The sequence below is a fragment of the Streptomyces sp. NPDC005791 genome (assembly GCF_042871485.1).
Taxonomy (GTDB): Bacteria; Actinomycetota; Actinomycetes; order Streptomycetales; family Streptomycetaceae; genus Streptomyces.
In genome coordinates, this window is the sequence record NZ_JBIAIP010000007.1 from 56,496 (window position 1) to 170,075 (window position 113,580).

Annotated in this window: 98 protein-coding genes, 2 tRNA genes, 5 pseudogenes and 1 riboswitch (2 of these 106 running past the window's edge); of the genes and pseudogenes, 44 read left to right on the forward strand and 61 right to left on the reverse strand. The window is 70.6% G+C overall.

Annotated features, from left to right (window positions below; all coding sequences use genetic code 11):
- The 8 genes from ACFYSH_RS15605 to hutU form a co-directional block, all read right to left on the reverse strand.
- On the reverse strand, positions 1–1,849 hold the 5' portion of the coding sequence (locus tag ACFYSH_RS15605) for a hypothetical protein (protein ID WP_359471974.1). Its footprint begins 77 nt before the window's first position; 1,849 of the gene's 1,926 nt are visible here — the first part of the coding sequence; it begins with the start codon at positions 1,847–1,849; its stop codon lies beyond the left edge, outside the window.
- A gap of 138 nt (positions 1,850–1,987) precedes the next feature.
- Positions 1,988–2,815 carry a polysaccharide deacetylase family protein gene (locus tag ACFYSH_RS15610; protein WP_359471972.1) on the reverse strand — a complete coding sequence of 276 codons (828 nt, stop codon included), beginning with the start codon at positions 2,813–2,815 and terminating at the stop codon, positions 1,988–1,990.
- Entirely contained in the window at positions 2,812–4,083 is a 1,272-nt protein-coding gene (locus ACFYSH_RS15615) for a glycosyltransferase (protein ID WP_388753305.1), read from the reverse strand. Before ACFYSH_RS15615 ends, ACFYSH_RS15610 begins: the two co-directional genes overlap by 4 nt.
- Before the next feature lie 84 nt (positions 4,084–4,167).
- Positions 4,168–5,250, reverse strand: a complete 1,083-nt coding sequence (locus tag ACFYSH_RS15620) for a GNAT family N-acetyltransferase (protein ID WP_388753308.1) — start codon at positions 5,248–5,250, stop codon at positions 4,168–4,170.
- 142 nt (positions 5,251–5,392) lie between these two features.
- The gene (gene hutI, locus ACFYSH_RS15625; protein ID WP_359471970.1) at positions 5,393–6,565 is read right to left on the reverse strand and encodes an imidazolonepropionase; all 1,173 of its coding nucleotides are present in this window, start codon (positions 6,563–6,565) and stop codon (positions 5,393–5,395) included.
- Positions 6,566–6,636: 71 nt separating this feature from the next.
- Positions 6,637–8,007, reverse strand: a complete 1,371-nt coding sequence (locus ACFYSH_RS15630; protein ID WP_359471967.1) for a formimidoylglutamate deiminase — start codon at positions 8,005–8,007, stop codon at positions 6,637–6,639.
- Positions 7,998–9,221: an allantoate amidohydrolase gene (locus ACFYSH_RS15635; RefSeq protein WP_359472063.1), complete on the reverse strand. Its 1,224-nt coding sequence runs from the start codon at positions 9,219–9,221 to the stop codon at positions 7,998–8,000. Before ACFYSH_RS15635 ends, ACFYSH_RS15630 begins: the two co-directional genes overlap by 10 nt.
- A gap of 17 nt (positions 9,222–9,238) precedes the next feature.
- Positions 9,239–10,903 carry a urocanate hydratase gene (hutU, locus tag ACFYSH_RS15640; RefSeq protein ID WP_388752871.1) on the reverse strand — a complete coding sequence of 555 codons (1,665 nt, stop codon included), beginning with the start codon at positions 10,901–10,903 and terminating at the stop codon, positions 9,239–9,241.
- 128 nt (positions 10,904–11,031) lie between these two features.
- Between hutU and ACFYSH_RS15645 the strand changes: the two genes are divergently transcribed.
- The 5 genes from ACFYSH_RS15645 to ACFYSH_RS15665 all read left to right on the forward strand — a co-directional run bounded on the left by ACFYSH_RS15645 (position 11,032) and on the right by ACFYSH_RS15665 (position 14,782).
- Positions 11,032–12,381, forward strand: a complete 1,350-nt coding sequence (locus ACFYSH_RS15645; RefSeq protein WP_359471963.1) for an APC family permease — start codon at positions 11,032–11,034, stop codon at positions 12,379–12,381.
- A gap of 202 nt (positions 12,382–12,583) precedes the next feature.
- Positions 12,584–12,991, forward strand: a complete 408-nt coding sequence (locus ACFYSH_RS15650; RefSeq protein WP_359471961.1) for a hypothetical protein — start codon at positions 12,584–12,586, stop codon at positions 12,989–12,991.
- Complete coding sequence (locus ACFYSH_RS15655; RefSeq protein ID WP_388752876.1) at positions 12,988–13,803, forward strand: winged helix-turn-helix domain-containing protein; 816 nt, start codon at positions 12,988–12,990, stop codon at positions 13,801–13,803. The genes ACFYSH_RS15650 and ACFYSH_RS15655 overlap by 4 nt, the downstream gene beginning before the upstream one ends.
- 38 nt (positions 13,804–13,841) lie before the next feature.
- Positions 13,842–14,309, forward strand: coding sequence for a roadblock/LC7 domain-containing protein (locus tag ACFYSH_RS15660; protein ID WP_388752879.1), 468 nt, complete (start codon positions 13,842–13,844; stop codon positions 14,307–14,309).
- A gap of 98 nt (positions 14,310–14,407) precedes the next feature.
- The gene (locus ACFYSH_RS15665; protein WP_359471954.1) at positions 14,408–14,782 is read left to right on the forward strand and encodes a hypothetical protein; all 375 of its coding nucleotides are present in this window, start codon (positions 14,408–14,410) and stop codon (positions 14,780–14,782) included.
- A gap of 142 nt (positions 14,783–14,924) precedes the next feature.
- Here the strand turns inward: ACFYSH_RS15665 and ACFYSH_RS15670 are convergent, their stop codons facing one another.
- On the reverse strand, positions 14,925–15,773 hold the full coding sequence (locus ACFYSH_RS15670) for a MurR/RpiR family transcriptional regulator (RefSeq protein ID WP_388752882.1): 849 nt from the start codon (positions 15,771–15,773) through the stop codon (positions 14,925–14,927).
- 152 nt (positions 15,774–15,925) lie between these two features.
- Here ACFYSH_RS15670 and ACFYSH_RS15675 point away from each other — a divergent pair, with 152 nt between their 5' ends.
- Positions 15,926–16,507, forward strand: coding sequence for a thioredoxin domain-containing protein (locus tag ACFYSH_RS15675; protein ID WP_388752885.1), 582 nt, complete (start codon positions 15,926–15,928; stop codon positions 16,505–16,507).
- A gap of 64 nt (positions 16,508–16,571) precedes the next feature.
- Here ACFYSH_RS15675 and ACFYSH_RS15680 read toward each other — a convergent pair whose 3' ends face one another.
- Positions 16,572–17,375 (reverse strand): maleylpyruvate isomerase family mycothiol-dependent enzyme, encoded by an 804-nt coding sequence (locus tag ACFYSH_RS15680; RefSeq protein ID WP_388752888.1) that lies wholly within the window; start codon positions 17,373–17,375, stop codon positions 16,572–16,574.
- A 127-nt stretch (positions 17,376–17,502) separates the two neighbouring features.
- Between ACFYSH_RS15680 and ACFYSH_RS15685 the strand changes: the two genes are divergently transcribed.
- On the forward strand, positions 17,503–17,631 hold the full coding sequence (locus ACFYSH_RS15685; protein WP_359471946.1) for a hypothetical protein: 129 nt from the start codon (positions 17,503–17,505) through the stop codon (positions 17,629–17,631).
- A gap of 308 nt (positions 17,632–17,939) precedes the next feature.
- Here the strand turns inward: ACFYSH_RS15685 and ACFYSH_RS15690 are convergent, their stop codons facing one another.
- Positions 17,940–19,343, reverse strand: a complete 1,404-nt coding sequence (locus tag ACFYSH_RS15690) for a cystathionine beta-synthase (protein ID WP_359471944.1) — start codon at positions 19,341–19,343, stop codon at positions 17,940–17,942.
- A 154-nt stretch (positions 19,344–19,497) separates the two neighbouring features.
- Between ACFYSH_RS15690 and ACFYSH_RS15695 the strand changes: the two genes are divergently transcribed.
- From ACFYSH_RS15695 to ACFYSH_RS15710, 4 genes are all read left to right on the forward strand, one after another.
- Positions 19,498–20,541 carry an SGNH/GDSL hydrolase family protein gene (locus ACFYSH_RS15695; protein ID WP_359471942.1) on the forward strand — a complete coding sequence of 348 codons (1,044 nt, stop codon included), beginning with the start codon at positions 19,498–19,500 and terminating at the stop codon, positions 20,539–20,541.
- Positions 20,542–20,746: 205 nt separating this feature from the next.
- Complete coding sequence (locus tag ACFYSH_RS15700) at positions 20,747–21,967, forward strand: acetyl-CoA C-acetyltransferase (RefSeq protein WP_388752892.1); 1,221 nt, start codon at positions 20,747–20,749, stop codon at positions 21,965–21,967.
- Positions 21,968–22,451: 484 nt separating this feature from the next.
- Positions 22,452–22,718, forward strand: a complete 267-nt coding sequence (locus ACFYSH_RS15705; protein ID WP_388752895.1) for a hypothetical protein — start codon at positions 22,452–22,454, stop codon at positions 22,716–22,718.
- 118 nt (positions 22,719–22,836) lie between these two features.
- Positions 22,837–23,511 (forward strand): ankyrin repeat domain-containing protein, encoded by a 675-nt coding sequence (locus tag ACFYSH_RS15710; protein ID WP_359471936.1) that lies wholly within the window; start codon positions 22,837–22,839, stop codon positions 23,509–23,511.
- A gap of 110 nt (positions 23,512–23,621) precedes the next feature.
- On the opposite strand, the pseudogene ACFYSH_RS15715 reads toward ACFYSH_RS15710, so the two are convergent.
- Positions 23,622–23,805, reverse strand: a pseudogene (locus tag ACFYSH_RS15715) (IS5/IS1182 family transposase); the annotation flags it as partial.
- 488 nt (positions 23,806–24,293) lie between these two features.
- Here ACFYSH_RS15715 and ACFYSH_RS15720 point away from each other — a divergent pair.
- Positions 24,294–25,151, forward strand: a complete 858-nt coding sequence (locus tag ACFYSH_RS15720) for a hypothetical protein (protein ID WP_359471934.1) — start codon at positions 24,294–24,296, stop codon at positions 25,149–25,151.
- Here the strand turns inward: ACFYSH_RS15720 and ACFYSH_RS15725 are convergent.
- The 3 genes from ACFYSH_RS15725 to ACFYSH_RS15735 form a co-directional block, all read right to left on the reverse strand.
- The gene (locus ACFYSH_RS15725) at positions 25,148–25,477 is read right to left on the reverse strand and encodes a hypothetical protein (protein WP_359471932.1); all 330 of its coding nucleotides are present in this window, start codon (positions 25,475–25,477) and stop codon (positions 25,148–25,150) included. The two genes, ACFYSH_RS15720 and ACFYSH_RS15725, sit on opposite strands and share 4 nt — an antisense overlap.
- A gap of 143 nt (positions 25,478–25,620) precedes the next feature.
- On the reverse strand, positions 25,621–26,508 hold the full coding sequence (locus ACFYSH_RS15730) for a Bax inhibitor-1/YccA family protein (RefSeq protein ID WP_388752899.1): 888 nt from the start codon (positions 26,506–26,508) through the stop codon (positions 25,621–25,623).
- Positions 26,509–26,703: 195 nt separating this feature from the next.
- A complete protein-coding gene (locus ACFYSH_RS15735) occupies positions 26,704–27,192 on the reverse strand; it encodes a hypothetical protein (RefSeq protein WP_388752902.1) in 489 nt (162 codons plus the stop codon).
- On the opposite strand from ACFYSH_RS15735, the gene ACFYSH_RS15740 reads away from it, so the two are divergent.
- Entirely contained in the window at positions 27,191–27,400 is a 210-nt protein-coding gene (locus tag ACFYSH_RS15740; RefSeq protein ID WP_388752904.1) for a hypothetical protein, read from the forward strand. The genes ACFYSH_RS15735 and ACFYSH_RS15740 overlap by 2 nt on opposite strands.
- Positions 27,401–27,536: 136 nt before the next feature.
- Here the strand turns inward: ACFYSH_RS15740 and ACFYSH_RS15745 are convergent.
- The 3 genes from ACFYSH_RS15745 to ACFYSH_RS15755 form a co-directional block, all read right to left on the reverse strand.
- Positions 27,537–27,623: transfer RNA gene (locus ACFYSH_RS15745), tRNA-Leu, on the reverse strand.
- Between the two features lie 249 nt (positions 27,624–27,872).
- Positions 27,873–30,281, reverse strand: coding sequence for a glycoside hydrolase family 2 protein (locus ACFYSH_RS15750; RefSeq protein WP_388752907.1), 2,409 nt, complete (start codon positions 30,279–30,281; stop codon positions 27,873–27,875).
- Positions 30,278–30,424, reverse strand: a complete 147-nt coding sequence (locus ACFYSH_RS15755) for a hypothetical protein (RefSeq protein WP_388752910.1) — start codon at positions 30,422–30,424, stop codon at positions 30,278–30,280. The genes ACFYSH_RS15750 and ACFYSH_RS15755 overlap by 4 nt, the downstream gene beginning before the upstream one ends.
- A gap of 289 nt (positions 30,425–30,713) precedes the next feature.
- Between ACFYSH_RS15755 and ACFYSH_RS15760 the strand changes: the two genes are divergently transcribed.
- Entirely contained in the window at positions 30,714–31,523 is an 810-nt protein-coding gene (locus ACFYSH_RS15760) for an ABC transporter ATP-binding protein (RefSeq protein WP_388752913.1), read from the forward strand.
- Positions 31,524–31,583: 60 nt separating this feature from the next.
- Entirely contained in the window at positions 31,584–34,112 is a 2,529-nt protein-coding gene (locus tag ACFYSH_RS15765) for an FtsX-like permease family protein (RefSeq protein ID WP_359471920.1), read from the forward strand.
- 59 nt (positions 34,113–34,171) lie between these two features.
- Here the strand turns inward: ACFYSH_RS15765 and ACFYSH_RS15770 are convergent, their stop codons facing one another.
- The 14 genes from ACFYSH_RS15770 to ACFYSH_RS15835 form a co-directional block, all read right to left on the reverse strand.
- A complete protein-coding gene (locus ACFYSH_RS15770) occupies positions 34,172–35,476 on the reverse strand; it encodes a class I SAM-dependent methyltransferase (protein ID WP_388752917.1) in 1,305 nt (434 codons plus the stop codon).
- Between the two features lie 273 nt (positions 35,477–35,749).
- The gene (locus ACFYSH_RS15775; RefSeq protein WP_359471916.1) at positions 35,750–37,147 is read right to left on the reverse strand and encodes an NAD(P)/FAD-dependent oxidoreductase; all 1,398 of its coding nucleotides are present in this window, start codon (positions 37,145–37,147) and stop codon (positions 35,750–35,752) included.
- Positions 37,148–37,583: 436 nt separating this feature from the next.
- Positions 37,584–38,525 carry a Ppx/GppA phosphatase family protein gene (locus ACFYSH_RS15780; RefSeq protein ID WP_359471914.1) on the reverse strand — a complete coding sequence of 314 codons (942 nt, stop codon included), beginning with the start codon at positions 38,523–38,525 and terminating at the stop codon, positions 37,584–37,586.
- Between the two features lie 35 nt (positions 38,526–38,560).
- On the reverse strand, positions 38,561–39,109 hold the full coding sequence (locus ACFYSH_RS15785) for a DUF501 domain-containing protein (RefSeq protein WP_359472061.1): 549 nt from the start codon (positions 39,107–39,109) through the stop codon (positions 38,561–38,563).
- Positions 39,110–39,173: 64 nt separating this feature from the next.
- The gene (locus ACFYSH_RS15790) at positions 39,174–39,644 is read right to left on the reverse strand and encodes a septum formation initiator family protein (protein WP_359471912.1); all 471 of its coding nucleotides are present in this window, start codon (positions 39,642–39,644) and stop codon (positions 39,174–39,176) included.
- Between the two features lie 94 nt (positions 39,645–39,738).
- Positions 39,739–41,025 carry a phosphopyruvate hydratase gene (gene eno / locus ACFYSH_RS15795; protein WP_356880541.1) on the reverse strand — a complete coding sequence of 429 codons (1,287 nt, stop codon included), beginning with the start codon at positions 41,023–41,025 and terminating at the stop codon, positions 39,739–39,741.
- Positions 41,026–41,350: 325 nt separating this feature from the next.
- Positions 41,351–42,043 carry a transglycosylase family protein gene (locus ACFYSH_RS15800; protein ID WP_359471909.1) on the reverse strand — a complete coding sequence of 231 codons (693 nt, stop codon included), beginning with the start codon at positions 42,041–42,043 and terminating at the stop codon, positions 41,351–41,353.
- Positions 42,044–42,213, reverse strand: a riboswitch (cyclic di-AMP (ydaO/yuaA leader).
- A gap of 290 nt (positions 42,214–42,503) precedes the next feature.
- Positions 42,504–43,520 (reverse strand): transglycosylase family protein, encoded by a 1,017-nt coding sequence (locus ACFYSH_RS15805; protein WP_359471906.1) that lies wholly within the window; start codon positions 43,518–43,520, stop codon positions 42,504–42,506.
- A gap of 105 nt (positions 43,521–43,625) precedes the next feature.
- Positions 43,626–44,921: a cytochrome P450 gene (locus ACFYSH_RS15810; RefSeq protein ID WP_359471904.1), complete on the reverse strand. Its 1,296-nt coding sequence runs from the start codon at positions 44,919–44,921 to the stop codon at positions 43,626–43,628.
- The gene (locus ACFYSH_RS15815) at positions 44,918–45,913 is read right to left on the reverse strand and encodes a nucleoside triphosphate pyrophosphohydrolase (RefSeq protein ID WP_359471902.1); all 996 of its coding nucleotides are present in this window, start codon (positions 45,911–45,913) and stop codon (positions 44,918–44,920) included. The genes ACFYSH_RS15810 and ACFYSH_RS15815 overlap by 4 nt, the downstream gene beginning before the upstream one ends.
- Before the next feature lie 30 nt (positions 45,914–45,943).
- Positions 45,944–46,597, reverse strand: coding sequence for a SurA N-terminal domain-containing protein (locus tag ACFYSH_RS15820; RefSeq protein ID WP_388752924.1), 654 nt, complete (start codon positions 46,595–46,597; stop codon positions 45,944–45,946).
- Between the two features lie 170 nt (positions 46,598–46,767).
- Positions 46,768–48,327, reverse strand: a complete 1,560-nt coding sequence (locus ACFYSH_RS15825) for a serine/threonine-protein kinase (protein ID WP_388752927.1) — start codon at positions 48,325–48,327, stop codon at positions 46,768–46,770.
- Positions 48,324–48,980 carry a hypothetical protein gene (locus tag ACFYSH_RS15830; RefSeq protein WP_359471896.1) on the reverse strand — a complete coding sequence of 219 codons (657 nt, stop codon included), beginning with the start codon at positions 48,978–48,980 and terminating at the stop codon, positions 48,324–48,326. The genes ACFYSH_RS15825 and ACFYSH_RS15830 overlap by 4 nt, the downstream gene beginning before the upstream one ends.
- Before the next feature lie 98 nt (positions 48,981–49,078).
- Complete coding sequence (locus ACFYSH_RS15835; RefSeq protein ID WP_388752930.1) at positions 49,079–51,211, reverse strand: N-6 DNA methylase; 2,133 nt, start codon at positions 51,209–51,211, stop codon at positions 49,079–49,081.
- A gap of 195 nt (positions 51,212–51,406) precedes the next feature.
- Here ACFYSH_RS15835 and ACFYSH_RS15840 point away from each other — a divergent pair, with 195 nt between their 5' ends.
- Positions 51,407–52,225 (forward strand): DUF4352 domain-containing protein, encoded by an 819-nt coding sequence (locus ACFYSH_RS15840; protein WP_359471891.1) that lies wholly within the window; start codon positions 51,407–51,409, stop codon positions 52,223–52,225.
- Between the two features lie 215 nt (positions 52,226–52,440).
- Here the strand turns inward: ACFYSH_RS15840 and ACFYSH_RS15845 are convergent.
- Positions 52,441–52,914, reverse strand: a pseudogene (locus ACFYSH_RS15845) (HNH endonuclease family protein); the annotation flags it as partial.
- A gap of 123 nt (positions 52,915–53,037) precedes the next feature.
- Between ACFYSH_RS15845 and ACFYSH_RS15850 the strand changes: the two are divergent.
- The 3 genes from ACFYSH_RS15850 to ACFYSH_RS15860 are packed head-to-tail and all read left to right on the forward strand — an operon-like array spanning position 53,038 to position 56,965.
- Positions 53,038–54,168, forward strand: coding sequence for a tyrosine-type recombinase/integrase (locus tag ACFYSH_RS15850; protein WP_388752933.1), 1,131 nt, complete (start codon positions 53,038–53,040; stop codon positions 54,166–54,168).
- Complete coding sequence (locus ACFYSH_RS15855; RefSeq protein WP_388752936.1) at positions 54,165–56,369, forward strand: tyrosine-type recombinase/integrase; 2,205 nt, start codon at positions 54,165–54,167, stop codon at positions 56,367–56,369. Before ACFYSH_RS15850 ends, ACFYSH_RS15855 begins: the two co-directional genes overlap by 4 nt.
- A complete protein-coding gene (locus ACFYSH_RS15860; protein ID WP_388752939.1) occupies positions 56,366–56,965 on the forward strand; it encodes a DUF6262 family protein in 600 nt (199 codons plus the stop codon). Before ACFYSH_RS15855 ends, ACFYSH_RS15860 begins: the two co-directional genes overlap by 4 nt.
- Before the next feature lie 67 nt (positions 56,966–57,032).
- On the opposite strand, the gene ACFYSH_RS15865 is transcribed toward ACFYSH_RS15860, so the two are convergent.
- The 4 genes from ACFYSH_RS15865 to ACFYSH_RS15880 all read right to left on the reverse strand — a co-directional run bounded on the left by ACFYSH_RS15865 (position 57,033) and on the right by ACFYSH_RS15880 (position 60,842).
- On the reverse strand, positions 57,033–58,385 hold the full coding sequence (locus tag ACFYSH_RS15865) for a tetratricopeptide repeat protein (RefSeq protein WP_388752942.1): 1,353 nt from the start codon (positions 58,383–58,385) through the stop codon (positions 57,033–57,035).
- A 72-nt stretch (positions 58,386–58,457) separates the two neighbouring features.
- On the reverse strand, positions 58,458–59,228 hold the full coding sequence (locus ACFYSH_RS15870) for an HNH endonuclease family protein (RefSeq protein WP_388752944.1): 771 nt from the start codon (positions 59,226–59,228) through the stop codon (positions 58,458–58,460).
- Positions 59,229–59,238: 10 nt separating this feature from the next.
- On the reverse strand, positions 59,239–59,574 hold the full coding sequence (locus ACFYSH_RS15875; RefSeq protein ID WP_388752947.1) for a hypothetical protein: 336 nt from the start codon (positions 59,572–59,574) through the stop codon (positions 59,239–59,241).
- Between the two features lie 74 nt (positions 59,575–59,648).
- Positions 59,649–60,842 carry an MFS transporter gene (locus ACFYSH_RS15880; RefSeq protein WP_388752950.1) on the reverse strand — a complete coding sequence of 398 codons (1,194 nt, stop codon included), beginning with the start codon at positions 60,840–60,842 and terminating at the stop codon, positions 59,649–59,651.
- Positions 60,843–60,998: 156 nt separating this feature from the next.
- On the opposite strand from ACFYSH_RS15880, the gene ACFYSH_RS15885 reads away from it, so the two are divergent.
- Positions 60,999–61,985 carry an ArsR family transcriptional regulator gene (locus ACFYSH_RS15885; RefSeq protein ID WP_359477076.1) on the forward strand — a complete coding sequence of 329 codons (987 nt, stop codon included), beginning with the start codon at positions 60,999–61,001 and terminating at the stop codon, positions 61,983–61,985.
- Between the two features lie 36 nt (positions 61,986–62,021).
- Here ACFYSH_RS15885 and ACFYSH_RS15890 read toward each other — a convergent pair whose 3' ends face one another.
- Positions 62,022–62,888: a hypothetical protein gene (locus ACFYSH_RS15890; RefSeq protein WP_388752953.1), complete on the reverse strand. Its 867-nt coding sequence runs from the start codon at positions 62,886–62,888 to the stop codon at positions 62,022–62,024.
- A gap of 111 nt (positions 62,889–62,999) precedes the next feature.
- Here ACFYSH_RS15890 and ACFYSH_RS15895 point away from each other — a divergent pair, with 111 nt between their 5' ends.
- Complete coding sequence (locus tag ACFYSH_RS15895; RefSeq protein WP_359477070.1) at positions 63,000–63,584, forward strand: TetR/AcrR family transcriptional regulator; 585 nt, start codon at positions 63,000–63,002, stop codon at positions 63,582–63,584.
- On the opposite strand, the pseudogene ACFYSH_RS15900 reads toward ACFYSH_RS15895, so the two are convergent.
- A pseudogene (locus ACFYSH_RS15900) lies at positions 63,553–64,042 on the reverse strand (UTRA domain-containing protein). The gene ACFYSH_RS15895 and the pseudogene ACFYSH_RS15900 overlap by 32 nt on opposite strands.
- A 104-nt stretch (positions 64,043–64,146) precedes the next feature.
- Positions 64,147–67,677 (reverse strand): transcription-repair coupling factor, encoded by a 3,531-nt coding sequence (mfd, locus tag ACFYSH_RS15905; RefSeq protein WP_388752956.1) that lies wholly within the window; start codon positions 67,675–67,677, stop codon positions 64,147–64,149.
- Between the two features lie 182 nt (positions 67,678–67,859).
- Here mfd and ACFYSH_RS15910 point away from each other — a divergent pair, with 182 nt between their 5' ends.
- Together ACFYSH_RS15910 and ACFYSH_RS15915 are read left to right on the forward strand one after the other, a co-directional pair.
- Entirely contained in the window at positions 67,860–68,102 is a 243-nt protein-coding gene (locus ACFYSH_RS15910) for a type II toxin-antitoxin system prevent-host-death family antitoxin (RefSeq protein ID WP_359477064.1), read from the forward strand.
- The gene (locus tag ACFYSH_RS15915) at positions 68,102–68,476 is read left to right on the forward strand and encodes a type II toxin-antitoxin system VapC family toxin (RefSeq protein ID WP_359477062.1); all 375 of its coding nucleotides are present in this window, start codon (positions 68,102–68,104) and stop codon (positions 68,474–68,476) included. Before ACFYSH_RS15910 ends, ACFYSH_RS15915 begins: the two co-directional genes overlap by 1 nt.
- An 83-nt stretch (positions 68,477–68,559) precedes the next feature.
- On the opposite strand, the gene ACFYSH_RS15920 is transcribed toward ACFYSH_RS15915, so the two are convergent.
- The 3 genes from ACFYSH_RS15920 to ACFYSH_RS15930 all read right to left on the reverse strand — a co-directional run bounded on the left by ACFYSH_RS15920 (position 68,560) and on the right by ACFYSH_RS15930 (position 72,623).
- Entirely contained in the window at positions 68,560–71,142 is a 2,583-nt protein-coding gene (locus ACFYSH_RS15920; protein ID WP_359477059.1) for an FtsX-like permease family protein, read from the reverse strand.
- A complete protein-coding gene (locus ACFYSH_RS15925; protein WP_359477056.1) occupies positions 71,139–71,927 on the reverse strand; it encodes an ABC transporter ATP-binding protein in 789 nt (262 codons plus the stop codon). The genes ACFYSH_RS15920 and ACFYSH_RS15925 overlap by 4 nt, the downstream gene beginning before the upstream one ends.
- A 363-nt stretch (positions 71,928–72,290) precedes the next feature.
- Positions 72,291–72,623, reverse strand: coding sequence for a DUF1330 domain-containing protein (locus ACFYSH_RS15930; protein WP_359477053.1), 333 nt, complete (start codon positions 72,621–72,623; stop codon positions 72,291–72,293).
- 138 nt (positions 72,624–72,761) lie between these two features.
- On the opposite strand from ACFYSH_RS15930, the gene ACFYSH_RS15935 reads away from it, so the two are divergent.
- The 3 genes from ACFYSH_RS15935 to ACFYSH_RS15945 are packed head-to-tail and all read left to right on the forward strand — an operon-like array spanning position 72,762 to position 75,192.
- Positions 72,762–73,565 carry an alpha/beta hydrolase gene (locus ACFYSH_RS15935; protein ID WP_359477050.1) on the forward strand — a complete coding sequence of 268 codons (804 nt, stop codon included), beginning with the start codon at positions 72,762–72,764 and terminating at the stop codon, positions 73,563–73,565.
- Positions 73,565–74,848: a SpoIIE family protein phosphatase gene (locus ACFYSH_RS15940; RefSeq protein ID WP_359477047.1), complete on the forward strand. Its 1,284-nt coding sequence runs from the start codon at positions 73,565–73,567 to the stop codon at positions 74,846–74,848. The genes ACFYSH_RS15935 and ACFYSH_RS15940 overlap by 1 nt, the downstream gene beginning before the upstream one ends.
- Positions 74,845–75,192: an STAS domain-containing protein gene (locus ACFYSH_RS15945; protein ID WP_359477044.1), complete on the forward strand. Its 348-nt coding sequence runs from the start codon at positions 74,845–74,847 to the stop codon at positions 75,190–75,192. Before ACFYSH_RS15940 ends, ACFYSH_RS15945 begins: the two co-directional genes overlap by 4 nt.
- Before the next feature lie 120 nt (positions 75,193–75,312).
- Here the strand turns inward: ACFYSH_RS15945 and ACFYSH_RS15950 are convergent, their stop codons facing one another.
- The gene (locus ACFYSH_RS15950; protein ID WP_388752964.1) at positions 75,313–76,770 is read right to left on the reverse strand and encodes an MFS transporter; all 1,458 of its coding nucleotides are present in this window, start codon (positions 76,768–76,770) and stop codon (positions 75,313–75,315) included.
- Positions 76,771–76,915: 145 nt separating this feature from the next.
- On the opposite strand from ACFYSH_RS15950, the gene ACFYSH_RS15955 reads away from it, so the two are divergent.
- Entirely contained in the window at positions 76,916–77,041 is a 126-nt protein-coding gene (locus ACFYSH_RS15955; RefSeq protein ID WP_388752967.1) for a hypothetical protein, read from the forward strand.
- Positions 77,042–77,094: 53 nt separating this feature from the next.
- Here ACFYSH_RS15955 and ACFYSH_RS15960 read toward each other — a convergent pair whose 3' ends face one another.
- The 3 genes from ACFYSH_RS15960 to ACFYSH_RS15970 form a co-directional block, all read right to left on the reverse strand.
- Positions 77,095–77,994, reverse strand: a complete 900-nt coding sequence (locus ACFYSH_RS15960) for a cellulose-binding protein (RefSeq protein WP_388752970.1) — start codon at positions 77,992–77,994, stop codon at positions 77,095–77,097.
- 204 nt (positions 77,995–78,198) lie between these two features.
- Positions 78,199–80,739, reverse strand: coding sequence for an SUKH-4 family immunity protein (locus ACFYSH_RS15965; RefSeq protein WP_388752973.1), 2,541 nt, complete (start codon positions 80,737–80,739; stop codon positions 78,199–78,201).
- Entirely contained in the window at positions 80,736–81,713 is a 978-nt protein-coding gene (locus ACFYSH_RS15970) for an SMI1/KNR4 family protein (protein ID WP_359477029.1), read from the reverse strand. The genes ACFYSH_RS15965 and ACFYSH_RS15970 overlap by 4 nt, the downstream gene beginning before the upstream one ends.
- Before the next feature lie 237 nt (positions 81,714–81,950).
- Here ACFYSH_RS15970 and ACFYSH_RS15975 point away from each other — a divergent pair, with 237 nt between their 5' ends.
- Together ACFYSH_RS15975 and ACFYSH_RS15980 are read left to right on the forward strand one after the other, a co-directional pair.
- Positions 81,951–82,472 (forward strand): YwqJ-related putative deaminase, encoded by a 522-nt coding sequence (locus ACFYSH_RS15975; protein WP_359477026.1) that lies wholly within the window; start codon positions 81,951–81,953, stop codon positions 82,470–82,472.
- A gap of 11 nt (positions 82,473–82,483) precedes the next feature.
- Positions 82,484–82,993 (forward strand): SUKH-3 domain-containing protein, encoded by a 510-nt coding sequence (locus ACFYSH_RS15980; protein ID WP_388752976.1) that lies wholly within the window; start codon positions 82,484–82,486, stop codon positions 82,991–82,993.
- A gap of 6 nt (positions 82,994–82,999) precedes the next feature.
- Here the strand turns inward: ACFYSH_RS15980 and ACFYSH_RS15985 are convergent, their stop codons facing one another.
- Positions 83,000–84,313: a histidine kinase gene (locus ACFYSH_RS15985; RefSeq protein ID WP_359477020.1), complete on the reverse strand. Its 1,314-nt coding sequence runs from the start codon at positions 84,311–84,313 to the stop codon at positions 83,000–83,002.
- A gap of 155 nt (positions 84,314–84,468) precedes the next feature.
- Between ACFYSH_RS15985 and ACFYSH_RS15990 the strand changes: the two genes are divergently transcribed.
- From ACFYSH_RS15990 to ACFYSH_RS16020, 7 genes are all read left to right on the forward strand, one after another.
- On the forward strand, positions 84,469–85,326 hold the full coding sequence (locus tag ACFYSH_RS15990) for a hypothetical protein (protein WP_388752979.1): 858 nt from the start codon (positions 84,469–84,471) through the stop codon (positions 85,324–85,326).
- A gap of 17 nt (positions 85,327–85,343) precedes the next feature.
- Positions 85,344–85,418 (forward strand) — tRNA-Gln (locus ACFYSH_RS15995).
- A 103-nt stretch (positions 85,419–85,521) separates the two neighbouring features.
- A complete protein-coding gene (gene glmU / locus ACFYSH_RS16000; protein ID WP_359477014.1) occupies positions 85,522–86,970 on the forward strand; it encodes a bifunctional UDP-N-acetylglucosamine diphosphorylase/glucosamine-1-phosphate N-acetyltransferase GlmU in 1,449 nt (482 codons plus the stop codon).
- A 119-nt stretch (positions 86,971–87,089) separates the two neighbouring features.
- Complete coding sequence (locus ACFYSH_RS16005) at positions 87,090–88,070, forward strand: ribose-phosphate diphosphokinase (RefSeq protein ID WP_359477011.1); 981 nt, start codon at positions 87,090–87,092, stop codon at positions 88,068–88,070.
- 199 nt (positions 88,071–88,269) lie between these two features.
- Positions 88,270–88,848 (forward strand): 50S ribosomal protein L25/general stress protein Ctc, encoded by a 579-nt coding sequence (locus ACFYSH_RS16010; protein WP_359477008.1) that lies wholly within the window; start codon positions 88,270–88,272, stop codon positions 88,846–88,848.
- A 119-nt stretch (positions 88,849–88,967) separates the two neighbouring features.
- Positions 88,968–89,561, forward strand: coding sequence for an aminoacyl-tRNA hydrolase (pth, locus tag ACFYSH_RS16015; protein ID WP_359477006.1), 594 nt, complete (start codon positions 88,968–88,970; stop codon positions 89,559–89,561).
- A gap of 75 nt (positions 89,562–89,636) precedes the next feature.
- On the forward strand, positions 89,637–90,107 hold the full coding sequence (locus tag ACFYSH_RS16020) for a hypothetical protein (RefSeq protein WP_359477003.1): 471 nt from the start codon (positions 89,637–89,639) through the stop codon (positions 90,105–90,107).
- 30 nt (positions 90,108–90,137) lie between these two features.
- Here the strand turns inward: ACFYSH_RS16020 and ppc are convergent, their stop codons facing one another.
- Positions 90,138–92,867: a phosphoenolpyruvate carboxylase gene (gene ppc / locus ACFYSH_RS16025; protein WP_359477000.1), complete on the reverse strand. Its 2,730-nt coding sequence runs from the start codon at positions 92,865–92,867 to the stop codon at positions 90,138–90,140.
- Between the two features lie 328 nt (positions 92,868–93,195).
- Between ppc and ACFYSH_RS16030 the strand changes: the two genes are divergently transcribed.
- From ACFYSH_RS16030 to ACFYSH_RS16040, 3 genes and pseudogenes are all read left to right on the forward strand, one after another.
- Entirely contained in the window at positions 93,196–94,182 is a 987-nt protein-coding gene (locus ACFYSH_RS16030) for a fatty acid desaturase (protein ID WP_359476997.1), read from the forward strand.
- Positions 94,179–94,865, forward strand: a complete 687-nt coding sequence (locus tag ACFYSH_RS16035; protein WP_359476994.1) for a TetR/AcrR family transcriptional regulator — start codon at positions 94,179–94,181, stop codon at positions 94,863–94,865. The genes ACFYSH_RS16030 and ACFYSH_RS16035 overlap by 4 nt, the downstream gene beginning before the upstream one ends.
- Positions 94,866–94,968: 103 nt before the next feature.
- Positions 94,969–95,130: pseudogene (locus ACFYSH_RS16040) on the forward strand (Uma2 family endonuclease); the annotation flags it as partial.
- A gap of 102 nt (positions 95,131–95,232) precedes the next feature.
- Here the strand turns inward: ACFYSH_RS16040 and ACFYSH_RS16045 are convergent.
- Positions 95,233–96,030: a trans-aconitate 2-methyltransferase gene (locus ACFYSH_RS16045; RefSeq protein WP_388752985.1), complete on the reverse strand. Its 798-nt coding sequence runs from the start codon at positions 96,028–96,030 to the stop codon at positions 95,233–95,235.
- 88 nt (positions 96,031–96,118) lie between these two features.
- On the opposite strand from ACFYSH_RS16045, the gene ACFYSH_RS16050 reads away from it, so the two are divergent.
- On the forward strand, positions 96,119–96,616 hold the full coding sequence (locus ACFYSH_RS16050) for a MarR family transcriptional regulator (RefSeq protein WP_359476988.1): 498 nt from the start codon (positions 96,119–96,121) through the stop codon (positions 96,614–96,616).
- On the opposite strand, the gene ACFYSH_RS16055 is transcribed toward ACFYSH_RS16050, so the two are convergent.
- A complete protein-coding gene (locus ACFYSH_RS16055) occupies positions 96,575–97,369 on the reverse strand; it encodes a response regulator transcription factor (RefSeq protein WP_359476985.1) in 795 nt (264 codons plus the stop codon). The genes ACFYSH_RS16050 and ACFYSH_RS16055 overlap by 42 nt on opposite strands.
- A 270-nt stretch (positions 97,370–97,639) precedes the next feature.
- Between ACFYSH_RS16055 and ACFYSH_RS16060 the strand changes: the two are divergent.
- A pseudogene (locus ACFYSH_RS16060) lies at positions 97,640–98,077 on the forward strand (GNAT family N-acetyltransferase); the annotation flags it as partial.
- Here ACFYSH_RS16060 and galK read toward each other — a convergent pair.
- The 3 genes from galK to galT are packed head-to-tail and all read right to left on the reverse strand — an operon-like array spanning position 98,067 to position 101,268.
- Positions 98,067–99,242 carry a galactokinase gene (galK, locus tag ACFYSH_RS16065; protein ID WP_359476982.1) on the reverse strand — a complete coding sequence of 392 codons (1,176 nt, stop codon included), beginning with the start codon at positions 99,240–99,242 and terminating at the stop codon, positions 98,067–98,069. The pseudogene ACFYSH_RS16060 and the gene galK overlap by 11 nt on opposite strands.
- Positions 99,239–100,219, reverse strand: a complete 981-nt coding sequence (gene galE, locus ACFYSH_RS16070; RefSeq protein WP_359476979.1) for a UDP-glucose 4-epimerase GalE — start codon at positions 100,217–100,219, stop codon at positions 99,239–99,241. The genes galK and galE overlap by 4 nt, the downstream gene beginning before the upstream one ends.
- Positions 100,216–101,268: a galactose-1-phosphate uridylyltransferase gene (galT, locus tag ACFYSH_RS16075; protein WP_359476976.1), complete on the reverse strand. Its 1,053-nt coding sequence runs from the start codon at positions 101,266–101,268 to the stop codon at positions 100,216–100,218. Before galT ends, galE begins: the two co-directional genes overlap by 4 nt.
- A gap of 237 nt (positions 101,269–101,505) precedes the next feature.
- On the opposite strand from galT, the gene ACFYSH_RS16080 reads away from it, so the two are divergent.
- Positions 101,506–103,176: a sodium:solute symporter family protein gene (locus ACFYSH_RS16080; RefSeq protein ID WP_359476973.1), complete on the forward strand. Its 1,671-nt coding sequence runs from the start codon at positions 101,506–101,508 to the stop codon at positions 103,174–103,176.
- A 15-nt stretch (positions 103,177–103,191) separates the two neighbouring features.
- Positions 103,192–103,479, forward strand: a complete 288-nt coding sequence (locus tag ACFYSH_RS16085; RefSeq protein ID WP_359476970.1) for a hypothetical protein — start codon at positions 103,192–103,194, stop codon at positions 103,477–103,479.
- Positions 103,480–103,513: 34 nt separating this feature from the next.
- On the opposite strand, the gene ACFYSH_RS16090 is transcribed toward ACFYSH_RS16085, so the two are convergent.
- The 4 genes from ACFYSH_RS16090 to ACFYSH_RS16105 all read right to left on the reverse strand — a co-directional run bounded on the left by ACFYSH_RS16090 (position 103,514) and on the right by ACFYSH_RS16105 (position 110,243).
- Positions 103,514–104,209, reverse strand: a complete 696-nt coding sequence (locus ACFYSH_RS16090) for a LuxR C-terminal-related transcriptional regulator (RefSeq protein ID WP_388753313.1) — start codon at positions 104,207–104,209, stop codon at positions 103,514–103,516.
- 245 nt (positions 104,210–104,454) lie between these two features.
- Complete coding sequence (locus tag ACFYSH_RS16095; protein WP_388752991.1) at positions 104,455–106,224, reverse strand: PQQ-binding-like beta-propeller repeat protein; 1,770 nt, start codon at positions 106,222–106,224, stop codon at positions 104,455–104,457.
- Positions 106,225–106,282: 58 nt separating this feature from the next.
- On the reverse strand, positions 106,283–108,130 hold the full coding sequence (locus ACFYSH_RS16100; RefSeq protein ID WP_388752994.1) for a PQQ-binding-like beta-propeller repeat protein: 1,848 nt from the start codon (positions 108,128–108,130) through the stop codon (positions 106,283–106,285).
- A 295-nt stretch (positions 108,131–108,425) separates the two neighbouring features.
- On the reverse strand, positions 108,426–110,243 hold the full coding sequence (locus ACFYSH_RS16105; protein ID WP_388752997.1) for an ABC-F family ATP-binding cassette domain-containing protein: 1,818 nt from the start codon (positions 110,241–110,243) through the stop codon (positions 108,426–108,428).
- A gap of 146 nt (positions 110,244–110,389) precedes the next feature.
- Here ACFYSH_RS16105 and ACFYSH_RS16110 point away from each other — a divergent pair, with 146 nt between their 5' ends.
- Positions 110,390–111,040: a lipoprotein gene (locus tag ACFYSH_RS16110; protein WP_388753000.1), complete on the forward strand. Its 651-nt coding sequence runs from the start codon at positions 110,390–110,392 to the stop codon at positions 111,038–111,040.
- Between the two features lie 4 nt (positions 111,041–111,044).
- Here ACFYSH_RS16110 and ACFYSH_RS16115 read toward each other — a convergent pair whose 3' ends face one another.
- The 3 genes from ACFYSH_RS16115 to ACFYSH_RS16125 all read right to left on the reverse strand — a co-directional run.
- Positions 111,045–111,944 (reverse strand): 4-(cytidine 5'-diphospho)-2-C-methyl-D-erythritol kinase, encoded by a 900-nt coding sequence (locus ACFYSH_RS16115; RefSeq protein ID WP_359478170.1) that lies wholly within the window; start codon positions 111,942–111,944, stop codon positions 111,045–111,047.
- Positions 111,941–112,813 (reverse strand): 16S rRNA (adenine(1518)-N(6)/adenine(1519)-N(6))-dimethyltransferase RsmA, encoded by an 873-nt coding sequence (gene rsmA / locus ACFYSH_RS16120; protein ID WP_388753003.1) that lies wholly within the window; start codon positions 112,811–112,813, stop codon positions 111,941–111,943. Before rsmA ends, ACFYSH_RS16115 begins: the two co-directional genes overlap by 4 nt.
- Positions 112,814–112,981: 168 nt before the next feature.
- Positions 112,982–113,580: the 3' portion of a TatD family hydrolase gene (locus ACFYSH_RS16125; RefSeq protein ID WP_388753006.1), read on the reverse strand. 268 nt of this gene lie beyond the right edge of the window; the window shows 599 of its 867 coding nt (coding positions 269–867); its start codon lies off the right edge, out of view — the gene reads right to left on this strand; the stop codon is at positions 112,982–112,984.

Sequence of the window (113,580 nt, forward strand, 5' to 3'; positions counted from 1 at the left end):
TGAAGAGCGGCGAGGCGGTGAGGTCCCGGGTCAGCGCGGCGAAGCCGCCGGGGGGGAGCAGTCCCTCACCGGCGGTGTAGACGTCCTGGGTGCGCGTGAGGATGACGTAGGCCGTGGTGCCGGACGGCAGTCGGGTCGAGAGGTAGCGAGCCGGGTCCTTGAGCATCTCGACGTTCTCCGGGAGCTCCTGCTCGGCGAAGAACCAGTGCTCCAGGCGGTCGTAGCGGTGCAGCGCCTGCGGGAACGAACCCGTGGTCGCCAGGATCAGTGCCCCTTCGGGTGCCCGGTCGATGGTGCGGGTGACGAGCGCGGTCTCGGCGGGCGGGGTGTAGTTCATCTGTTCCTTGCCGTAGTACGACGGCATGAAGCCGGCCAGCAGCGCGGCCAGTGACACCGGGAGGGCGACGGCGCAGACCCTCCGCACGGCCGGGCGTACGCGGTGCGCTCCGGTACCCCCGGCAGCCGGTACGAGCGCCGCGGCGGCGAAGAAGGCGGCGCCGGGCAGCGCGAACAGATAGACCCGGAAGAGCATTTCGCCGCCGTAGTCGTTGACCACGAACAGGGGTACCGGTGCGGCGGAGGCCAGCAGCAGCGGCAGGGCGCTGTGCACCAGGCGGCGGCGCAGCAGGAGAGCCGCGCCCGCGAGCACGGCGACGGCCAGCACCATCATGATGTTGGCCCGGCCCGCGAGTTCGGGACCGGCCCCGGTGAGCTGTCCCGCGTATCCGGCCCGGGAGTTCTGGGTGAGCTCGCCGAGGGAGTCCCGGAGGGTGCCCAGGGTCTCGGTGAACAGGGGGCGGCCCATGGTGAGGTCCCAGGCCAGCATGACCAGCCCGGCCACGGCCAGGAGCCCGAGGTTGCGGTAGCGGCGCGTCAGGCTGAGCGCGAGCAGGGTGACGCAGAGCATCACCGGGGTCAGCTGGTGCACCGCGTTGACGGCCAGGATCAGGGGCGCGAGGACGACGGCACAGACCGCGCGCTGCCGGACGCCGGTGGAGGGCGGGACGGCCGCGGCGGCGGGGTCGAGGTAGGCCCGCGAGCGCAGCCGGCCGGCCGACCCGGGACGCACGAAGTGCCGTGCGACGACGGTGAGGACGGCGAGGTGGAGGAGGAAGGCCAGGCCCTGCGGGGCGAGGTAGTCCTGGCCCACCCAGTTGGCGAGCTGGAAGATCCAGACGGCGGTCCATACGAGACGCCAGTCCTCGCTGAAGGTGCGGTAGAGCAGGATGAGGACCGGCATCATCAACAGGCCGAAGACGACGGGGGCCCAGTTCAGGTAGGTGGCGGCGCTGTCGGCTCCGAAGGTGCGGACGAGTCCGCCGTTGAGTGTGAAGAAGCCGGGCCACTGGTCGTAGGCCGACATGTTGCCGGACAGGCCCTCGTTCGGGCGCAGTTCGCCGTTGGCCAGCAGATGGTTGATGACGGCGTCGTGCTTGGAGGCCCAGGGGTAGCGCTCCGAGTCGTACAGGACGGCGGGTACGCCCTTGAGGGCCATCAGCAGTCCGGCGCTGTACAGCGCGGGCCACCACGGTGCCGTGCCCGCGCGGCGGAGGCTGATCAGGAAACCCGCGGTCAGGACGAGCAGGGAGAGGTAGTAGGTGACGGGCAGCCGGTCCAGAAGGCCGTACTCGCCCATCGAGCGGAAACCGATGGACGGCAACGAGGTGATCCAGAGTCCGGCCGCCAGGAGTAACGGCAGCCAGGAGAGGAGGATCTGAGGTCTCAGCGCTTCGGGGAGACGGCGGGGCTCCTCGCCGGGGGGCGCGCCGGGCGGCTGTCCGGGGCGGAGCACCGGCTCGGCGCTCCCCCCGGTGTCCCCCTTGACCGGCGCGGGCACATGCTGTGGCACGGTGCGACTCCCCCCACGGATGTGGTCGCGGCCGTCACGCCGCTGTCCCCTTGACGACCTCACCGCGGTCGTAAGCGAAGTATAGGAATGTGTTTCGGCTTTGTGGTGCTCTCGTCGTTTTCCGTCTGGTTCGCCGCCTCACCCCGCGAACTCCGGCCCCCGCACGGCGGCCCGCGTACGGCGGTACCACCGCCACCCGACGGTCGGCAGGGAGTCGTGGTACGGCGCCACGCGCACGCCCTCGCCCGCCATCCAGCGTTCGACGTCGCGCACGGTGTGGCTCTGCCGCAGGATCAGGCGCGCGATCCGGTACGGCTCGTCCCGGCCGGAGCTCAGCGCGTGCCGGACGGCCACCGCGCTCTGGTAACCGGTGGCACGGGCGGCACGGCGCACCCGCGGGCTGTTGTACCCGTGCGGATAGGCGAGGTGGTCGACCCCGTGGCCCAGGACGTCCTCCAACGCCTTCTTCGAGTCGGCCAGTTCGGCCCGCAGATCCGCGACGGGCAGGGTGTCCAGCTGCGCGTGGGTGACGGTGTGCCCGCCCACCTCCATGCCGTACTGCTCCAGCAGCGGCGCCTGTTCCAGGCTCATCATCGGTGCGGGCGGCAGCAGGCTGCCCGGTCCGGAGCGGGTCAGCGCGCCGGTCGTGAGGTACGCCGTGGCCGGCATCGACCGTCCGGCGAGCGCCTCGGCGGTCGGGCCCGGGAGGTCCGCGAAGCCGTCGTCGAAGGTCAGGACGACCGGTCTGTCCGGCAGCGGCTCACCTCCCGCGAGATGGGCGACGAGCACCCCGACCGGGACGGGGGTGCGGCCGGAGGCCGCGATCGCGTCCAGCTGGGCGGCGAACGCCCTCGGCGTGACGGTGAACTCGGCGATCCACGGCGGCGGGTCGTCCATCACCGCGTGGTACAGCAGCACGGGTATCCGGGACGCCCCTCCGCGCCCCTCGGGTCTGCCGGCGTTCATCTGCCCTCCCAGGGGCGCGTCGTACCACGGACCGCGAGCCGGGCGCGTACGTACCCGAGGGGGCCGTACAGCAGGCCGCGCCGTTCCAGCCGGGACAGATGGCGGGGCCACGGGTGGGTGTACGTGCCGTGCGCGCCGGGAACACCGGTGCGCCCGGCCGCGCCGGTGGCACGCGGCGCCGTCATCGAGCGGGCATGGGCGAGACCGCGCGGCAGCCGGGCCAGGAGGGGCGGCAGCAGGCCGGGCCTGCGGACCAGGAGCGCGGCGAGGCAGGCGGTGAGCCCGGCCCCGTAGCCGTACGCCTGCGCGCACAGGTCCTCCCAGCGCTCCCGGTGGTGGTGCCAGACGATCGCGTCGGGCGTGTACTGCAGCGGGTGCCCCTCGGCGAGGAGCCGCACGAAGGCGTAGAGGTCGTCGCCCCCCTTGGCGGGGGTCCCGGTGCCGGTGGCGGGGTCGAATCCGCCGACCGCCTTCAACGGCCCCGCGCGGAAGGCCATGTTGGCGCCGGAGCCGAACCGTCCGGCCGTGAACGGGAAGAGCGGGTCGTCGGCGGGCGGGTCCGCGGGGTCGTAGCGGCGCGCGGTGAACCCCTTGGCGAACCCACCGTGGCTCTCCAGCAGAATTTGCGCCGGGGTGGTCAGCCTGGCCGGCACGATCAGCCCGGTGACACAGGCGAGCCGGGGGTCCGCGCCGAAAGGCCTGGTGAGGGCGGTCAGCCAGTGCGGGTCGGCGATGACGTCGTCGTCGGTGAAGGCGAGCACGTCGGCCCTCGCGGCGGCGATGCCCCTGTTGTGCGCGGCGGCCAGACCGGGCACCGGCTCCAGCACGTAGCGCACGCCCCGGCCGGCGTAGGCCGAGGCGACGAGCTCACGGGTGGCGCCGGTGGCGGGGGCGTTGTCGACGACCACGATCTCGAAGTCCGGGTGGTCCTGCGCGAGCAGCGAGTCGAGGGCGCGGGCGAGCGGGCCCGGGCGCTCCCGGGTCGCGACGACGACCGTGGCCCTGGGTGCCTCCCCGATCGGCGGACGCTCCGGGGCGTCCGGGACGAGGATCTCGGCCACCGCCTGCTCGGCGAGGACGGACGCCGGGTCGTCGCCCGCCCTGACGCGCCCCACGACCGTGCCGACCGGACGTCCGCGCAGCCGTACGAGGGCGAAGACCCGCTGCTCGCCACCGTCCGGCTGCCCCAGAGGCGGGTTGCCGGGCGCGGGGCCCATCCGTACGCCCGTACCGTCGGCCGCGTCGAGTTCCAGCTCGGCCACGGCCATGCCGGCGAGCCGGCCGACGTCCGGTGACCGCGTGTTCCCTGTCTGTCCGTTCCCGTACGGCATCCGGTCCCCCCGGTCGTGACGCTATGGACGTTTCGGTTCGCGCATCCGGCCGGCCCGTCGCAGGCCGCGCTGCGCCAGGCCCGCAAGCCGGGGCCGCTTCCGTACGAAGCTGTGTGCGCGGCGGGACGGCTCACGGCCGAGCCACTGCAGGACCGCGCCCGCGCCCGGTCTGACCGTGGCGCCCTCGTGGACCGTGAGCTCGCCGGTCTTCAGCGCGTCCTTGTACTCGGCGGCCCCGCGCCCCATGTCGAGCAGCCCGATGCCGTCGTCCGATGCCGCCCGCGCCATCCGCAGATGCAGGATCAGGCCCGGGGAGAACTTCGCGAACTCCGGGTCGTACGCCGGGAACCAGCACGAGAGCACCGTCCTGGAGCGCAGCCCGAAGTGGGCGGCCACGGGCCGGTCGTCCGCGTACAGGACGGAGAGCAGCCCGGAGCAACCGGGCGCCCGGGTGTGGAAGAGGAACTCCACCAGCCCGCGGATCCACGTCCTGGCGAAGCGGTCGCGGCGGCCGGTCCTGCGGTACTGCGCGGACTTCCACTCCATCAGGGTCCGCAGCATCGCCGGGTCCCGTTCGTCGAGGACGAACCGCACCTCCCCGGCCGCGCGGCCGAGCTTGCGCTCCTTGGCCAGGGTGGTCCTGAGGAACTTCGGCGACCGGGCGCGCAGCGCCTTCTCGTAGCTCTCGTAACCGTCGCCCACATCGATGACGTACGAGGCGTACGAGCGGGCGGCGTCCGGCTCGAAGAGGTCCTGACGGTCCTCCAGGTTGTCGAACACCCAGGCGGAGAGGCCGCAGGCCCGCAGCAGCTCCTTCGCGTCCAGCGGGAGACCGGGGCGCAGCACGGCGCCCTGGACGTCGGAGACCCCGAAGCCGACGGCCCGCCCGTGGCCGAACCGCCCCCGCTCGAAGGGGAGGAAGCCGGCCGTCCCCCCGGATTCCTCACTGATCACCGCCACTCGCGCGTGCGGCCGGACACGGCCGACGGCAAGGGTGAATTCCGGTTCCATGAACGGATGGGCCGGGGCACCGGACTTCGCCCTCAGCTCACGCCAGATCTCGATGTCCCCCGCGCCCAGATCTCCGGGCCTGACCACACGTATGCGCCTGCTGCTCACAAAGACCCCCCGGTCCTACCCCCTGAGCCACGCTGCCCGAAACGGTACCGGGCGCGGTCACTTGGCGGTAGACAGCCACGACATCCCGTGACCGACCGGTGAATATCGGTCCGTCCGGCCGGCGGAGTCACACGACCCGCTCCCCCCTCCGCCACACGGCGCCGACCAGCGGGACTCCCGGCCGGTAGGCGAGGTGGACGTGGCTCGGCGCGTCGAGGAGCACGAGATCGGCGCGGGCCCCCGGGCTGATGCGGCCGATGTCGGTGCGGCGCAGCGCCGCGGCCCCTCCGGCGGTGGCGGACCAGACGGCTTCGTCGGGGGTCATGCCCATGTCCCGTACGGCGAGGGCGATGCAGAAGGGCATGGAGGAGGTGAACGAGGAGCCGGGATTGCAGTCGGTGGACAGGGCTACGGTGGCGCCCGCGCCGAGGATGCGACGGGCGTCGGGCCAGGCCGCGCGGGTGGAGAACTCGGCGCCGGGGAGCAGGGTGGCGACGGTGCTGCCCTGACCGAGCGCGTCGAGGTCGGCGTCGTCGAGGTGGGTGCAGTGGTCGGCCGACGCGGCGTCCAGTTCGACGGCGAGCCGGACGCCGGGGCCGTGGCCGAGCTGGTTGGCGTGGACGCGGGGGTGCAGCCCCCTGGCCAGGCCCGCGGTGAGGATCGTGCGCGCCTGGTCCTCGTCGAAGGCCCCGCGCTCGCAGAAGACGTCGATCCAACGGGCGTACGGGGCGCAGGCGTCCAGCATCGGCCCGGTGACGAGGTCCACGTATCCGGCGGGGTCGTCGGCGTAGTCCGGGGAGACGATGTGGGCGCCGAGGAAGGTGACCTCGTCGGTGTGGCGGGCGGCGATGCGCAGGGCTCGTGCCTCGTCCTCGACGGTGAGGCCGTAGCCGGACTTGGTCTCGGAGGTGGTGGTGCCCTGCCGGAGCGCCTCGGCCAGATAGCGCGCGACATTGGCGCTGAGCACGTCGTCGGAGGCGGCGCGGGTGGCGGTCACGGTCGTGCGGATGCCGCCGGCGGAGTAGGGGCGTCCGGACATACGGGCGTTGAACTCGGCGGTGCGGTCGCCGGCGAACACCAGGTGGGAGTGGGAGTCCACGAAGCCGGGGAGCACGGCGCGGCCGGCCGCGTCGACGGCGTTGTCAGTGGCGGGTGCTTTGCTGGATTCACCGGTCCACACGATGCGGTCGCCGTCGATGACGACGGCCGCGTCCCGGATCAGGCCCAGGGGGGTGCCGTCTCCGAGGGAGGGGTCGTTGGTGACCAGGTTCGCGATGTGGCTGATGGCAGTCGTCGTCATCCGTGCACGGCTTTCTTTCGGCTCGGGCCTGGTTCGGGCCCGGGTTCACGGTGCGGGGCTCGGCCGGCGGCTCAGCCGTACAGGGCGGCGACGGCCGAGGCGAGCGCTCCGGGCACGTCCTCGATCCGTGTGTGACGGCCGTCCCGGACGATGTGCCGGCCCGCCACCACGGTGTGCCGCACATCGGCTGCCGTGGCGGCGAATACGGCTGTTTCGGCTGCCAGTCGTGGCAGCGGCCCCGCTGTTCTGACGGAGTCCAGTGCGACGGTGGCGAAGTCGGCGGGCGCCCCTGGTTCGAGCAGGCCCGCGTCGGGACGGCCGAGCGCGGCGTGCCCCTCGGCGGACGCCGCCCTGAGCAGGGCTGCCGCTGTCCAGTGGCCGCGCACATGGGTGCGCAGGCGTTCGTCGAGTTCCATCGCGCGGGCCTCCTCGAAGAGGTCGATCACGGCGTGGCTGTCACTGCCCAGCGAGAGGGGAGAACCCGCTTTCTGCAGAGCGGTCGCGGGGCCGATGCCGTCGGCGAGGTCGCGTTCGGTGGTGGGGCACATGCAGGTGCCCGTCCGGGAGGTGCCCAGCAGCTCGATGTCCTCGGACGTGAGGTGCGTGTTGTGGATGCCGGTGGTGCGCGGGCCGAGGACACCGTGGTCGGCGAGGAGCCGGGCCGGGGTCCGGCCGTGGGCGGCGAGGCAGGCGTCGTTCTCCGCTGTCTGCTCGGAGAGGTGGACGTGGAGGGGGGCCGCCCGCTCCCGGGCCCACCGCGCGACGGTGGACAGTTGCCCCGCCGGGACGGCGCGTACGGAGTGGATCGCGGCGCCGATCACCACCAGGTCGTCGTCGCCCTTGAGGAGGGAGGCACGCTCGGCCCAGGCGTCGGCGGTGGTGTCGGAGAAGCGCCGCTGGTGCCGGCTCGGCTTCTCGCCGAATCCTGCGGCGAGGTAGGCGGTGTCGAGCAGGGTGATGCGGATGCCGGCCTCGGCCGCCGCGGCGATGAGTGCCTCACCCATGGCGTTCGGGTTCTCGTAGGGGGTGCCGCCGGGCGCGTGGTGCAGGTAGTGGAATTCGCCCACCGCTGTGATCCCGGCCAGCGCCATCTCGGCGTACGTGGCGCGGGCCAGGTCGTAGTAGGTGTCGGGGGTGAGACGGGAGGCCGTCCGGTACATCAGTTCGCGCCACGTCCAGAAGGTGCCGGAGCCCACCTGGGCCGTGGAGCGCAGAGCGCGGTGGAAGGCGTGCGAGTGGGTGTTGGCCAGTCCCGGGACGGTCAGCCCGTACAGCGCGGTGGCACCGGGCGGCGGCGCGTCGGTGCCCGTCCGGACTCCGGCGATCCGCCCGCCGGCCACGTCCAGGAGGACACCCGGCTCGACATGGGTGCCCAGCCAGGCGTGCGACATCCAGTACGTCGCGGTGACCGGTGTGCCCGTCGGTTGCGTAGTCAGCTGCACGCGAGGCCTTCCAGTACGTCGGCGAGTGCCCTCACCCCGGCCACGCAGTCGTCCTCCGATGCGTGCTCGGCGGGTGAGTGCGAGATCCCGGTGGGGTTCCGTACGAACAGCATGGCGGTCGGCACGGAAGCGGACAAAATGCCCGCGTCATGTCCCGCCCCCGTGCCGAGCACGGGCACGGAGTGCCCCGCACCGTCGGCGCCTTCGCGGCCGCGCTTCTCCAGCAGCCGGCGGATCTCGTCCCGCAGCGCGTGCTGGAAGTCCACCACCGGCGTGAACGACTCGCGTACGACGTCGAGATCGATCCCGGCCCGCTCGGCGTGCTCCCGCGCGGCCCGCTCGACACCGCTGACGACGGCGTCGAGAGTGGCCTGGTCGCAGGCCCGTGAGTCGAGCCAGCCCCGCACGAGAGAGGGGATGGCGTTGACCCCGTTCGGCTCGACGGCGATCTTGCCGAAGGTCGCGAGACCTCCGGCGAGCTCCGCCTCGCGACGGGCCGCCAGCACCGTCTCGGCGTACGTCAGCATCGGGTCCCGCCGGTCGGCGAGCCGCGTGGTACCGGCGTGGTTGGCCTCGCCCCGGAAGTCGAAGCGCCAGCGGCCGTGCGGCCAGATGGCGGAGGCGACCCCGACCGGGGTCCCGCTCAGGTCAAGGGCGCGCCCCTGCTCCACATGGAGCTCGACGAACGCTCCGATCCGGGCGAGGCGTCCGGGATCGGGGCCGATGGCATCGGGGTCGTACCCCGCGGCCTCCATGGCCTGCGGCAGGGAGACGCCGTCCCCGTCGCGGAGCCGGTGCGCGTCCTCGGTGGTCAGCTGTCCGGCGGCGAGCCGGGAGCCGACGCAGGCGAGCCCGAAGCGGGCCCCTTCCTCGTCGCCGAAGTTGACGACGGCGAAGGGCTTGGTGAACACCACCCGTCTGCGGCGGAGTTCGTCCAGGGCGGCGAAGGAGGACACCACGCCGAGGGGGCCGTCGAAGGCGCCGCCGTCGGGCACGGAGTCGAGATGGGACCCGGTGACCACCGCGTCCCCCGCGAGCGGGTCGCCGAGCCAGGCCCACTGGTTGCCGTTGCGGTCGACCTCGTGGTCGAGGCCGCGCGCCTCGGCCTGCGCCTGGAACCACAGGCGGCACTCGGCGTCCGCGCCGGTCCAGGCGTAGCGGCGGTAGCCGCCGGAGGCGTCGCTGCGGCCGATGGGCCGCAGCGAACGCCACATGGCGTGGAAGGTGTCGCTCACGCGGTGCCTTCCTCCCTCATCGGAATGCGCACGCCGCACTCGTCCGCAACCGACTCCGCGATGTCGTAGCCCGCGTCCACGTGCCGGATGACGCCCATGGCGGGGTCGTTCGTGAGCACCCGCCGGATCTTCTCGCCGGCCAGTTCCGTGCCGTCGGCGACCGAGACCTGACCCGCGTGGAGGGAGCGGCCCATGCCGACACCGCCGCCGTGGTGGACGGAGACCCAGGAGGCGCCCGAGGCGACGTTCACCATGGCGTTCAGGAGCGGCCAGTCGGCGATCGCGTCGGAGCCGTCGAGCATGCCTTCCGTCTCGCGGTAGGGGGAGGCCACCGAGCCGCAGTCCAGGTGGTCGCGGCCGATCGCGAGCGGGGCGGCGAGGGTGCCGTTGCCGACCATGTCGTTGAACATGTCGCCCGCCTTGTCGCGCTCGCCCTGGCCGAGCCAGCAGATGCGTGCCGGAAGGCCCTGGAAGTGGACCCGCTCACCGGCCATCCTGATCCAGCGGTGCAGGGACTCGTTCTCCGGGAAGAGGTCCAGGAGCGCCTTGTCGGTCTTGTGGATGTCGGACGCCTCGCCCGAGAGCGCCGCCCACCGGAAGGGCCCCCTGCCCTCGCAGAAGAGGGGCCGGATGTACGCGGGCACGAAGCCCGGGAAGTCGAACGCGCGCGCGTAACCGGCGAGCTGGGCCTCACCCCGGATCGAGTTTCCGTAGTCGAAGACCTCGGCCCCCGCGTCCATGAAGCCGACCATCGCCTCGACGTGCGCGGCCATCGACTCCCTTGCGCGCCGGGTGAAGTCGGCGGGCTTCTCGGCCGCGTAGGAGGCCATGTCGTCGAAGTCGACCCCGACGGGCAGGTAGGCGAGCGGGTCGTGCGCGCTGGTCTGGTCGGTGACGATGTCGACGGGCGCGCCCTCCGCGAGCATCCGGGGCAGCAGCTCCGCCGCGTTGCCGAGCAGGCCGATGGAGAGCGGACGCCGCGCGTCGCGGGCCTCGACGGCCAGCTGGAGCGCGTGTTCGAGCGAGTCGGCCCGGACGTCCAGGAAGCGGTGCTCGATGCGGCGCTCGATGGCGCGTGGGTCGCAGTCGACGCAGAGGGCGACGCCGTCGTTCATCGTGACGGCCAGGGGCTGGGCCCCGCCCATGCCGCCGAGCCCGGCGGTCAGTGTGATGGTCCCCGCCAACGTCCCGCCGAACCGCTTCGCGGCCACCGCGGCGAACGTCTCGTACGTGCCCTGGAGGATGCCCTGGGTCCCGATGTAGATCCAGGATCCCGCGGTCATCTGCCCGTACATGGTGAGCCCCAGGGCCTCCAGGCGGCGGAACTCCTCCCAGTTGGCCCAGTCGCCCACCAGGTTGGAGTTGGCGATGAGGACGCGCGGCGCCCATTCGTGTGTCTGCATGACGCCCACCGGCCGCCCGGACTGGACGAGCATGGTCTCGTCCTGCTTGAGCGTCCGCAGCGTACGGACCATGGCGTCGAAGGACCGCCAGTCGCGGGCGGCCTTGCCCGTGCCGCCGTAGACGACGAGCTTGTCGGGATGTTCGGCGACCTCGGGGTCGAGGTTGTTCTGCAGCATGCGGAGGGCGGCTTCCTGCTGCCATCCCAGGGCGCTCAGTTCCGTACCGCGCGGTGCCCGTACGGGGCGGGGTCCTGACATGGGGGCTGCCTCCTCGCGAATGTGACTCTCCTATTCACATCCTGTCCGCCTGAATACTCCTAGTCAACAGGTGAGGCTCGCGCCACTCGGGGGCAGGCCTTGTGTCATCACACTCCAGGGGAGGCCCCGTGACCGCATCGCAGCCGACGGCCACGCCCGGTGAACCCGCGCTCAGGCGGGTCATCGGCCCCAAGCTCCTCATCCTGTTCGTCATCGGCGACATCCTCGGCACCGGCATCTACGCCACCACCGGCAAGGTGGCGGGCAAGGTCGGCGGGGCACTCTGGCTGCCCTTCCTGATCGGCTTCGTGGTGGCGGTCCTGACGGCTGCTTCGTACGTCGAGCTCGTCGGCAAGTACCCCAAGGCGGCCGGAGCCGCGCTCTACACCCAGAAGGCGTTCAAGGTCCCGTTCCTGACCTTCGTCGTGGCCTTCATGGTCATGTGCTCGGGCCTGTCCTCCGCCAGCGCGGCGGCCCGCGCCTTCAGCGGCGACTACCTCGGCGAGTTCACCGACGCCCTGCCGCCCACACTCGTCGCGATCCTCTTCGTCCTCGCGCTCGCGGCGATCAATCTGCGCGGCGTCGCCGAGTCGGTGAAGGCCAACGTCGTCCTGACGCTCGTCGAGCTCAGCGGCCTCCTGGTGATCCTCTCGATCGGGGCCTACGCCGTCCTGACCGGCGGCGGCGAGCCCTCCCGGCTGACCGACCTGGAGACGGGCGGCACCGGATACGCGCTGATCACCGGTGTCCTCGGGGCGACCGCGCTCGGCTTCTTCGCCTTCGTCGGCTTCGAGGACTCGGTGAACATGGCCGAGGAGACCCGGAACCCGGCCCGGACGTTCCCGCGCGCCATCTTCATCGGCGTCGCGGTGACGGGCACCATCTACGTCCTGGTCGCCCTCGTCTCGTCCCTGCTGGTCGACTCCCGCACCCTGGAGGGGTCCAGCGGTCCGCTGCTCGAAGTGGTGAAGGCGGGCGGCATCGACTTCCCGCCGAAACTCTTCGCGCTGATCGCCCTGTTCGCGGTCACCAACTCCGCGCTGATCAACATCATGATGGCCTCGCGCCTCTGCTACGGCATGGCCAACGAGCGCATCCTGCCCCCCGCGATGGGCCGCGTCCTCGCCAAGCGCCGCACCCCGTGGGTCGGCATCGCCTTCGTGACCGTGCTCGCCGTCGGCCTCGTCTCCACCGGCGAGATCGAGGGCCTCGGCGACACCACCTCGTTCCTCCTCCTCTGCGTCTTCGCCGTCGTCAACATCGCCGTACTGGTCCTGCGCAAGGACCGGGTCGACCACCGGCACTTCCGTACGCCGACCGTGCTGCCCGTGCTGGGGGCGATCACGTCCCTGATCCTGGCGAGCCCCCTGGCCGACCGGGCCGCGGACGTCTACATCCGGGCCGGGATCCTCCTGCTGATCGGCATCGGTCTCTGGGTGGTCAACAGAGCGGTGATGCGGGCCCGGGCGCAGGCCTGAACGAGGAGCGCCGGCGGACCGGGGCCGCCGGGAGGCTACGGACGGACGGACACCTTCCTCCGGCTGCCGCGCGTCCACCGGCCGCCCTTCTACACGGTCTCCCGCATGTACCTCTGGAAAATGCCAGAACTCCCACCCCGCACGCACACGTTGCGTAGCCTCTCCATCACATCCGTACGCCACGTCGGGAGGGGAGTTCACGTTGCCCGGCATCGACGAGTGCCTGATCGAAGTCATGAGGCTGCCCGGTGCCCGGGGTGCAGCGGTGGTCGACTGGACGAGCGGGCTCGCGCTCGGCACCATCGGCGAGTCGCCCAACGGCGACCACGAGGCCACGGCCGCCGAGACGGCCGAAGTGGCGAGGATGGCCGCCGAACAGCCCGTCTTCGCGCAGGCGGACCCACCCACCGCCGGCTTACCGGGCCCACCGTCCCCGGCCGTCGAGGACGTCATCGTCACCACCGCCTCCGGCTACCACATCCTCCGTTTCGTCGAGACGGCCTTCGACAGCAGCGTCTTCCTCCACCTCTGGCTGGACCGCGCGGAAGGCAACCTCGCCCTGGCACGCATCAGGCTCGGCGAGATAGCGGAGCGGCTGGTCCTGGCATGAGGCCCACCGTCGTCACCGCGCCGCCCGGCACAGGCGAAGGGGCCGCCCCCTCCCCGATGCTGCAGCGGCTCGCGGCGGAGCGCGCGACCGGTGCGCTGATGCGCGACCGCGGCACCCTGTACCTCGCCGACGGCCAGGTCGTCCACGCGGAGAGCCCCGCGACACCCGGGATCGACGTCCTGCTCACCACGGGCGGGGCCCTGCGCTCCGAGGGCTGGTGGGACGCGGTCGCCCAGGCGGGCGCCCGGCAGCGGGTCGGCCGCTACCTCGTGGACAGCGGCCGGGTCCCCGGCGGCGCGCTGGAGCTCTGCCATCTGGGGGCCCTGTACGACGCCGCCTTCTTCGCCCTGGCCCCCACGAACACTCCGGCCCGCTTCCGCTACGGGGTCTCCCACTGGATCGGCCCTGTCCGCCCCGTCCCCGTGCACGCCGTCCAGCGCGAGACGCTCCGGCGCCGCGAACTGCTGGACCGGATCTGGCCCGACGCGCACACCGACAGCGCACCGCTCTCCCCCACGGCCCACCCGGTCGACGCCCCGGTGCCCCCGCGCCAGCGCCGCGTCCTGGCCCTGGTGAACGGCGAGCGTACGGCCACGGACATCGCCCGGGAACTGGGCCGCTCGGCCTTCCACATCCTGGTCGACCTGCGCCGGCTGGCGGCCACCGGACTGGTCGAAGCGGTCCGCCCGGGTGCGGCCGGGCCGGAGGCGGTGGCTGTGGCCGAGCACAGCCGCATCCTGCTGCCCGAGGTCACGACCGACCCCGACGTCGCCCTGCTGCGCCGGCTCAGAGACGCATTGGAGGACCTGTGATACGCGCGCTGAGACAGCGTGCCGGGAGGAGACAACTGATGGTGCCCGAGGCCGAGGTGCAGGACGTTCTCGAGGAGCTCCAGCGGTTACGCGCCAGGGTCCCGCTCCTGACCGGCGCGCTGGCCGCCAGCACGGACGGCCTGATCGTCGCCCACGACACCCCCGGCATCGAGGCCGAGGGCGTCGCCGCACTGACCGCAGCCGCGCTCGGCGTCTCGATCCGGATGACCGACGCCACCGGACGCGGCGGTTTCCGCGAACTGCTGATCCGGGGCGGGAGCGGTTACGTCGCCACGTACGCGGCGGGCTCCTCCGCCGTCCTGACCCTGCTGGCCGAGGACCGCATCAACGTCGGCCGCCTCCACCTCGAAGGCCGGCGCGCCGCCGCCCGCATCGGCGAAAGGGTCGACGCCGTGCAGGACCACGCCGACCGCGCCGCGCCACCTCCACGCCCGCAGCAGCCCCGGGCCCTGCCCCGCCGCCCCACCTCACCGGATTCCACGTGACACCCGCCGCGGCCCGTCACGCACGCGCCACGGGCGGACAGCGCACCACCGAGCAACGGACCGGCCACCGGGCCGTCCATGGAAAGGAAACGAGCACTATGGCCAACACCGAAGCATCACTGAAGGATGCGATGGCGTCGATCGAGGGGGCCGTCGGTGTCGCACTCGTCGACTACACCAGCGGCATGGCGCTGGGCACCCTCGGCGGCGGCAAGGACTTCAACCTGGAGGTCGCGGCGGCCGGCAACACGGACGTCGTCCGGGCGAAGCTCCGAACCATGGAGCACCTGGGCATCAAGGACGAGATCGAGGACATCCTGATCACCCTCGGCACGCAGTACCACCTGATCCGGCTGCTCAAGACCCGGGGCAGCAGCGGCCTGTTCCTCTACCTCGTGCTGGACGGCGGGCGGGCCAACCTCGCGATGGCGCGTCACCAGCTCCGGAAGATCGAAGCGGAACTGGAGGTCTGACCCGGCGTCCTCACCGGCGGCGGCGCCGCGCCCCACCGGGTGCGGCGTCCCGCGCCGCCGGGCCGGTCGTCCGGTAGGCCTTCACCCGCCTGCCCGCGGGCCGGCCGCGCTCCACCGAGTCGGTGCGCACCCGCCGGACCGTCTACTCGACGAAGAGTCCGCGAGCGGCGGCCTTCGCGTCGAACTCCTCCAGCCGGGCCTGCGCCTCGGGCAGCCCGTCGCACATGGCCTCCAGCAGCACCCGCCCCAGCAGCATCGGCGCACAGGCGGTGTCGAAGGCGAGCCCGGTTCCCACGGCGGCCGGAATCAGCAGATCGCTGTGGGCCGCGACCGGGGCGAACGCCGAGTCGGCCACGGTCACGACGGTCAGCCCCTGCTCCCGTGCGTACGCGAGCGCCTCCACGGCCTCGCGCGGGTGCCGCGGCAGCGCGAAGCACATCACCGCGCTCGCACCCGCCCGTCTGGCGGCGTCGATGCGGTCGTACAGCATGCTGCCGCCCTCGTCGAGTACGCGCACGTCCGGATGCACCTTGGCGGCGAAGTACCCGAACCCCCGGGCCTGCGAGGACGCGGCCCGCAGGCCGAGCACCAGCAGCGGCCTGGACCCGGCGAGCACCCTCCCCGCCCGCTCCACGGGCGCCGGATCGGCGAGCAGTCCGGACAGCTGCCGCAGATTCTCGATCTCCGCCAGCACCGCCTGCTGGTACTCGTTGAGACTTTCCTCCGCCTCGCCCCCGTCGGCCGCCCCTTCCGGGGTGACCTCCCGCAGGTGCTTGCGCAGCGCCGGGTACCCGTCGAATCCGAGCGCCACGGCGAACCGGGTGACGGACGGCTGGCTGACGCCGGCCAGCTCGGCGAGTTCCACACTCGACAGGAACGGGGCATCGGCGGCCCGCCGCACCATGGAGTGCGCGATCCTCCGCTGGGTGGGCGTGAGCCGCCGCCCCTCGAAGAGCCGCTGCACCCGCGCAGCCGGGCTGCTCCCGTTCATGCTGTCCCCCCTCCAGAGTCCCCCCGCCATGTCCGGCGGCGAGTAATCCATTCAGCCAGCAAGCGGTCTGCATGTCCATATACAGCCCCTGCGTCCCTGCCGGTCCCGGCCCTCACATTGCGGGCCCGCTCTCCCCTGCGGACCCTGGGGTCATGATCCCAGCCAATACGAGAGGGCCGGGCGGCGTCGTCATCCGCTACGGCGACCCCGACGCCGCGCACGTGCTGAGCGTCTACGCCGATCTGCGCTGCCCCTACTGCAAGCGCATGGAGCTCGGTCTCGGAGCCGTGATGGAGCGGACCGCGGACGAGGGAAGGTTCGCGGTGGACCACCATTTCGGCACGTTCATCGACGACGCCGCGGGCGGCAGCGGCTCTCTGGAGGCACTGGCCGCTCTGGGGGCCGCGGCGGACGAGGGACAGAAGCCGTTCATGCACTTCCTGCGTGCGCTGTACGCCGATCAGCCCAGCGAGGAGGTGGACGCCTTCGCCGACCGGGACACCTTGCTGCGGCTGGCCGACGAGGTCGAGGCGCTGCACACCGACGGCTTCCGGCAGAAGGTCATGGAACGCACCTACCTGCCCTGGGCGGCGCAGGTCTCGGCGGCCTTCGGGACGAGCGGCGTGCGGTCCACCCCGACGGTCCTGATCGACCGCACCCCTGTTCCCGTCATCAGCGCCTTGGGATACGCGATCACGCCCGAGGCCTTTCTCGCCGAGGTGACTCCCCTCTGAACGCCCGGACCGTACGTCCTCCGCACGCCCGGACCGTACGTCGGAACATGCCCGGGACCGTGCGTCAGAACACGACGCGGGCCGCCAGCAGCGCGGCCCGTGCCGCGGGCTCACCCTGCAGTTCCAGAGGGCCGCGGGCCGACCGCCCCGACAGGTGCCGGGCGAAGTCGACCGCGTCCGCGTGGAGGGTGGCCGCCGGGGTGCCGATGCCCAGCAGCCGGCGCCCTCCGGCGCGGCCGTGGAGGTCGAGCTCCGACGTGGGGCCCGTCCAGGCGAGGGCCAGGTCCAGCACCACCTGGTCCACGATCTCCCGGTCGTGCCCGTCGAGGACCGGCTCGGCCCCGATGGCGTCACCGAGGTCCACCCGGTGCATCCAGGTGTCGCGGGCGACGAGGACGTTGCCGAGGTAGTCCATCGAGTCGTCGGGCAGCGCCTTCGCCTCCGGGTAGAGCAGACTCAGCCGGATCCTGCGGCGCACCGGGGCCGGCATACGGCGCAGCGCGACGAGCCCCTGGGGTGCGAAGTGGGCGAGGGCGCCGATCAGTTCCCGCCCCGGGACGGCCTGCCGGTCCTCGACCTGGGCCTGGTTGTGCCCGTCCAGCGGGCCGAGGTGCGGATGTGTCCGCGCGGCCCGTCGGACGCGCCGCACGGCGGTCCAGGGGCGCGGCAGCTCCTCGTACTGGCCGACGATGTGGGCCAGCATGTCCCGGACGTTCCAGTCGGTGCAGGCGGTCGGGCGCCGCCAGTCCTCGTCGGCCAGCTCACGGAACACGGTGAGCGTCGCCCGGAGCTCGGCCTCGTTGACCAGACGGGCCCGCGTCCCGGTCGTACGGGGAACGGCACGGGCGGACGTTGTCGTGGTGGCCATGGGCGCGCCTCCCGTCTTCCGACAACCACGCTACGCCGACGGGGCACGGCCCGCCCCGTGCGGCGGGCCGCCGGAACAGGGGGTCAGCCCCCATGACCGGGCCTCCCGGGCTTCGTACGGTGAACACATGGAAGCCCGGATCGACGGCCTCGTCGTCGCCTGGCTGGGTGTCATCGGCGTGAACGCCGTGCACTCCGCCCGCGCGTGGCCGTGGGCCCGGAAGAAGCAGCGGCCCGTGTCCGACCGGGACGGCTGAACCTCGGGTGCCGGGTGCTTCCGCACGTGAATAATCGCGGGGACCGCCGCACCCCCGGTTGCCCGGGGGGCGGGACGACGGCGGTCCCCGCGAGGGACGCGGTCCCGGGTCAGGGCCGGGTGTCGCGTCCGGGCGACGGTGGAGGTCCGGGAGCCGCTCCGTAGTCCGTGTCGCCGTATCGGGTGCCGGCGGGTTTCCCTGCCGACACCCCTTACTGTGCCGGAGCCGTGTTAAGCCGGTGCTGCGTCAACGTGTCGTGCTCGTACCGTTTGCGCGAACCCGGGACACCCGCGCCCGCAGACCCGCGCTCACTGCTTGGGCGCGGCGTCCTTCGCCAGGAAGGCCAGCAGATCCTGCCTGCTCACGACACCCGTCGGCTTGCCCTCGACGAGAACGATGGCCGCGTCGGCACCGCCGGTACCGCTGAGCACGGCCATCAGGTCCTCGACGGGCTCCCCCGATCCGACCTGCGGCAGCGGGGCCGACATGTGCTTCTCCAGCGGATCCGACAGCAGGGCCCGCTGGGTGAACAGCGCGTCCAGGAGCTGACGCTCCACGACGGAGCCGATGACCTCGGCGGCCATCACGTCCGGGTGGCCCGCTCCCGGCTTCACGATCGGCATCTGGGAGACGCCGTACTCCCGGAGTACCTCGATGGCCTCGCCGACCGTCTCCTCCGGGTGCATGTGGACGAGCGAGGGGAGCGGTCCGTCCTTGAAGTCGAGGACCGCGCCGACACGGGCGGAGGGACCGGAGTCCTCCAGGAAGCCGTAGTCGGCCATCCACTCGTCGTTGAAGATCTTGCTCATGTAGCCGCGGCCGCTGTCCGGCAGCAGGACGACCACCACGTCGTCGGGACCGAGGCGCTCGGCGACCTCCAGGGCCGCGACGACCGCCATGCCGCAGGAACCGCCGACGAGCAGGCCCTCCTCCTTGGCGAGGCGCCGGGTCATCCGGAAGGAGTCCTTGTCCGAGACCGCGACGATCTCGTCGGTGACCGTACGGTCGTAGGCGCTCGGCCAGAAGTCCTCGCCGACCCCCTCCACGAGGTAGGGGCGCCCGGAGCCGCCGGAGTAGACGGAGCCCTCCGGGTCGGCGCCGATGATCCGCACGCGGTCCTCGCTGACCTCCTTGAGGTAGCGGCCCGTGCCGGTGATCGTTCCGCCGGTGCCGACGCCCGCGACGAAGTGCGTGATCCGCCCGTCCGTCTGCTTCCAGAGCTCGGGGCCCGTGGTCTCGTAGTGCGAGCGCGGGTTGGCGGGGTTGGAGTACTGGTCGGGCTTCCAGGCTCCCGGCGTCTCGCGGACCAGCCGGTCGGAGACGTTGTAGTAGGAGTCAGGGTGCTCCGGGTCGACCGCCGTCGGGCAGACGACGACCTCCGCGCCGTACGCCCGCAGCACGTTGATCTTGTCCGTGGACACCTTGTCCGGGCAGACGAAGATGCACTTGTAGCCCTTCTGCTGGGCCACGATCGCCAGGCCGACACCCGTGTTGCCACTGGTCGGCTCCACGATCGTGCCCCCCGGCTGGAGCTCGCCGCTCTGCTCGGCCGCCTCGATCATGCGCAGCGCGATGCGGTCCTTCACCGACCCGCCGGGGTTGAAGTACTCGACCTTGGCCAGGACCGTCGCCTGAATGTTGGCCGACACATTGCGCAGCCTGACCAGCGGGGTGTTGCCGACAAGACTGATCATCGAATCGTGGAATTGCACCGTGTACTCCGGGATCTCCGAGATGGTCAGGCAAGAGTATGCGTACGGGCAGCAGATCGGGCGAAGCGATTGAGCCGCACCCTCCACGGGGCAGGTAGTGCGTGTACGGCTGTACGGCACGGAGGAGGTGGACCGGACTGTGTCGAGAGCGAGGGTGGCACGGCGGATCGCAGCGGGAGCGGCCTACGGGGGCGGCGGCGTCGGTCTGATCGGTGCGGCGACGGTGGGCCTGGTACTGGCCGAGGTGCAGCTGGCGAAACGACTGGTGGGCGGGGGCAAGGCACCGGTCCCGCCGAGCGCGGACGGGCGGTACGGGGTGGCGTTCGCCGGCCCTGCCGACCCCTTGCGCTTTGTCCTGCTGGGCGACTCGACGGCGGCCGGGCAGGGCGTGCGCAGGGCCGGTCAGACCCCTGGGGCGCTCCTGGCGTCGGGGCTGGCGGCGGTGGCCGAGCGCCCGGTGGACTTACGGAACGTGGCCTTGCCGGGCGCCCGGTCGGACGATCTGGAGCGACAGGTGTCCATGGTGCTGGCGGACCCGTCAGGGGTGCCGGACGTCTGCGCGATCATGATCGGCGCGAACGACGTGACCCACCGGATGCCGGCGACACAGTCGGTGCGCTGTCTGAGCGCGGCCGTACGGAGGCTGCGCACGGCCGGTGCCGAGGTGGTCGTGGGCACCTGCCCGGACCTCGGGACGATCGAGCCCGTCTACCAGCCCTTGCGGTGGCTGGCCCGGCGGGTCAGCCGGCAACTGGCGGCGGCCCAGACGATCGGCGCGGTGGAACAGGGCGGACGGACGGTCTCGCTGGGGGACCTGCTCGGGCCTGAGTTCGAGGCGAACCCCCGGGAGCTCTTCGGCCCCGACAACTACCACCCCTCGGCCGAGGGGTACGCGACTGCCTCGATGGCGATGCTGCCCACCCTGTGCGCGGCCCTCGGGTTGTGGCCGGAGTCCGACCATCTGGACGGCTCACGCCGCGAGGGCCTGCTGCCGGTCGCCAAGGCGGCCTCCCGCGCGGCGAAGGAGGCGGGCACGGAGGTCACGGCCGCGCGGGCGCCGTGGGCCCTGCTCAAGCACCGCAGGCGTCGGCGCCTGCCCGCCCACACGGAACCGGTGCCGCACGAGGACACGGAGCAGGGCTCGGACGAGGGGCCGGCGCACGGACGGGGGTCGGGGGCGACATGGCGGCGGGCATGAGCAGGGCGCTCCTGCGCCCGGAGGCCCGGGGCGGGCGGGCCGGGGACACGCAGAGGAACACTCCGGGGAACAATGCGGGCGACTGAGCGGTTGCTTAGAAAAGAGGTCCGCATCACATCGCCTGTTGGGTGACCTCCGCTGTACGTCCGGGTAACTTCCAAGGCAGCCCAGCCTTCCTGCCTTCCATCCCTCATGGAGCCGCGTGATGCCCGAAGCCGTGATCGTCTCTGCTGCCCGTTCGCCCATCGGCCGGGCCTTCAAGGGGTCCCTCAAGGATCTGCGCGCGGACGACCTGACCGCCACCATCATCCAGACCGCGCTTGCCAAGGTCCCCGAGCTGGACCCGAGGGACATCGACGACCTGATGCTCGGCTGCGGCCTCCCCGGCGGCGAGCAGGGCAACAACCTGGGCCGCATCATCGCCGTACAGATGGGGATGGACCACCTCCCCGGCTGCACGGTCACCCGCTACTGCTCGTCCTCGCTGCAGACCAGCCGCATGGCCCTGCACGCCATCAAGGCCGGCGAGGGCGACGTCTTCATCTCCGCCGGCGTCGAGATGGTGTCCCGCTTCGCGAAGGGCAACTCCGACAGCCTGCCGGACACCCACAACCCGCTCTTCGCCGACGCCGAGGCCCGCACCGCCGCCCGGGCGGAGCAGACCGGCACGAGCTGGACCGACCCGCGCGAGGAGGGTCTCGTCCCGGACGCGTACATCGCGATGGGACAGACCGCCGAGAACCTGGCCCGGATCAAGGGCGTCACCCGCCAGGACATGGACGAGTTCGGCGTGCGGTCGCAGAACCTCGCCGAGGAAGCCATCAAGAACGGCTTCTGGGAGCGCGAGATCACCCCCGTGACGACACCGGACGGCACGGTCGTCTCGAAGGACGACGGGCCCCGTGCGGGCGTCACCCTGGAGGGCGTGCAGGGCCTGAAGCCGGTGTTCCGCCCCGACGGACTCGTCACCGCGGCCAACTGCTGCCCGCTCAACGACGGTGCCGCCGCCCTCGTGATCATGTCCGACACCAAGGCGCGCGAGCTGGGCCTGACCCCGCTGGCCCGCATCGTCTCGACCGGTGTCTCCGGCCTGTCCCCCGAGATCATGGGCTACGGACCGGTCGAGGCCAGCAAGCAGGCTCTCGAGCGCGCCGGGCTGACCGTCGGCGACATCGACCTGGCCGAGATCAACGAGGCGTTCGCCGCCCAGGTCATCCCGTCCTACCGGGACCTCGGGCTGCCGCTGGACAAGGTGAACGTCAACGGCGGCGCGATCGCCGTCGGCCACCCCTTCGGCATGACCGGCGCCCGCATCACCGGCACGCTGATCAACAGCCTGCAGTTCCACGACAAGCAGTTCGGCCTGGAGACGATGTGCGTGGGCGGCGGCCAGGGCATGGCCATGGTCATCGAGCGGCTGAGCTGAGCCGCAGCGGAGGGTAGGGGTCGCCCGAGGAACGAGGGCGCCCCCTGCCCGCAGCGGAGGCGAAGCGAACGCGAGCGACAACGCGAGCGGCTGAGCTGAGCCCGCCGGGCTGAGAAGGCGTTGTCGTACCGAGAGGTTCGATCGCGGGTCGAACTTGGGTGCCCGGTTGGGTGATCGACTCGTGGCCGGGGAATGAAAGTAGGGCCTCCCGAACAGCTCATGGGTGTTGAAGTCCATTCGAGCGTCAGGAGGCCCTGCGCCTCAGCCTTGCGTGCCGGTGTTGGTGGAGTCCAACTCGGGCACTCCGTCGTGTGACTGTCTCGCCCACATGTACGGGAACGCCGCCGACCATGGTGAGCGGGCTCGTCATTACCCCTCGGACATGACGGACCGGAAGTGGCCGAGGTCCGTGCCGTGATGCCGGTTCCCGGCTCGCTGGAGGGCCGTGGCGGGCAGCCGGAAAGCTACCGCCACCGGCAGGCAGATGGTCGACGCGATCCGCTTCCTCGTCGACAACGGCATTAAGTGGCCTGATCTGCAAAAGATCTGGGAGGCGGGGATGACGAGCGCCGACAAGTGGAAGCTCAACAGTACAGGTTACTTCGAAAAGACGTTTACTTTCGGAGGGGCAGGAACTAAGTCCACTTCGCACGGCAACGGCGCTGCCGCCACCCAGGTGACGCTGGTTGTCGAACAATACGGGGACGGCCCCACCAACGAAGTCATTACAATGTACCCGGGACCACAGTAAGTCTAGGCGCATAAGGAGTCCGGGGGCTGCCGCGCCGAGATCTAAGCGGCAGCCCTCTGCCCTTTTCAGTTTTCTTTGCCTGCACAACTCGCCACCTACAGAAAAGAATAAATTGGAAGTGAACAATGTCGCCCGTGTACTACGTCAGGCTGCTGCTTCTGGGGACGCACAGCAGGTCGCTGAGGTATTGACGTCGGGCGTTTCCCCCGACCTACGCGAAACCGACAGGAGTCGCACCGCTCTCGATCAGGCCGTCTGGAACAATCATCCCGACGTGGTACGAATTCTCTTGGCCGCCGGAGCTGACCCTAATTCCACAATGGGCGAATACCACGAGACGTATGCGCTACGATACGCCGCACCCCGAGGTATGCGCGAGATAGCTCAACATCTCCTCGACTCGGGTGCGCCTCCCGACGGTCCAGGCAGTCTCGATCAAACCACACCATTAATACTCGCTGCCGCGCAAGGCGATGTTGGAATGGTGAGGCTACTGCTGGACCGGGGAGCCTCACCCAATCTTGCAATAGAACTACAGTTGGTTGAAGGCGTCGCCGAAAAACTTGGAATTCAAACAAGGCACAGCCCTCTGTCCAGTGCGGCCGAGAGCGGGCATCTAGAAACAGTGCAGCTTCTTCTGACAAGAGGTGCGAGGCCGGATGACGAGGTATTGGAATCCGTGACGAGGGGCATGGCGAGAACCGAAGTGACGTCCCCCGTTAATCGCCGTGGCAGCCCTGAAGAATTTTCCCTGGTCAGGGAGGTCATCGAGCGAGCACGGGACCTCTCATAACTGATCGTTTCAGAATGCGAACTGGCCTTTCGGTTGAGACGGGGCTCAGCGGTGCGCCGGAACTGGTAGCTCTGGTTGCGCGTTGGCTCGACAGGACTGACGGGCTGATCCTCTACCGCCCGACGGACCTTGCCGAGCCCGAGGGTAGGACACGTCACGTCGGGCGATCATCGGTCTGATGCCGCGCTTCTGCGGCAGGCGGCGGTACTTGCCGAAGTCGTTGCCCCGCTCGGCATACAAGTGCTGCGGCTTACGGCGAGGTCGCCCTCGCAGCCCCCGGATCGGCAGAACCGCCTCGGCCGCCGCGAGTTCGGCCTGGATGCGGTCGGCTTCCTCGCGCAGCCCGTCCACGCGACGACAGGCGGCAAGCTCGTGCTGTTCCAGCAGTCCGACAACCGACGGCATCCGCGACCTCCACGGGAGCGACGAAACGACGATCCATCACTCCCACACGGACGCCACCTCTATCCCTGACCAGGGAAACGCAGTCACCAGACTCGGAAAGACAACAGGCTCCGAGCTCCTGGGCAGGTCAGGGCCTCCTCGTGGGGCAGCTTTCAACCGACCCGAGCTCCGATCGTGATCGAATCTCCCCCAGGATGTGATCTGCGTCCCGGGGGAGAGACATTTCTGCAGGTCACACCCACCACAGGCCCCACAACCGGGCCCAAAGACCTGTCCAATTCGTGACGTAATGCACTGACAGCAGGCATCGGCACAGAGCAAGCTGATGTAGGAAGTCGGGGGTGTCGATTGAAACCGGGAGTATGTCAGTGAGCGTCATGCCGTTTGCCCTGTTGCTGACCACCGCCGCTGCCACGGCCGTCGGCGCCGCCGCTCTGCACGCTGCTCACGGGCTGCGCAAGCAGGTCACCGCCCTGCGCACGGAGCTGGCGGAGGGACGAAGCCTGCAGGCGTCCGTGCCCGAACAGCACAGTCGCAGCTCCGGCACACCCGCCGAGGAGATACGCGCGGCCGTAGCCGACGCCCTCGCCGAAGAGCGGGAGCGCGAGCTCGCCGAGGCCCGCGCCTTCTGGGCGGCCCAGGAGGCACGCGACGCCGCAGACGCCCCGTCACTGCTCGGCGGCCTCGGCGACGACGCCCCGTTCTTCATGCCCCGGCAGACCGACTTCGCGGGCCTGGAGGCGATGGACCTCGAAGCCGGTGAGGCCTTGGAGGAGCTGGCGGAGCTGGCGGAGCTGACCGACTTCACCGACCTCCCGGAGGCCGTCGAGGTCGCCGAGTACGCGGAATTCGCCGAGGACTCCCCCGAGCTGGCCGCAGCCCGTCGCCGCCACCCCTCGCACCCGGACTTCGTCCCCGTGCAGACACCCGTCGTCACCGACCATGAGCGTACCGTGAACAGGCTGGAAAGGCTCGCCGATACCGCCACGGAGCTCACCGACGTACGCCCCGGCCCCCTCGGGACGCTCGATGTCTACGTCTTCGCCGACGGCACCACGCTCTGCATGACACCAGGGCACCGGGAGACCGCCGAGCGGCTCGCCGACTCGTTGCGCTCCGGTGAGCAGCCGGTGCTGCTGGGAGGTTCCGGCGTCTCCGGCGCCTACGCGCTGACGTTCTCGTGCGGCAAGGAGAACGTCTACATCCTCGCCGACCGCGTCATCGCCTCGTTCTAGCGAGGTTCGGGTGCGAACGCCCGCGCCGCCGCCTCCTCGACACGCCGCACGGCCTCGTCCAGCTCCTGGGACGAGGCCGTTTCCAGTGCCACGGCCAGGTCCCGGCCCGCGACCGCGAGCTGGTCACCGACCGCGAATATCCCGACGTCGGGCATGATCCTCGGCTCCCGGTCCGGCGCCTCGGCGCGCTGGGCCCGCGCGGACAGCTCCCTGGCCGTCTCCAGGGCCTCGGCGGCCACGCCGCGCTGCAGCCGGCTCTGCGGGGTACTCCGGAGTCGGTCGGCGAATCGGTCCACGGCGGCGATCAGGGGGGTCGTATCGAGCACGTCGCGACCCTACGCGCCCCGGACCGACGGGGGCCAACGCGCCTGCGGCTCCACCGAGGCACACGCTCCCCGCGACGGCGAAACGGGACGGGCCCGCACGCGCGATGCGCGTGCGGGCCCGTCCCGTCGTCGTGCCTACGAGGTCAGTCGTCCCCGTTGAGGATGGAGAGCAGACGCAGCATCTCCAGGTAGATCCACACCAGGGTCAGGGTGAGGCCGAAGGCCGCCAGCCAGGACTCCTCGCGCGGTGCGCCGAAGTTGATGCCGTCCTCGACCTGCTTGAAGTCCAGGGCCAGGAAGCACGCACCGAGGATGATGCCGATGACGCCGAAGAGGATGCCGAGGCCGCCGCTGCGGAAGCCCAGGCCGTCACCGCCGCCGAACACGCTGAACAGCAGGTTGACCATCATCAGGAGCACGAAGCCCATGGCGGCGGCCATCACGAAGCCGTAGAAACGGCGGGTGACGCGGATCCAGCGCATCTTGTACGCGATGAGCACACCGGCGAAGACACACATGGTGCCCATCACCGCCTGCATCACCGTGCCGGGGCTGATGTAGGTGCTGACCGCGCTGGAGATCACTCCGAGGAAGACACCCTCGAAGGCCGCGTAGGCCAGGATCAGCGCCGGCGAGGCCTTGCGCTTGAAGGACTGGATCATCGCGAAGACGAACGCCACCAGGGCGGCGCCGATCGCGATGCCGTACGACTTGCCGAGATTGGCCTCGTCGACCGGCAGCAGGGCCCAGGAGAGCGCGGCGGTGAGCACCACGGTGCCCAGCGTCATCGCCGTACGGGTGACGACGTCGTCGATCGTCATCGCGCCGGAGCGCGCGGGCGCCTGCGGGGCGCCGTACTGGGTGTCCTGCTGGGCGTAGGGGTTCGTGGCGTACGGGTTGGCGGCGGTGCCCTGCGCGTACGGGTTGGCACCCGCTGCGGGGACCCCGGCCTGCGGCGCCGCGTTGAAGCCCGCGTAGCCGTTGTCGCGGCTGAACCCCCGTCGCGAGAAGACCGGGTTGCTGCTCCTCATTTCACTCCTCCATGGCCACCTTGCGCGGCCTTGCGTCAAGAGTAATGGGTAGGCAAAACAATGACCCTAATACCGGAGGAGGATCTTCATGGAATCCGACGGTCCCATCCCTCCGGGGTCGTACGGAAACCCTCGTACCCTCCGGACTGATCCGCAAAAGGGAGGCGGCGGGAGCTCCGGCCACGGTCAGGCACGTCAGCGCTGGCCGTGGACGGCCTTGATGAGGTCCGCGAGGGAGGACCGGGCCTCGCCGTCCCGCTCCTCGTCGATCGCTTCCAGAGCCGCCGCCGCGGCCTCCCGGACATGGTGCGGAATCCCTTCGGCCGCCGTGACGCGATAGGCGGCCGTACGGCGCGCCGCGCGCTCGGCCGGATCCACCGCGTCGCGGCCGGCCAGCGGGAAGACGGCGGCCTCGTAGGCGGAGACGCCCAGCACCACCATGTCGCCGATCCCGTCGGCGTAGCCGCGCGCGGCGGCCTTCCCCTGCCCCTCCCGGATGCTCGCGGCCATACGGCGGCGGAACAGGACCCCGCCCAGGGCGGCACCGCCGCCCAGGGACAGGGCGCAGGCGAAGGCGAGGAACGGGCCGTCCCAGGCGAATCCCGTGAGCGCTCCCAGGCCGGTGAGCGCGACGGTCCAACCGACCGCCGACCGGGCGCTCATGTGCTCGGGTGTGGTGTCCATGCCGGGAGTCTCCCAGCAGGCCCCCCACGGTCCGGCGCGGGGTGGTGCGCCCAGCATCCGGGGGCCGGAGTGGAACATCGCTTCGGAGAGGGAGCGCGGCGGCACACGGGGCAGACCTCCCGGGGGGGCCGAACTGGTCACCGACGCCGACCATCGCGTGTACGTCCGCGAGCGGTACCGCACCTGGATGCTCGACCGGCTCCGCTGAATCCGCGACCGCGAGAACCGCCCCGGCGCACACAGAGTGACCATCCGGCACCAGGCACGCGTGCCCACCGGAGGCCGGCCGGCAGGAGATGGCGGCCGGAGCGGAGGAAGGCGGATCGGGCGCCCACGCGGTGCGGTGGTGCCCGGAGCCGGACTCGAACCGGCACGCCCCCGAGGAGGCAGCGAGGTTTAAGCTCGCCGTGTCTGCATTCCACCACCCGGGCGTGGGCGCGCGGCTCCGCGTTTGCCACAGGACCCTATCCGGGGGCTTCCCTCGAACAGCGGAACAGGCGCTCGATGTTGTCTTATTTTATTGATCGTGTGAGGGTCCGTCAGACACTACGGGCCGTATCAGCACACGCCCCACCCGATCGATGGGCACGAACCCTGGCAAACGGGAATGACGGAAACTCGCCGCACCCGTACGGCCCACACGCCATGGGCCGCGCCATCCTTCGCCAGGGCCCGCCACCTCACCCGTGGACGGTGTCGTTGACGCACCGGAGTACAGGCGGTGAACCCAGCGCCTTCGGGTCCTTCAGCACCGCGCCCGTGACATGGAACACGGTGCTCTCGCCGGGCAGCAGGGTGACGAGCATGTCGTCCACCTCGGCCGCCGGGTCCAGCCGGTCGGGGAAGAGCGCGAGATCGCGCAGCAGCGTCCGCGCCTTCACCGTGACCCGGTAGCCGATGCCCGATGCGTCACCGTCGGTGACGGTGACGTCATACCGCGCCGGCGGCAGTGCGAGACGGGTGTCCTCCTCGTAGAACTCGACCGCCCGCAGCTCACCGAGCTCCGCCACCAGCACCTCGCGGGTGCCGTCCTCCGGCTCGGCGACCGACGGCGGCAGGGGCACCCGGGTGACCGCGCGGGCCGCCGTTCCCACCTCGGCCGTCTCCTCCGCCAGGACCACGCCGTCCAGGGAGCGCCGGGTCAGCCGCAGCGTGCCCTCCCACGGGTGGGCCGAGTCGTTGACCAGGTGCAGGACACCGTCGCGTACGGCGACAAGACGGTCGGCGTACGCGGAGCGCAGGGCGTACCAGAGCGGCTTGCGGCGGCCGTCGCCGTCCACGGCCGCCCAGGACACGACCGGCCAGCAGTCGTTGAGCTGCCAGACGATCGCGCCCATGCAGTACGGACTGTGCGAGCGGAAGTGGCGGATGCCGAAGGCGACCGCGCGGGCCTGGTTCAGCTGGGTGAGCCAGTGCCAGTCGTCGAAGGACGCCGGCTGCGGAAGGTGGTCACCCAGTCCGCGCAGCAGCTTGGCGTCGCCGTCCTCCGCCTTCTGGTGATGGGCGATCAGCGGGGCGCCCAGGTCCAGCGGACCGCTGACGGCACGGCGCAGGGTCGCGTACGCGGGCGGGCCCTGGAAGCCGAACTCCGCGACGAAGCGGTGGGCGGTGTCGGCGTAATGGGTGTAGTCGACCCGGTTCCACACCTCCCACAGGTGGACCGTGCCCAGGGCTGGGTCGTTCGGGGGCAGCTCGGGGGAGCCGGAGTAGGGCGAACCGGGCCAGTACGGGCGGGTGGGGTCGATGTCGGCACACAGGGCGGGCAGCAGCTCGTGGTAGTACCCGTGGCCCCAGGTGCGGCCCTCCAGCTCCTCCTGCCAGCCCCAGTCCGCGTGACCCTCCAGGTTCTCGTTGTTGCCGCACCACAGCACCAGGGAGGGGTGCGGGGCGAGCCGGACGAGGTTCTCGCGCACCTCGGCGGCCACCTCGTCGTACAGCGGCTGCTCCTCCGGGTAGGCGGAGCAGGCGAACGGGAAGTCCTGCCAGACCAGCAGCCCCTTCTCGTCGGCCAGCTCGTAGAAGTCGTCGCTCTCGTAGAGGCCGCCGCCCCAGACGCGGATCAGGTTGACGCCCATGGCGATCGCCTGGTCGAAGCGGTCGGAGATCCGCTGCCGGGTGACGCGGGCCGGGAAACAGTCGTCGGGGATCCAGTTCACACCGCGTACGAAGACGGGCTCGTCGTTGACCAGGACGCGGAACGCGTCGCGCTCCAGGGTGACGCCTCGGAAGCCGGTCCGGCCGGCCCAGGTGTCGTCCTCGCCGAGCCTCACGGTGACGTCGTACAGCGGCTGTTCGCCGTGGCTGTGCGGCCACCAGACCTCGGCGTCCGGGACGGAGAGGGTGTGGGTGACCCGGCGCTCACCCGGCGGGACGGTGAGGACGGCGCGTACGCCCACCACCGCGACCGTTGCCGTCAGCTCCTCGTCACCGGCTCGGTCGACGTCGAGGGTGAGCGCCAGGCGCGGCACCCCGTTCCCGTCGAGGTCGGCGAGGACCTTCACCTCGGCGATGCGCGGGCCGGTCCAGGACTCCAGCGCGACCGACCGCCAGATGCCGGAGGTGACCAGGGTCGGCCCCCAGTCCCAGCCGAAGTTGCAGGCCATCTTGCGGATGAAGGGGTACGGCTCGCTGTACGCGCCCGGCAGATCGCCGAGTCCGTCGCGCATCGTCTCGGCGTAGGTGTACGGAGCGGTGAAGCGTACGTCGAGGGTGTTGAGGCCCTCGCGCAGCAGCTGCCGGACGGGGAAGCGGTAGCCGCGGTGCTGGTTGGCGGTGGAGCCGGCCTCGGTGCCGTTGACCAGGACCGTGGCGACGGTGTCGAGGCCGTCGAAGCACAGGTCGGTGGACTCGTGCTCGTCGGCCGACCAGGTGAAGGCGGTGCGGTACGTCCAGTCGGTGCGGCCGATCCAGCCGAGCCGCTTCTCGTTGTCGTCGAGGTAGGGGTCGTCGATCAGCCCGGCGGCCAGCAGGTCGGTGTGGACGCAGCCGGGGACGGTCGCCGGGACGCCGCCGGTGGGGATCTCCACGGGTGCGGGGCCGTCGGCGACGAGTGTCCAGCCGTCGTGCAGGGGCAGGTGGCGGGGGGTCACGCGGGGGTCCTTCCGCAGTCGGGGAGTCCGGCGCAGGCCTCCACGGGTTCGGCGGACGTCCAGGGCAGGTTCAGCCGGGGCACCGCGGCCAGGAGCGTGCGGGTGCAGGGGTGGTTGCCGAAGACCTTCTGGCGCAGCTTCACCTCGTACGTCCTGACGTCGGTCCAGCTGCCCGACTCGGCGAGCCAGGGCGTCAGCTTGCCTTCGTCCGGGTCGAAAGGGAACAGGGTCTCGTAGACCGGGCCCTGGGTGCCGGTCGTGTGGAGCGTCTCGTCGCGCGGCAGCGAGCCGCCTCCCGTGCAGGCGGTCGCGGCGAGTGTGTCAGGGTCGGCCTCCTACCTCAGACGTACGCGGGCCCCGCGGAGATGCGACTCAAGAGGGCCCCGGGAACGGGCACGAGGACTGACGACCCGGCAGGACACAGCGGTCACGATGGAGGGGTCCCCGCGATCCAGCCGAACCAGGAGTACCCCTGTGACCACCACCACCGTTCACCGCACCACCGCGGTCGCCGCCCGCGCCACGGAGTTGTCGAAGGTCTACGGCCAGGGTGAGACCCAGGTGGTCGCCCTCGACCGCGTGAGCGTGGACTTCCCGCAGGGGGAGTTCACCGCGATCATGGGCCCGTCGGGCTCCGGGAAGTCCACGCTGATGCACTGCGTGGCCGGTCTCGACAGCTTCAGCAGCGGCTCCGTACGCATCGGCGAGACCGAGCTGGGGACGCTGAAGGACAAGCAGCTCACGCAGCTGCGCCGGGACAAGATCGGCTTCATCTTCCAGGCCTTCAACCTGCTGCCGACGCTGACCGCCCTGGAGAACATCACCCTCCCGATGGACATCGCCGGCCGTAAGCCCGATGCCGCCTGGCTCCAGAAGGTCATCGACATGGTGGGCCTCTCCGAGCGGCTGAAGCACCGCCCCACGGAGCTCTCCGGCGGCCAGCAGCAGCGCGTGGCGGTCGCCCGCGCCCTGGCCTCGCAGCCGCAGATCATCTTCGGTGACGAGCCGACCGGGAACCTCGACTCCCGCTCCGGCGCGGAGGTCCTCGGCTTCCTGCGCAACTCGGTGCGTGAGCTCGGCCAGACCGTGGTGATGGTGACCCACGACCCGGTGGCCGCTTCCTACGCGGACCGCGTGATCTTCCTCGCGGACGGCGCGGTCGTCGACCAGATGATGAACCCCACCGCCGACGGGGTCCTCGACCGGATGAAGGCGTTCGACGCGAAGGGCCGCACCAGCTGACGCCTCAGCGGCTGCCGCACGACCTTTCCGCACTCCGAACTCCCCCCAGGAATCGACTTCATGTTCCGTACCGCCGTGCGCAATGTGCTTGCGCACAAGGCCAGGCTGCTGATGACCGTGCTCGCCGTGATGCTCGGCGTCGCCTTCGTCTCCGGCACCCTGGTCTTCACCGACACCCTCGGCAACGCCTTCCGTAACCAGTCCGCCAAGAACTACGACAAGGTGGCCGTCGCCGTCACGACGTGGGCCGAGCGCGGCGACGAGGACATCCCCGCCGTCGACGAGGCCACGCTCAAGAAGATCCAGGAACTCGACGGCGTGGCGGAGGCCACCGGCCGGGTCTCCGGCTTCGCCGGCGTCGCCGACACCGGCGGCAGACTCATCGGCGACGGCTGGTCCAACACCGGTTCCAACTTCTCCCCCGGCACCGACGGCAAGGACGCGCAGTACGCCTTCACCGAGGGCACGGGGCCGCTGAAGGCCGGCCAGGTCGCCCTCGACAAGGAGACCGCGAGCAAGGGCGAGTACCGCGTGGGTGAGCCGGTGCGGGTCGCCACCAACGGGCCGGTGAAGGAGTACACCCTCTCCGGGATCTTCACCACCGAGGACGGCGCCGTGAACGCGGGCGGCAGCCTGGTCCTCTTCGACACCGAGGTCGCCCAGCAGCTCTATCTGCGACCCGGCGAGTTCAAGGACGTCACCGTGACCGCCGCGGCCGGCACGTCCGACCAGCGGCTGCTGGACGCCGTGAAGCCCCTCCTCCCGGAGTACGCCGAGGCCAAGACCGGAGCGGCCCTCGCGGACGAGGAGGCCGAGAGGACCGAGAACAGCCTCAAGAGCCTCAACTCGATGCTGCTGGCCTTCGCCGCCATCGCGCTCTTCGTCGGTGTGTTCCTGATCACCAACACCTTCACCATGCTCGTCGCCCAGCGCACCAGGGAACTCGCCCTGATGCGCGCCGTCGGCGCGTCCCGCCGGCAGGTCAAGCGGGCCATCCTGCTCGAGGCGGGTGTGGTCGGTCTGATCGCCTCGGTGATCGGCTTCCTGCTCGGCGTCGGCCTCGCCACGGGGCTGCGCTCCGCGATGGGCATGTTCGGCGGGAAGATCCCGTCCGGTCCGTTGGTCGTCTCCCCCACCGCGGTCGTCTCCGCCTTCGCCGTCGGCGTGCTGATCACCGTGTTCGCCGCCTGGCTGCCCGCCCGTCGCGCCGCCAAGATCCCGCCGGTGGCGGCGATGAACAGCGTGCACGCGGTGGCCACCACCAAGTCGCTGGTCGTACGGAACTCGATCGGCGGGGTCCTCACCCTCCTCGGATCCGCCGCGATCGTCGCCGGTGCCGCTCAGGGCGACGAGAACGGCCGGTGGCTCCTCGGTGGCGGGGCCTTCCTCGCGCTCATCGGTGTCATCGTGCTCATCCCGCTGCTCTCCCGGCCGGTGATCGCCCTGGCGCGTCCGCTCATGCTGCGGCTGTTCGGGGTCTCCGGCAAGCTGGCCGCGCAGAACGCGGTCCGCAATCCGCGCCGCACCGGAGCCACCGCCTCCGCGCTGGCGATCGGGCTCACCCTGGTCACCGGTATCTCCGTGCTCGGCGTCACGCTCGGCCAGGCCATCGACAAGATGACCACGGACAACATCCAGGCCCACTACATGGTCTCGATGGCCAGCGGGGACGCGCTCGACGAGTCGGCCCTCACCGCCCTGCGCACGGCTGACGGCGTCGCGGCGGCCTCGCCCCAGCGGTCCGTCTGGCTCACCACCGGTGACGACGGCGTCTCGGCCTCCGGAGTCACCCCGGGCGACATCGAGAAGGTCTTCGCCCTGAAGACGGTCTCCGGCTCGCTGTCCTCCCTGAAGGACGGTGAGATCGCCGTCGACCGCGAGACCGCGAAGTCGCACGGCTGGAAGACCGGCGACAGCGTGCCCGTGACGTTCGACGACGAGAAGAAGGAGACCCTGAAGGTCGGCGCGCTCTACGAGGGCAACGAGTTCCTCTCCCCGGTCCTCATATCCGAGGAGGTCGTCGCCCCGCACGCGGGCCTCGCCGACATCCGCGAGATCTGGCTGACCATGGACGGCGGCGAGAGCGACGCCAACGAGCAGGCCGTGATCGACGCGCTCGGCGACAACCCGGCGATGAGCGTCGTGGACCGCCAGGGCATCCGGGACATGTTCGGCGGCTTCATCAACACCGCGCTGAACATCATGTACGCGCTGCTGGCCATGGCCCTGCTCATCGCCGTCCTCGGCGTCGTCAACACGCTGGCCATGTCGGTCTTCGAACGCCAGCAGGAGATCGGCATGCTGCGGGCGATCGGCCTGGACCGGCGCAGGGTCAAGCGCATGATCCGGCTGGAGGCCGTCGTCATCTCGCTCTTCGGAGCGGTGGTCGGAGTCGCCCTCGGTACGTTCCTCGGCTGGGCGATCGGAAAGAGCGTGTCCGCGTCGATCCCGGCTTACGCCCTGGTCATCCCGTGGGACCGGCTCGCACTCTTCCTGGCGCTGGCGGGGCTCGTGGGTGTGCTGGCCTCGCTGTGGCCGGCCCGTAGCGGCGCGAAGCTGAACATGCTGACCGCGATCAAGACGGAGTAGCCGTACGACGTGAGGGCCGGTACCCGCGGTGCGGGTACCGGCCCTCGCGCGTTCCCTGTTCAGCCGTTCGCCGACGCCGTCCAGTCACGGGCCCGCAGCGGCATGACCGCCGCGCCGCCCGTGTGCGGACGCACCGCGAGGATCTGGTTGACGCCGATCTTGTTGTGCTCGAAGGAGAGCGCGGAGGCCGCCATGTAGAGCCGCCACACCCTGGCCCGCCCGGGCGAGGTGGCCCGTACGGCCTCCTTCCAGTGCTTCTCCAGGTTGGCCACCCACTGGCGCAGGGTCAGTGCGTAGTGCTCGCGGATCGCCTCGACGTCCCGGGCCTCGAAGCCGGCCTCCTCCAGGGTGGCGACGGTGCGGCCCACCGGGGCCAGTTCACCGTCGGGGAAGACGTAGGCGTCGATGAAGTCGTCGACGTGGTAGGCCGACTCGTCCCTCTCGGGGCGGCGGGCGATCTGATGGTTGAGCAGCCGGCCCCCAGGCTTGAGGAGCGCGTAGAGGTCGTCGGCGTACTCCCGGAAACGGACCGAACCCACGTGCTCCGCCATGCCGATCGAGGAGACGGCGTCGTACGGACCGTCCCGGACGTCGCGGTAGTCCTGGACGCGGATCTCGATCCGGTCGGTGAGGCCCTCTTCGGCGATCCGTTTGCGGGCGAACGCCGCCTGTTCGGTGGAGAGGGTCACTCCGGTCACCCGGGCGCCGTACTCACGCGCGGCGTGGATCGCCATGGAACCCCAGCCGCAGCCGACGTCGAGGAGGCGATCACCCTCCTTCAGTGCGAGCTTGCGGCAGACGAGGTCGAGCTTGTCGCGCTGGGCGTCCTCGAGTGTGCCGCCCTCCTGCCAGTAGGCGCAGGAGTAGACCATGGACGGGCCGAGGACCATCGCGTAGAAGTCGTTGCCCACGTCGTAGTGGTGGCTGATGGCCTCCTTGTCCCGGCGCTTGGTGTGGAGCGCGCCGGTACGGCGGCGGATCTCCTCGGGGGGCGGGGGTGGCGGTGGCCAGGGGCCGGCCAGTTGGACGAGACCGCGGGCGAACGCCCGTACCTTCGCATCCCGTACGGGGTGCACGGTGTCCTTCGCGTCGGCCCCGCGTTCCCAGAGCAGCGCGGCGAGTGCGTCGAGGACCGCGTACAGATCCCCGTCCACGTCGATCTCACCGGCCACCCAGGCGCGGGCCAGGCCCAGCTCGCCCGGTTTCCAGAGCAGCCGACGCAGGGCGCGGCGGTGGCGCAGGACGAGGGCGGGGGCACCCGGCGGCCCGGATTCGCTGCCGTCCCAGGCCCGGATGCGGACCGGCAGGGGTTCTCCCAGCAACTCTTCGGCAAGAGCGGTCAGCCGCGATGCGGCGTCAGCCATGGTGCACACCTCCGTGGTGGTGTTTCCGAACGTGCCTAAATTCGCATATACGCACCCGGACCGGGCCGCGACACCTCGGGGCCACGGCGAGGTACACCGGCGTCAACGCCGTCCGGCACCCACGGCATCCCGTTTCCGGGCAACGGAACGGCAAAGTACCTGCGTGCACCATCTAGTGCCGCATCAGCCACGGCATTAGGGCGTGTTCCAGGAACGCCGAAGGGGCCGTCCGCACCACGGATGGCGGACGACCCCTTCGGTGACGTGCTGGGCCTAGGAGGCCTTGGCCTTCTCGCCGGCCTTGTCGCCGTCGGCCTTGGCCGCGACGGGGGCGGGACTCGGCTTGGCGGCCTCGTAGAACTCCTCGCGCGGAGTCTCCATGGCACCGAGCGAGACGACCTCGCGCTTCAGGAACATCGCCAGCGTCCAGTCGGCGAAGATCCGGATCTTACGGTTCCAGGTCGGCATCGCCATGCCGTGGTAGCCGCGGTGCATGTACCAGGCGAGACGGCCCTTGAGCTTGATCTTCACCTTGCCCATGACGATCATCGCGACGCCCTTGTGCAGGCCGAGTCCGGCCACCGCACCCTTGTTGGCGTGGCTGTACTCCTTCTGCGGGAAGCCCCGCATACCGGAGATGACGTTGTCGCCGAGGACCTTGGCCTGACGCAGCGCGTGCTGGGCGTTCGGCGGGCACCAGGCGTTCGGGTTGCCAGCGCGGCGGCCGACCATGTCCGGCACCTGGGCGTTGTCGCCCGCGGCCCAGATGTAGTCGGTGCCCTGCACCTGGAGCTTCTCGGAGGTGTCCACGTGACCACGCGGACCGAGCGGCAGACCGAAGCGGGCCAGCGCCGGGTTCGGCTTCACGCCGGCCGTCCACACGATCGTGCTGGAGTCGACCTCGAGGCCGTTCTTCAGCACCACGTGGCCGTCGACGCAGGAGTCCATGGAGGTCGAGAGGTAGACCTCGACACCACGGCTCTCCAGGTGCTCCTTGCCGTACGCGCCCAGCTTCGGGCCGACCTCGGGAAGGATCTTGTCGGCCGCGTCGACCAGGATGAAGCGCATGTCCTCGCGCTTCACGCTCGTGTAGTACTTCGCGGCGTCGCGGGCCATGTCCTCGACCTCGCCGATGGTCTCCGCACCGGCGAAGCCGCCGCCCACGAAGACGAACGTCAGCGCCTTGCGGCGGACGTCCTCATCGGTCGTCGAGTCGGCCTTGTCCAGCTGCTCGAGGACGTGGTTGCGCAGACCGATGGACTCCTCGATGCCCTTCATGCCGATGCCCTGTTCGGCGAGGCCGGGGATCGGGAAGGTACGGGAGACCGCGCCCATCGCGATGACCAGGTAGTCGAAGGGCAGCTCGTAGGCCTCGCCGACGAGCGGCGCGACCGTGGCGACCTTGCGGTCCTGATCGATGGTCGTGACACGGCCGGTGAGAACCTCTGCCTTGGGCAGCACGCGTCGCAGCGGGACGACGACATGCCGAGGCGAGATGCTGCCGGCAGCAGCTTCGGGGAGGAAGGGCTGGTACGTCATGTACGAGCGCGGGTCGACGACCGTGACGGTCGCCTCTCCATACCGCATCTTCTTCAGAATGCGACGAGCTGCGTACAGGCCTACGTACCCACCGCCTACAACGAGGATCCTGGGACGCTCCGTGGTGCTCATGCCATCGAGTATCCACCCCCCTCGGGGGGCATGCTCGTGAGCCCCTTCACAAGGTATCCGCCACCCTCTGCTACACTTCGCCGCCCACGTGACCCAGGTCATGGTGTGAACGGGGAACCACGACGCCCTGGCGAACGTTGTTCACCACTTGTGAGCTGGCCCTTGAGGCGCCCGACGCGGTGAACCACCCGTCCTGGACATGCTCTTGCCGCACCTGCGAAACCTCCCCGCCTCCCTGCGGAGCGACCTCACGGCCGCCCCGCACGGCCCCTCGGAGAGAGAACTTCCGCCAGAGGGGCCGAATTCCTTGTGAAGAAGTTCACGAACTTTGTGGCGGGCCCCCGCGAAAGGCCCCCCAAAAGAGAGGCCCTAGCTCAAAGGTGCAGGCGGGGATGCGTCTGAGCGGCACCTCACCGCCCCAGCGGCAGTGCTGTGATCAGCCGATCGACCAGGCGATCCCGTCGAGGATGTCGTGCTCGCTGACGACGACCTCGCGGGCCCCTGCCCGCTCCATCACCGCGAGCAGGACGAGCGCCCCCGAGGCGATCACGTCGACCCGGCCCGGATGCATCGCGGGAATCGCCGCACGCTCCTCGTGCGTCGAGGCGACCAGCCGCTCGGTGATCTCCCGGACCTGCTCGACGGAGACCCGCGAGTGGTGGATGGCCGCCGAGTCGTACTCCTCCAGCCCGAGCGCCATCGCCGCGACAGTGGTGACCGTCCCCGCCAGGCCGACGAGCGTCGCCGCCGAGGAGACCGGAACGGTCTCCCCGGCCAGCTCCAGGGCGGCACCGATGTCCGCACGGATCGCGGCGATCCGGTCGGGTGTGGGCGGATCCACGACGGCCCCGTCCACCACGAGGTGACGTTCGGTCATGCGGACGCAGCCGATGTCCACCGACCGGGCGGCGCGGACCCGGTCGTCACCGACGACGAACTCGGTGGAGCCGCCGCCGATGTCCACGACGAGGTACGGCTTCTCCAGGTGATCACTGCCCACCAGTTCCTTGGTGGCGCCGTCGAAGGAGAGCTGCGCCTCCTGGTCCCCGGTGACGACCTCGGGCTCGACCCCCAGGATGTCCACGACGCCGCGGACGAACGTGTCGCTGTTCTCCGCGTCCCGCGAGGCGGACGTGGCGACGAACCGGACCCGTTCGGCGCCGAGCTCCTCGATCGCGGCCGCGTACTCACGGCATGCGTCGAAGGTGCGCTCGAGCGCCTCCGGGGCCAGCCGGCCGGTCCGGTCGACTCCCTGGCCCAGCCGGACGATCCTCATCCGGCGGTCGAGCTCGGTGAAGTCCCCGGTGGTGGGGTCCAGGTCCGCGACGAGCAGGCGGACGGAGTTGGTACCGCAGTCGATGGCGGCAACGCGGGTCATGGGGCTCCTGTGGTCGTACGTGTGGCGCGAGGAATTCAGGACGACGCGTCGGACCCGGCGTCGTCGGCCCCGCACGGGGTGACGCACGGCCCCTTGGCCCACCACTCGGGCAGCATCGCGATCGCCTCGTCGCCCAGCGGATTCACACCGGGGCCCGCCACCAGCGAGTGGCCGACCAGGACGTGCAGGCACTTCACCCGGTCCGGCATGCCGCCCGCGCTCGGGAAGCCCTCCAGGACCTCGATGGCGTCGCGCCGCGCGAGGTAGTCCTCGTGGGCGGCGCGGTACGCGGCGGCCAGCTCGGGGTCCGTGGCGAGCCGCTCGGTCATCTCCTTCATGACCCCGTTGGCCTCCAGCGTGCCGATCGCGGACGCGGCACGCGGGCAGGTCAGGTAATACGTCGTCGGGAACGGCGTGCCGTCCTCGAGTCGGGGCTGCGTCTCGACCACGTCCGGGTTGCCGCACGGGCAGCGGTGCGCGATGGCGCGCAGCCCACGCGGCGGCCGGCCCAGCTGGAGTTCGAACGCGGCGATGTCCACATCGGTGGGCGTGGTGGATTCGGTCTGCGGAGGGGGCGTGTCCATGCCTGCCTTGAATGTCATCGGTCGGACTGTATGAATCGGTACGTACACGGGGGACGGCCGGTGCTCATTCGCGGTCCGCGCTGTCGACGCCGTCCCAGAGGTTCGAGTGCCACGGCCGCCCCGTCGCCCCCGGCTCTCCCCGCCGCACCTCGGCCGCGTCCGGGTCGACCACCGTATAACCGGTCTCCCCGGGCAGCACGTAGTGGAGGTGCTGGCGCGCGAGACGGCGGATGTACGCGTCGTCCTTGAGCCGCGCCTTCTCGTCGCGCAGCTCCTCGGTCCGTTCGCGGGTCTCCTGCGACAGCCTCTCCTGCTCCGCGATCTGGTCACGCTGGGAGATGTACTGGCGCATCGGATACGCGAGGGCCACCACCAGGGAGCAGACGATCAGCGCGAGGAACGCGGCCCGGCCGGTGAGCCGGGAGCGACGGGCCTGCCGGCGGCTCTGGGACCGGTAGACACGGGCCGCCGTCTGCTCACCGAGCAGTCGCAGCCTGGTAGCGGTGGAGAACCGGTCGCGGTCCTTCCCGGCCATGTCTCACGCCTCCCCGTTACGCACGTCCGTCCCCGCACACGGTACGGGACCGGATGCGGGGACGGACGGAGGCTGGTGCTCCGGACGCGGGCTGTCAGCCCTCGAAGCGGAACCGCGGGAACGCCGAACGGCCGGCGTACACCGCGGCGTCGTCGAGGATCTCCTCGATGCGCAGCAGCTGGTTGTACTTGGCGACACGGTCCGAGCGCGCCGGGGCGCCGGTCTTGATCTGACCACAGTTCACGGCGACGGCGAGGTCGGCGATGGTGACGTCCTCGGTCTCACCGGAGCGGTGGGACATCATGCACTTGAACCCGTTGCGCTGGGCCAGCTCGACGGCGTCCAGCGTCTCGGTCAGCGAACCGATCTGGTTGACCTTGACGAGCAGGGCGTTGGCCGAGCCCTCCTCGATGCCACGGGCGAGGCGCTCGGGGTTGGTGACGAACAGGTCGTCACCGACGATCTGCACCTTGGAGCCGAGCTTGTCGGTGATGACCTTCCAGCCCGCCCAGTCGTCCTCGTACAGCGGGTCCTCGATGGAGACCAGCGGGTACGCGGAGACGAGCTCCTCGTAGTACTCGGTCATCTCGGCGGCCGAGCGGGACTTGCCCTCGAACTCGTAGACGCCGTCCTTGTAGAACTCGGACGCGGCGACGTCGAGCGCGAGCGCGATGTCACGGCCCGGGACGTAGCCGGCCTCCTTGACGGCCTCGATGATGAGGTCGAGGGCGGCACGGTTGGACTCGAGGTTCGGGGCGAAGCCGCCCTCGTCACCGAGACCGGTGGACAGGCCCTTGGTCTTCAGGACCTTCTTCAGCGTGTGGTAGATCTCCGCGCCCCAGCGAAGGGCTTCGGAGAAGGACTCGGCGCCGATCGGCGCGATCATGAACTCCTGGATGTCCACGTTGGAGTCGGCGTGCGAGCCGCCGTTCAGGATGTTCATCATCGGCACGGGCAGCAGGTGCGCGTTCGGGCCGCCGAGGTAGCGGAACAGCGGGAGGTCGGAGGCCTCTGACGCGGCGTGCGCCACGGCCAGCGAGACACCGAGGATGGCGTTGGCGCCGAGCGAGCCCTTGTTCTCGGTCGCGTCCAGGTCGAACATCGCCTGGTCGATGAGGCGCTGCTCGGTGGCGTCGTAACCGACGAGCTCCGGGCCGATCTGCTCGATCACGGCGAGGACGGCCTTCTCGACGCCCTTGCCCTGGTAACGGTTGGGGTCACCGTCGCGAAGCTCGATGGCCTCGAACGCTCCGGTGGAGGCTCCGGAGGGAACAGCAGCACGTCCCGTGCTGCCGTCGTCGAGGCCGACCTCGACCTCGACCGTGGGGTTCCCCCGGGAGTCGAGGATTTCCCTGGCTACGACGACGTCGATGGACGGCACGAGGCATCTCCTTCTGGGATCTGACACTGGTTGTGCAGGGTTACTGTGGCCTTGCGCCACGAGCCTAACCGGCTCGGCCCGCTCCGTCGGCCGTCCGCCCGTCCCCTGGGACGAAAAAGGACCCAAGGACCTGCATTACGGGCAAAGCCCCGAAATTCTACTGGTAAGTAACCACAAGAACTGAACGCTCCCCCTCACGTCGGACCTCCGGCCGGAGCCGTGTCCGCACCCGTGACGGGGGCCGGAAACGGCGCCGGCCCGGCACGCGGGGGCGGCGCGCCGGGCCGGGCCTCCGGGGCAGGAGGGGGCCCCGGGCTCCTGACGGTTACTTCAGGTGGAGCTGCTGACCCGGGAAGATCAGGTCGGCGTCGTCGACGATGTCGTCGTTCAGCTCGAAGAGCTTCTCCCAGCCGCCCTTGACCTTCTTCGCGTCGGCGATCTTGCCGAGGGTGTCGCCGGCCTTCACCTCGTACTCGCCGTCGCCCTTCTCGACCTTCTGGCCGGTCGGGGTGGTGACGGTCTTCGCGGGGGCCTCACGCTTCTCGCTGCGCGTGGTCGGCTGCTCGGCCTTGCGCTCCGGCGCGGCCTGAGGGGCCGTGTCGCCGTTCTTCTCGGAGCCGGTGTCGACACCCGGGTCGACACCGTCGTTCGTCAGACCGCCGGCACCGGCGCAGGCCCAGGCACCCGGGCCCTGCAGGTCGAGGAGCTTCTCGGCGGCGGCTATCTGCTGACCCTTGGTGGCCAGGTCGGCGCGGGCGGCGTACTGGGTGCCGCCGGCCGCTGCCCAGCTGGACTGCGAGAACTGCAGGCCACCGTAGTAGCCGTTGCCGGTGTTGATGGACCAGTTGCCACCGGACTCGCACTGGGCGACGGCGTCCCAGGTGTCGACGGAGGCGGCAGAGGCGCCGGTCGCACCCATGAGCGGTACGGCGACGGCGGCACCGGTGACACCGGCCAGGGTCGCGATGCGGACGGCCTTGGACGGGCGACGGTGCTTGCCCTTGCTGGAAAGCAGCATGGTTCTCCTCACCGACGCCTACGAGGTGAGCTGTCGGGTTCGGGCCTGTGAGTTGCCCGGTCACCCGCTCCCGCGGACGACTTCACCCCTAGCCGCGCCCGCCCGTCTTCCGACGGCCGGGTCCGGCGCCTACCTGGGTCCCCCGCTCCTGCCTACGGCGCTTTACGCGTCGGTCCCCTTCGGCCGACGGCAGGATTCGGCGTGACGGTCGAAGGTGCCCGCGGTGCGAGCGGCTCCGACCGTAGACACACGCAACCCCCACATTCAAAGATGGACATAACGACCAATCAGCACGTACCGGCCCGGCAGGTCGCGTCGTTTTCGCAGGTCGGAGCCAATATGGACGGATCGGACGGACGGGACGCGCCAGTTGAAGCAAAGAGACCCATGTCTCACTTACGCATAAGTGGACATAGGCCTCTGAACTGCCCCTGTTTCGGGAGCATTTTCGCGCTTCTGCTCAGTCGGTGGCGGTGGTCTCCGCCGGTTCGCTTTGTGCGCCCGCCCCGGTGAGACCGAGGTCCAGGTTCTGGCCGGGAAGGATCAGGTCCGGGTCGGAGCCCAGCTCGTCCTTGTTCGCCTCGTAGAGCGCGGACCAGCCGCCGGAGAGCTCCTGCTCGTCGGCGATCGCCCAGAGGTTGTCGCCCTCGCGGACGGTGTACGTGGTCCCTTCGACGCCCTGACGCGCCCCGGAGTCGCCACGCGAGGCGTGCCGTCCGGCGTCCCGCCCGTCGCCCGAACCGGCTTCGGCGCTCGCCTCGGGGGCCGGGACTCCGCGGTGCTTCCCACCCGTCGTTCCGTCACCCTTCGACGCACCGGGCGTCTCGGGGGACGGGCCGGCGGACGGCGAGGTGCCGGCCACGTCGTCCCGGCCCGCCGTGCCGCCGGCCGTGCTGTCGTCCACGCCGCCCTCGGAGTCGTCCGTCGCGTCGTCGGAGCCGTCGGCGTTCCGGGCGTCCTCGGTGCCGGTCGAGTCCTCGTCCGTGTCCGCCTTCTCGTCCGCCGGGTCCGACGCCTCGGGCGAGGGGGTCCCGGACGGGGTCACGGTGTCCGAGGGCTCGGCGGACGGCTCGTCGCCCGGGTCGACACCGGGCAGCCCCTCGTCCAGGGCGAGCCCGGAGATCACCGAGCAGCTGGCCCACGCCTGGGGGCCCTTGTCGTCCAGCACCTTCTCCGCGACAGCTATCTGCTGCGAGCGGCTCGCGAGGTCGGGACGGGGCGCGTAGTCCGTGCCGTCGTAGTCCGACCACGTGTCCTGCGAGAGCTGCAGGCCGCCGTAGTAGCCGTTGCCGAGGTCGGCACTCCACATGCCGCCGCTCTCGCACTCGGCGACCCGGTCCCAGGTCGACGCGTCTGCGGCTTGTGCGCTGCCGGCGCCGAGCAGCGGGATGGCGATGGCCGATCCCGTGACGCCGGCGGCGACGACGATGGCGGGTGCCTGGCGGGGGCGACGGTGTCTGCCGGTCGCGGAGCCCATGGGATTGCCTTCCGTGTGACTGACATGTGACGGGTGAGTCGAACGGTGAACCTAGCCCCACTCGAACGTGTGTCACAAGTCGATGCAGCGGAGATCACGTGAAAGTCACGGAGTTGACAGGCTGTCACCTCTTTCGGCCGGATGCCCTGGACCGAACTCGACGGGAAGCGTGCGCAGTCCCCGCATGATGAGCCCTCCGCGCCAGCGCAAATCGGCAGGTTCCGCAGCAAGCCGCAGGTCGGGGAGGCGTCGCAGCAGAGTTGCCAGCGCCACCCGCCCCTCCAGCCGTGCCAGCGGCGCCCCCAGGCAGTAGTGGATGCCGTGTCCGTATCCGAGGTGCTGATTGTCACTCCGTGCAAGGTCCAGGGTGTCCGCATCCTGGAATCGCTCCGGGTCCCGGTCGGCGGCGGCCAGCACCACGAGAACGGGGTCTCCTGCCGCGATGTCCTGGCCCCCCAGCGTCACGGATTCGGTGGCGTACCGCCACGTCGCGAGCTCCACCGGCCCGTCGTAGCGCAGCAGCTCCTCGAGACCCGTGTCGAGCAGTTCCGTCTCCCCCGCGGCCAGTGAACGCTCCAGGCGCGCACGCTGGGACGGATTGCGCAACAGGGCGTAGGTGCCGTTGCCGATGAGGTTCACGGTCGTCTCGAAACCCGCGAACAGGAGGATGAAGGCCATGGCAGCGGCCTCGTTCTCGCTGAGGTGCTCGCCGTGGTCGCTCGCCCGGATCAGCCCGGAGATCAGGTCGTCGCCGGGATTCTCCCTCTTGCGGTGGATGAGTTCGGCGAGGTAGCCGCGCATCTTCTTGACCGACCTGGCCACCCCGCCCCGCGGCCCACCGCCGTGCCGGATCATCATGCCCGCCCAGTCTCGGAAGTCGTCCTGGTCCTCGCGCGGCACTCCCAGCAGATCGCAGATGGCGTAGATGGGGAGCGGGAAGGCGAAGTCATGGATGAGGTCCGCGTTCCCCTTCTCGACGAAGTCGTCGATGAGGCGGTCCGTCAGTTCCTGGACCCGAGGCGCGAACTCCGCGACCCTGCGCGGGGTGAACGCCTTGGACACGAGACGGCGCAGCCGGGTGTGGTCCGGGGGGTCGATGTTCAGCAGGTGCGTCATCAGCTCGGCCTTGCGCTCCCCCGGGATGCCCGTCTTGCCCTTGGCGTTCGCGGAACCCGCGTGATGGGCCGGGTTCTTGGAGAGCCGGGTGTCGGCGAGGGCCTGCCTGGCATCGGCGTACCGGGTCACCAGCCAGGCCTCGACACCGCTGGGCAGCGCCGTGCGGTGCACGGGGCTGTGCTCGCGGAGCCAGGCATAGGCCGGGTACGGGTCGGTGGCGAACTCCCAGGTGAAGAGTTCGGGCGCTGCGTCGGGCTCGGAGGCCGTCTCGGGGCTGTCGTTCACCCCTCGACGCTATCCGGAGCGGCCCCGGGCCCCCCGAGTCCCTCCGCCGCGCGGATCGCGTCCCGGTAGGCGCGGGCCGCCGCCCGCAGGGCCGCCTCCGGGTCCGTGCCGTCCTGCTCGGCCCGTACGGCGAGGGCGAGGAGCCGGTAGCCGACCCCGTCGCCCTCGGGGAGCGCGGCGTCCAGACCCGCGGCACGGGCCCTGCCGCCGAGCTTGGCCGCCAGCGCCAGACCGGGCTGGCCGAGCGGCACCCCGTCGGTGACCGAGGCCCGCTGCTTCTCGATCGCCTTCGTCCGCAGCCAGTGCGCGCGGACGTCCTCCGGGGTCTCGGCGGTCTCGTCGCCGAACACATGCGGATGCCGGTGGATCAGCTTCTCGACGATCGTGGCGGCGACGTCGTCGATGCCGAACGGCTCGTCCTGGTCCTCCTGCGCGATGCGCGCGTGGAAGACGACCTGGAGCAGTACGTCGCCGAGTTCCTCGCGCAGTTCCTCGCGGTCGCCCTCCTCGATGGCCTCGACCAGTTCGTACGCCTCCTCGATGGCGTACTTCGCGAGGCCCTGGTGCGTCTTCTGCGAGGTCCACGGGCATGCGAGCCTGATCCGGTCCATGACCTGGACCAGATCCAGGAGCCGCGCGCCGGGCAGGTCGTACGAACCGGGCAACAGCTCCAGGTCCGGCATCCGCACCCGGCCGGAACCGCCGAGCCGGGCCAGGCCGTCGGTCAGTGACTGGTCGCCCTCGCCGCCCACGAGCACCACCACGGTCCGGCCGCCCGCACAGTCACCCACCAGTTCCTCGGCCGACGGGTCCGTGTGCTCGACGGCGACGCCGGCCTCCCGCAGGTACGGCAGTTGCGGGTGGTCCCGCTGGGCGCACAGCACCCGGTCGGCGGCGTGCAGTGTCTGCCAGGCGGGCCAGGACAGCAGACCGGGGGCGACCCGGTGGCTGGCGGTGAGCAGGACGATACGGCCGGGATCTTCAGCGTTCACGCCTCCGAACCTACCTCCGGCCGGGCAGGGTCAGGCGCCCGCCTCGGGCTGCCCCTGGACAGCGGTGACCTGGGTGATCCACGGCGCCTTGTAGGTGCTCAGCTGGACCTTCCGGTCGTCCCAGCTGCCGTAGCGGGGGTTGACGTCGATGTGCAGCGCCTTCGACGCCTCGGTGAGCGCCTTCCCCACCGCCTCCTGGCCCGCCGGGGTCTGCAGGTCGACGCCGAGTGCCTGGGCGAGCTTGGGGAGCTGCACCTCCTTGCGCAGGTCCTCCTCGATCTGGCCGGGCGCCACCCAGCGCTGCTCCAGCATCACCGTGCTCAGCTCCTCGTCACCACCGGACTGGGCGGTGGCCGCCGCCCGGACCTGCTGGATCTCCTTGCGACTGACGCTCACCCCGGCGTCCTTCGCGGCCCGGTCCAGGACCCGTCCGAAGATCAGGCCGTGCAGCTTGGCTCGATTCAGCTGCCCGGACTCCTTCACCAGGTCCGCCGACCGTGCCGACGTCCGCTGCGCGCTGCGTACGTCCGACGCCTGTCGCTGGACCGTGGCCACATCGATCCGGTCGCCGCCCACCACCGCCGCGGCGCCCGGGCGGGCCTCGCTTCCGCAGGCGGTCAGGAGCGGCCCCGCGAGGAGCGTGGCGGCGGACAGGGCGAGCGCGGTGGGACGTCGGCGGTGCAAAGGAGCCTCCCGGGGAGAGTTTGTGCATCAGTGCACAAAGCCTTGCGGTGATCGATGTTAGGCAGTGGACGTGATCGGGGCCACTGCTTCGACCAACGATTTCCGGACCGGTCGGTGTGGGGTCGCGGACGCAATCCCTTCGGGTCGCCCCTGCACGGTCGCCCGCCGCCTCACATCGGACCACTCACGTCCCGATGGTGGGTCAGTTGCCGTCGGAGTTCCGTGGGGAGCGGGTGGTGGGGGCCGTAGGCGCGCTCCGTGTCGTACAGCAGGCCCTGCAACTGGCCGCGGCCCGCCGTGTGGTCGCCCACCGCGAGCAGGAGGTGGCCGATGCGGTGGCGGATGTCGAAGGCCCGGCCGGGGCCGGCGGAGGTCGCGTAGCCGTTCTCGTAGGAGGGGAGGACCGCGCGGTACTCGGCGAGCGCGGCGGCGGCCTCACCGAGCTGTTCCAGGCACTGTGCGGCGTCGTAGCGGTAGTGCAGGGTCTGCGGGTCGGCGGGTCCCGCCTCCGCCGTGCGGTCGTCGGCGAGGCGGCGGAGCTCCGGGAGGGCACGGCGGTACTGGCCGTCGTCCATCAGCGTGGCCGCGTACTGCTTGCGCAGGATCCGTACGACCGGTGAGTGTTCGCCGTGCTCCTGGGCCGCGGCCGGCAGGATCGCGCCGAGGATGTCGACGGCCTGGGTGATGCGGCCCTCGCCGAGCAGCCGCTTCACCTCGTCGACGGCCTGGGCCACGTTCGGCCGGGCGGGCGGCTCCTGCGGCGGCGCGGGCGCCTGCTGGGCGGGGACGGCGGGTGCGGGAGCCGGCACGGCCGCCCGGTCCGGCCAGGGTGCGTGCGGACGGAGGAAGGGCCGGGTCGGGTCGAGGGGACCGGTGGGCGCGCCGCCGACGGGCAGCAGGGGCCGCAGGGCCTCGTAGACCTCCTGGGCGGAGGCGGGTCGGTGCTGCGGGTCCTTGGAGAGCAGCCGCAGCACGAGCGCTTCGAGCGCCTCGGGGACCTCGGGCCGGAGGTGGCGGACCGGGAGGGGCGGCTCGTAGAGATGGCGGTGCAGGACACCCAGGGCGGTGGACCCGGCGAACGGCACGTCCCCGCTGAGGAGTTCGTGCAGGAGCACACCGAGTGCGTACAGGTCGGTGTAGGGGCCGACGGCGCCGCCCATCGCCTGCTCGGGGGCCATGTAGGCGGGGGAACCGATCGGTGAGCCGGTGTGGGTCAGGCGGGTGGTGTCGGTGTCCATGACGGAGGCGATGCCCAGATCGAGCACCGTCACGGTGCCGTCGGGCTTCACCATCGCGTTACGGGGCTTGAGGTCGCGGTGGACGATCGGCACGGCGTGCACCGCGGAGAGCACCGCGCACAGCTGGGCGGCGATCGCCACGGCCCAGGGCCACGGGTAGGGGTCGTGCTCGGCCAGATGGTCGGCGAGGTCGGCGCCCTCGACGTACTGCATGACGAGGTAGAGGTCCTCGCCGTCGCTCCCCGCGTCATGGACGGTGACCAGACCGGGGTGGTCGACCTGCGCGGTGACCCGGCACTCACGGACGAACCTACGGCGCAGATCGTCGGCGGCCATGCTGCCGGAGGGACCCGCGACCCGGTCGGGGCGCAGGAGCTTCACCGCGACCCTGCGGTCGAGCCGCTGGTCGTACGCCGTCCAGACCTGACCCATGCCGCCCTGGCCGAGAAGGGCCGCCAGCTCGTAACGCCCGGCGATGACACGGCCGTTCACCGGCTGTCGCCCTCCTTGCGGAGGTAGTCACTGAGTTCGTCGAGCTCGGCGCGCACCTGGTCGAGACGCTGCGGGGCGGCAGCCCGCGGCACGTCGGAGGGCGGGGCCGGTGGAGCGGCCGGTGCGGCCGCGGGGGGCGGCGTGGGCGCGGGCCTCCGCTGCGGGGCCGACGGGTAACCGTAGGAAGGGGCGGGCGTCGCGGCCACGTGCTGCGGCGCGTACCCGCCGTACGGGCCGGCGTACGGCCCGGTCCGCGGTCCGGTGTGCTGCCCGGCGCCAGGAGCGCTCGGCGCAGCGCCGTACGGGCCGAAGTGCCGTATCTCGGTGTAGAGGTAGTAGGTGACCGTGCCGCCGAAGACGACCAGGATCCACGACAGCAGGATGACGGCCTGCGCGTCCGTCATCACTTCGTCTTCCGGCGGCAACCACCCGATGTAGGCGATGAGTCCGGCGTTCAGCGCCAGAACCAGGCCGAACAGCCACCAGTCGCGCCGTTTCCGGGTGACGATCGCCAGTCGCAGCATGGCCGCCCAGGCGAGGACTCCACAGCTCAGCAGGGCGAGTGCGACGAAGACCACGCGCAGCGTGATGAGTGTGGCCGAGGACGGACGACGCGTCGGCTGCTGCTCCGGCGGATAGCCGTAGCCGTGCATGTGCTGCTCCCGGAGGGCGTGGATCGGACGTGTGCAGTGAGCGTATACACCGACACGGACAACCGGGCCCGGGTTGTGCGCAACCGTTGTGCTTCACGTCACTGCGGGAGGTCCTCCCCTCGGTCCTGCTCCGGAGCGACCGAACCGTCCGTCAGCCCGTCGTACATCCCCTGCACCAACTGCCCTCCGAGCCGCCCCGCCGTGCGCAGTGCGTCCTCGAACGCGGCGAGGGCGCGGAACTGTTCGCCGTACCTCCGCTGTTCTGCCAGCGGCAGGCGCGGCACCTGGAGACGACGGGCATCGAGCCGGGTCGCCGTGGAGGCGTAGCTGCTGGCCTGTCGGTTGTTGGCGGTGCCGCGCAGGAAACCGGCGAGGAACCAGGGGTCCAGGGCGGCCGGATCGGGGCGCAGCAGCTGGAGGTTGCGGCCGAGCACCGCACCCGCCGTGGCGTCGTCGACGACCCTGGCGACCGAACCGCCGCCGAGTACGGGCACGACGACGTCACCCCGTTCCAGGAGGAGTGGTTCGTCGTCCGGTGACGCGGCCTGCGTGGCGGGCGTACCGCTGGGGGCGGTACCGGCGAGGACGTCGTGCTCGGTGAGGACCGTCACCGTGCCGCTGCCGGAGCCGTTGCCGGTTCGCAGGCGCAGTGCGCCCGCGCGGGCCAGCTCACCGACCGTGATGAAGGGCCGCCTGGCCGTTTCGCTGGGGACGGCGGGCGGCGGAGTGAGCCGGGCCGTCAGCTTCAGGGTGTCGTCGAGCCGCTCCCGTACGCGGACCAGTTCGGCCGCGCCTCCGCCTGCGGCCGGGGGCGGCAGATGGCGGGCGGGGGCCAGGTCCACGTCGTCGTCGAGGAGTTCGATGACGGGGACGGCCCGGCTGGTACCGGGTCGTTCCTCGACGGGTTCTCGGCGCCCCGGCACGTCGAAGGGTGCCCACGCGTCGAGCACCGCGCCGCGCACCGCCGGCCAGTCCAGCCGGTCACGGCCGGACGGCGCGCCGGCGGCTTCGGGCTCCGCCGCGTCGACGACGAGCAGTTCGGGCGTCGGGGGCTGCTCGGTGCCCGGCTTGCGGAGGACCCAGAGGTGGAGCGGGACGCCGTACGGGGGTGCCGCGCCGGCCGGGAGCGCGATGACGGCGCGCAGGGCACCGCGGCGGAGCAGATCGGCGCGGATCCGGCGTCCCGAACGGCGTGAGGCGGCGGCCGGCGGCATCAGCACCACGGCGGTACCGCCCTCGCGGAGGTGGGCGAGGGCGTGCTGCACCCAGGCGAGTTCGGACTCGGTGCGTGCGGGGAAGCCGTACTCCCAGCGGGGGTCGTAGGCCAGGTCGTCGTGGCCCCAGTTGCGCTCGTTGAACGGCGGGTGGCAGAGCACCGCGTCCACGGTGACCCCGGGGAACGCGTCGGTGCGCAGGGTGTCGCCGGTACTCACCGCGAGCGTGGGCCCGTCGGCTGCGCTCCCCGTCGCGTGCAGGGCCAGCCGGAGCGCGGTGAGCGCCGCCAGGTCGGGGTCCGCCTCCTGCGCGTACAGCGCGGTGGGTCCTGCGACGGCGCACAGCAGGGCGCCGGTTCCGGCCGCGGGGTCGAGGACGGCGAGGGAGCCCCGCTTGCCGCTCCGCCAGGCGGTGTCCCTGGGCCGCGCGAGGTCGGCCATCAGCCCGGCGAGGCCGGGGGGTGTGAGCGTGTACTGGCGGGGGTTGGCGTCGAGCTGGCGGCCGAAGAGGAAGTCGAAGGCCTGCCGGGCACCTGTTTCCGCCGCCAGTTCGGCCACGGCGCGCAGCAGGGGGACGGACGGCAGGAGAGCGGTCGCCGTGGGCGTGGGAACCGCGCGTCCTGCTCCGAAGCGGTCGGCGAGTACGTAATCCACGGCGCCCGGCAGCACATCCGCCATCCGGGCGTCCGAGACGGCGGTGATCTCCAGCCAGGCGGCGGGCCTGTCCCGTACGAGCAGCAGGGCGCACCCCGTATGGATCAGCGCGGTCACGGCGCCGTCGGGGTGGCCCGCCACCTGCTGCCAGACCCGCTCGCGCAGTGGTACCTCGGCGAGCTTGCCCTGCTCGCGCAGCCATTGCTCGACCTCGGGCAGCGCGAAGGACGGGCTGGCCTCGGTGCCTCCGACGGGTTTCGGGAATCCGGCGTGCCGGCGGCGCCAGTTACTGACGGCCGCGCGCCCTACGCCCGCGAGCCTGGCGATTCCGGCCGCGGTCACCTCTGTCGAGTCCTCCGGCACTGGCCTGTCTCCGTTCCGCGCACGTCGGTGTCGCCTGCTGTGTGTGGGTGAGCATACCGATACCACCCCTTCATCGGTTCACACCCGAACTGATGTTGACTCGGTTCACAGCAACTGGTCTTATTGACCTGCCGCACAGCGATGCGGCGTAGCGATCCGCTCACAGTCCCCGTCGTTCATCGGAAGGGCACAGCCATGTCCCAGTACACGCAGCCGCAGCAGCCCCAGCAGCCGTACGCCCCCGCGCAGCCGCCGGGCACCCGCCCCGCCCGCAACGGCCTCGGAATCTCCGCGCTCGTCCTCGGCATCATCGGGACGGTCTCCGGGCTGGTCCCGTTCTTCTTCTGGCTCGCGGGGATCCTCGGCCTCATCGCGCTGATCCTGGGCCTGGCCGGCCGGGGCCGCGCCAAGCGCGGCGAAGCCACGAACAAGGGGGTGACGACGTTCGGCGCGGTCCTCGGCCTGGTGTCACTGATCCTGTCGGTCGTCGGAGCCGTGCTGACCTTCAAGGCCGTGGACGACGTGGTGACGGACATCAACAAGGCGGTCGCGGACACGTCGGCCTCCGCGAAGCCGGCCGCAGGCAGCGGGGCGGCGGGCGGCACCGAGGGCAAGAGCGACGACGTCCTGAGAGAGGGGGACGCCGCGGCGTACGACGACGGTCTGGAGATCACGGTGAACGCCGCGGAGCCGTACACCGCCGACGAGTTCGCGATCGGTCACACCAAGGGCAACAGCGCCTACACGGTCTCGGTCGTCATCGAGAACAAGGGCAAGGAGAAGTTCGACGCCACGCTCGTCAGCGTCGACGCCCGCGCCGGCGAGGACGGTGTGAACGCCGAGCAGATCTTCGACGGCAAGATGGGCGAAGGCTTCACCGCCACCACCGTCCTGCCGGGCAAGAAGATCACTGCCACGTACGCCTTCGACGCCCCGGCCGACGCCAAGAACCTGACCGTCGAGGTCGGCCCCGGGTTCGAGTGGGACGCGAGCCAGTGGGACCTGAAGCTCTGACGCACGGACCGCACGACGCCCCCCTGGGGCCGGCCACTCCTCGGCGGGCGGGCCGGCCCCGTGGCATCAGACCACCCGGTGCCGCACCCGGACGTTCGGTTCGACGTACACGGCGTGCCCGTGGGCGAGCGAACCGCTCACCTCCCGGTCGGTGCACGGGAGGTCCGGCCGGCGTCCGCGAGAAGCCGTTACGCACACCGCGGCGCGGGGCACCGTCACCGTACGGGCGCCTCCGTCGGGCTGTCACCGGCCGGAAGCCCCTGTCCCGGGCAGCCGGACAGCACCTCGGTCATCGCGTCCTTCTCCGCCGCCGTCACCCACAGCCCGTACTTCGCCTTCACCGACACCTGACCCGCCACGTACGTACAGCGGTACGCCTTGTTGGGCGGCAGCCAGGTCGCGGTGTCCCCGTCGCCCTTACGGCGGTTGGTGGACGAATCGGCGGCCACCAGGTTGAGCGCGTCGTTGGCGAAGGCCCGCCGCTTTCCGGCGCTCCACTGCTGGGCACCCTTCTGCCACGCGTCGGACAGGGCCACGAGATGGTCTATGTCCACCTTGCTGCGGCCCCGCACGAACGCGATGCGGGTGCCGGTGTACGGATCGGGGTCGAGGACCCCGCTGAGCACCTTGCAGCCGTCCGCGTCCCGCGCGACACCGGACAGCTGCTCCGCCAGCACGTCGTCCCGGGTTATCTGCAGCTCCTTCATCGATGCGATGCACATGAGGCACAGCCGTAACCCATTCCTGTCCCTCGCCGTTATCGGTCATGCCATGAGGCACATGAGCGACATCGGAGACAGGAAGCAGATCTCATGACGTTATGCACAGAGAAGGCCGTCTCGCCCACCACCGGCGAAACCACCTGGCTCCTGGTCGACGAGGAGACATACGCACCTCATCCCGAGGCACGTGAGTTCTCCCTGTACCTGCGTGGAGTCGGGCGATCGCCCGAGACACAGCGCGCGTACATCCCCAGAATCGGTCGCTTCCTCAATTGGTGCGCAGAGCGGGGCACCGACTGGAGAACCGTCCGGCTCGGAGACATGAGCCTGTTCAAGTTCCACCTCGAACGGACACCGACCCAGTACGCACGGCTTCCGTCCGGCAAGACGGTCAACGCCACACTCACTGCGGTGTGTGAGTTCCTCCGCTTCTGTGCGGTCCAGGGACACGTGGATCACGAAGTCGCCGCGCGTCTCAGCGAGCCGCGCTTCCTCGCCCACGCCCCGGCCGGCTTCGATCCAGGCGAGGGCGGCCAGCACTTGATGGTCAGAGCCCGCGTCCTGAAGGCGCAGGAGATCGAGCGGGCGCCGCAGACGCTCACTGGTGTCCAGACAGAGCAGGTTATCGACGCCGCTCGCACCGCGCGTGACCGGCTGCTGCTGACCGTTCTGGTGGAAACGGGCCTACGCGTCGGCGAAGCCCTTGGTCTGCGGCGTGAGGACATGCATCTTCTCCCCGACTCCACGCACCTGGGCTGCCGAATCGGTGGCGCGCACCTGCACGTCAGGCCCCGGCAGGACAACGTCAACGGGGCGCGGGCCAAGGCCGGGCGCCCTCGCATGGTTCCGCTCACACCGGAAGTAGTGCACCGATACCGCGACCATCTCGCCGAGCGTGAGCAGGTAGTCGGTTCCGCCGACTGTGACTACGTCTTCCTCAACCTCACCGGCGTCCACGCGGGACGTCCGCTCTCGTACTCCAATACCAAGCAGGTGATTGAACGGATCGGGAGACGCTGTGGTCTGACCGCCCGACCGCACATGATGCGGCACACGGCCGCCACCCGCTGGATCCGCAACGGGGTCGCCCCGGACGTCGTACAGACCCTCCTGGGGCACGCCTCCTCGGCAAGCACCGCCGTATACCTGCACGCCCAGGATGAGGATCTCCGCGCAGCCGTTGCGGCCGTCGAAAGTCTCGCGCCGGAGCTACTGCGATGACCACTGCGCTCCTTCGCCCCGCTGCCGTTCCCTCCACCCCCGGTGTCCCGGAGTGGCCGTCATGGCTCGCGGTACGTCTCTCGCCGGGCTGGCGTACGGATGAGTGGGACTCGGTTCAGGCGCTGTTCACCGCCGATCCTGGCAATCCGACGACCAGCGTGTTCATCTGCTCGGTGATCTCCTGCGCCACCCATGTGGCGAGCAACGGATCACGCTGCAGCGCCTGCCGGAGGGCCCGCTGCCTCTTGGGGAATCCTGCGGACTTCGACAGCACACACACCCCGGATCCGGCACGCCGCAAGCCCAACGCCTCCGCGAACGGCTCGATGCCGGGCGTCTCCCAGTTCTCGCTCGCCGGTGTGAGCCCTGCAGTCCGCCAAGAGATCCTGTACGGGCTCCAGCAACGCGATGACGCCGGTATCAGCCTGGCCCCCCAGCGGGTACGCCGCATTGTGGCCGGTCTCCCCGCCGGACTCGGCTCGCTCCTTGACCTGGACGCCTCCTTCTCCTCCGGGCTTCCGGCTGCGGCCTCCGGCGTTCTGAACGGTGTTCTCCTGCACGTCCGACGCGCACGCGTCGAGTTCGAGGGCACCGATCCGACCTCGGGCGACGTATGGGAATGCGCGCTCATCGGGCTGACGGCAGGGCGCGGTCGCAAGTACGCCGCTGTCCACGGCGACATCGACTTCCGCCCGGTGAAGCAGCGCTGGCTGCGGGAACTGATCAAGGAGTACGGCCGCACGGCACGGCCAACGGTCCTGGACCTCCGTCAGACCGTCTACGCGGCCACCATCGCCTCATCCGGGCTGGCGGGCCGACCGCACTGCGAGGAGCCGGAGCGACTCGCCATGGCCGACATGAACGCCGTGGTGGACCTGTTTCGGATCACCAAGCGCCCTGAGGACGGTCACGACTACTCCACCAGCCACCGCAGGGCCCTGCTCCGTCACTGGCGCACGTTCCTGGAATACGCCCGCCAGGCCGGAATGATGGACCACGTGCCCGGCGGGTTCGCGCTCAATCCCCGCTTCCACACCATCGCCGCCGTGGAAGTGACCGAGGACGACCTCGGCCGCGCGATTCCCGAGCACGTCATTTCCCAGCTCGACGCCCACCTCGGTCTGCTGGGCACTTCGACGGCGTACGCGAGCGGCGGCTGGATGGCCACCGCCTTCGCACGGATGTACCAGGTGATCTATGCGGTCCTCCGGGACACCGGCCGACGTCCGGGCGAGATCACCAGCCTGCGCCGCGACTGCCTGGAGCGGGTCGACGGCAAACCAACGCTGATCTACGACAACCACAAGCGGCGACGCCACGGCCGTCGGCTTCCGGTCTCGGAGAGCACCGCCCAACTGGTCGAAACCTGGCAGAAGGAACTCGACGCACTGCCGGCCGTCCCGGGATGCACCCAGTGGCTGTTTCCTTCACCGGGCCAGCGCAATCGTCCACGCCGTGGGCATCTGAACGCTGCGCAGTTCTCCAACAGGATCTTCCGCGACTGGGTCGACGAAATGATCCCGGACCTCGTGGACGAGCGACTCGACGAGGACGGCGCCCCGCTCGCCTACGACCGTACCCAGGTCGTCCCGTACGGCTTCCGCCATGCGTACGCCCAGCGCCATGCGGACGCGGGCACCCGCCCCGATGTCCTGCGTGAACTCATGGACCACCGCTCACTGGACGTGACGATGGGGTACTACAAGGTCTCCCTCGGCCGGAAGCAGGAGGCCGTACGGACGGTCGCAGCACTCGCCGTGGACCGGAACGGTGCGGCCCGCGGCTTCAGCGATCCCCTCGCCTACGGGGTGGAGAGCGTCGGGGTCCCCTACGGCGGCTGCACCGAGCCGAGCAACGTCAAGGCCGGCGGCGGGCACTGCCGCATCCGCTTCCAGTGCGCCGGATGCGACTTCTACCGACCCGATCCCTCCTACCTCCCCGCCCTGGAGCAGCAGGTCGCGGACCTGCGGGCCGACAAGGAAGCCGCCCTGGCGATGGAGGCCGCCGACTGGGTCGTGCGCAATCTCGACGACCAGATCCGCGCCTACTCGAAGTCAGCCGATGAGATGCGGCGGAAGCTTGACGCGCTCCCCGCCGAGGAGCGGGCCGCCGTCGAATCCGCCTCACGCGAACTGCGCAAGGCCCGTTCGGCAGCGGCCTTCGTTCCCCTACAGGCACTGACCACACGGAGCTCGGAATGAAACGCCCCGCCGCTTCCGGCGGCAACGACCGGAACACCCGGGTCGAGCGCCTACGCGTCAGCCGCGCCAAGGACAGCGAAGACAAGACCAGGCGTGCGCTCGACGCCGTGGACGGCCTTCTCCGCTCGGGACGACGGGTCACCGTCACCCAAGTGGCACGGGATGCCTCGGTGTCCACGTGGTTCGTCTACAACCAGCCTCAGGTGCATCAGGCCGTTCAGGTCGGCATCACCGCCCAGCGAGCGCGGGGGCGCCAGAACTCCCTCGTTCCGGAGGCGTCTCAGGTGTCTCCAGCCGGGTTGCGGACGGATCTTGCACTGGCTCGCGAAGAGATCAAGGACCTCAAGCAGGAGCGCGATCGGCTCCGTAACCGGGTCAGGCTGTCTCTCGGCGCCGAGTTGGAGGGTTTGAACCGGAATAACCTGATCGAGCGGGTACAGCAGATCGAGCAACGGAATGCCGCACTGGAGCAAGCGTTGTCAGAGGCCAGGAGTCAGATCGCCGCCCTGGAGAGCAAACTGCGTGAGGCGGAGGACGACCTCACCGCCGCACGAGCCGGTCTCCGCCGCGCCATGCGGGCTGTTCCGTCTCCGTAGGTCGCGTTCCCCTGCCCACGGCTGTCCGGCCCGCGTGTCCTCCGCCGGACAGCCGTGAGAGGCCCAGTCAGAATGGGGGATCGTTGAAGAGCGAGCCGGTCCAGACGGGCGAGACCGGCGCGGGATCGCGCCGCTGAAGGAGTACGACGGCGTCGTTGACGCGCCCCAGTTCGATGAGGTACCCGGCAAGGTCGTTGCTGTTCGCGGGGGTGTGCTGTTCGAGAACGGCAACAGCTTCCTCGAAGCGTCCAGTACCAGCGAGCAGCTCAGCGATGTGCGGCGCCGCGTACGAGGTGGATCCCTCGGGGCGGGAGCGTGCCTGTGCGACCGCTCCGTCGACGCCGTCGCGGGCGGCGAGCAGCGGCAACCGTATCCAGTACAGGTCCCAGTCCTCCTCGCGCCCACGGGCGGCGGCGAGGGCGTCAAGGTGCGCCAGGCCGTCCTCGGGGCGGCCTTGGTCGAGGCAAAGACTGGCCCACGTATGCAGGATCCAGTCGTCCCCGTTATGGACCTCGGCCAGGTCCCGCATCACATCGACGGCTTCGCCCCCTCGGCCATGCCGTGCCAGGAGCTCCGCCAGTCGCACCGTGCCGTGGCACCGGAAGTCCTGCGAGTCGCCCGACTGCCGGTACACGGCGATCGCGCCTTCCACGTCACGTCGCTCCTCCAGCACCTCGGCCAAGCGCTGCGCAGCGTGACCATGGCGCTCGGTCACCGCGTACGCGCGAAGCTCCTCTATCCGATCGTGTCTCACCAGCAGGTCGGCCAGCTGATCCCTGTTGTTGACAGATGTGATGTGCCGGGTGCGCAGCAGGGCGATCGCTTCGTCGACGCGGTCCTGGCGTTCGCGGATCGTGGCAAGCAGCCCGATGGCGCTGTCGGGGTCCAGGCCGTTGCAGCACCACGGGCTGTCACACCGGTGCTGGTCGGGGATCCGGGCAGCCAGCAACGCAGCGATGTCTTCGTCCCGGCCTGTTCCTTCGGCGATGTCGACGAGAGCGGCGGCGAGAAGTGAGTCCTCGATTCCGGAGCTCAGCCGAGTGGTCGCCTCGTCCGTATGCCCGTGCCGGGCCAGCAGGCGCGCGAAGAACTCCAGCGGGAGTCCTCCCGTACTCGCATACGGGCGGGACAGCGCGATCGCCTCCTCTGCACGCCCCCGACTCTCCAGCATTTCCGCCTGGGTCCGGGCTGCCGGCCACCAGCCCGTGGCGACGTACGGAGCCAGCACCTCCAACGCCTGACTTTGCCGATCCTGGTCACCGATCAGCCGCGCCCATGCCCGCGCGCAGAACCATTCCCCACGACGGGCCTGGACCTCCACCTCGTCATCGTGGCCGAGCTCAAGAAGCCGGGCGACCAGGAGAGGAGGGATGCAGCCGGACAAAGTCCGGGCCTGACGGTCGAGATCGGCAGCGTCCATGACTGCGCACCTTAGCCACCACGTCCGACAGGAACTCCAGCCCCCGGGGCCAGGACAGTCAACGCGCTGCTGTCAGCCCTTGCACTGCTTCAGCATCATCGCCTTGTCCGCCGTCGTCACCGGAAGCTCGTACTTGTCAGCGACCTGGGCGAACCGCACCACGTACGAGCACCGGATCTTCTTGTTCGGCGGCAGCCAGGACGCGGGCCCCGAGTCCCTCTTCGCCGAGTTGGCGCGCCCTTCGACAGGAAGCAGATTGAGCACGTCGTTCGCCAGCTGACTGCGCTTGCTCTCCGGCCATCGGGCGGCGCCCATCTGCCAGCTGTAGGAGAGCGGGACCACGTGGTCTATCTGCACCTCTGCGGCCTTCGCCTTCTTCCAGGCGATGTCCTTGCCGGTGTACGGGTCGTACAGGTCCATCGCGACGACCACGCAGTCGGAACCTGAACGGAACTGCACCTGCCTTCCATGGAGTTTCAACAAGTCGTTCCGCGTGTCACAACCATTCCTCGCCAGCGGCACCCCGTCCGCCGTGTCCATCCACGCGTAGCCGAACTCATCCCGCTCGTAGCCCGTCTTCGGCCCACGCCCCTTTGTGGAGAGTCCTTGAATGAGCTTGCGTGCGTTGGCCTTGTCCACTTCCGAGGTGAGCGCGGCGAGCCCCGGCTTCGTCCCGTCGGAATTCGTCAGCGGGCTCACCGCCTGGCCGGCAGCTGCGTCCGGCGCGGATCCTGCGGAGCTTCCGCCCGGCTCCAGTCCATCACAGCCTGTGACGAACGCGGCGACAACGACGGCCGTAAGCACAACCTTTTTTCCGCGAGTCCGCAGGATCCCGTGACTCATGTGACTCTCACTATGCACAGCCGACCACACCCTGCATACGCTGCGAGAACAGCCCCAGCACAGCGCGAACCATAGAGATAACCCGGGTCCCGCACCCGTTACGGTCGGTGTCCGCCCACGCGGACCCGAACTCGTCCCGTTCGTACCCCGTTCTCGGCGCCCGGCCCTTCACGGTGAGCGTCTCCACCGCCTGGAGTGCCGTACCGGCGGCGGCCGTACGCGTCCCGGACGGGTCGGGCCGGTCGCTCGGTGCCTCGCATCCGGCCAGCGCCAGCGAACCTGCCAGGGTGAGCGTCAGAAGCGGGAAGGGACGAGGGCGGCGGCGTACCGCGGGGGAAGGCGTCACGGGCGACGAGCCTAACGACCCGGACCACCCGCTGTCGCACACCTGGTCGCACGCACCGCGCCCCGGACGACGGGTCAGTTCGCGGCCTCGGCCGCAGTGGGCTCGCGGCGGCCGCCACGGCCCACGAGGAGACGGACGAGCGCGAGCGCCGCGAGAAGGGCGACCAGCGCGCACACGGCTCCCCAGCCCACCCGGTCGTAGGCCCGGACCCCGAGCCAGGAGCCCGCGCTGCCCCCCAGGTAGGCGCAGGTCATGTAGGCGGTGTTGAGTCTGCCCCGGGCATCGGCGCGCAGGGCGTAGACCCGCGCCTGGTTGGCCACCGTGCCGGACTGCATGGCGACGTCGAGCAGCAGCGTGCCCGCGACCAGCGCGGCGATCCCCCACACCCCGCCCCCGGCTGCGGCGGCCAGGACGGCGGCCGAGACCACGACCGCGCAGACGCACACCAGGCTGACCCGGTCGGGACCGTGACGGTCCACCATGCGGCCCGCGAACGGGGTGGAGAAGATCGTCACGGCGCCCACCAGGGCGAGCAGCCCGACGGCCTGCGCCCCGAGCCCGTACTCGGGGCCGGTGAGCAGGAGTGCCACACAGGTCCAGACGGCGGAGAAGCCTCCGAAGACCGCCGCCTGGTACAGGCACGAGCGGCGCAGCTCCGGCTGGGTACGCGTCAGCCGCAGCACCTCGCCGAGAAGCGCCGGGTAGGACCCGCGGGAGGGCGCCTGGGTCCTGGGCACCGCACGCCCCACCACCGCGGCGAGCAGCAGGACGAGCACCCCGGCCGCCAGGTACGGGGCGCGCCAGCCGAACCGTTCGCCGAGCACCCCGCCGAACGTACGGGCCAGCAGCATGCCGCCGATCGAACCGGCCAGCAGGGTGCCGATGACCGCTCCCCGCCGGCCCGCGGGGACCAGCCCGGCGGCCAGCGGGCCGATGATCTGCGCGGCCACCCCGGTGAACCCGACGCAGGCCCCGGCCACGCCCAGGACCAGCAGGCCGGGGGCGCAGCCCGCGACGAGCAGGCCGCACCCCGTGAGGACGAGCAGGGTGACCAGGAACGGGCGCGCCGGCAGCCGGTCCCCGAGCGGTACCAGCAGGAACATCCCCGCGGTGTAACCGGCCTGGGTGGCCGTCACGGCGACGGACGCCGCTTCCGGCGAGGTGTGCAGCCCTTCCGCGATCAGTGGCACGACGGCCTGCGGGAAGTAGAGATTGCCCACGGCCACCGCACAGACGAGCGCGAGGAACAGGGTGGTCCGACGGCTCACTCCGGTCCCCCGGCCCCTCGGGGCCGGCGCGCGGGCCTGTGCCCCGGGCGGCTCGCGCCGGCGCCGCTGGTGACGCGGCGCTCGTACTCCATGGGTGTCATGCGGGTAGTTCACAAGAGCCACGGCAAGCAGCCAATGAATGTAGCGTACGGCTTAATGATCACCTTCGAGCTGGGCGTCGAGGACCTCGCGGACACACGGTTCGCCATCTCCCCGCTGTACGAGACGGTGCTCAGTCTGCGGGTGTTGAGAGACCCCGGACTGTCGGCGGTCCACCTCCCCTGGCGCAGATCGGTCCTCCGCGACGTGGACCCCCTCGACACCGGCCTGCTGATGTCCCTGGTCGCCGTACGCCACACCCTGCCGGACTTCCTCACGCCCCGGCCCACGAGCTTCGCGCCCGCGTTCGAGGAGGAGCTGGCCGTCGTCCGCCGCACGCCCCCCGCCGTCGTACGCCGTGATCTGCTGGCCGCGCACGCCCCCGGTCAGCTCCCCGCCGCCCTGCGCGCCGCGGCCGACGGTCCCGAAGAGCACGTCGCCGCACTCCGTGACACCGTGTGCGCCCTCGTGCGGCAGTACTGGGAGGCCGCCGTCGAACCGGTGTGGCCACGTATGCGGCTCCTGCTGGAGGCCGACATGACCTACCGGGCGCGACGGCTGGCCGTGGGCGGCGCCCGCCTGCTGTTCGCCGACATGCATCCGAGCCTGCGCTGGGCCGGCGGGGTCCTGCACATCGACCAGGTGAACGGCAGGTACCACCTCCCGGCATCCGGCCGGGGGCTGCTGCTCCTGCCGTCCGTGTTCGCCCACAAGCCGGCGCCCCCCGTCGGCGCGGACGAGCCGCCGGCGCTCGCCTATCCCGGCCGCGGGGTCGCCACGCTCTGGGCCTCACCACCGGCTGCGGACACGTCCGCTCTGGTCTCCCTGCTGGGCGCCCCCCGGGCCCGGCTGCTCGCCCTCCTCTCCGAGCCGCTGGCCACGGTGGAGCTCGCCCGCCGCCTCCGGGTCACCCCGAGCGCGGTCTCCCAGCACCTGCGGGTCCTCCACGCCACGGGCCTGGTCTCCCGGGCCCGCTCGGGACGCCAGGTCCTCTACCGGCGCAGCGACCTCGGCGACCGCCTGACCGCGGTGCCCGCACCCTGACGGTCCCGCCGGCCCCGGGGGTGTGAGCGCGCCCGCTCACACCTTCCCGATACCCAACGTCGTCTCCGAGGGAAGCAGACCCGAGCTGATCGCCTCCACCCACAACGGGCCCAGCAGCTCCACCAGCCGCTCCCGCCCCTCGGAGCCGAGGGCCGCCCAGGGGGCCGACGCGGCTTCGTCCGTCCGCCGCTCCACCCGTGCCCGCAGCGCCCGACCGGCCTCGGTGGCGGAGCCGTCGGCCGCCACCAGCCCCCGGCCGGCCAGCCGCGCCCGGCCCGCCTCCCACGCGGCCGCACTCCAGCCCCGGCTCGCGAACACCTCGGGCGGGGCCGCGCCGACCGCCGCGAAGGACACCAGCGACTCCACCGGGTCCAGGCCGGCCTCGACGAGTGCCGCGATGTGCCCGTCGCCCCGGTGCTCCCGCAGCACCGTGGCGGCCTGCCACAGCACCAGGTGCGGCTCCTCGGGCCAGGGCAGGGCTGCATTGGCCCCGGCGAGCGGCCGGTCCGTGACGTCCGCGGCCTCGGCGGCCCGGCGCGCCAGAGCGGCGGCCTCGGCGAACTCCGCGCCCGCGACCCGGTCGCCGAACAGCGCCCGGTACGCCCGGTCGACCGCCCGCGCACGCGCCGCGAGCACCTCCTGCGGCTCCGCCACCTCCCACCCGGCCGGGACGTACCGGGCGACCATCGCCGGGTCAAAGCTGTGGAACACGGCCGTCACGCGGTCCGCGTCCACCGCCCTCAGCGGCGCCGCGCGCCACGCGAAGTAGCCGGGCCAGCGTTCGTCCGTGGCGTACCCGAGGGCGGCAGCCTCCTCGGTCACCTGCGGCGCGTAGTAGAAGACGGCGTGCAGCGGCTCCAGCAGGTGCCACATCTGACGTACGTGTCCCAGCTCGTCGGCCATGTCCCCGGTCTCCCGTCGTCCCTGCAACTTGTCAACGCCTAGATCCGGGGCCCAGCATGCGACCACCTCGGTAACTTGTCAATGCCTAGATCTCGCGTACCGTGAGGCTCCATGAGCAGCGAGCGCACCTACCATCACGGTGACCTGCGGCGGGCGGTCCTGACGGCCGCACTCGACGTCATCGCGGCCGACGGCCCCGACGCCCTGTCCCTGCGCGGCCTGGCCCGCCGGGCCGGCGTGTCGCACGCGGCACCGGCCCACCACTTCAAGGACCGCACCGGCCTGCTCACCGCCGTCGCAACCGAGGGCTACGCCCTCTTCGCCGACGCCCTGGCCGCCGCCCCCGACCTCCAGGAACGGGGCGTGGCCTACGTTCGGTTCGCCGCCGCGCACCCCGCGTACTTCCAGGTGATGTTCCGCCCGGAACTCCACCGCGCCGACGACCCCGCCCTGCTGACGGCGAAGGCCCGCGCCACCGAGGCACTGCGCGCCGGCGTCAGCGGTCTGCCCGGCACAGCCCGGGCCGAGGACGCCCGACTCGCCGGCGTCGCCGCCTGGTCCCTGGCCCACGGCTTCGCGACCCTGCTGCTCAGCGGCAACCTGGACGACGCCCTCGAAGGCCGCACCCCGGAGGAGGCGTTCAGGACGGCGGCCGGGCTGGCGTTCAGGCCGGGCGCCCCGGGCCGCCCGGAATGAACTCGTACTGCACCTCGTAGAGATGACCGGCCTTGACCATCACCGTGGCCTCGACGGGGCGGTCGTGGTCAGTGAAGACCACACGCAGGGTCCTCAGTACGGGCAGGTCCCCGGGCAGCCGCAGCAGGCCGTACTGCTCCTGCGTGGCCACCCGCGCGGAGACCCGGTCGACACTGAGCCCGGGCGGGTGCCCCAGAGCGGCCAGAAGCGTGGGCGTACCGCCGGGGATCCTTCGGCAGGCCGTATCGTCCGCTGCCGATGATCGCGAACCGTCACCGAGGCCCCCCGGGCCGACCGACCACCAGCCGCTCCTGCTTCAGGAGTTGCAAGGCCTTCTGGACCGTGGCGTTCGCGGCGACGGGCTGCCCGCACCCCGGGAGCCGGACGAGAAGAGCTGCTCGGGACGCGGCCTGTATCTCGTCGCTCGACTGACCGCCGAATTCGGGATCGACCACCACGTCGTCGGCACAACCGTCCGGGTGACATTCAAGAGGCCCTGACTCCGAGAGACACGTCGGCCCCGCCGGTTCACCCGGCGGGGCCGACGCGCGGAGCCCGGGCGCTACGACCCCAGGATCGTCGTGAGGAACTCCCCGGTCCACGCCAGGAGTTCGCGCCCCACCACCGGCTTCCCGCCGATCCGGCCCGCCGTCGGGCGCGGGACCAGGATCTGGTGGGCACCCGGCTTGATGACCGTCTTCGGGTGCAGCCGCTTCAGCCGCAGCTCCTGCGACTCCCGCAGCTCCACCGGCGCGAAGCGGATGTTCGGCCCCTGCAGCACGATCTCGCCCACCCCGCAGGCCCGTGCCAGCATCCGCAGGCCCGCCACCAGCAGGAGGTTCTCCACCGGCTCCGGCAGCTTGCCGTAGCGGTCGGTGAGCTCCTCGCGCACCGCCCTGATGTCCTCCTCCGAATTCGCGGAGGCGATCGCCCGGTACGCCTGCAGGCGCAGTCGCTCGCCCGGGGCGTAGTCGTGCGGGACGTGCGCGTCGACGGGGAGCTCGATCTTGACCTCCAGCGGCGGCTCCTCCTCGACAGCGCCGTCCACCGCCGCCCGGTAGTCCGCCACCGCCTCGCCGACCATCCGGATGTACAGGTCGAAGCCGACGCCCGCGATGTGGCCGGACTGCTCACCTCCGAGCAGATTTCCCGCGCCGCGGATCTCGAGGTCCTTCATCGCCACGTACATGCCCGCACCCATCTCGGTGTGCTGGGCGATGGTCGCCAGACGCTCGTGCGCGGTCTCCGTCAGCGGCTTCTCCGGCGGATACAGGAAGTAGGAGTACCCCCGGTCCCGGCCGCGGCCGACACGGCCGCGCAGCTGGTGCAGCTGGGACAGGCCGAAGTTGTCACCGCGCTCCACGATCAGCGTGTTGGCGTTGGAGATGTCGATGCCGGACTCCACGATCGTCGTGGAGACCAGCACGTCGAACCTCTTCTCCCAGAAGTCGACGACGACCTGCTCCAGCTGACCTTCCCCCATCTGCCCGTGCGCCGTCGCGATCCGCGCCTCGGGCACGATCTCCCGCAGCCGCGCCGCGGCCCGGTCGATGGACTCGACCCGGTTGTGGATGTAGAACACCTGGCCCTCACGCAGGAGTTCACGCCGCACCGCCGCGCCGATCTGCTTCTCCTCGTACGGCCCGACGAAGGTGAGGACCGGGTGCCGCTCCTCGGGGGGCGTCGTGATCGTCGACATCTCCCGGATGCCCGTGACGGCCATCTCGAGCGTACGGGGGATGGGCGTCGCCGACATCGTGAGGACGTCCACGTTGGCCCGGAGCTTCTTCAGCTGCTCCTTGTGCTCGACCCCGAAGCGCTGCTCCTCGTCGACGATGACCAGACCCAGGTCCTTGAACTTCGTCTCCGACGCGAACAGCCGGTGCGTGCCGATGACCAGGTCGACGGACCCGTCCTTCAGCCCCTCCAGCGTCGCCTTCGACTCGGTGTCCGACTGGAAACGGCTCAGCGCCCGCACGTTGACGGGGAACTGGGCGTACCGCTCGGTGAACGTGCCGAAGTGCTGCTGGACCAGCAGCGTCGTGGGCACCAGGACGGCGACCTGCTTGCCGTCCTGGACCGCCTTGAACGCCGCGCGCACAGCGATCTCCGTCTTGCCGTAGCCGACGTCACCACAGATCAGCCGGTCCATCGGGACGGACTTCTCCATGTCCTCCTTGACCTCGGCGATCGTGGACAACTGGTCGGGCGTCTCGGCGTACGGGAACGCGTCCTCCAGCTCACGCTGCCACGGGGTGTCCGGGCCGAAGGCGTGACCGGGGGCCGCCATCCGCGCCGAGTACAGCTTGATCAGGTCCGCGGCGATCTCCTTGACCGCCTTCTTGGCCCGCTGCTTCGTCTTCGTCCAGTCGGCGCCGCCGAGCCGGTGCAGGGTCGGGGCCTCGCCGCCGACGTACTTGGTGACCTGCTCCAGCTGGTCGGTCGGGATGTAGAGGCGGTCCCCGGGCTGGCCGCGCTTGGCGGGGGCGTACTCGACGAGGAGGTACTCACGGGTCGCGTTCTGCACGGTGCGCTGGACCATCTCGATGTAGCGGCCGACACCGTGCTGTTCATGGACGATGAAGTCGCCCGCCTGCAGCGTCAACGGGTCGACGGACTTACGGCGGCGGGCCGGCATCCGCCCCAGGTCCTTGCTGGCGGTGCGCTGCCCGGTCAGGTCCGTCTCGGTCAGCACGGCCAGCTTCAGGGCGGGGTCGACGAATCCGTGGTCGATGGCCCCGCACGAGACGTGGACGAGCGACGGCGTGATCTCGGTCAGGTCCTGGTCGAGGCGGGCCGCGATGCCCTCGCCACCGAGCACCTCGACCGTGCGGGAGGCGGGTCCCTGCCCCTCGGTGACGTACACCGTGCGCCAGCCCTCGGCGAGCCAGCCCTTGGTGTCGGCGAGCGCACGCGCGGTGTCCCCGCGATACGCCTCCGGGGCGTGCATCCCCAGCTGCAGGGAGTCCCCGTCCAGCTCCTCGTCGGCTGCGAACGGCGAGGTGGACCACCACATCATGCCCAGCTCACGGGCCCGGTCCCGGACATCGGCGATGCCCCACAGGGAAGCCGCGCCGACATCGATGGGGGCCTCCCCGCCGCCCGCCGTGGCCGCCCAGGACGCCTGGAGGAACTCCTGGCTCGTCGCGACGAGGTCCGCCGCCCTGGTCCGCACCCGCTCCGGGTCGCATACCAGCGCCATCGAACCCTTCGGCAGGACGTCCAGCAGCAGCTCCATCTCGTCGACGAGCACCGGGGCGAGGGACTCCATGCCCTCGACGGCGATGCCCTCCGCGATCTTCCCCAGCAGCTCACCGAGCTCCGGGTGCTCCTGAGCGAGGGCCGCGGCCCGGGTGCGTACGTCCTCGGTGAGCAGCAGCTCACGGCAGGGCGGGGCCCACAGCCCGTGCTCGGCGACCTCCAGGGACCGCTGGTCGGCGATCTTGAAGTAGCGGATCTCCTCGACGTCGTCGCCCCAGAACTCCACCCGCAGGGGGTGCTCCTCGGTCGGCGGGAAGACGTCCAGGATGCCGCCACGCACGGCGAACTCGCCGCGCTTCTCGACCAGCTCGACCCGGGCGTACGCCGCTGCCGCGAGCGCGTCCACGACCTCACCCAGATCGGCGGTCTGCCCGCTGCTCAACGCCACCGGCTCCAGGTCGCCGAGCCCCTTGACCTGTGGCTGGAGCACGGAGCGGACCGGCGCGACGACCACACCGACCGGCCCGGTCTCCGGGTCGTCCTGCCGGGGGTGCGCGAGCCTGCGCAGCACGGCGAGGCGGCGGCCCACGGTGTCCGAGCGCGGCGAGAGCCGCTCGTGCGGCAGGGTCTCCCAGGACGGGAACTCCGCCACCGTGTCGGGCGGCAACAGGGTCCGCAGCGCCGCCGCCAGGTCCTCGGCCTCGCGGCCGGTCGCGGTGACGGCGAGCACCGTACGCCCTGCCTCACGGGCCAGCGCGGCCACCGCGAAGGGGCGCGCGGCGGGCGGGCCGGCCAGGTCGACGTGGGACCGGTGGCCGTCGGTGGCGGCCTTCACCGCTTCGGAGAGCGCCGGGTCGGTGACGACGACGTCCAGCAGACCGTGCAGGCTCATGAAGGTTCCGTCCGGTGTGGCGAGTGAGCAACGCGAAGGACCCGACACGTGGGACGGGCCGGGGTGTCCAGCGTACGACGCCGGTGTGTCACTCGCGCGAGGGAACGCCGTTGTCCGGACGGCGGCAGCCGGGCTAGCCTTGGTCCGGTAGTTAGTCCACTCGTCGCCCCTGTGAGGCAGTCATGGCAGCAGCCCGGCAGTACAACGTGCACGAGGCCAAGACCCACTTCTCCCGGATACTGCAGCAGGTCGAGACCGGCGAGGAGGTCGTGATCAGCCGGGCCGGCGAACCCATCGCGAAGGTGGTGCCCCTGCATCCGAAGGTACGTCGAACCGGTCGGGGGTCCCTTCGGGGGCAGATTCACATCGCCGACGACTTCGACGAGCTGCCGGATGACATCGCCGAAGCCTTCGGGATGCGCTGATGCGTCTTCTGCTCGACACCCATGTCGTTCTGTGGTGGTTCGACGACTCCCCTGAGCTTTCCGATGAACTCAAAGATCTGATCGACACGGAGCCCGCGGTGTATCTCAGCGCCGCGACCCCGTGGGAGATCGCGATCAAGCAGTCCGCCGGCAAGCTCGCAGGACCCGGCGACCTGGCAGAGCGGGTCCGCGACTGCCAGCTGACGGCTCTCGCGATCACCGCAGGCCACGGCGTCAAGGCCGGCCGCCTCCCCCCGCTCCACCGCGACCCCTTCGACCGCATCCTCGTCGCCCAGGCCCAGACCGAGGGACTGACGGTCGTCACCCGCGACAAGTGGATCCCCCAGTACGACGTACCGGTCCTGCACGCCTGACGGCCACGGCCGGACGCGATCCGGCCCTGGGGCGTTCCGGCGAACGCCCCAGGGCCGGATCGGTCATCTCCCGTCCGGCACAGTCACCCGTCCGTGGCGATGGCGTTCAGGACGTTCATCCGGCCGGCCCGGAAGGCCGGGACCAGCGCGGCGAACAGTCCGACGAAGGCGGAGGCGACGAACACGGTGAGGATCGTCGGCCACGGGATCTCCAGGACCCCGAGTCCTTCCAGGGCCAGCAGCTTCTGGGCCGACGTGCCCCAGCCCATGCCCAGGCCGAGCCCGAGCAGCGCGCCGAACAGGGCGATGACGACGGATTCCAGCCGGATCATGCGCCGCAGCTGGCGGCGGGAGAGGCCGATCGCCCGCATCAGGCCGATCTCGCGGGTCCGCTCGACCACCGACAGGGCCAGGGTGTTCACCACGCCGAGCACCGCGACGACGATCGCCAGGGCGAGCAGGCCGTACACGATGTTCAGCAGCTGGCCGATCTGGTCCTTCAGGTCCTGCTTGAAGTCCGCCTGGTTCTGCACCTTGTACTGCGGATACGCGGCGAGCGAGCTTTTGACGGCCGCGTACGCCTCCTTCTCCTTGCCGTCCTCCGCCGCCGCGAACATGATCATGTTCTCGGGCATCCGGTCGGCGCCGACGTGACGCTCGGCAGTGGTGATGTTGACGTACATCGCACCCTGGTCGACGGACGTGTCGTCCGAGGTGATCGCCGCGACCTTCAGCTTCGCGGTCCCGCCGGCCTTGAAGGCGACGGTCATCTCGTCGCCGACCTCGATCTCGTGCAGGGCCGCGTAGTCGGATCCGACCGACATGGAGTCCGCACCGTACGCCTTCGCCAGGTCACCGGCGACGGCTTCACGCCGCAGGTCCTGCGGGTACGTCGGGTCGGCGGCCGTGATGTGCTCGTCCGCCGTCGAGCCGTCGGGGTTGGTGAGCTTCGCGGCGAGCACCTTGTAGTGCGTGACGTGCTCGATCCCGGGCACCTTCTCGATGGCGTCCGCGGCCTGCGGCACGATCAGCTGGCCGGTGCTCGACTGGACGATGAAGTCCGTACCGACCGACTTGTCGAGCTCGTCGGTGGCCGAGGCGACCATGGACGAACCGACCACGGAGAGGCACGCCACCAGGGCGAGGCCGATCATGAGGGCCGCGCCCGTCGCTCCCGTACGCCGGGGATTGCGCAGCGCGTTGCGCTCCGCGAGCCGCCCGACCGGGCCGAACAGCCGCAGGACGACGGCGCCGAGGACCCGCACGACCACGCCGGCCAGCAGCGGGCCGATCACGATGAAACCGAGGAGGGTGAGGACCACGCCCAGGCCGAGGTAGAGCGAGCCCTCGCTCGCCTCGTCCACCCTGGTCGTCGCCCACAGGCCGGCGGCACCGGCGCCGGTGAGGACGAGGCCGATCACCGCCCGGATCCGGCCGGACTTGGTGTCAGCCGGGGTTCCGGCGTCCCGCAGGGCCGCCATGGGGGAGACCTTGCCGGCCCGGCGGGCCGGGATGTAGGCGGCGAGGACGGTGACGACGACGCCGAGCGCCAGCCCGGTCACCGGTGTCGTCCAGGCGACGGTGAGGTCCCCGGTGGACAGCTCCATACCGACGGCGCCCATGAGCTTCATCAGCCCCACGGCGAGACCGATACCGGCCGCGACGCCCAGGACCGATCCGACGACGCCCAGGAGCACCGCCTCGATCAGCACGGACCGGTTGACCTGCTTACGGCTGGAACCGATGGCCCGCATCAGGCCGATCTCACGGGTGCGTTGGGCGACCAGCATCGAGAACGTGTTGACGATCAGGAAGATGCCGACGAGGAGGGCGATCCCGGCGAACCCGAGCATCGCGTACTTCATGACGTCCAGGAAGGACCCCATGGAGTCCTTGTTGGCGGCCGCGGCCTCGTCCTGGGTCTGCAGCTTGTACGCGGCGCCGTCGCCCAGGGCCGCCGCGACGTTCTTCTTCAACTGGATGTCGCTGACACCGGAGTCGGCCGTGACCGAGATGTGGGTGAAGACGCCGGATGCCCCCAGCAGCTTCTCCTGCGCGGTGGCCGTGTCGAGGAAGACGACGGCCGCGCCCGGGTTGGTGACGGTGAAGGCGGCGATGCCGCTGATCCTCGCCCTGATGTCGCCGGTGACCGCGATGGTGCGCAGCTCGTCACCGATCTTCAGGTGGTGCTTCTCGGCGGTGTCGGCGTCGACCATGACCTCGGTCGGGCCGCGCGGGGCGTGACCGGAGGTGATCTCCATGGAGCGGAGGTCGTTGCGCGTCCAGTTGCCCGCGAGCGTCGGGGCGCCGGTCTCGGAGCCCATGTTCTTGTCGTGGCTGTCCACGACCGTGACGGACATGCTCATGACGCCACCCTCGGCGCCCTTCACCCCCTCGGCCTTCTCCACCTGGGTGAGGACGGAGGCCGGCAGCGATGCGGGCTTGCCGTTCTCCGGGATGTCGTCGGCACCCCCGGCCGCCTTCGGGTTCACGGTCACATCGGCCGACGACGCCGCGAAGAGCTTGTCGAAGGTGGTGTTCATGGTGTCGGTGAACACGAGGGTGCCGCAGACGAACGCCACCGACAGCAGGACCGCGACGGCGGAGAGGGCCATCCGCCCCTTGTGCGCGAGGAAGTTGCGCATCGAGGTCTTCCAGACGGTCATGACGTCCGCCCGCGCGCGTCGAAGTCCTTCATCCGGTCCAGGACCTGCTCGGCCGTCGGGTTCTGCATCTCGTCGACGATCGAGCCGTCCGCGAGGTAGAGGACCCGGTCCGCGTAGGAGGCCGCCACCGGGTCGTGGGTGACCATGACGATGGTCTGGCCGAGCTCGTCGACCGACCTGCGCAGGAAGGACAGCACCTCGGCACCGGCCCTCGAGTCCAGGTTCCCCGTGGGCTCGTCACCGAAGATGATCTCGGGGCGGGCGGCGAGCGCCCGGGCCACCGCGACACGCTGCTGCTGACCGCCGGAGAGCTGCGTGGGGCGGTGCTTGAGCCGCTCGGCGAGACCGACGGTCTCCACGACCTGCTGCAGCCAGCCGGCGTCGGGCTTACGGCCGGCGATGTCCATCGGCAGCGTGATGTTCTCGAGCGCGTCGAGCGTCGGGAGCAGGTTGAACGCCTGGAAGATGAAACCGATCCGGTCCCGGCGCAGCTGTGTCAGCTTCTTGTCCTTGAGACCCGTGATCTCGGTGTCCGCCAGGTGGATCTGACCCGAGGTCACCGTGTCCAGACCCGCCAGGCAGTGCATCAGCGTCGACTTGCCGGACCCGGACGGCCCCATGATCGCCGTGAACTGCCCGCGGACGATGTCCACGTCCACATGGTCGAGCGCCACGACCCGGGTCTCGCCCACGCCGTACGCCTTGACGACCTGGCGCGCTCGCGCAGCGACGGCCGTACGCCCTCCAGTGCCCCCGTGCCTGGGAATGGTTACAGCCGTTGTCACGGTTTATCTCCTATGTCGGTCGATGCTCGGACGTCCTTGTGTACGTGTCGAGTCTCGGGCGGGAAGGGGTTCCGGCGCGCTGGTGCCTGGCGCAGTCTTCGAGGGGGGTTTCCCCCACCCCGTCCCCTCCGGCCGGCCGCATCCCCGATGTAAGAACACGTTAAGGAACGGGGCGCCCCCCTCTCGTCCTCCGGCGGGAGGAACGGCCCCTGGGCAGAAGTACGTAGCTTCCCCTAGGGGTCCGGCACCCGGGGATGAGACCGGGGTAGGGGTTCCGGCGGGGTCCCTCACGCCCGGGGCGACCCTCCGCCTTGCGATCACACGCACCAGACGCCGCCAGGCCCACCCTTCGGGCGGACGGCGCTACTTTCGAAACGCGCCCTGGACCGGGAGCGAGAAGCCCTCGGGCACCGTGCCCTCGGCGAACAGCATCCCTACACGGACCTTGCCCTCACGTATCGCCCGGGCGCGCCGGTACTCCGGGGAGTCGTACCACTCCCGGATCCGGTCCATATCGGGAAACTCGATGACCATGAACCGGGAGGAACCCCAGGTGCCTTCGACGGGCTCAGGTGTCGGGCCCGCGACCAGGTAGCGGCCGCCGTGGCTGAGGATGGACTCCTGAGCCACGCGTGCGTAGGCCAGGCCGGCCTCCTCGTCGAGCACATCGACGTTGACGATGACGTAAGCGGGCATGAGATCCCCGTCCTTGGAACACGGCGTGCACTGATGTCAGGGCCGAGACTATTCGGGTGACGCGCCGCACCGCCCCCCCGAGGTCGCCGTGGAACGGGCCGGCGACCTGCCCCCGCCCCCAGGTGCGAGACTGCCTCCATGGACATAGTCAGCAGGAACAACATCACGGTGGCAGGCCCCGAGGGCGCGCCGGTCCTCCTCCTGGCGCACGGGTTCGGCTGTGACCAGAACATGTGGCGACTGGTGGCACCCACGCTGGCCGAGAGGTTCCGCGTGGTGCGGTTCGACTACGTGGGATCGGGCCGCTCGGACCTCTCGGCGTGGAGCGAGACCCGCTACGGCACCCTGGACGGATACGCCCGCGACGTGGTGGAGATCTGCGAAGCACTCGACCTGCGCGAGGTCCGGTTCGTCGGACATTCGGTCAGCGCCATGATCGGCGTACTCGCGGCAGCGGCGGCACCGGACCGGTTCGCCTCTCTGATCATGATCGGCCCCTCCCCGCGCTACGTCGACACCCCCGGCTACCGGGGTGGATTCAGCGCCGAGGACATCGACGAGCTGCTGGAGTCCCTGGAGTCCAACTACCTCGGCTGGTCCGCGGCCATGGCGCCGGTCATCATGGGCAACCCCGACCGCCCCGAACTCGGCGAGGAACTGACCAACAGCTTCTGCGCCACCGACCCGGCCGTCGCCCGGGTCTTCGCCCGGACCACCTTCCTGACGGACAGCCGCGACGACCTGAAGAAGGTGAGCGTCCCCACGCTGGTCCTGGAGTGCTCGCAGGACGTCATCGCCCCCCGGGAGGTGGGCACGTACGTCCACGAGGCGATCCCGCACAGCCGTCTCGTCACCTTGGAGGCGACCGGCCACTGCCCGCAGCTGAGTGCCCCCGAAGCGACCGCGGCCGCCATCGTCGACTTCGTGGGGAACCAGTCCTGATGTGCCGCACCGGCCGGAACCCCGACCGACCGGAGGGGGACGAGGCCCCCTCCACCGACGCGGCGTTCACCGCGTTGCTGGAGGACAGCGCCGAGGAGCTCTACGAATCCGCCCCCTGCGGCTATCTGTCCACCCTCATGGACGGGACCATCGCGAAGATCAACAAAACGCTGCTGACCTGGCTCGGCCTCTCCCGTGACGACGTCGTGGGCCGCATGCGCTTCACCGACCTGCTGACCGTCGGCGGAAAGATCTACCACGACACCCACTTCGCGCCCCTCCTGAGCATGCAGGGCAGCGTCAGCGGCATCGCCCTGGACATCAAGAAGGCCGAGGGAGGCCGTCTCCCCGCCCTCATCAGCTCCTCGACGAAGACGGACAGCGACGGCCGGCCCCTCCTGATCCGTACGACGGTGTTCGACGCCAGGGACCGGCGCTCCTACGAACAGGAACTGCTGCGCGAGCGCCGAGCCGCCGAAGAGGCCCGCAGGCAGGCCGAGGAGGACCGCGAACGTCTGCAGGAGGCGCTCGCGGTGCTGCAGAGCACGCTGCTCCCCTCGGCCCTCCCCCCGGTCCCGGGCATGGAAGCCGCCTCCCACTACCACACCGCTTCCCCGGACCGCCTCGGCGGAGACTTCTACGACCTCTTCCCCCTGGACGGCGAGCGCTGGGCCTTCTTCCTCGGTGACGTCTGCGGCAAGGGCCCCCAGGCCGCCGCCGTGACCTCCCTGACCCGCTACACGCTGCGGGCGGCGGCCCTCCACGACCCGGACCCCGTGGCAGCGCTCACCACCCTCAACACCGTCCTTCACGAGCGGTACGCCTCGGGCGACCCGCGCTACTGCACCGCCATCTTCGGCGTCCTCGAACCCGTCGGCGACACCGTCGCGGTCGAGGTCGCCTCCGGCGGCCACCCCCCGGCCCTCGTCCTGCGCGAGGACGGCCGGGCCGACTACCTCCCCACCCCCGGCGGGCTCCTCGTCGGCATCCTGCCCACGGCCGGCTTCACCTCCGCCAGGACCGTGCTGGGGGCAGGAGACACCCTGCTGCTCTACACGGACGGGCTCACCGAGGCCCGGATCGGAGAGGAACGCCGGCTCTTCGGTGACGAAGCCCTGCGCGACTTCGCGGCCGGCCTCTCCCACACCGGACCGCAGCAGGTCGTCGCCGCGATGACCGGCCTGCTCAACAGCTTCGGCGACGGCCTGGACGACGACACCGCCCTCCTCGCCCTCGGCGTACCCGCCGACCGGCCCGAGCCTGCGAGCGACACCCTGACATGAGCCCACTGACCACGACCGTCCGAGACACCGCGACCGGCCCCGTGCTCCGAGTCGAGGGAGAACTCGACTTCGGTACCGCCCCGGAACTCCGCCAGGTGGTGACCGGTCTCGTCCTCGCACCGGGCCAGCGGCTCGTACTCGACCTCGAACACCTCGCCTTCTGCGACTCGAGCGGCATCACCGCGTTCATCGTCGCCCGCAACCACGCGACCGCCGCCGGCGCCGACGTCGCGCTGGTCGCCGTGCCCGGCCCTGTGCTCCGCGTCCTGCGCGTCACCGGGCTCGACCAGGTGTTCTCGCTCGAGCCCGGCCCGGACCCACGGAGCGGGGCCGTCAGCGGCTGACCGTACGAGCCCGGCCGCGGACGACGACAGCGACCTCGCGTACGGCAGCCGAATGCCGGACTGCCCGGCTCCGGCCCCTTGCGGGGCGGAGCCGGGCAGTGTGGAAGGACGCGCGCCGGGTCAGCCCTTGGCCGCGGCCACCTCCGGTGCGGCGGCCGCGTCGGCCTTCTCGCCGGAGGTGGTGGAACGGCGGACAGCCGGGATGAACGCCGAGATCACCAAGGCGACCAGCGCGACACCGCAGCCGACCATCAGGCCGGTACGGAACCCGGCCTCGGAGGTGAAGGTGAAGCCACCCGTCTCCGTGGTCATCTGGGCGAGGACCGCGCCGATCACGGCGGCGCCGATCGATGTGCCGAGCGCGCGCATGAGGGTGTTGAACCCGTTGGCGGCGGCCGTCTCGGACACCGGGACCGCGCTCATGATCAGAGCGGGCATCGCGCCGTAGGCGAGGCCGACGCCGCTGCTGCTGACCATGAGGAACAGCATCAGCCCCCAGGCGGAGCCCATCAGGAGGATCCCCAGGCCGTAGGCCGCGGCGATGACCAGCACTCCGCAGATCAGCGTGAACTTCGGGCCACGGGCGTCGGTGAGCTTTCCGCCGAGCGGGGAGATGACCATCATCATGATGCCGCCGGGGGCCATCCACAGGCCCGCCGCGAGCATCGACTGGCCCAGGCCGTAGCCGGTGGTCTCGGGGAACTGCAGCAGCTGCGGCGCGATCAGCATGCCGGCGTACATGCCGAAGCCGACGAAGAGCGACGCGAGATTGGTGATGAGCACCCGGGGGCGGGCCGTGGTGCGCAGGTCGACCAGGGGGTCCCTGGTCCGCAGTTCCCAGAAGCCCCAGGCGATGAGCACCACGACGGCGCCGACGAACAGGCCGACCGTCGTCGTCGAGGTCCAGCCCCACTCGGCGCCCTTGGAGACGGCGAGGAGCAGGCAGACCAGGCCGACGGCCAGGCCGAGGGCGCCGGGTGCGTCGAAGCGCTGCCCCTTGGCGGCGGCCGGGACGTCCGGGATCAGGAACCAGATCAGGGCGAAGATGATGAGGGCCAGCACGGCGGAACCCCAGAACAGCACCCGCCAGTTCGCGTACTGGGCGACCGCCGACGCGATCGGCAGGCCGAGAGCGCCGCCGATGCCGAGGGAGGCGCTGACCAGGGCGATGGAGGAGCTCATCTTCTCCTTCGGCACGACGTCACGCAGCAGAGCGATGCCGAGCGGCACCATGCCCATGCCCATCCCCTGCAGACCGCGTCCGACGATCATCGGGACGACGGAGGACGCGAGCGCGCACACCACCGACCCGACGACCAGCGGCACCGCGCACACGAGCAGCATCCGGCGCTTGCCCAGCAGGTCGCCCAGCCGTCCGGAGACCGGCACGCACACCGCTGAGACCAGCAGGGTGACGGTGATCACCCAGGCGGCGTTGGAGGACGTGGTGTCGAGGAGCTGCGGCAGCTCGGCGATGAGCGGGGTGACCAGGGTCTGCATGACCGCCGCCACGGTGCCCGCGAAGGCGAGCGTGGCGATCACACCGCCTGATCCGGCTGTCGGCTGGGGGGCATCCATGAGGATGGAACTCCTAGGGGGTCGTCGTCTCGCCCACCGAGGGGCGATGTGCATCGTACACTTCGAATGTGTCATGCACGTTATGTGTCTAGTGCACATCTCATGGGGCCATGAACCGCCGTCAAGCCGACGTACGATCGACCCGGTGCAGGAGCAGGAGGCCGCAGGACATGGCCGGACCCACGAGAACACCGCCGCCTTCGCCGCCCGCCTCAAGCGCTGCAACAGCGGCATCGAACACCTCGCCGCACACCCCCGGCCGCGCCCCTGACCCGGCCGGCCCGCACGCCTGCCGGTCCGCACGCCTGCCGCAGGCGGTGTGCCTCAGTCCCCCGCCGAGCCGACGACCGCCCGCCCCGTCAGGGCCGCCAGCGCATTGCGTACGTGCGCCATGTGCGCCTGCACCTCCTCGCGACTCTCCTCGTGCTCCCGCAGGACCCGCTCGGTCTCCCGCACGACACGTTCCTCCGCCACCCTGGCCACCGACAACAGCTCCGCCGCCCGCGCCTCCGCGTCCTCCTGGCCGTGCCGGGCCGCCTCCTCCGCCTCCGCGAGCTCCCGCCTCGCCACAGCGAGCGCCTCCTCGCCCCGGGCGACCAACGCGGCCTCACGCTCCGCCGCGGCGGCCTCCGCACCGGCGATCTCCGCCTCCGCCGCCTTGCCCCGCTCGGCATGCTCCTGCTCCTGATGCGCCAGCACACCCGCCGTACGGCGACGCGTCTCGGCCATCTCCGCCTCCGCCGCCCCGCGCACCTCACCGGCCTCCTGGCGCGCCCCCTCCAGCAGCGCACCGGCAGCCTCCCGCGCCGCGGCCAGCACCTGCTCCGCGTGGGCGTCCGCCGCCGCCCGTACCACCTCGGCCTGCTGACGCGCCGCCTCACGGGCCTCCCGGCCCGCCGCGTCCGCCGCGTCCCGCAGCGCCTGCGCCTCCTCCGACGCCGTACCCCGCGCCGCCTCCGCCTCGGCCTCCGCCAGAGCCAGAATCTGCTGGGCCCGCTCCCCCAGCGACTGATACGTCTGCGGCGCGAGCGAGGCCACCACCTCACCCAGCCGCGCGGACTCGACTGCCAGCTCCTCGGCCAGCCCCGTCAGCCGGGACACCCGCTCCTGGGCACCGTCCCGCTCCGCCGACAGTGCGGCCACCACGCGGTCCACCTGATCAGGGCGGTAGCCACGCCCCCGTACGCCGACAAAACCGTGCGCGGACACCGGTCCACCACTCATCCCCGAAGACCTCTTTCCCGCTCTCCGACTCCCCGACCATGAAGCAATACGCCAAGGATGCGGCAATTAACCCGGAAGTCGGAATCGATCAGCTGCAATCAGGACCGAAGCGACACGCATCACAAATACCCACACAAAAGGCGCCCACCCCTTCACGGGACGAACGCCTCTCGCACACAACAGATCAGACGCGATCGGACGGGATCACAGCAACCCATCCCACATCTGCTCCAGCAGCACCGACCACCAGCCCTCCGGCGACGCCAGCGCCGCCGGATCGATGGCCACCAGCTGGGCCTGGAAATCGACCGTCCAACGACCCGCCTGCTCCGGAGTCAACCCGAACCGCAACCGCCACATCCGGCCCAGCAACGCCATCGACCGTACGAACTCGGGCAACCCCGTGTTCACGAACTGCGGCGGCACCGGCTGACCACCCGGACCCGCCTCCACCGGAACAGCGACGATGTTCGCCGTCCCGTACTGCACACAGATCGCCCGGCCGAAGTCCGAACCCATCACCAGGTACGAACCCGCGTCCGACGCCGGCTGCACCTGACGCTGCACCGCCAACTCCGCCAGCGTCGGCACCACCGGATGGCCCGGCTGCGCCCAGAAGAACGGCCCGAAATCAGCGGGCAGACCCGCCCACACCAACGTCCGCGCCACCACCTCCGGCACACCCTGGCGCGACACCGCCCGCTGGTCGAAACGCAGCACACCAGGACCGAACGCCCCGTGCAGCTCCTCCGCCAGCGCCTCCGGAGGCACCGCCATCGCAGGAGGCACCTGCGGCAACGGCGCCCGCACCGGAGCCGGCCGCGCCGGGCCGTCCGCCACCTGATGCAGCTCACCCTGATGCGTCAGCAGGTGCTGCATGCCCTGCTGCCGGCTCGCATGATCCGTCCCGTACGGCGCCACACTCGTGATCCGGACCTGCGGCCAGGTCTCCCGGATCATCCGCGCACAGTAACCACCCGGCAGCTCACACGACTCCAGCTCCGTGTGCAGCTCTATGACCTGCTGCGGCGGCACATTCATCGCACGCAGCTCATGGAGCATCTGCCACTCCGGATGCGGAGTACCCGGCGCCGAACGCCGGATCAGCTGCTGCTCACTGCCGTCGGCCGCACGGAAACGCAGCACGGCCTGATAGCCCGGACCGACCGTGGGCAGACCCGACGGCCGCTGCGGATAGCCGTACGCCCCAGGAGGCGGCGGAGTGTGCGACCCCGGCCCCTGCGTCACAGGAGGACCGGGAGGACCAGGAGGACCAGGCGGCCCCGGAGGGCCGGGCGGCTGCGGCGCACCCGCGCCGACCTGCCCCGGACCCGCCAGCATCGTCGCGGCATGGTGCACCCCACCACCCGGAGGCGGCGTCGCCCCCGGAGGAGGAGGGGGCGGCCCGGGCGGCGGCGTGGAACCAGGAGAGGGCGGCGGCGTCCCGCCCGAAACCCCCGGAGCACCAGGAGGGCCAGGAGGAGCGGGAGGGCCGGGCGGACCCGGAGGACGCGGCGCGTTCGGGCCACCGATGCTCGCGTCGGCGAACATCGTCGCCGCCTGATGCATCCCGCCACCCGGAGGCGGCGTGGCACCAGGGGGAGGCCCAGGAGGAGAAGGCGGCCGCGGCACGCCAGGGGGCGGCGTCGCACCAGGAGCCGGCGCCCCCGGAGGACCCATCTGCGAAACGAGCTGCGTCGGCACGTAGCCACCCGCCGGTGCACCCGGCGCACCCGGCCCCGAAGGCGGCGGAGTCGCCCCCAGCCGCACCCCCGGCATACCCGGCACCCCGGGAGGCGGCGGGGGCGGAGGCGTCGAACCCATCCCCCGCGCACCCCGCGGCGGCACGACGGCCTTGCTCGTCGCCGCGTCCGCGATGTCCCCCGCCCCGGGCGCCGGAGCGGCCGGAGCAGGAGCGGAAGCGGAAGCCGGAGGCCCCGGAGGCGGTGCCTGCGGATCCAGACCGGGAACCACCGCGGTCGGCGGCAACTGACTGCCACCCGACATCAGCGCCGTGGGCGCCTCCGCCGGAACCACCGGCGGCGGAGCCCCGTCATCGTCCGACCCCGAGAGCGGCGGCGCGAACACGGTCGCCGGCAGCGGCACCCCACCCCCGTCACCACTCGCACTCGTGTCCGTACCCGCCCACGGTGTCCCCCCGGCAGGCACCCCGTCGTTCGCCGTCGGCTCGTGATCCCCCTGACCACCCGCAGCCGGCCACCCGGCACCGGAATCACCACGCGCCGAGCCCGGCACCGAAGGAGAAGGAGGGGAAGGAGGAGAGGGAGGAGAGGGAGGAGAAGCGGGAGCAGAAGCCGCCGACGGCACCGAAGGCGCCCCATCCGCCTCCACACGCCCATCCGGAATCCCCAGCTTGTCCGCCGCCTCCTGCAACCACTCCGGCGGAGTCAGCAGGAACGACGTCTGATTCAGATCGATACGCTGCGGCGCCTCCGGAGCAACCCGCACCTCCGCGGACACCCCGTAATCCTCCTCGTACCGCCGTATCACCTCACCCACCGGCAACCCCGGCCACAACGTGGCCTCACCACTGTCCCGGGCGATCACCAACCGCTGACGGCCACCGTCCGAAACCGGACCCTCCGCACGGTCCTCGGCCCACACCACAAAACCCAGCTCGAACTCACGAACCCGGACCTCACGGTGCTGATACGCGGGCACATCACCATTGACCCACTCATCCGCCCGCTCCTGCGCCTGCGCGAACGTCACCACCGCGCTCACCCCTCCACCGGGACGGCCCGCGCGAAGCCACCGTCCACCATCAGGTTCGCCACCGTCTCCAGCTCCGGCGGATTACCCGCCAACCGCTGCAGGAAAGCATCGAAGTCCTCACCGCACGGCAACAGCAGCCGGTCCACCCGCTCCTGCACACCCCAGCCGTCCTGATCCCGCGCATCGTCATACGCGCAGAACCACACCGACCCCAGACCGTCACCACGCACCTTCACCGCGAGAATCCCGCCCTGGACAAAGCCCACACCCAGGAAATCCTTCGTGAAGTGATCACGCAGACACTTGTTGACATACACCAAGTCGTTCATGGCGGCCTCCTCACGCACCGTGAAGAACGGCTGGTCCACCAACAACCCCAGCTCCGCATCCAACGCCGCGCCCACCGGAGCCGACCCACCGGCCGCCTTCAGAAACGACCGGTACGCACCCGGAAGCCGATACCCCAGATCCTCCTCGACACCAAGGATCTGCTGCTCCCCCACCGCCACAGACCCCTTCGGCAACCGGAAATGAGCGGGCCGCGTCTCCTGCAGAGGCCGCGTACCCCGACGGCCCTGATCCACCGAAGCGGTCGCCAGACCACCGTGATGACGCAACAACGCCTTCACCTCGACCGGCACCAGCTCCATCCGCCGGCCACCCGCCACGTGATGCCACGTCCAACCGTGCGGAGTCGCCACGGCGGGAATCGTGTCCCACAACTCATGCCCACTCGCCGCCAACGCCGCGTTCGCCGACACGTAATCCGTCAGCCGCAGCTCATCGACACCGAAACCCGGCGGCGGCTCCGCGATCTCCGCGGCCGCACGCGCGTACGGCGAAAGCACCGGAAAGCCGTTCCCGTCCACACGCACACCCCTGGGGTGGCGGGACGCCCGGACAGGATCCGGGAAATGCACGACCTGCCCGGCATAGGCCGCATTCGGTGGCGCGGCTTGCTGCCCGAGCCGACCTGTCGTCATGGCGGTTGCCCCCTGCTGCGTCTGGTGTTCCGCACAGCCTATGCGGTGACGCAACAACGCCCCCCGCCCCCGCACGCCACTCACCCAACGTCACCGCCACGTGACGGACACACGACAACCAAACCACCGAGTCACGACACGCGGACACGTTTCACCCACCCAGCTTCCCCACCACCCTGCATATTTGGCAGGCTGTCCCCCGCAACTCGGGGGATTGCAGGGAGGGACACCAGCACCATGCACACAGCACAAACAGTCACATCCGGAGACCCGCGACTCAGTTGGAGCACCACCGAACCGAACCACCCACCCCAACTCCACCACCGCCGCGACGGCATCCTGCCCGCCGTGGCCGCAGCCCTGTCCGTACGCGGAGAAACACTCACCTGCACCGCCGGCAAAGGCGACCAGCCACCCGTCCTCCACCCCCTGGTACAGGACTTCCTCGACACCCTCACCAGCAACCAGCGCGAACGCTTCACCGGCCGCTGCCCCGAAGCCATACTCCTGTCCCGCCAGCTCACCTCGGCCGACGACAGCCGCTCCAAACGCGCCCAGCGCAAACCCCTCACCAACGGAGAGGCCCGCCGCGCGCTCAAACACGCCCGCCTCACCGCCCGCCGCATCCGCGAAGACGGCGACCCCCTCCACGGCAGCTACGCACCCCCCTGCCGCTCCTGCACGGAGATGCTCGCCCACTTCGGCGTACGCCCCGTCGACCTCACCAACGGTGCGACGACCACCGCCGAGAAGGGCTGAACACACCACTCATGCGCGACCTGCCCGGCCAACAGAGCCGCACCTCCACCACCCGCTTCCCCGTCGCCGTGGACGCCGCACTCCGCGACGCCGGATGGCAGCCAGGGCGCTGGGACATCCGCCAGGCCGAAGAATGGGCAGACGCCCTCCGCTCCCACGCCTCCCCCGCCGGACACCAGCACGCCGTCTTCCCCGCAGCCGTCGAAGCCTGGGCCGAATTCGGCGGACTCCGCATCAGCTCCACCGCACCCGGCCGCCAGATCGCACCCTCCACCGTGTACATCGACCCCCTCAGCGGACTCCACCTCGCACGGACCCTCGGCGACCTCGGACGCGCCCTCGGCACCGAAGTCGCCCCCCTCGGCGCAGAAGGCGACGACCAAGCAGTCCTCGCCATCGACAACGAAGGACGCGTCTACTCCATCGACCACACCGGCGACTGGTACCTCGGCTCCGACATCGACCGCGCCCTCGAGACCCTCATGACCGGCAGACAGCCCGCCCGCCTCACCCCCGGCTGAAACCCCTCACACCACTCCACCGTCCGGCAGGACCGCCGACACCCGGAAACCCCCCGCATCCGTCGGCCCCGACACGAACACACCCCCGAGCCCCGACACCCGCTCCCGCATCCCCACCAGACCGTTACCACCACTCGGCAGCCCCGCATCCGCCGTCACACCGTCCGACGGACCGTTCTCCACCTGCATCGCCACCTCACCCCCCCGATGCGCCAACCGCACCCACGTCCTCGCACCCGCCGCATGCTTGTGCACGTTCGTCAACGCCTCCTGCACCACCCGGTACGCCGTCTGCTCCACCTCCGGCGCATACGCACGCGACTCCCCCTCCACCGACAGCTCCACCGTCATCCCCGCCTCACGGGACTGCGCCACCAGCGCCTCCACCTCACCCAACCGCGGCCCTTCCTCAGCCACCACCACAGCCGCGGCAGCCGCCGCCCGCCCCACCGAGGCCAACGGCACCTGCCCCGCCCGCGGAGCCACGAGCGCGTCCCCGCTCCGCAGCACCCCGAGCATCTCCCGCAGCTCCGTCAACGCCTGCCGGCCCATGTCCCCCACCAGGGCCGCGTTACGCACCGCCTTCGCCGGGTCCTTCGGAGCCACCGCCTGCAACGCCGCCGCGTGCACCACCATCAGACTCACCCGATGCGCCACGACGTCATGCATCTCCCGCGCGATCCGGCCCCGCTCCTCCGTACGCGCCCACTCGGCCCGCTCCTCGGCACGGTCCGCCAGCAGCGACAACTCCCGCTCCAGCGAGTCAGCGCGCTCCCGCAAGCTCTCCATCAGCCTGCGCCTGGCCCCGATGTACAGACCGAAGAGCACCGAGGGCGCCGTCAGCCCCAGCGACACCAGGAGCGACACGATCGGGACGTGCCACAGCGGCCCGAACTCGGCATGGCCAGTCACACTCTGCCGCAGCCGCACGTACGACACGATGAACGCACCGACCAGCGTCATCCCCGTCAGCACCACCGTGATCCGGCGCGGCACCTCGGAAGCCGCCAGGGTGTACAGCCCGACGATCCCCATCAGGAAGCCCATCTCGGCCGGCGTCGTCGCTATCGACACCAGCACCACCGCGATCGGCCACCGCCTGCGCAGCACCAGCACCGCACCCGCGAACAGCCCGAAGAGCACCCCGAGCGGCACCGGCAACCCGGTGTCCCCGGCGAACGCCACCCCCTCCAGCGCACACTCCAGCGCCGAGACCAGCGCCAGCCCCACATCCAGGGCGACGCTCCGCCGCCGCCCCCACCACCAGTAGCCGCGGGTGGTCGGCCCCGCCGCCTCCCGGTCTGCCCCCGTTGCGGTCATGGCATCCAGCGTACGGGCGGACGCATCCCGTTTTCCGGCGACTCCGTCAGCACGGAAAGTGACCGGTCGTACCGCAAAGGAGGGTAGATCGCACGATCCGGTGAACCGAGCACGCTTTCGACCCGGACGTCCGCATTCCGGACGACGCTGCTCGTATGACACATGCCAGCGGCAAGTACGCGGACTTCGAGGGACTACGGGAGCAGGCGATCGCGCTGCGGCGGGAGGGGCTGAGCGTGCGGCAGATCCGGGACCGGCTGAAGGTCTTCAACAACGACATCCTCCACCGCCTCCTGGAAGGCGAGCCCGCCCCGGAGTGGACCAAGCGCCCCAACGCCAAGGACGACCTACGCGCGAAGGCCAGGGAGCTGCGGCTCAAGGGGATGACCTACGACCAGATCCAGGTGGAGCTGGGGTGCTCCAAGAGCTCGATCTCACTGTGGGTGCGGGACCTGCCGAAGCCGAAACCTCGCTACACAGAAGAGGAGCGCCTCGTACTGATGAACGCCGGTCTGGCCAGTCTGCGCGCCGGACAGGATCAAGAACGGATGGAAACCAAGCGGATCGCACGCGAGTCCATGGGTGAGCTCTCCGACCGGGAGCTGTTCATCGCAGGGGTCACGCTCTACTGGGCGGAGGGCATGAAAGACAAGCCCTACAGCCGCCGAGAGAGCCTGCTGTTCATCAACAGCGATCCAAACGTGATCAAGGTGTACCTGAACTGGCTCGCCCTGCTCGGCGTCAAGCGCGAACGCTTGCACCTCCGCGTCAGCATTCATGAGTCGGCAGACGTGACGGAGGCCGAGGGTTTCTGGTCGGACCTGACGGGAGTGCCCCGCGCCGACTTCATGAGGGCGACACTCAAGAAGCACAACCCGAAGACCACGCGCAAGAACACCGGTGAGGCGTATCGCGGCTGTCTCGTCATCTATGTAACCAAGAGCGCTGAGCTCTACCGTCGCGTGGAAGGGGCTTGGTACGGCATAGTGTTGGGTGCGAATCGAGCGGACTAAAGAAAAGTCCGTTTCGTTCCCCCATGGTGTAATTGGCAGCACAGTAGCTTTTGGTGCTATTTGTCCGGGTTCAAGTCCTGGTGGGGGAGCCACAACCAGGGCCCCGACCTCGCGGTCGGGGCCCGCGCTCGTTTCGGGCAGAAAAGCCCCCGGTATCCTGCGGGTGTCCACCACCCGAAGCCGAAGGGCACATCCGTGAGCGCCAACCCCCCGGCAGCCGTCGTCGTCCTCGCAGCGGGTGAGGGCACCCGCATGAAGTCGAAGACCCCCAAGGTCCTGCACGAGATCTCCGGGCGCTCGCTCGTCGGACATGTCGTCGCCGCCTCGCGTGAGCTCGAACCCCAGCACCTCGTCGTGGTGGTCGGCCACGCCGGCGAGCAGGTCACCGCGCACCTCTCCGCCGGGGACACCCCCGTACGGACGGCCTACCAGGCCGAGCAGAACGGCACCGGCCACGCGGTCCGGGTGGGCCTGGAGGAGCTCGGCGGCGCCGTCGACGGCACCGTGATCGTCGTCTGCGGGGACACCCCGCTGCTCTCCGGCGAGACGCTCTCCGCGCTCGCCGCCACCCACGCCGCCGACTCGAACGCGGTCACCGTGCTGACCGCCGAGGTCCCGGACTCGACCGGCTACGGCCGGATCGTCCGCGACGCGGCCACCGGCGCGGTCACCGAGATCGTCGAGCACAAGGACGCCACCGCCGCCCAGCGCGCGATCCGGGAGATCAACTCCGGGGTCTTCGCGTTCGACGGCAGGCTCCTGAGTGACGCGCTGGGCCAGGTGCGTACGGACAACAGCCAGGGCGAGGAGTACCTCACCGACGTGCTGTCGATCCTGCGCGAGGCGGGTCACCGGGTCGGTGCCTCGATCGCCGGCGACCACCGGGAGATCCTGGGCATCAACAACCGGCTCCAGCTGGCCGAGGCCAGGCGCCTGCTCAACGAGCGGCTCCTGGAGCGCGCGATGCTGGCGGGTGTGACGGTCATGGACCCGGCGTCGACGCTGATCGACGCGACGGTGACGTACGAGCGTGACGCGATCGTGCACCCGGGGACCCAGCTGCTGGGCTCGACGCATCTCGCGGAGGACGCCGAGGTGGGTCCGAACTCACGGCTGAAGGACACGGTCGTACACGCGGGCGCGCGGGTGGACAACACGGTCTCGGACAGCGCCGAGGTGGGCCCCGGGGCCTCCGTGGGGCCCTTCGCGTATCTGCGGCCGGGGACGAGGCTGGGCGCGAAGTCCAAGGCGGGGACGTACGTCGAGATGAAGAACGCGACGATCGGCGAGGGCACGAAGGTGCCGCACCTGAGTTACGTCGGGGACGCGACGATCGGTGAGCACACCAACATCGGCGCGGCGAGCGTGTTCGTGAACTACGACGGGGTGGCGAAGCACCACACGACGATCGGGTCCCACTGCCGGACCGGGTCGGACAATATGTTTGTGGCGCCTGTCACGGTCGGGGACGGTGTGTACACGGCTGCCGGTTCAGTGATCACCAAGGACGTACCGGCTGGTTCGCTGGCCGTGGCCCGGGGCCAGCAGCGGAATATCGAGGGCTGGGTGGCACGGAAGCGTCCTGGCAGCGCGGCCGCGCAGGCGGCTCAGGCCGCCGTCCAGGAGACCGACGGCGAAAGCTGACCGGAAACAGGCACGCCGGACTCGGCGTACCGTGATAGATGCTCACCCATTTCGGCTGGCTCGTCGCACATCGGGACACATGCGCGCGGTGCCAGATACACGTCTGAGGAGACTGTGCTGTGACCGGGATCAAGACGACCGGCGAGAAGAAGCTGATGCTCTTCTCCGGCCGCGCCCACCCCGAGCTGGCCGAGGAGGTCGCACATCAACTGGGTGTCGGTCTCGTGCCGACGAAGGCTTTCGATTTCGCCAACGGTGAGATCTACGTGCGTTTCCAGGAGTCCGCTCGTGGCGCCGACTGCTTCCTGATCCAGAGCCACACGGCTCCGATCAACAAGTGGATCATGGAGCAGCTCATCATGCTGGACGCGCTGAAGCGTGCGTCCGCCCGTTCGATCACGGTGATCGTGCCGTTCTACGGTTATGCCCGTCAGGACAAGAAGCACCGTGGTCGTGAGCCGATCTCCGCGCGTCTGATCGCCGATCTGATGAAGACGGCGGGTGCGGACCGTATCCTCACCGTCGATCTGCACACGGACCAGATCCAGGGCTTCTTCGACGGCCCGGTGGACCACCTGTTCGCGCTGCCGATACTGGCCGACTACGTGGGTGCGAAGGTGGACCGTTCGAAGCTGACGATCGTGTCGCCGGACGCCGGCCGGGTGCGTGTCGCGGACCGTTGGTGCGACCGTCTGGACGCTCCGCTGGCGATCGTGCACAAGCGCCGCGACAAGGACGTCCCCAACCAGGTCAGCGTGCACGAGGTCGTGGGTAACGTCGAGGGTCGGGTGTGTGTCCTGGTCGACGACATGATCGACACGGGTGGCACCATCTGTGCCGCCGCGGACGCCTTGTTCGCGCATGGTGCCGAGGACGTCATCGTGACGGCGACGCACGGTGTGCTGTCGGGCCCTGCCGCGGACCGTCTGAAGAACTCGAAGGTCAGCGAATTCGTGTTCACGGACACGCTGCCGACGCCGGGTGAGCTGGAGATCGACAAGATCACGGTCCTCTCGATCGCTCCGACCATCGCGCGTGCGGTGCGTGAGGTGTTCGAGGACGGTTCGGTGACGAGCCTCTTCGAGGAGCAGGGCGACTGACCGCCTGCCGGACCACCTGCGGGTGATCCACTTTGGGTGCGGCCTCCCCGCCGGGTAGACTGGACAAGTTGCTCGGCGAGGGAGGCCGTTCTCGTGCGTAGGCACGGGGCTGGTGGTCCGTTATCGACGCGCTCTTCGTAGCAGGCCTGTCGTGGGCCGGGTGACCATCGGTTTTTCGTCACCTCACGAGGAGTGCAGCATGGCTGAGATCAAGCTCGACGCAACGGTCCGTACGGAGTTCGGCAAGGGCGCTGCCCGTCGTACCCGTCGCGCCAACCTGGTTCCCGGGGTCGTCTACGGCCACGGTGCTGAGCCGGTTCACATCAACCTGCCGGGCCACGAGCTGCTTCTCGCGCTGCGTACCGCCAACGTCCTGATCGGTCTGGAGATCGACGGCAAGGACGCCCTGGTCATTCCGAAGGCCGTGCAGCGCAACGCGATCAAGGGCAACATCGAGCACGTCGACCTCCTCACCGTGAAGCGTGGCGAGAAGGTCGAGGTCGAGATCGCGGTGCACGTCGAGGGCGAGCTGGCCCCGGGCGGCAACCTGCTCGAGTACGTGCAGAACACCCTGCTCGTCGAGGCCGAGGCCACGCACATCCCGGAGTCCGTCACGGTCTCCATCGCGGGTCTGGACGCCGGTGACTCGATCCTGGCGAAGGACGTCCCGCTGCCGTCGGGCTCCGTGCTCGCCGGTGACGAGGACGCCGTGGTGCTCCAGGTCGTCGCGGCGCAGTCCGAGGAGGCGCCCGCCGAGGACGCTTCCGCCGAGGCCTGATCCTCGCCCCACCTGCTTGACTGACGGGGTGGCGGTTCCCTTTCGTGGGTTCCGCCGCCCCGTTTCGCTGTTCGTCACGCTGTTGATCACTGGTTCGTACGCGAGGAGACCGAGCGCAGATGTCCGACGTCACCGACCCCTGGCTGATCGTGGGCCTCGGTAATCCCGGCCCCGACTACGCGGCGAACCGGCACAACGTCGGGTTCATGGTGGCCGATCTTCTGGCGGAGCGGATCGGCGGGAGGTTCAAGCGGGCGCAGAAGGCGCAGGCGCAGGTGGTGGAGGGGCGGGTCGGTTCGCCTGGTCCGGGGAGCCGGCGGGTGGTGCTGGTGAAGCCGTTGTCGTACATGAATCTTTCGGGTGGACCGGTCACGGCGTTGCGTGATTTCTACAAGGTGCCCTTGGATCATGTCGTGGCGGTGCATGACGAGTTGGACATCGATTTCGGGATGTTGCGGTTGAAGCTGGGTGGCGGTGACAACGGGCACAACGGGTTGAAGTCGATGACGAAGGCGATGGGTCCGGATTATCACCGGGTGCGGTTCGGGATCGGTCGGCCGCCGGGGCGGATGCAGGTCGCGGACTTCGTGTTGAGGGATTTTTCGGGTACGGAGCGCAAGGAGCTGGCCTATCTGGTCGACCGGGCGGCGGATGCGGTGGAGTCGTTGCTGGAGGACGGGTTGGAGCGGGCTCAGTCCTCGTACAACTCCTGACATTCCTGTTGCTTCTCGGGCCGTTTTCGGCCGCGGGTTGACCGAGGGCATGGCTCTGCCCAAGGATCGGCCCTCATGAAACGGAGTTCGTCCCACCGGCTGCTGGCTCATGGCCGTGGCTTCGCTGCGGGTTGTGTCGTGCTGTTGCTGCTGGTCGCGGGCGTGTGGTCGTCGTGGGACGACGCGCATCACGTCGTTCTGGCCAAGGGTCGTGAGCACGGCACGATGGCGGTGACGGCGTGCGGCGAGGACGTGTGCACGGGGTCGTTCACGGCGGACGCGGAGTCGAGTGACCGGGCGGCCGTGAGGATCGAGCGGTCCGTGGCGGTGAAGAAGGGGGCCCGTTTCCCTGTCGTGGTGAAGCCCGGTACCGGTGACGTCGTGCGGACCGGGACGCCGGGCTTTCTGCACGCCTGGGTGCCGTTGGGTGGTGCGTTGGTGCTGGCCGCGTTGGTGATCGGCGGCGGTATGCGGCTGACGCGGACGGCGTGGGGTGCGGGGATCGCGGGTGCGGTCCTGTTGACGGCGACGTTCGTCGCCCTCTGAGGGGACCGCACCCGGTCGCTCCGGCTGGGGTCAGCCGGTGTTGCGGAGGCCCGCCGCGACGCCGTTGACGGTCAGCAGCAGGGCGCGGGCGAGGAGCGGGTCGGCTTCCTCTCCGCGTTCGGCTGCCTGGCGCTGGCGGGCGAGCAGGGACACCTGGAGGTAGGAGATCGGGTCCAGGTAGGCGTCACGGATGGCGAAGGTCTGCTGGAGCACCGGGTTGGTGCCGAGGAGTTCCTTGCCGCCGGTGACCTTGAGGACTTCCCGCACGGTGAGTGCGTGCTCTGCCTTGATGACGTCGAAGACGTGCTTGAGCTCGTCGGGGACGAGGGTGTCGACGTAGTGCTGGGCGATGCGCAGGTCGGTCTTGGCGAGGGTCATCTCGACGTTGGAGAGGAAGTTCTGGAAGAAGTGCCACTGTTCGTGCATCTCGTCCAGGACGGTGTCCAGGCCGGCTTCCCTGAGCGCCTTGAGGCCGGAGCCGACGCCGAACCAGCCGGGGACGATCTGGCGTGACTGGGTCCAGCCGAAGACCCAGGGGATGGCCCGCAGGCCGTCGAGCGAGACGCCTGAGCCGGGGCGGCGGGAGGGCCGCGAGCCGAGGTGCAGGTCGGCGAGCTGGTCCACCGGGGTGGAGGCGAGGAAGTACGCGGGCAGGTCCGGGTCCTCGACGAGCTTGCGGTAGGCGGCGTGGGCGGCGTCGGAGACGGTGTCCATGGCCGCGTCCCAGCGGGCGAGGGCCTCGTCGGACTGGCGGGGCGCGGTGTGCAGGGCGGAGGCCTGGAGGGTGGCCGCGACGGTCAGTTCCAGGTTCTCGCGGGCGAGGGCGGGGATGAGGTACTTGTCGGAGATGACCTCGCCCTGTTCGGTCACCTTGATCTCGCCCTCCAGCGTGCCCCACGGCTGCGCGAGGATCGCGTCGTGGGAGGGGCCGCCGCCGCGGCCGACGGTGCCGCCGCGGCCGTGGAAGAGGCGCAGGCGGACGCCGTAGCGGTGGGCGACGTCGCGGAGGCGGCGCTGGGCGCGGTGGATCTCCCACTGGGAGGTGGTGATGCCGCCGAACTTGGAGGAGTCGGAGTATCCGAGCATGACCTCCTGGACGTCGCCGCGGAGGGAGACGAGGCGGCGGTAGGAGGGGTCGGCGAGCATTTCGTCGAGGATGACGTCGGCGGCCTTGAGCTCGTCGGTGGTCTCCAGGAGCGGGACGATGCCGATCTTGGCCCAGCCGCCGTGGAGGTCGAGGAGGCCGGCTTCGCGGGCGAGGACGGCTGCGGCGAAGACGTCGTCGGCGCCCTGGCACATCGAGATGATGTAGGACTCGATGACTTCGGGGCCGAAGCGCTCGAAGGCCTGGCTGATGGTGTGGAAGACGCCGAGGGTCTTCTCGCCCGCGGCGTCCAGCGGGGCGGGGGTCGGGGCGAGGGGGCGGCGGGAGCGGAGCTCCTTGGCGAGGAGCTTCTGCCGGTAGTCGCGCGGCATGTCGGCGTAGCGCCAGGACTCCTCGCCGAGGCGGTCGAAGAGCTGGCCGAGCGCGTGGTGGTGGGCGTCGGCGTGCTCGCGTACGTCCATCGTGGCGAGCTGCAGGCCGAACGCGGAGAGCGTACGGATCGTGCGGTCCATCCGGCCGTCGGCGACGATGGCGCCCTTGTGCGCGCGTAGCGAGGTCTGGATGAGGGCCAGGTCGGCGGTGAGCTCTGCGGTGCCGAGGTAGTCGCAGCCGGGGCGGTGCGGGGTGCCGGAGGCGAGGCGGTCACGGGTGTTGACGAGCTTCTGCCGGATGCAGGTGGCCTTGAGCCGGTAGGGCTCTTCCGCGTTGAGCCGCTTGTAGCGGGGGCTGATCTCGGGCAGGCGTTCCAGGTCGGTCTGGAGGGAGGTGAGGAGCTCGTCGGTGGCTCCGGTGTAGCGGATGGAGTTGGAGAGCAGTCCGCGCAGCTCGTCGACGAGTTCGAGGGCGTCGGTGATGCCGTGCTCGTGCTGGAGGATGAGCACGTCCCAGGTGACGGCGGGTGTCACGTTGGGGTTGCCGTCGCGGTCGCCGCCGATCCAGGTGCCGAAGGTGAGGGGGCGGGTGCCGGCGGGCAGTTCGACGCCGACGCGCTCCAGCTCGGCTGCCAGGTCTTCCAGGACGTCGCCCACGGCGTTGGCGTGGAGCTCGTCGAGGTAGTAGATGGCGTTGCGGGCTTCGTCGGCGGGCTCGGGGCGGACGACGCGGAGTTCGTCGGTCTGCCAGATGAGGTCGATGTTCTCGGCGAGCCGGATGTCCTGGCGGCGCCGGTCGGCCTCGATGACGGGGGTTTCGAGGAGCGCGGCGATGCGGCGCAGCTTGTTGAGTACGGAGCGTCGTGCGGCTTCGGTGGGGTGTGCGGTGAAGACGGGCCGGACGTTGAGGTTCTTGACCGTCTGGCGCAGGTGTTCGGGGTCGGCGTCCTTGAGGCGGTCGGCGGTGCGGGCGAGGAGCCCGCCCTCGGCGGCCCGGCGGTCGCGCATCTCGTGGGCGCGGTGGACCTGCTCGGTGACGTTGGCGAGGTGGAAGTAGGTGGAGAAGGCGCGCACGAGTTGTGCGGCGGTCTCCAGGTCCGTGTCGCCGAGGAGCTCGGCTGCTGCCTCGCCGTCGGTGCGGGTCAGGGCGCGGACGCGCTCGACGAGGTCGAGGAGGTCCTGGCCTTCCTGGCGTACGAGGGTCTCGCCCAGCAGGTCGCCGAGGCGGCGGATGTCGGCCCGCAGTTCGGTGGTGGCGGCAGAGGTCTGGTCGGCACTGCTCACAGTGTGCGGCTCCTTGCAGTGGTTGAGCACGTCTGTCAGGGGGGCCGGGGCGCTCGCGGTGCTGACGGGTCACCCCGGATGTGCAGAGTGCGGACCGCGCTGTCCGACGCTCCCCAGGATAGGTGTCCGGGGGTTCGGCGTCCTCGTTGCCCTGCGGGATGGTTCCGATCCGGGGTAGGCGGGAGGTGTGGGCCTGGTGGCGGAGGGGTTGTGGCGGCGGCGCGCTCGTGTCGTGGCGCTCTTCGCTGTCATACTTACGTTGCCGTAGGTTACGGAAGCGTAGCCCGCTCATACCATCATATTTCCTCACCTCACAGGGGACTCCCCAATGCCCACCAGCCCCGATGTGATCGACGACGGCCTGCCGACGGCGGCAGGCGACTCCGCAACCACCTCCGCCACGCTCGGCGGCGACAAGAAACGTTCGATCGAACAGATCGCCCTGCTGCTGTTCATCGTGGTGCCGTTCGCGGCCCTGGTCGCGGCGGTGCCGCTGGCCTGGGGCCGTGGCGTCAGCTGGCTCGACCTGGGCCTGCTGGTCGCCATGTACTACTGGGGCTGCCACGGCGTGACGATCGGTTTCCACCGCTACTTCACGCACGGCTCGTTCAAGGCGAAGCGTCCGCTCCGTATCGCCCTGGCCGTCGCCGGCTCCATGGCCGTGGAGGGCCCGCTGGTGCGCTGGGTGGCCGACCACCGCAAGCACCACCGGTTCTCCGACGCCGAGGGTGATCCGCATTCGCCGTGGCGGTTCGGTGAGAACTTCCCGGCGCTGCTGAAGGGCCTGTGGTGGGCCCACATCGGCTGGATGTTCAACGAGGAGCAGACGCCGCAGCAGAAGTACGCCCCGGACCTGGTCAGGGACCCGGCGATCCGTGCGATCTCGCGTCACTTCCTCAGCTTCACGATCCTCTCGCTGGCGATTCCGCCGCTGGTCGGCGGGCTGGTCACCATGTCGTGGTGGGGTGCGTTCACCGCCTTCTTCTGGGGTTCGCTGGTCCGTGTCGCGCTGCTGCACCACGTGACCTGGTCGATCAACTCGATCTGTCACGCGGTCGGCAAGCGCCCCTTCAAGTCCCGCGACAGGTCCGGGAACGTCTGGTGGCTGGCGGTGCTCTCGTGCGGCGAGTCCTGGCACAACCTGCACCACGCGGACCCGACGAGTGCCCGGCACGGAGTGATGAGGGGACAGATCGATTCCAGCGCCCGGCTGATCCGCTGGTTCGAGCAGCTGGGCTGGGCGCACGACGTGCGGTGGCCCGATGCCTCGCGTATCGCCTCCCGGCGCAAGCCCCCGGTCGTCGACCCGGCATGATTGACGACGTGGCGACCGACGGAAGCACCAGCGGCGAGAAGAGCGTGCCTGCCCCCACCCGACGGGTCCGGCGGGTCCGGATGACGGGCAAGGAGCGCCGCGAGCAACTCCTGGACATCGGCCGCGCCCTGTTCGCCGACAAGGGCTTCGAGGGCACCTCGGTGGAGGAGATCGCGGCGCGCGCCGGGGTCTCCAAGCCGGTGGTGTACGAGCACTTCGGCGGCAAGGAGGGCCTGTACGCCGTCGTGGTCGACCGCGAGATGCGCCAACTGCTGGACCTGGTGACCGGGGCGCTCACGGCGGGTCATCCGCGTGAGCTGCTGGAGCAGGCGGCGTTCGCGCTGCTCGACTACATCGAGACGTACACGGACGGTTTCCGGATCCTGGTCCGTGACTCCCCGGTCGCACAGTCCACGGGTACGTTCGCTTCGCTGATCAGCGACATCGCGACGCAGGTCGAGGACATCCTGGGCCTGGAGTTCAAGGCCCGGGGTTTCGACGCGAAGCTGGCCCCGCTGTACGCGCAGGCGCTGGTCGGGATGGTGGCGCTGACCGGGCAGTGGTGGCTGGACGTACGGAAGCCGAAGAAGGCCGAGGTCGCGGCCCACCTGGTGAATCTGGCGTGGCACGGACTGGAGAACCTGGAGTCGAAGCCGCGACTGATAGGCCACCGGAAGAGCTGATCCACGAGCAGGCTCCCGGCGCGTCACCCGTTGTGATGACGCCTGTGAACACCCGGCCGTCGTGTGGTCGGCAGGGCACAGAATCCCGTCCATGGGAGGAACCATGACCGCCGAGCCGATCACCGGGCACAGCAGCCGCTGGCCGGTGCCCCCGCAGGACGGATACACCGTGGACGACCTGTTCACGCTGCCCGATCTCCCGCCGCACACGGAATTGCTCGACGGGAGCCTGGTTTTCGTGAGTCCGCAGCGCACTTTTCACAGCCTCATGCCCTGACGGGCATCCATCACGACCGGCTCAAGACCGGGGTGCCGTTCCCCGTGGACCTGGACATCTCACCGGACGCCCTCGACCGGCTCTGACGGCTCACCCGGCCGTGCGGGTCACCGCGAAGATCCGGCGGAACGGGAAGACCGTGCCGTGCGGGCCGGCCGGGTAGGCGGTGCGGAGCAGGTCGCGGTATTGCGCGAGGAAGGCCTCCTGGGCCTCCGGGTCGTCGGCGAGGGCGTCGAGGAGCGGGCGCAGGCCGGTGCCCTTGACCCAGTCGAGGACGGGGTCCTCACCCTGGAGCAGGTGCAGGTAGGTGGTCTCCCAGACGTCGACGGTCCGTCCGGGTGCGGTGAGGTGTTCCAGGTAGTCGGCGGGAGTGTGTACGGCGTCGCCGTGGCGCAGGAGGCCGCCGAGGCGGTCGTGCCAGTGGGGGGACTCGGCGAGTTCGCGCATGAGGGTGTGGCTGGGGGCGTCGAAGTTGCCGGGGACCTGGAAGGCGAGGGTGCCGCCGGGGGCGAGGGCGTCCAGCCAGTGGGGGAAGCGGGCGGTATGGCCCGGGACCCACTGGAGCAGGGCGTTGGAGACGATGAGGTCGTACGTCTCGGTGGGCGCCCAGGTGGCGGCGTCGGCTTCGGTGAAGTCGAGGAGGGGGCCGGCGTGGGTACGGGCGCGTTCGAGCATCTGGGGGGAACTGTCGTAGCCGGTGATGCGGGCGCCGGGCCAGCGTGCTGCGAGGAGGGCGGTGACGTTGCCCGCGCCGCAGCCGAGGTCGGCGATCCGGGGTGCGGGTTCGTGCGGCAGGGGCCCGGTCCGGGCGAGGAGGTCGAGGAAGGGGCGGGTGCGGTGGTCCGCGTGCCGGAGGTATTGCCGGGGGTCCCAGGTGGGTGCTGTCATACGGCCAGGATCACCAGGTGTTTTTCTTGATGTCAAGACACTTGAATTCAAGAGACTTCATGTCGAGGGACCCTTTACACTGATCGACATGGAGGACGAGGTCGACCGACTGGTCGCTGCATGGCGCCGCGAGCGCCCCGACCTCGACGTGGAACCACTCGAGGTCCTGAGCCGCGTCTCCCGGCTGGCCCGGCATCTGGACCGGGCCCGCAGAATCGCCTTCGCGGAGCACGAGCTGGAGCCCTGGGAATTCGACGTCCTGACGTCCCTTCGCCGTGCCGGCGCCCCGTACCAGCTCTCCCCCGGCCAGCTCCTCACCCAGACGCTCGTCACCTCGGGCACGATGACGAACCGCATCGACCGGCTGACCAAGAAGCACCTGGTGGAGCGGCTGCCCGACCCGAGCGACCGCCGCGGCGTCCTGGTGAGGCTGACCGCCCTGGGCCGCGACAAGGCCGACCAGTCGCTGGCCGGGCTGCTCGACCAGGAGCGGGCCATCCTGGGCGAGCTCTCCCGTCAGCAGCAGTCGGAACTGGCGGGGCTGCTACGCCAGTTGACCGCCCCGTTCGACAACATCCCCGGTTAGCGCGGCTGGACCGACACCGGCCCGCCGGGCCAGCGCCACGGCTGCCAGGGTCGAGTGCACACCCAGCTTCCCCAGCACGTTCTGCATATGGGTGCGCACCGTGTGCGGGGAGAGGAAGAGTCGCTCCGCGACCGCCTTGCGGCCCAGGCCCGCCACCATGCAGCGCAGTACCTCGCGCTCGCGCGGCGTCAGGGACTCGACGAGCTGCTCGCTCTCGGTGCGGTGTTTACGGGCCGCGGTCAGCTCCCGCAGGACCCCGGTCAGCAGCGCGGCCGGCAGATGCGTCTCGTCACGCAGCACGCCTCGTATGACCGTCAACAGACGTTGCAGCGAGCAGTCCTTGGCGACCCAGCCCGACGCTCCGGCCTGCAGCGCCGTCGCCGCCCGGCGCGGGTCGTCCATCTCGGCGAGCACCACCGTGCGCAGGCGCGGATGCCCCGCACGCACCCCGGCCACCAACGAGATGCCGTCCACCGGAGCAGAGCCGGCCGAGCCCTCCGGTGCGCCGAGCGGCGCGGGAACGGTCCGGGCGCCGTCCGGAGCGAGGATGCCCAGTTCGGCGTCGACCAGCATCACGTCGTAGCGGCGTCCCTCGGCGGTCGCGCGCTCCAGACACCGCAGCGCGGCTGGGCCACTGCCCGCCGCGGACACGTCGACATCCGGTTCGGCGGCGAGGGCCGCCGCGAGGGACTCGGCAAAGATGCGGTGGTCGTCGACCACCAGAACCCGGATACGAGCCACAGACACCCCCATGCTGTGTGAGCTCCTGGGACGCGCCGTTCATGGCCGACCCCGACGGGGGCGGACCGCGGCGGACACGACGCCCGGAGCACTCCGGTGGACCGACGGCGCACGGCCGCCGCCGTGTGCCGGCCACCACCCGCCCTGGGCGTCGTATCCGACTGTCTCGTCCCCTGAAACGGCACCGGCCCCCACCGGTGCTGAGCATCAGCGTACGGCGGGCGGTGGTCGGCGGAAGGCGATTCGCGGAACTGACCACCCAAGGTGTTTAGGGTGTTGTTCATGTTCCGTCTTGAGACCGAAGTGGACAAGGAACGTCGTATTCTGCTGGGCCGTCGGCTGCACGACGACAACTGGGACGGCTCACCGGAGCTGCGCGCCCTGCACTCCACCTCCGCCGAGCACGAAGTCCCGCTGGAGGTATGGCTCCTGGACGACAGCGGGGAGCTGGCCGGCGGGCTGAGCGGACGGACCTGGGCCTACTGGCTCCATGTGGACCTGCTCTGGGTGGACACGCCCCACCGGGGCATCGGCCTCGGCGCGCGGCTCCTCGCCGAGGCGGAACGCCTCGCCCACGACGACCGGGCCTGTACCCGCTCCCGGCTCGAGACCTGGGGCTTCCAGGCCCCGGACTTCTACCGGAAGCAGGGGTACGAGGTGGTCGGCGAGGTGGCGGACTATCCGCCCGGCGCCGCGGAGTTCATCCTGGTCAAGCAGCTGGAGCGACCCGCCGGGCCCCCGCCGAAGGCACCGCGGGGAAGATTCCTGGGGCTGCGTGGCCGGCGGAGATGAAGGCTTCCGCGACGGCCTTGGCGACGGTGTCCGCCATCGCTTCCTCCACCAGCACGATCGCCGAGCCGCCGAAGCCGCCCCCGGTCATCCTCGCCCCGAGCGCCCCGGCGGCGTTCGCCGTGGAGACCACGAGGTCCAGCTCCGGGCACGAGACCCGCAGGTCGTCGCGGAGCGAGAGGTGCCCCTCGTTGAGGACCGGGCCCGCCGCGCGCACCTCGCCCGCGTCGAGCAGCGAGATGACCTGCTCCACCCGGTGGTTGTCGCTCACCACATGGCGGACGTAGCGCACGACCGACTCGTCCTCGCCCGCCGCCGCGAGGGTCTCCAGTGCGGCGTCCAGGTCTTCGTAGGGAAGGTCTCGGAGGGTGGGGATACCGAGTGCCCGGGCGCCGGCCTCGCAGCCGGCCCGGCGCTCCGCGTACGCGCCGTCGCCCAGGGCGTGCTTGACCCGGGTGTCGACGACGAGCAGCCGCAGTCCGTGCGCCGGCAGGTCGAAGGGGACCTGCCGCTGGGTGAGGTCGCGCGTGTCGAGGTACAGCGCGTGACCCTCGGTGCAGCACGCGGAGGCCATCTGGTCCATGACGCCGCAGGGCACCCCGACGAACGCGTTCTCGGCGCGCTGGCCGAGCACGGCGATCTCCGGGTCGCTGAGGCCCAGTTCGAAGAGGTCGTTCAGGGCGATCGCGGTGACGACCTCGAGGGCGGCCGACGAGGAGAGTCCGGCGCCCACCGGCACGGTGGAGGTGAGCTGGATGTCCGCGCCGGTGACCGGGTGGCCGGCCTCGCGGAGCGCCCAGACGACGCCGGCCGGGTAGGCGGCCCAGCCGTGGCCGGAGTGCGGGGCCAGCTCGTCGACGCGCAGCGAGACGACGCCGCCCGGTACGTCGGTGGAGTGCAGGCGCAGCTGTCCGTCGGTGCGGCGGGCGACGGCCGCGCGGGCGTGGTGCGGGAGGGCCAGCGGCATGACGAAGCCGTCGTTGAAGTCGGTGTACTCACCGATCAGGTTCACTCGTCCGGGTGCTGCCCAGATCCCTTCGGGGGCGGTCCCGTAGAGCTCGGTGAAGCCGGCGGTCAGGTCGGCGTTGTCGGTCATGGTGCGGTGGGCTCCTCTCGGCGGGCGAACGTCCACGCGTCGGCGACGATGGCGGCCAGGTCGGCGCGGGACGGCTGCCAGCCGAGCCGTTCCCTGGCGGTGGCGGCGGAGGCGACGAGGACGGCCGGGTCGCCACCGCGGCGGGGGGCCGCGGTCTCGGGGACCGGGTGGCCGGTGACCCGGCGGACGGTCTCGATGACTTCGCGTACGGAGAAGCCGTTGCCGTTGCCGAGGTTGCAGATGAGGTGGTCGCCCGCGGTGGCCGCTTCCAGGGCCAGCAGGTGGGCCTCGGCCAGGTCGGCGACGTGGATGTAGTCGCGTACGCAGGTGCCGTCGGGGGTCGGGTAGTCGTCGCCGTAGACGGAGATCGACTCGCGTTGGCCGAGGGCGACCTGGAGGACCAGCGGGATGAGGTGCGACTCGGGGCTGTGGCGCTCGCCGCAGCTGCCGTAGGCGCCCGCGACGTTGAAGTAGCGCAGGGAGACGGCGGCCAGGCCGTGGGCGGTCGCCTCGCCGCTGATCATGTGGTCGACGGCCAGCTTGGATGCGCCGTACGGACTGGTGGGCGCGGTGGGGTCGGACTCGGTGATGGGGCTGGAGACCGGTTCGCCGTAGGTCGCCGCGGTGGAGGAGAAGACGAGGGTGCGCACCCCGGCGTCGCGCATGGCGGCGAGGAGGGCGGTGGTGCCGCCGACGTTGTTGACCCAGTACTTCTCGGGGTCGACGACGGACTCGCCGACCTGGGAGTACGCGGCGAAGTGCAGGACTCCGTCGTAGGAGGGGTCCAGCCACTTGGCGGCGTCCTGGATGCGGCCCTCGATGAACTCGGCGCCCGCGGGGACGCCTTCGCGGAAGCCGGTCGACAGGTCGTCGAGGACGGTCACGGTGTGACCGGCCTCCAGCAGGTGTGCGGCGACGACACTGCCGACGTATCCCGCGCCACCCGTCACCAGGTACTTCTTGCCGGAGTTGCTCACTGGCTCGCTACCTCTCGCAGTCGCTGGGCCGCGGCTTCCGGCGGCACGTCGTTGATGAACACGTTCATGCCGGACTCGGAACCCGCGAGGAACTTCAGCTTGCCGGAGGTGCGCCGGATGGTGAAAAGCTCCAGGTGCAGCCCGAAGTCCTCACGTCCGGGGACCCTGAACGGTGCCTGGTGCCAGGCCGAGATGTACGGCGTCGGCGGCTCGCCGGGGCCGAAGATCCGGTCGAATCGCCTCAAGAGTTCCAGATAGACCTGTGGGAACTCCTGTCGGGCGCCCTCGTCGAGCTCCCGCAGGTCGGGGACGCGGCGGCGCGGGTGGAGGTGGACCTCGTAGGGCCAGTGCGCGGCGTACGGCACGAAGGCGACCCAGTGCTCGCCCTCCAGGACGACACGGTCGCCGTCGGCCAGCTCGCGGGCCACGACGTCGTCGAAGAGGTTGCGGCCGGTCTCCGCCCGGTGGTTGCGGGCCGAGTTCATCATCAGCTCGGTGCGCGGGGTGACGAAGGGGTAGCCGTAGATCTGCCCGTGCGGATGGCCGAGGGTGACGCCGATCTCGGCGCCCCGGTTCTCGAAGCAGAACACCTGGGTGACCTGCGGGAGCTCGGCGAGGTCGGCCGTGCGGTCGGTCCAGGCCTCCAGGACCAGGGCGGCCTGCTCCTCGGTGAGGCCGGCGAAGGACACGTCGTGGTCGGAGGTGAAGCAGACGACCTCGCAGCGGCCGGAGTCACCGGCGAGGGAGGGGAAGCGGTTCTCGAAGACGGCGACGTCGTAGCCGTCGTCGGGGATCTCGCTGAGCCGGCCTTCGCGCGAGGGGCAGAGGGGGCATTCGTCGGCCGGCGGGTGGTACGTACGCGCCTGACGGTGCGAGGCGATGGCCACCGAGTCGCCGAGCAGGGGGTCGTGGCGGATCTCCGAGCCCCCCTCGGTGGGGGATACGGCGTCCAGCGGCCGCACGTCGACGGCGTCGCGGACGGTGTCGTCCGCGGAGTCGTAGTAGATCAGCTCACGGCCGTCGGCGAGGGTCGTAACCGTCTTCTTCACCAGGCTCCTCCATGCAACGCCCTCTAAACAGAACCGCACATAACTAATCACAAGCCAACAGGTGCGTCAATGTCGTCGGACCCTGTGACCGCCCTGTGCGGATGCTCAGCGAGATCCGGACATATCACCCCGTGCGATCACGATCAAACAAAGAACATCATGCGACCTGTTCATTTTCTGAACACAAAGGCGTAGGTTCCGACGGGTTCAGTTCGCGCAACGAAGCGAGTACCCCCCATGCAATATCTGGCCGAAGGGCTCCGGCTCCCCACGAACGGGCTCGATTACACAATCCTGGCGATCTACTTCGTCGTGGTTCTCGGCATCGGCTTCGCCGCCCGGGCAAGTGTGAGGACGAGCCTCGACTTCTTCCTCTCCGGACGGTCGCTGCCCGCCTGGGTGACCGGTCTGGCCTTCGTCGCGGCGAATCTCGGGGCGACCGAGATCCTCGGCATGGCGGCGACCGGCGCGCAGTACGGCGTCGCGGTCGTCCACTGGTACTGGATCGGCGCCATCCCCGCCATGGTCTTCCTCGGCCTGGTGATGATGCCCTTCTACTACCGGTCGAAGGTCCGTTCCGTACCGGAGTTCCTGCTCCAGCGCTTCGACAAGTCGGCGCACCTGCTGAGCTCCGTGCTCTTCGCCTTCGCGGCGATCCTGATCGCCGGCGTGAACCTCTACGCCCTGTCGATCGTCGTGGAAGCGCTGCTGGGCTGGCCGCAGTGGGTCGCGATCGTCGTCGCGGGACTCTTCGTCCTCGTCTACATCACCATCGGCGGTCTCTCCTCCGCGATCTACAACGAGGTACTGCAGTTCTTCGTCATCCTCGCCGCGCTGATCCCGCTGACCCTGCTGGGCCTCAAGCGTGTCGGCGGCTGGGACGGGCTGAGCGGCTCGCTGGAGAAGCAGCACGGCACGGACTTCATGTCCGCCTGGGGCGGTACCGGCATCGGTGACGCCAACCCGCTCGGCGCCAACTGGCTGACGATCATCCTCGGCCTCGGCTTCGTGCTCTCCTTCGGCTACTGGACCACCAACTTCGCCGAGGTGCAGCGCGCCCTGTCCGCGAAGAACCTCTCGGCGGCCAAGCGCACCCCGCTGATCGCCGCCTTCCCGAAGATCTTCATCGTCTTCGCGGTGATGATCCCCGGCCTGGTCGCCGCCGTCGTGGTCCCGAAGATCGGTACCCCCGGCTCGGACCTCACGTACAACGACGCCATACCGCTGCTGATGCAGGAACTCCTGCCCAACGGTGTCCTCGGCATCGCGGTGACCGGTCTGCTGGCCGCGTTCATGGCCGGTATGGCCGCCAACGTGTCCTCGTTCAACACGGTGTTCACCACGGACATATGGCAGCGGTACGTGAAGAAGGACCAGCCCGACGCGTACTACCTGCGCTTCGGCCGGCTGATCACCGCGGTGGGTGTTCTGGCGTCGATCGGCACGGCGTTCATCGCGGCCAGCTTCTCCAACATCATGACGTACCTGCAGACGCTGTTCTCGTTCTTCAACGTCCCGATGTTCGTCGTCTTCATCATCGGCATGTTCTGGAAGCGCGCCTCGATGAAGTCCGGTGTCTGGGGCCTCGTCGCGGGCACCACGGCCGCGATGGTGAACTACTTCGTGATCTACAAGCAGGGCATCATCGACATCCCGTCCGACCAGGGCGCCAACTTCGTGTCCGCGATCGTCGGATTCGTCGCCGGTGCGGTCGTCATGGTCGCCGTCACCCTCTTCACCGCCCCCAAGCCGGAGGCCGAACTGGCCGGTCTGGTCTACGGGACGGAGTCCCCGGACGCCGACGAGGCGCCGGACGAGGGCGACAACGCCTGGTACCGCAAGCCCGCCCTGCTCGGCTGGGGCGCCATCGTCCTCGCCACCCTGTGCTACCTGCCCTACTCGCTCTGATCGGAGGCACTCACCATGTCCGACCTGCACAAGGAAGTCTCCGAGCTGGAGCGCACGTCCGCGACCGCGGCCCGGCTGTTCGACATCCGGCGGATCATCGGCGGTCTCTTCGTGGTCTACGGAGTGATCGTCACCATAGCCGGGATCAACCCGTCCGACGCCGACCTGAAGAAGGCCGAGGGCGTCCACATCAACCTGTGGACCGGCCTGGCCATGCTGGCGCTCGGCCTGTTCTTCCTCATCTGGATGAAGCTGCGCCCGGCCCAGGTGCCGGACGAGGCCCCGGACACACCGGAGAGCTGACCGGCGGCCCCGCGGGGGCCGGGCGGCCACGCGTTCACGCGAGGCCGCCCGGCCCCCGCGGCGTTCCCGACGCCGCCCGGTCGAGCAGTCCCGTACGGGCCGCGAGTGCGGCGGCCTCCAGCCGGGAGCCGACGCCGAGCTTCATCAGCACCCGCTGCACATGCGTGCGCGCGGTGCTCGGCGCGATCTCCATACCGGCGGCGATCAGCCGGGTGTCCTCGCCCTCGGCGACCCGCACCAGCACCTCGACCTCGCGCGGGGTCAGCATCCGCAGCAGTCGCTGTCCCTCGTCGTCCGGCTGGACCGCCGGATGCAGCATCTCGGTGAAGGCGCCCCGCAGCAGCTGCGGGGAGACCGCGACCTCTCCCGCACGGGCCTTGATCATGGCCCGCTCGACGCCCTCGATGCGTTCGTCGTGGCGGACGTAACCGGCCGCACCGGCGGCGAAGGCCGCGGCGATGCCGCGCGGGCTCGGCACCGGACCGAGCACCACCACCGCGACCTGGGGCCGTTCCCTTGCGATCCGTACGATCGGGTCGAACGCACCGGGTTCGGCGGGCGCCGACGTACCGAACAGGCAGACCTCCGGCGCCCTGCTGACGACCAGTTCCGCGGCCCCGGACGTCGGCGCGGCCGCGGCGAGCACCCGATGTCCCCGCAGTTTCAGCGCCGAGGCGAGTGCCTCGGCGAGCAGACGGTGGTCGTCGACCACCATGAGCCGCACGACCATCGGAAACGCCCCCATGTGTGCAGCGCCGTACCGCTGCGTGAAGCTGAACAGGCCCCCCGGCCCCTCTGACCCGGCAAGTTACACGCTTGTTCGACGTGGCGCGCCCCCTACTGGTCAGCGGCCCCCCAGAATGTCGAATTCTGCGTCATCCGGGACTACTTGGCCGTCGGAAAACGATCGGCCCTGCCGGTCTGATGATCAACCGGCAGGGCCGTGGCTGCCGGCCCGGGAGCGGGCCGGGCGGGTCAGACGGTGCTGAAGGACACCACGAGGAACTGCTTGTCATCCGGTGAACCGGACTTGCTGGGCTCGCTGACCATCCTCTCGGAGATGAACAGCCGCCCCTTTTCGTAGATGAACTCGGCGTAGTCGACGGAGAAGCTGGTCTCCGCGTCGACGACCGCCTCGTCGTCCGGATTGACCATCAGGACGGTCTCCTCGAAGGTGGAGCCGTCGATGGAGACGATCTGGCCGCCCTTGTCGTACGGGGGCTGCTTGTACGCGATGACGTCGGAGCCGTCCATGCGCAGCGGGGTCAGCGTGTAGCGGTCGCCCGCGTCCGCCCTGCCTCCGACGAGCTTGCCGGTGGTGAGGTCGAAGGCGACGATCTCGTTGGTGTCGCCGTACTCGCCGCCGCCCTCGTGCTCCTCGGTCGGCACGTAGATCCTGTTGTTGCCGACGGCGAGTGAGCCGCACTGCTCGACCTCGGTGGAGCCGCACTCCGCGGCGTACTTGTCCGCGTCGGCCGAGATACGGACGATGAGCTTGCCGGTGGCCGCGTCGATGGAGAAGAAGTCCGAGATGCTGCTGCCGTCGCCGGCGGTTTCGCCGACGTCGGCCGCGACGACGAGCGGCTTGGTGGAGACGATGCTCGCGTACTCGACGCCGGCCGGCATGCTGTACGAGGACAGCGGTGCGCCGGTGCTCGGGTTCAGCGCCTGGACGGTGAGCTGCGGGGTGTCGTAGCTGCCGCACTTGCGGACCACGGCGAGGGCTTCGCCGCCGCCGTAGCCCATGTCGTAGCAGTTGTCGGCGTCGGCCTTCGGCTTCCAGAGCTCGGCGCCGTTCGCGAGGTTGAAGGCGGCGCCGCCGCTGGTCCCGCCCGCGGCGACCGTCGTGCCGCTGAGCGTCACCTCGCCGAACCTGACGGGCTCGTCACCGCTGGAGGCCGAGGTGACGGACTTGCTCCACATGAGCTTGCCGGTGGCCAGGTCGAGTGCGCCGACCTGGGTGCAGGAGGGGTACTTGTCCGCGGCGCTCGGTTTGGCGTCCTGGAAGGCGATGGCCGTCTTGTAGTCCTTGCTCATGTGCCGGGACGCGGCGCAGACCTGGCCGGTCAGCGGGATCGACCACAGCTTGGTGCCCTTGGCGATGTCGTAACCGACGATCTCGTACACGCCGCTCTTCACGTACGCCTTGTCCGTGACCCAGGAACCGAAGACGGCCGTGGTGTCGGTGACCTTCGGGTGCGGAAGCTGGAAGCCGACCTTGGACTTGGTGTCGGCCGGGGCCTTCTCGGTGCCTCCGCCCGGGCCCGCGCCCTCGCCGCCCTTGCCTTCACCGCCGTTGGTTCCGGCCGAGGACGCCTCGTCCTGCTTGCCGTCGTCGCTGCCGCCGGAGGCGTAGAAGACACCGCCGCCGACGATCAGCACCACGGCGACGACCGCTGCGACGATGATCTGCGTCTGGGTGGTGAACTTCTTGCCGCCGCCCTGGTGGGGGCCGGGGTACTGAGGCTGCATCGGTGCGGTCGGGTAGCCGTACCCCTGCTGCCCGGGAGGCGGCGCCTGCGGGAAGCCGTAGCCGGGCTGGGTGGGCGGCTGGCCGGGAGGCGGCGCCTGCGGGTAGCCGTACGCCGGGTTCTGCGGCGGCTGCCCGGGCGCGGCCGGCGGCGGGGTGGGCGGACTGCCGTAACCGCCGGGGGGCGGCGGGGTGGGGGCGCCGAACCCGCCGGGGGGCGGGTCCTGCGGTGCGCCGAATCCGCCCTGGGGCGGTTCGTTGGGCGGCTGAGTCATGGCGTGCGTACCTCTGCGGAGTCTGAGAAGAAGGGGTGGCGGTTGCCGTCGTCGGCCGTCACTTGCCGAAGGCCATCATGGTCGTCTGCTCTTGTTCTTCCTCGTCGTTGCTCGCGCTGACGCGGTTGCTGACGATGAAGGAGCGGCCGCCCGCGTAGAGGGTCTCGGACGAGAAGAAGTTCTCGATGCCGGTCGTCGAGTCCGGGTGCTGCAGCAGCACCTTGGGCGCGCCTCCGGTGGGTGCGATCGTCGCGATCGCCCCGCCCTTGTCGTACGAGGGCTCCAGGTAGACCAGGACGTTCCCGCCTTCCATGCGGAGCGGCTTCATGGTGCGCTCGGCGGGGGCCGCGGCCTTCCACTTGGTCTTGCCGGTGTTCAGGTCGAACGCGATGACCGCGTTGGTGCGCGCGGAGCCGCTGGTGTCGTCCTCGGTCATCATGTAGAAGGTGTTGGCGTCGGCCGCGAGGCCGCTGCAGCCCTCCAGCTGCCCGCCGAAGACCACGAAGCCGCCTCCGCAGTCGACGGAGAGCTTGTCCCCCTTGTCACTGATCAGCTGGGAACGGAGCGTTCCGTCCTCCTTGAGCGCGAGGATGCCCCACTTCTTCTCCTCGCGCTGGGTCAGCGAGACGACGAGAGGGCTCACCGAGTAGACCTTGTCGACCTCCCAGCCGACCTTGGGCTCGTAGGTCCACTTGGCCTTCCCGGTGGTCGGGTCGAGCTCCTGGACCTGCTGCTTCGGGGGGTCCCCGTACTCGGTGCGGCAGCTGGTCGCGGCGATCAGCTTGGGGCCGCCGGCGAAGGCGAACGGCTGGCAGCCGGCCGACGGGTTGCCGAACAGTTCCTTGCCGTCGCTGACGCGGTAGGCGTTGGAGTTGCTCGTGCGGCCGACGGCCACGGTGTCACCGCTGATCGCGATACCGATGTCGGACAGCAGGTCGAAGTTGCCGTTCTTCTTGACCGCCTTCTTCCAGCCGGCCTTGCCGGTGTTGAGGTCGATCATCTGCAGGTCGGCGCAGGTGGCCTTGTCCGTGGTGCCGTTCTTCACGCCGATGACGATCTTGCCGTCGGCGGTGGCCGTCCCGGGTGCCGCGCACATGTCGGCGGGCAGCGGAAGCTTCCACTTCTCCTTGCCGTCGGCCACCGAGTAACCGACGACCGACCGGTACATGCCCTTGACGATCGTGTCCCCGACGATCCACGGACCGTACACGTCCGCGCCGTTGCGCGGCAGGTCGATGTCGTTCGCCGTGAGCCAGAGGACCTTCGCCTCGCCCGCCTTGCGCCCGGCGTTCAGGTCGTCGTTCACCTCGCGGCCGTCGCCCTTGCCGTCCCCTTGGTCGACGGTGGGCGACACGCTCGGATCGGGGGCGCCGCTGCTGGACTTGGCGACGGGATCCTTCTCGTCGCCGCCACCGCTCGTGGCGAGGTAGATGCCGCCGCCGACGACGAGGAGCGCGGCGAGCGCCGCACCGATGATGACGGCGGGCTTGCCCTTGAAGGGGCCGCCGCCGGAGCCGCCGGGCACGGGCGCACCGGGGTACTGCTGCTGCGGATAGCCGTAACCGGGCTGCTGACCGTACGGGCCGGGCTGCTGGGCGTACGGCCCGGCGGGGGCGCCGTACGGGCCGGAGGGGGCGCCGCCGTACGGCCCGGGCTGCTGGGCGTACGGGCCGGGAGCCGCCTGACCCGGCGCCTGGGGGTAGCCGTGACCGGGCTGCGCACCAGGGGCCTGCGGGTAGCCGTACCCCGGCTGCGCGGGGGGAGGCGTCTGCGGGGGCGCGGGCGGCATCTGCGGCGGGGCCGCAGGGGGTGAGTGCGGCTGGGGCGGCTGAGGAGGAGTGCCCTGAGGTTCCTGCGGAGCCCCGAAGCCCCCCTGCGGCGGTTGCTGGCTGGGCGGCTGGGTCATCAGCACGTCCCCCTTCGTGCGGTCCGGTGCCCGGTCCGGTCTCCCCCGCGATTCCGCTGGGCTCAGAGGATCAGGTACAGAAAATCTCTGAATTCCCCCCGGAAAGGAGCGAATCGGGCATGGGTTCCGCGGCGTTACGACAGTCGAGCGGGGCTTCTTTGTACCACCCGGACCGCCCCGGACCCCGGTTCGGTCCACCCCCTGTTCCCAAGGGTGGACCGGCCCGTGATGCCGTCGTTATCCGCCTGGCGTGGCCATGTGAGGCCCCCGTACCCGACGTGCCGTCAGGGCCTGTTCAGGCCTCCTCGGCCAGATCCAGCCACCGCATCTCCAACACGTCCCGCTCCGCGACCAGTTCGCGCAGCTCGGCGTCGAGCTGGGCGACCTTCTCGAAGTCGGTGGCGTTGTCGGCGATCTGCGCGTGCAGCGTCGTCTCCCGCGTCGACATCTTGTCGAGCTGCCGCTCCACCTTCTGCAGTTCCTTCTTCGCGGCACGCGCCGCCTGCGGGGAGATCGCCTCGGCCGGTGCCGGCCTGGGTGCCGAGGACGCGGCGGCGGAGGCGGGCGTGGCCGTCTCCTCCATGCGCTGCCTTCGCTCGATGTACTCGTCGATGCCGCGCGGCAGCATCCGCAGCGCCTGGTCGCCGAGGAGCGCCATCACCCGGTCCGTGGTCCGCTCGACGAAGAACCGGTCGTGGGAGATCACGATCATCGAGCCGGGCCAGCCGTCGAGGAGGTCCTCCAGCTGGGTCAGGGTCTCGATGTCCAGGTCGTTGGTGGGCTCGTCGAGGAAGAGGACGTTGGGCTCGTCCATCAGCAGACGGAGGATCTGCAGCCGTCGCCGCTCACCACCGGACAGGTCGCCGACGGGCGTCCACTGCTTCTCCTTGGCGAAGCCGAACTGCTCGCAGAGCTGACCGGCCGTCATCTCGCGTCCCTTGCCCAGGTCGACCCGGTCACGCACCTGCTGGACGGCTTCGAGCACCCGCAGGTTCGGGTCGAGCTCCGCGACCTCCTGGGAGAGGTAGGCGAGCTTCACGGTCTTGCCGACGACGATCCTGCCGGCGGCGGGCTGTACGTCGCCCTGGCTGCGGGACGCCTCGGTGAGCGCCCGCAGCAGCGAGGTCTTGCCCGCGCCGTTGACGCCGACCAGGCCGATGCGGTCACCGGGGCCGAGCTGCCACGTGAGGTGGGTGAGCAGGGTCTTGGGCCCGGCCTGGACGGTCACGTCCTCCAGGTCGAAGACGGTCTTGCCGAGCCGGGCGTTGGCGAACTTCATCAGCTCGCTGGTGTCGCGCGGGGGCGGCACGTCGGCGATCAGCTCGTTGGCCGCCTCGATGCGGTAGCGGGGCTTGGACGTACGGGCGGGTGCGCCGCGCCGCAGCCACGCCAGCTCCTTGCGCATCAGGTTCTGCCGCTTGGACTCCTCGGTCGCGGCGATCCGCTCGCGCTCGGCCCGCGCGAACACGTAGTCGCTGTATCCGCCCTCGTACTCGTGGACGCTGCCCCGCTGGACGTCCCACATGCGGGTGCAGACCTGGTCCAGGAACCACCGGTCGTGGGTGACGCAGACGAGCGCGGAGCGCCGGGTCCGCAGGTGTCCGGCCAGCCAGGAGATGCCCTCGACGTCGAGGTGGTTGGTGGGCTCGTCGAGCACGATCAGGTCCTGCTCGGCGATGAGCAGCTTCGCCAGCGCGATCCGGCGCCGCTCACCGCCGGAGAGCGGGGCGATGACGGTGTCCAGGCCGTGCTCGAACCCGGGGAGGGCGAGGCCGCCGAAGAGCCCGGTCAGCACATCACGGATCTTGGCGCTGCCGGCCCACTCGTGGTCCTCGAGATCACCGATGACCTCGTGCCGGATGGTGGCCGTCGGGTCCAGCGAGTCGTGCTGGGTGAGGACACCGAGGCGCAGTCCGCCGTTGTGGGTGACCCGGCCGGTGTCCGCCTCCTCCAGCTTGGCGAGCATCCGGATGAGCGTCGTCTTGCCGTCGCCGTTGCGGCCGACGACGCCGATCCGGTCGCCCTCGGACACCCCGAGGGATACACCGTCGAGCAGGGCACGGGTGCCGTACACCTTGCTGACCTGCTCGACATTGACCAGATTGACGGCCATTTCACTCCTGCCTAGGTGGCCCCTGCGTCGGGGGCCGCTCGACGTCCCAGAGTAGTCGCCGCGCGGGGTGCGATAGCGTGCGGCGATCGATCATGGGAGTAACCCCAGGTCGGAGCGGTACGGAACATCTCTGGGGTGGGGACTTCATGATGCGTCACGCGATACGGGCTCTGCTTCCGGCCGCCCTGGCTACTGCGGTGCTGGCCGGCTGTTCGTCGTCCGGCGGCGGCACGGACACCGCTGCGGACACCGGCGGGAACGGCGCCGCCGCCCCCACGACGGCGACGGCGAGCGCCGCGCCGGAGAAGGGCGGCACGCTCGGCGGCGCGGGCTCGGCCTGCGAGCTGCCGGTGACGTTCGAGCTGGCGCCGGACTGGAAGCCGCAGCCCGTGGACTTCGATCCCGCCTCCGAGTTCGCGGAACTGGGGCAGCAGGGCTCGGCCACCATGGTCTGCGAGATCGACGCCAAACCGGCCGGGAACATCGGCTTCCTCCGGGTCTGGCAGGGCAAGGGTTCCGGCACCACGTCGCGAGCGGCGCTGGAGGACTTCGTGGCCGGTGACGGGAGCGCGTCCGAGCCGTCGTACGCGGCGACCGGAGCCGGGTCGGTAGCGGTCACGGAGGTCACCTACACGGTGACCTCCGTACTGCTGGACGAACCGCAGACGGCACGCGCCTTCGCCGTCGCGACGCCGGCCGGCCCGGTGGTGGTGCACCTGGGCGGGCTGGACTCCCAGGAGCACGAGGAGATGCTTCCGGCGTACGAGCTGGCGAAGGCGACCCTGAAGCTGGGCTGACAGGTCACCGCACCGTGGCGCCCGCCGCCGGTGACGCCGCCACCCGCGCGCTGCGGCAGGTGCCGGAGGCCAGCAGGGCGTCCGCCACCTTCCGCGCCGACGCCTCGTCCGCGACGAGGAACGCGGTGGTCGGCCCGGAACCGGAGACGAGCGCCGCCAGGGCGCCGGCGGCGGTGCCCGCCGCGAGGGTGTCCGCCAGCGAGGGGCGCAGGGAGAGGGCGGCGGCCTGGAGGTCGTTGCCGAGGGCGCCCGCGAGCGCGGTGGTGTCGCCCTTGCGCAGGGCGGTCAGGAGTGCGGAGGACGCGGCCGGTTCGGGCACCCGGGTGCCGGCGGTGAGCCGGTCGAACTCGCCGTACACGGCGGGGGTGGAGAGCCCGCCGTCGGCGACGGCGAAGACCCAGTGGAAGGTGCCGCCGACCTCGACGGGGGTCAGCTGCTCACCGCGGCCGACACCGAGGGCGGCCCCGCCGACCAGGCTGAACGGCACGTCGCTGCCCAGCTCCGCGCAGATCTCCAGGAGCTCCTCCTGGCTCGCGCCGGTGCCCCACAGGGCGTCGCAGGCCAGCAGGGCGGCGGCTCCGTCGGCGCTGCCGCCCGCCATGCCACCGGCCACGGGGATGTCCTTGGCGATGTGGAGGTGGACGTCGGGGGCGAGTCCGTACCGGGCGGCCAGGGCGATCGCGGCGCGGGCCGCCAGGTTGGTGGCGTCCAGCGGGACCTGTGCGGCGTCCGGTCCGGCGCAGGTGACGCGCAGGGCGTCGGCCGGGGTGACGGTGACCTCGTCGTACAGGCCTACGGCGAGGAAGACGTTGGCCAGGTCGTGGAAGCCGTCCGGGCGGGCGGCGCCCACCGCGAGCTGCACGTTGACCTTGGCGGGAACGCGGACGGTGACGCTGCGGGTCATGCGGAGGGCTCCGGCTTGTTCTCGGCGATGGCGGCGAACTCCTCGACGGTCAGTGCCTCGCCCCGGGCCTGCGGCGAGATCCCCGCGGCGGTCAGGGCCGCCTCGGCGGCGGGCGCCGAGCCGGCCCAGCCGGCCAGGGCGGCGCGCAGCGTCTTGCGGCGCTGGGCGAAGGCGGCGTCCACGACGGCGAAGACCTCGGTACGGCTCGCGGTGGTACGGATCGGTTCCGTACGCCGGACCAGGGACACCAGGCCCGAGTCGACGTTGGGCGCGGGCCAGAACACGGTGCGGCCGATGGACCCGGCGCGCTTGACGTCGGCGTACCAGTTGGCCTTGACGGAGGGCACGCCGTAGACCTTGTTGCCGGGCCGGGCTGCCAGCCGGTCGGCGACCTCGGCCTGCACCATGACGAGCGTCCGCTCGATGGTGGGGAAGCGCTCCAGCATGGTGAGCAGGACCGGCACGGCGACGTTGTACGGAAGGTTGGCGACGAGTGCGGTCGGCGCCGGGCCGGGCAGTTCGGTGACCAGCATCGCGTCCGAGTGGACGAGGGCGAAGCGTTCGGCGCGCTCCGGGAGCCGGGCGGCGACCGTGGCCGGCAGCGCTCCCGCGAGCACGTCGTCGATCTCCACGGCGACGACCCGGTCGGCCGCCTCGAGCAGGGCCAGGGTCAGCGAGCCCAGACCGGGGCCGACCTCGACCACCACGTCGTCGGGCCGCACCTCGGCGGTCCGTACGATCCTGCGGACCGTGTTGGCGTCGATGACGAAGTTCTGACCGCGCTGCTTGGTGGGGCGTACGCCCAGCGCTGCGGCCAGCTCGCGGATGTCTGCGGGGCCCAGGAGGGCGTCGGGCTCTGTGGTGCTCACCCGTTAAGCCTACGGCCGCCACGGTGACCGGGGAGCGCCGCCCGGCAGGGGCCGGACACCGTGTGTCTCCCGGAGGGCGACGACCTCGTCACCGTGCGGTCGCCACCTTCCGAAGACGTAGGACCACCCTGTGTCGACCGGGGTGCGACGCCCCTCGGAAGACGCCCCTCAGAAGTCGAACGCACGCGCGGTGTTGTCGTAGACGGTGGCCGCCAGGGTGTCCTCGTCGGTCCCTCTCACCTCCGCCATGGCACGGAGTGTGACCGGGATCAGATAGGGCGCGTTGGGCCGTCCGCGGTACGGGGCGGGGGTGAGGAACGGCGCGTCCGTCTCGACGAGCACGAGCTCGGCGGGGGCGACGGCCAGCGCGTCGCGCAGCGGCTGCGCGTTCTTGAAGGTGACGTTGCCCGCGAAGGACATGAAGTACCCGGCCGCCGCGCAGATCCGGGCCATGTCGGCGTCCCCGGAGTAGCAGTGGAAGACGGTCCGCTCCGGCGCGCCCGCGTCGGCGAGGATGCGCAGGACGTCCGCGTGGGCCTCACGGTCGTGGATGACCAGGGCCTTGCCGTGCCGCTTGGCGATCTCGATGTGCGCCCGGAAGGACTCCTCCTGGGCGGCCATGCCCTCGGGGCCCGTACGGAAGTGGTCGAGGCCCGTCTCACCGACACCGCGTACGTGGTCGAGGGCGGCCAGCGCGTCGATCTCGGCGAGCGCGTCGTGCAGCGCGGTCTGCCCGCCCGGCTCCCTGGCCCCCTGCCGCGCGGAGC

Coding starts and splice junctions, on each gene's coding strand:
- ACFYSH_RS15610 (WP_359471972.1), bottom strand. CDS start 2,815: ATGAACGCCGGCAGACCCGAGGGGCGCGGAGGGGCGTCCCGGATACCC.
- ACFYSH_RS15615 (WP_388753305.1), bottom strand. CDS start 4,083: ATGGCCGTGGCCGAGCTGGAACTCGACGCGGCCGACGGTACGGGCGTA.
- hutI (WP_359471970.1), bottom strand. CDS start 6,565: ATGACGACGACTGCCATCAGCCACATCGCGAACCTGGTCACCAACGAC.
- ACFYSH_RS15635 (WP_359472063.1), bottom strand. CDS start 9,221: ATGTGGCGTTCGCTGCGGCCCATCGGCCGCAGCGACGCCTCCGGCGGC.
- hutU (WP_388752871.1), bottom strand. CDS start 10,903: ATGTCAGGACCCCGCCCCGTACGGGCACCGCGCGGTACGGAACTGAGC.
- ACFYSH_RS15655 (WP_388752876.1), top strand. CDS start 12,988: ATGAGGCCCACCGTCGTCACCGCGCCGCCCGGCACAGGCGAAGGGGCC.
- ACFYSH_RS15660 (WP_388752879.1), top strand. CDS start 13,842: ATGGTGCCCGAGGCCGAGGTGCAGGACGTTCTCGAGGAGCTCCAGCGG.
- ACFYSH_RS15665 (WP_359471954.1), top strand. CDS start 14,408: ATGGCCAACACCGAAGCATCACTGAAGGATGCGATGGCGTCGATCGAG.
- ACFYSH_RS15670 (WP_388752882.1), bottom strand. CDS start 15,773: ATGAACGGGAGCAGCCCGGCTGCGCGGGTGCAGCGGCTCTTCGAGGGG.
- ACFYSH_RS15675 (WP_388752885.1), top strand. CDS start 15,926: ATGATCCCAGCCAATACGAGAGGGCCGGGCGGCGTCGTCATCCGCTAC.
- ACFYSH_RS15680 (WP_388752888.1), bottom strand. CDS start 17,375: ATGGCCACCACGACAACGTCCGCCCGTGCCGTTCCCCGTACGACCGGG.
- ACFYSH_RS15685 (WP_359471946.1), top strand. CDS start 17,503: ATGGAAGCCCGGATCGACGGCCTCGTCGTCGCCTGGCTGGGTGTCATC.
- ACFYSH_RS15700 (WP_388752892.1), top strand. CDS start 20,747: ATGCCCGAAGCCGTGATCGTCTCTGCTGCCCGTTCGCCCATCGGCCGG.
- ACFYSH_RS15705 (WP_388752895.1), top strand. CDS start 22,452: ATGGTCGACGCGATCCGCTTCCTCGTCGACAACGGCATTAAGTGGCCT.
- ACFYSH_RS15720 (WP_359471934.1), top strand. CDS start 24,294: ATGCCGTTTGCCCTGTTGCTGACCACCGCCGCTGCCACGGCCGTCGGC.
- ACFYSH_RS15730 (WP_388752899.1), bottom strand. CDS start 26,508: ATGAGGAGCAGCAACCCGGTCTTCTCGCGACGGGGGTTCAGCCGCGAC.
- ACFYSH_RS15740 (WP_388752904.1), top strand. CDS start 27,191: ATGCCGGGAGTCTCCCAGCAGGCCCCCCACGGTCCGGCGCGGGGTGGT.
- ACFYSH_RS15735 (WP_388752902.1), bottom strand. CDS start 27,192: ATGGACACCACACCCGAGCACATGAGCGCCCGGTCGGCGGTCGGTTGG.
- ACFYSH_RS15760 (WP_388752913.1), top strand. CDS start 30,714: ATGGAGGGGTCCCCGCGATCCAGCCGAACCAGGAGTACCCCTGTGACC.
- ACFYSH_RS15765 (WP_359471920.1), top strand. CDS start 31,584: ATGTTCCGTACCGCCGTGCGCAATGTGCTTGCGCACAAGGCCAGGCTG.
- ACFYSH_RS15770 (WP_388752917.1), bottom strand. CDS start 35,476: ATGGCTGACGCCGCATCGCGGCTGACCGCTCTTGCCGAAGAGTTGCTG.
- ACFYSH_RS15775 (WP_359471916.1), bottom strand. CDS start 37,147: ATGAGCACCACGGAGCGTCCCAGGATCCTCGTTGTAGGCGGTGGGTAC.
- ACFYSH_RS15780 (WP_359471914.1), bottom strand. CDS start 38,525: ATGACCCGCGTTGCCGCCATCGACTGCGGTACCAACTCCGTCCGCCTG.
- ACFYSH_RS15785 (WP_359472061.1), bottom strand. CDS start 39,109: ATGGACACGCCCCCTCCGCAGACCGAATCCACCACGCCCACCGATGTG.
- ACFYSH_RS15790 (WP_359471912.1), bottom strand. CDS start 39,644: ATGGCCGGGAAGGACCGCGACCGGTTCTCCACCGCTACCAGGCTGCGA.
- ACFYSH_RS15800 (WP_359471909.1), bottom strand. CDS start 42,043: ATGCTGCTTTCCAGCAAGGGCAAGCACCGTCGCCCGTCCAAGGCCGTC.
- ACFYSH_RS15805 (WP_359471906.1), bottom strand. CDS start 43,520: ATGGGCTCCGCGACCGGCAGACACCGTCGCCCCCGCCAGGCACCCGCC.
- ACFYSH_RS15830 (WP_359471896.1), bottom strand. CDS start 48,980: ATGCACGGCTACGGCTATCCGCCGGAGCAGCAGCCGACGCGTCGTCCG.
- ACFYSH_RS15840 (WP_359471891.1), top strand. CDS start 51,407: ATGTCCCAGTACACGCAGCCGCAGCAGCCCCAGCAGCCGTACGCCCCC.
- ACFYSH_RS15850 (WP_388752933.1), top strand. CDS start 53,038: ATGACGTTATGCACAGAGAAGGCCGTCTCGCCCACCACCGGCGAAACC.
- ACFYSH_RS15855 (WP_388752936.1), top strand. CDS start 54,165: ATGACCACTGCGCTCCTTCGCCCCGCTGCCGTTCCCTCCACCCCCGGT.
- ACFYSH_RS15860 (WP_388752939.1), top strand. CDS start 56,366: ATGAAACGCCCCGCCGCTTCCGGCGGCAACGACCGGAACACCCGGGTC.
- ACFYSH_RS15865 (WP_388752942.1), bottom strand. CDS start 58,385: ATGGACGCTGCCGATCTCGACCGTCAGGCCCGGACTTTGTCCGGCTGC.
- ACFYSH_RS15870 (WP_388752944.1), bottom strand. CDS start 59,228: ATGAGTCACGGGATCCTGCGGACTCGCGGAAAAAAGGTTGTGCTTACG.
- ACFYSH_RS15885 (WP_359477076.1), top strand. CDS start 60,999: ATGATCACCTTCGAGCTGGGCGTCGAGGACCTCGCGGACACACGGTTC.
- ACFYSH_RS15890 (WP_388752953.1), bottom strand. CDS start 62,888: ATGGCCGACGAGCTGGGACACGTACGTCAGATGTGGCACCTGCTGGAG.
- ACFYSH_RS15895 (WP_359477070.1), top strand. CDS start 63,000: ATGAGCAGCGAGCGCACCTACCATCACGGTGACCTGCGGCGGGCGGTC.
- mfd (WP_388752956.1), bottom strand. CDS start 67,677: ATGAGCCTGCACGGTCTGCTGGACGTCGTCGTCACCGACCCGGCGCTC.
- ACFYSH_RS15910 (WP_359477064.1), top strand. CDS start 67,860: ATGGCAGCAGCCCGGCAGTACAACGTGCACGAGGCCAAGACCCACTTC.
- ACFYSH_RS15915 (WP_359477062.1), top strand. CDS start 68,102: ATGCGTCTTCTGCTCGACACCCATGTCGTTCTGTGGTGGTTCGACGAC.
- ACFYSH_RS15920 (WP_359477059.1), bottom strand. CDS start 71,142: ATGACCGTCTGGAAGACCTCGATGCGCAACTTCCTCGCGCACAAGGGG.
- ACFYSH_RS15930 (WP_359477053.1), bottom strand. CDS start 72,623: ATGCCCGCTTACGTCATCGTCAACGTCGATGTGCTCGACGAGGAGGCC.
- ACFYSH_RS15935 (WP_359477050.1), top strand. CDS start 72,762: ATGGACATAGTCAGCAGGAACAACATCACGGTGGCAGGCCCCGAGGGC.
- ACFYSH_RS15940 (WP_359477047.1), top strand. CDS start 73,565: ATGTGCCGCACCGGCCGGAACCCCGACCGACCGGAGGGGGACGAGGCC.
- ACFYSH_RS15945 (WP_359477044.1), top strand. CDS start 74,845: ATGAGCCCACTGACCACGACCGTCCGAGACACCGCGACCGGCCCCGTG.
- ACFYSH_RS15950 (WP_388752964.1), bottom strand. CDS start 76,770: ATGGATGCCCCCCAGCCGACAGCCGGATCAGGCGGTGTGATCGCCACG.
- ACFYSH_RS15960 (WP_388752970.1), bottom strand. CDS start 77,994: ATGAGTGGTGGACCGGTGTCCGCGCACGGTTTTGTCGGCGTACGGGGG.
- ACFYSH_RS15970 (WP_359477029.1), bottom strand. CDS start 81,713: ATGACGACAGGTCGGCTCGGGCAGCAAGCCGCGCCACCGAATGCGGCC.
- ACFYSH_RS15975 (WP_359477026.1), top strand. CDS start 81,951: ATGCACACAGCACAAACAGTCACATCCGGAGACCCGCGACTCAGTTGG.
- ACFYSH_RS15980 (WP_388752976.1), top strand. CDS start 82,484: ATGCGCGACCTGCCCGGCCAACAGAGCCGCACCTCCACCACCCGCTTC.
- ACFYSH_RS15985 (WP_359477020.1), bottom strand. CDS start 84,313: ATGACCGCAACGGGGGCAGACCGGGAGGCGGCGGGGCCGACCACCCGC.
- ACFYSH_RS15990 (WP_388752979.1), top strand. CDS start 84,469: ATGACACATGCCAGCGGCAAGTACGCGGACTTCGAGGGACTACGGGAG.
- ACFYSH_RS16010 (WP_359477008.1), top strand. CDS start 88,270: ATGGCTGAGATCAAGCTCGACGCAACGGTCCGTACGGAGTTCGGCAAG.
- pth (WP_359477006.1), top strand. CDS start 88,968: ATGTCCGACGTCACCGACCCCTGGCTGATCGTGGGCCTCGGTAATCCC.
- ACFYSH_RS16020 (WP_359477003.1), top strand. CDS start 89,637: ATGAAACGGAGTTCGTCCCACCGGCTGCTGGCTCATGGCCGTGGCTTC.
- ACFYSH_RS16030 (WP_359476997.1), top strand. CDS start 93,196: ATGCCCACCAGCCCCGATGTGATCGACGACGGCCTGCCGACGGCGGCA.
- ACFYSH_RS16035 (WP_359476994.1), top strand. CDS start 94,179: ATGATTGACGACGTGGCGACCGACGGAAGCACCAGCGGCGAGAAGAGC.
- ACFYSH_RS16045 (WP_388752985.1), bottom strand. CDS start 96,030: ATGACAGCACCCACCTGGGACCCCCGGCAATACCTCCGGCACGCGGAC.
- ACFYSH_RS16050 (WP_359476988.1), top strand. CDS start 96,119: ATGGAGGACGAGGTCGACCGACTGGTCGCTGCATGGCGCCGCGAGCGC.
- ACFYSH_RS16055 (WP_359476985.1), bottom strand. CDS start 97,369: ATGGGGGTGTCTGTGGCTCGTATCCGGGTTCTGGTGGTCGACGACCAC.
- galK (WP_359476982.1), bottom strand. CDS start 99,242: ATGACCGACAACGCCGACCTGACCGCCGGCTTCACCGAGCTCTACGGG.
- ACFYSH_RS16080 (WP_359476973.1), top strand. CDS start 101,506: ATGCAATATCTGGCCGAAGGGCTCCGGCTCCCCACGAACGGGCTCGAT.
- ACFYSH_RS16085 (WP_359476970.1), top strand. CDS start 103,192: ATGTCCGACCTGCACAAGGAAGTCTCCGAGCTGGAGCGCACGTCCGCG.
- ACFYSH_RS16090 (WP_388753313.1), bottom strand. CDS start 104,209: ATGGTCGTGCGGCTCATGGTGGTCGACGACCACCGTCTGCTCGCCGAG.
- ACFYSH_RS16095 (WP_388752991.1), bottom strand. CDS start 106,224: ATGACTCAGCCGCCCAACGAACCGCCCCAGGGCGGATTCGGCGCACCG.
- ACFYSH_RS16100 (WP_388752994.1), bottom strand. CDS start 108,130: ATGACCCAGCCGCCCAGCCAGCAACCGCCGCAGGGGGGCTTCGGGGCT.
- ACFYSH_RS16105 (WP_388752997.1), bottom strand. CDS start 110,243: ATGGCCGTCAATCTGGTCAATGTCGAGCAGGTCAGCAAGGTGTACGGC.
- ACFYSH_RS16110 (WP_388753000.1), top strand. CDS start 110,390: ATGATGCGTCACGCGATACGGGCTCTGCTTCCGGCCGCCCTGGCTACT.
- ACFYSH_RS16115 (WP_359478170.1), bottom strand. CDS start 111,944: ATGACCCGCAGCGTCACCGTCCGCGTTCCCGCCAAGGTCAACGTGCAG.